General features: G+C 63.1%; 91 protein-coding genes and 2 pseudogenes (2 of these 93 running past the window's edge). 66 read left to right on the top strand and 27 right to left on the bottom strand.

Annotated elements, in window-relative coordinates; all coding sequences use genetic code 11:
• Both AC3WOG_RS14190 and AC3WOG_RS14185 read left to right on the top strand, forming a co-directional pair.
• Positions 1-2,069, top strand: partial view of a hybrid sensor histidine kinase/response regulator gene (locus tag AC3WOG_RS14190; protein WP_492578594.1) — the 3' portion only. The gene continues 1,174 nt to the left of window position 1, outside the view; only the last 2,069 of its 3,243 coding nucleotides appear in the window; the start codon falls outside the window, past its left edge; its stop codon occupies positions 2,067-2,069.
• 497 nt (positions 2,070-2,566) lie between these two features.
• Positions 2,567-3,436, top strand: a complete 870-nt coding sequence (locus AC3WOG_RS14185; RefSeq protein WP_492578593.1) for an EAL domain-containing protein — start codon at positions 2,567-2,569, stop codon at positions 3,434-3,436.
• Positions 3,437-3,680: 244 nt separating this feature from the next.
• On the opposite strand, the gene AC3WOG_RS14180 is transcribed toward AC3WOG_RS14185, so the two are convergent.
• Both AC3WOG_RS14180 and AC3WOG_RS14175 read right to left on the bottom strand, forming a co-directional pair.
• Complete coding sequence (locus tag AC3WOG_RS14180; RefSeq protein WP_492578592.1) at positions 3,681-5,657, bottom strand: O-linked N-acetylglucosamine transferase, SPINDLY family protein; 1,977 nt, start codon at positions 5,655-5,657, stop codon at positions 3,681-3,683.
• A gap of 234 nt (positions 5,658-5,891) precedes the next feature.
• A complete protein-coding gene (locus AC3WOG_RS14175; protein ID WP_492578591.1) occupies positions 5,892-6,224 on the bottom strand; it encodes a helix-turn-helix domain-containing protein in 333 nt (110 codons plus the stop codon).
• A 1,642-nt stretch (positions 6,225-7,866) separates the two neighbouring features.
• On the opposite strand from AC3WOG_RS14175, the gene AC3WOG_RS14170 reads away from it, so the two are divergent.
• Positions 7,867-8,880, top strand: coding sequence for a hypothetical protein (locus AC3WOG_RS14170; RefSeq protein WP_492578590.1), 1,014 nt, complete (start codon positions 7,867-7,869; stop codon positions 8,878-8,880).
• A 417-nt stretch (positions 8,881-9,297) separates the two neighbouring features.
• Positions 9,298-9,831 carry a M48 metallopeptidase family protein gene (locus AC3WOG_RS14165; protein ID WP_492579802.1) on the top strand — a complete coding sequence of 178 codons (534 nt, stop codon included), beginning with the start codon at positions 9,298-9,300 and terminating at the stop codon, positions 9,829-9,831.
• Here the strand turns inward: AC3WOG_RS14165 and AC3WOG_RS14160 are convergent.
• Positions 9,806-12,121 carry an FdhF/YdeP family oxidoreductase gene (locus AC3WOG_RS14160; protein WP_492578589.1) on the bottom strand — a complete coding sequence of 772 codons (2,316 nt, stop codon included), beginning with the start codon at positions 12,119-12,121 and terminating at the stop codon, positions 9,806-9,808. The genes AC3WOG_RS14165 and AC3WOG_RS14160 overlap by 26 nt on opposite strands.
• 169 nt (positions 12,122-12,290) lie before the next feature.
• On the opposite strand from AC3WOG_RS14160, the gene AC3WOG_RS14155 reads away from it, so the two are divergent.
• Both AC3WOG_RS14155 and AC3WOG_RS14150 read left to right on the top strand, forming a co-directional pair.
• A complete protein-coding gene (locus AC3WOG_RS14155) occupies positions 12,291-13,724 on the top strand; it encodes an aminotransferase-like domain-containing protein (RefSeq protein ID WP_492578588.1) in 1,434 nt (477 codons plus the stop codon).
• Between the two features lie 21 nt (positions 13,725-13,745).
• Entirely contained in the window at positions 13,746-14,054 is a 309-nt protein-coding gene (locus AC3WOG_RS14150) for a helix-turn-helix domain-containing protein (protein WP_492578587.1), read from the top strand.
• A 13-nt stretch (positions 14,055-14,067) separates the two neighbouring features.
• On the opposite strand, the gene AC3WOG_RS14145 is transcribed toward AC3WOG_RS14150, so the two are convergent.
• Positions 14,068-14,340 (bottom strand): alpha/beta fold hydrolase, encoded by a 273-nt coding sequence (locus AC3WOG_RS14145; RefSeq protein WP_492578586.1) that lies wholly within the window; start codon positions 14,338-14,340, stop codon positions 14,068-14,070.
• A gap of 286 nt (positions 14,341-14,626) precedes the next feature.
• On the bottom strand, positions 14,627-15,376 hold the full coding sequence (locus AC3WOG_RS14140) for an SDR family oxidoreductase (RefSeq protein WP_492578585.1): 750 nt from the start codon (positions 15,374-15,376) through the stop codon (positions 14,627-14,629).
• Between the two features lie 269 nt (positions 15,377-15,645).
• Between AC3WOG_RS14140 and AC3WOG_RS14135 the strand changes: the two genes are divergently transcribed.
• Together AC3WOG_RS14135 and AC3WOG_RS14130 are read left to right on the top strand one after the other, a co-directional pair.
• Positions 15,646-16,767: a BMP family ABC transporter substrate-binding protein gene (locus AC3WOG_RS14135; RefSeq protein ID WP_492578584.1), complete on the top strand. Its 1,122-nt coding sequence runs from the start codon at positions 15,646-15,648 to the stop codon at positions 16,765-16,767.
• Between the two features lie 42 nt (positions 16,768-16,809).
• On the top strand, positions 16,810-17,352 hold the full coding sequence (locus tag AC3WOG_RS14130; RefSeq protein ID WP_492578583.1) for a nucleoside deaminase: 543 nt from the start codon (positions 16,810-16,812) through the stop codon (positions 17,350-17,352).
• 1,117 nt (positions 17,353-18,469) lie between these two features.
• Here AC3WOG_RS14130 and AC3WOG_RS14125 read toward each other — a convergent pair.
• Positions 18,470-18,844 (bottom strand): hypothetical protein, encoded by a 375-nt coding sequence (locus AC3WOG_RS14125; RefSeq protein ID WP_492578582.1) that lies wholly within the window; start codon positions 18,842-18,844, stop codon positions 18,470-18,472.
• Between the two features lie 314 nt (positions 18,845-19,158).
• Between AC3WOG_RS14125 and AC3WOG_RS14120 the strand changes: the two genes are divergently transcribed.
• The 3 genes from AC3WOG_RS14120 (at position 19,159) to rfbC (ending at position 21,257) form a co-directional block, all read left to right on the top strand.
• Positions 19,159-19,377: a hypothetical protein gene (locus tag AC3WOG_RS14120; RefSeq protein ID WP_492578581.1), complete on the top strand. Its 219-nt coding sequence runs from the start codon at positions 19,159-19,161 to the stop codon at positions 19,375-19,377.
• Positions 19,378-19,606: 229 nt separating this feature from the next.
• Entirely contained in the window at positions 19,607-20,602 is a 996-nt protein-coding gene (locus AC3WOG_RS14115; protein ID WP_492578580.1) for a GlxA family transcriptional regulator, read from the top strand.
• A 103-nt stretch (positions 20,603-20,705) separates the two neighbouring features.
• Entirely contained in the window at positions 20,706-21,257 is a 552-nt protein-coding gene (rfbC, locus tag AC3WOG_RS14110) for a dTDP-4-dehydrorhamnose 3,5-epimerase (protein ID WP_492578579.1), read from the top strand.
• Between the two features lie 82 nt (positions 21,258-21,339).
• On the opposite strand, the gene AC3WOG_RS14105 is transcribed toward rfbC, so the two are convergent.
• Entirely contained in the window at positions 21,340-22,239 is a 900-nt protein-coding gene (locus AC3WOG_RS14105; RefSeq protein WP_492578578.1) for an EamA family transporter, read from the bottom strand.
• Between the two features lie 105 nt (positions 22,240-22,344).
• Between AC3WOG_RS14105 and AC3WOG_RS14100 the strand changes: the two genes are divergently transcribed.
• The 3 genes from AC3WOG_RS14100 to AC3WOG_RS14090 all read left to right on the top strand — a co-directional run bounded on the left by AC3WOG_RS14100 (position 22,345) and on the right by AC3WOG_RS14090 (position 26,135).
• Positions 22,345-23,259, top strand: coding sequence for a LysR substrate-binding domain-containing protein (locus AC3WOG_RS14100; RefSeq protein ID WP_492578577.1), 915 nt, complete (start codon positions 22,345-22,347; stop codon positions 23,257-23,259).
• A 105-nt stretch (positions 23,260-23,364) separates the two neighbouring features.
• Positions 23,365-23,997 (top strand): GNAT family N-acetyltransferase, encoded by a 633-nt coding sequence (locus AC3WOG_RS14095; protein ID WP_492578576.1) that lies wholly within the window; start codon positions 23,365-23,367, stop codon positions 23,995-23,997.
• Positions 23,998-25,004: 1,007 nt separating this feature from the next.
• The gene (locus AC3WOG_RS14090) at positions 25,005-26,135 is read left to right on the top strand and encodes an IS110 family RNA-guided transposase (protein ID WP_492578575.1); all 1,131 of its coding nucleotides are present in this window, start codon (positions 25,005-25,007) and stop codon (positions 26,133-26,135) included.
• 768 nt (positions 26,136-26,903) lie between these two features.
• Here AC3WOG_RS14090 and AC3WOG_RS14085 read toward each other — a convergent pair.
• On the bottom strand, positions 26,904-27,326 hold the full coding sequence (locus AC3WOG_RS14085; protein WP_492578574.1) for a diacylglycerol kinase: 423 nt from the start codon (positions 27,324-27,326) through the stop codon (positions 26,904-26,906).
• 362 nt (positions 27,327-27,688) lie between these two features.
• On the opposite strand from AC3WOG_RS14085, the gene bcsB reads away from it, so the two are divergent.
• The 9 genes and pseudogenes from bcsB to AC3WOG_RS14040 all read left to right on the top strand — a co-directional run.
• Entirely contained in the window at positions 27,689-30,055 is a 2,367-nt protein-coding gene (gene bcsB / locus AC3WOG_RS14080; protein WP_492578573.1) for a cellulose biosynthesis cyclic di-GMP-binding regulatory protein BcsB, read from the top strand.
• A 90-nt stretch (positions 30,056-30,145) separates the two neighbouring features.
• Positions 30,146-31,414 (top strand): cellulose synthase complex periplasmic endoglucanase BcsZ, encoded by a 1,269-nt coding sequence (gene bcsZ / locus AC3WOG_RS14075; protein ID WP_492579801.1) that lies wholly within the window; start codon positions 30,146-30,148, stop codon positions 31,412-31,414.
• Positions 31,393-35,325, top strand: a complete 3,933-nt coding sequence (locus tag AC3WOG_RS14070) for a cellulose synthase subunit BcsC-related outer membrane protein (protein ID WP_492578572.1) — start codon at positions 31,393-31,395, stop codon at positions 35,323-35,325. The genes bcsZ and AC3WOG_RS14070 overlap by 22 nt, the downstream gene beginning before the upstream one ends.
• A 32-nt stretch (positions 35,326-35,357) precedes the next feature.
• Positions 35,358-37,430, top strand: coding sequence for a cellulose biosynthesis protein BcsE (gene bcsE / locus AC3WOG_RS14065; protein WP_492578571.1), 2,073 nt, complete (start codon positions 35,358-35,360; stop codon positions 37,428-37,430).
• Entirely contained in the window at positions 37,430-37,636 is a 207-nt protein-coding gene (locus tag AC3WOG_RS14060) for a hypothetical protein (RefSeq protein WP_492578570.1), read from the top strand. The genes bcsE and AC3WOG_RS14060 overlap by 1 nt, the downstream gene beginning before the upstream one ends.
• Complete coding sequence (bcsQ, locus tag AC3WOG_RS14055; protein WP_492578569.1) at positions 37,633-38,445, top strand: cellulose biosynthesis protein BcsQ; 813 nt, start codon at positions 37,633-37,635, stop codon at positions 38,443-38,445. The genes AC3WOG_RS14060 and bcsQ overlap by 4 nt, the downstream gene beginning before the upstream one ends.
• Positions 38,442-40,988 carry a UDP-forming cellulose synthase catalytic subunit gene (gene bcsA / locus AC3WOG_RS14050; protein WP_492578568.1) on the top strand — a complete coding sequence of 849 codons (2,547 nt, stop codon included), beginning with the start codon at positions 38,442-38,444 and terminating at the stop codon, positions 40,986-40,988. Before bcsQ ends, bcsA begins: the two co-directional genes overlap by 4 nt.
• A 42-nt stretch (positions 40,989-41,030) precedes the next feature.
• Positions 41,031-42,581, top strand: coding sequence for a cellulose biosynthesis protein BcsG (bcsG, locus tag AC3WOG_RS14045; protein WP_492578567.1), 1,551 nt, complete (start codon positions 41,031-41,033; stop codon positions 42,579-42,581).
• A 23-nt stretch (positions 42,582-42,604) separates the two neighbouring features.
• A pseudogene (locus AC3WOG_RS14040) lies at positions 42,605-42,787 on the top strand (hypothetical protein); the annotation flags it as partial.
• A gap of 131 nt (positions 42,788-42,918) precedes the next feature.
• On the opposite strand, the gene AC3WOG_RS14035 reads toward AC3WOG_RS14040, so the two are convergent.
• Positions 42,919-43,542, bottom strand: coding sequence for a LysE/ArgO family amino acid transporter (locus tag AC3WOG_RS14035; protein ID WP_492578566.1), 624 nt, complete (start codon positions 43,540-43,542; stop codon positions 42,919-42,921).
• A gap of 97 nt (positions 43,543-43,639) precedes the next feature.
• On the opposite strand from AC3WOG_RS14035, the gene AC3WOG_RS14030 reads away from it, so the two are divergent.
• The gene (locus AC3WOG_RS14030; RefSeq protein ID WP_492578565.1) at positions 43,640-44,533 is read left to right on the top strand and encodes a LysR family transcriptional regulator ArgP; all 894 of its coding nucleotides are present in this window, start codon (positions 43,640-43,642) and stop codon (positions 44,531-44,533) included.
• 49 nt (positions 44,534-44,582) lie between these two features.
• Here the strand turns inward: AC3WOG_RS14030 and AC3WOG_RS14025 are convergent, their stop codons facing one another.
• Complete coding sequence (locus AC3WOG_RS14025) at positions 44,583-45,953, bottom strand: NAD(P)/FAD-dependent oxidoreductase (protein ID WP_492578564.1); 1,371 nt, start codon at positions 45,951-45,953, stop codon at positions 44,583-44,585.
• Between the two features lie 188 nt (positions 45,954-46,141).
• Here AC3WOG_RS14025 and AC3WOG_RS14020 point away from each other — a divergent pair, with 188 nt between their 5' ends.
• Both AC3WOG_RS14020 and AC3WOG_RS14015 read left to right on the top strand, forming a co-directional pair.
• Positions 46,142-47,095 (top strand): LysR family transcriptional regulator, encoded by a 954-nt coding sequence (locus tag AC3WOG_RS14020; RefSeq protein ID WP_492578563.1) that lies wholly within the window; start codon positions 46,142-46,144, stop codon positions 47,093-47,095.
• 13 nt (positions 47,096-47,108) lie between these two features.
• A pseudogene (locus tag AC3WOG_RS14015) lies at positions 47,109-47,330 on the top strand (NAD(P)/FAD-dependent oxidoreductase); the annotation flags it as partial.
• A gap of 73 nt (positions 47,331-47,403) precedes the next feature.
• Here AC3WOG_RS14015 and AC3WOG_RS14010 read toward each other — a convergent pair.
• Positions 47,404-47,589, bottom strand: a complete 186-nt coding sequence (locus tag AC3WOG_RS14010; RefSeq protein WP_492578562.1) for a cupin domain-containing protein — start codon at positions 47,587-47,589, stop codon at positions 47,404-47,406.
• Here AC3WOG_RS14010 and AC3WOG_RS14005 point away from each other — a divergent pair.
• The gene (locus tag AC3WOG_RS14005; protein ID WP_492578561.1) at positions 47,588-49,024 is read left to right on the top strand and encodes an aldehyde dehydrogenase family protein; all 1,437 of its coding nucleotides are present in this window, start codon (positions 47,588-47,590) and stop codon (positions 49,022-49,024) included. The two genes, AC3WOG_RS14010 and AC3WOG_RS14005, sit on opposite strands and share 2 nt — an antisense overlap.
• A 22-nt stretch (positions 49,025-49,046) precedes the next feature.
• Here AC3WOG_RS14005 and AC3WOG_RS14000 read toward each other — a convergent pair whose 3' ends face one another.
• The gene (locus AC3WOG_RS14000) at positions 49,047-49,997 is read right to left on the bottom strand and encodes a LysR family transcriptional regulator (RefSeq protein ID WP_492578560.1); all 951 of its coding nucleotides are present in this window, start codon (positions 49,995-49,997) and stop codon (positions 49,047-49,049) included.
• Between the two features lie 127 nt (positions 49,998-50,124).
• On the opposite strand from AC3WOG_RS14000, the gene AC3WOG_RS13995 reads away from it, so the two are divergent.
• Both AC3WOG_RS13995 and AC3WOG_RS13990 read left to right on the top strand, forming a co-directional pair.
• Positions 50,125-51,288 (top strand): M20 aminoacylase family protein, encoded by a 1,164-nt coding sequence (locus AC3WOG_RS13995; protein ID WP_492579800.1) that lies wholly within the window; start codon positions 50,125-50,127, stop codon positions 51,286-51,288.
• A 75-nt stretch (positions 51,289-51,363) separates the two neighbouring features.
• Positions 51,364-52,719 carry an MFS transporter gene (locus tag AC3WOG_RS13990; RefSeq protein ID WP_492579798.1) on the top strand — a complete coding sequence of 452 codons (1,356 nt, stop codon included), beginning with the start codon at positions 51,364-51,366 and terminating at the stop codon, positions 52,717-52,719.
• Between the two features lie 1,117 nt (positions 52,720-53,836).
• On the opposite strand, the gene AC3WOG_RS13985 is transcribed toward AC3WOG_RS13990, so the two are convergent.
• Both AC3WOG_RS13985 and AC3WOG_RS13980 read right to left on the bottom strand, forming a co-directional pair.
• The gene (locus tag AC3WOG_RS13985; RefSeq protein WP_492578559.1) at positions 53,837-55,093 is read right to left on the bottom strand and encodes an MFS transporter; all 1,257 of its coding nucleotides are present in this window, start codon (positions 55,091-55,093) and stop codon (positions 53,837-53,839) included.
• Positions 55,090-56,064 (bottom strand): PRC-barrel domain-containing protein, encoded by a 975-nt coding sequence (locus tag AC3WOG_RS13980; protein WP_492578558.1) that lies wholly within the window; start codon positions 56,062-56,064, stop codon positions 55,090-55,092. The genes AC3WOG_RS13985 and AC3WOG_RS13980 overlap by 4 nt, the downstream gene beginning before the upstream one ends.
• Positions 56,065-56,640: 576 nt before the next feature.
• Here AC3WOG_RS13980 and AC3WOG_RS13975 point away from each other — a divergent pair.
• Positions 56,641-58,023, top strand: coding sequence for an NCS2 family permease (locus tag AC3WOG_RS13975; RefSeq protein ID WP_492578557.1), 1,383 nt, complete (start codon positions 56,641-56,643; stop codon positions 58,021-58,023).
• A gap of 213 nt (positions 58,024-58,236) precedes the next feature.
• On the opposite strand, the gene AC3WOG_RS13970 is transcribed toward AC3WOG_RS13975, so the two are convergent.
• Complete coding sequence (locus tag AC3WOG_RS13970; protein WP_492578556.1) at positions 58,237-59,076, bottom strand: helix-turn-helix transcriptional regulator; 840 nt, start codon at positions 59,074-59,076, stop codon at positions 58,237-58,239.
• Between the two features lie 142 nt (positions 59,077-59,218).
• Here AC3WOG_RS13970 and AC3WOG_RS13965 point away from each other — a divergent pair, with 142 nt between their 5' ends.
• Positions 59,219-60,043, top strand: a complete 825-nt coding sequence (locus AC3WOG_RS13965; RefSeq protein ID WP_492579797.1) for a carbon-nitrogen hydrolase family protein — start codon at positions 59,219-59,221, stop codon at positions 60,041-60,043.
• A gap of 131 nt (positions 60,044-60,174) precedes the next feature.
• Positions 60,175-61,530, top strand: a complete 1,356-nt coding sequence (locus tag AC3WOG_RS13960) for an APC family permease (protein ID WP_492578555.1) — start codon at positions 60,175-60,177, stop codon at positions 61,528-61,530.
• Between the two features lie 51 nt (positions 61,531-61,581).
• Here AC3WOG_RS13960 and AC3WOG_RS13955 read toward each other — a convergent pair whose 3' ends face one another.
• A complete protein-coding gene (locus tag AC3WOG_RS13955; RefSeq protein ID WP_492578554.1) occupies positions 61,582-61,764 on the bottom strand; it encodes a hypothetical protein in 183 nt (60 codons plus the stop codon).
• A 109-nt stretch (positions 61,765-61,873) separates the two neighbouring features.
• Complete coding sequence (locus AC3WOG_RS13950) at positions 61,874-62,851, bottom strand: NAD-dependent epimerase/dehydratase family protein (RefSeq protein WP_492578553.1); 978 nt, start codon at positions 62,849-62,851, stop codon at positions 61,874-61,876.
• Between the two features lie 107 nt (positions 62,852-62,958).
• Here AC3WOG_RS13950 and AC3WOG_RS13945 point away from each other — a divergent pair, with 107 nt between their 5' ends.
• From AC3WOG_RS13945 to AC3WOG_RS13905, 9 genes are all read left to right on the top strand, one after another.
• A complete protein-coding gene (locus AC3WOG_RS13945; protein WP_492578552.1) occupies positions 62,959-63,855 on the top strand; it encodes a LysR substrate-binding domain-containing protein in 897 nt (298 codons plus the stop codon).
• Positions 63,856-64,136: 281 nt separating this feature from the next.
• Complete coding sequence (gene hutH / locus AC3WOG_RS13940) at positions 64,137-65,660, top strand: histidine ammonia-lyase (protein ID WP_492578551.1); 1,524 nt, start codon at positions 64,137-64,139, stop codon at positions 65,658-65,660.
• A 31-nt stretch (positions 65,661-65,691) separates the two neighbouring features.
• The gene (gene hutC / locus AC3WOG_RS13935) at positions 65,692-66,387 is read left to right on the top strand and encodes a histidine utilization transcriptional repressor HutC (RefSeq protein ID WP_492578550.1); all 696 of its coding nucleotides are present in this window, start codon (positions 65,692-65,694) and stop codon (positions 66,385-66,387) included.
• Positions 66,388-66,443: 56 nt separating this feature from the next.
• On the top strand, positions 66,444-68,132 hold the full coding sequence (gene hutU, locus AC3WOG_RS13930; protein WP_492578549.1) for a urocanate hydratase: 1,689 nt from the start codon (positions 66,444-66,446) through the stop codon (positions 68,130-68,132).
• A gap of 77 nt (positions 68,133-68,209) precedes the next feature.
• Complete coding sequence (locus tag AC3WOG_RS13925) at positions 68,210-68,803, top strand: HutD/Ves family protein (RefSeq protein WP_492579796.1); 594 nt, start codon at positions 68,210-68,212, stop codon at positions 68,801-68,803.
• A 78-nt stretch (positions 68,804-68,881) separates the two neighbouring features.
• Complete coding sequence (gene hutI / locus AC3WOG_RS13920; RefSeq protein WP_492578548.1) at positions 68,882-70,105, top strand: imidazolonepropionase; 1,224 nt, start codon at positions 68,882-68,884, stop codon at positions 70,103-70,105.
• 9 nt (positions 70,106-70,114) lie between these two features.
• Positions 70,115-71,512 carry a formimidoylglutamate deiminase gene (locus tag AC3WOG_RS13915; protein ID WP_492578547.1) on the top strand — a complete coding sequence of 466 codons (1,398 nt, stop codon included), beginning with the start codon at positions 70,115-70,117 and terminating at the stop codon, positions 71,510-71,512.
• Between the two features lie 72 nt (positions 71,513-71,584).
• The gene (gene hutG / locus AC3WOG_RS13910; protein ID WP_492578546.1) at positions 71,585-72,406 is read left to right on the top strand and encodes an N-formylglutamate deformylase; all 822 of its coding nucleotides are present in this window, start codon (positions 71,585-71,587) and stop codon (positions 72,404-72,406) included.
• A gap of 566 nt (positions 72,407-72,972) precedes the next feature.
• Entirely contained in the window at positions 72,973-73,632 is a 660-nt protein-coding gene (locus AC3WOG_RS13905) for a hypothetical protein (protein ID WP_492578545.1), read from the top strand.
• A gap of 835 nt (positions 73,633-74,467) precedes the next feature.
• Here the strand turns inward: AC3WOG_RS13905 and AC3WOG_RS13900 are convergent.
• The gene (locus AC3WOG_RS13900; protein ID WP_492578544.1) at positions 74,468-75,010 is read right to left on the bottom strand and encodes a hypothetical protein; all 543 of its coding nucleotides are present in this window, start codon (positions 75,008-75,010) and stop codon (positions 74,468-74,470) included.
• A gap of 116 nt (positions 75,011-75,126) precedes the next feature.
• On the opposite strand from AC3WOG_RS13900, the gene AC3WOG_RS13895 reads away from it, so the two are divergent.
• Both AC3WOG_RS13895 and AC3WOG_RS13890 read left to right on the top strand, forming a co-directional pair.
• A complete protein-coding gene (locus tag AC3WOG_RS13895) occupies positions 75,127-76,026 on the top strand; it encodes a helix-turn-helix domain-containing protein (protein ID WP_492578543.1) in 900 nt (299 codons plus the stop codon).
• Between the two features lie 98 nt (positions 76,027-76,124).
• Positions 76,125-77,969 carry a DUF3857 domain-containing transglutaminase family protein gene (locus AC3WOG_RS13890; RefSeq protein WP_492579795.1) on the top strand — a complete coding sequence of 615 codons (1,845 nt, stop codon included), beginning with the start codon at positions 76,125-76,127 and terminating at the stop codon, positions 77,967-77,969.
• A 1,021-nt stretch (positions 77,970-78,990) separates the two neighbouring features.
• On the opposite strand, the gene AC3WOG_RS13885 is transcribed toward AC3WOG_RS13890, so the two are convergent.
• Both AC3WOG_RS13885 and AC3WOG_RS13880 read right to left on the bottom strand, forming a co-directional pair.
• Entirely contained in the window at positions 78,991-80,142 is a 1,152-nt protein-coding gene (locus tag AC3WOG_RS13885; RefSeq protein ID WP_492578542.1) for a branched-chain amino acid ABC transporter substrate-binding protein, read from the bottom strand.
• A gap of 576 nt (positions 80,143-80,718) precedes the next feature.
• Positions 80,719-81,180 (bottom strand): hypothetical protein, encoded by a 462-nt coding sequence (locus AC3WOG_RS13880; protein WP_341312540.1) that lies wholly within the window; start codon positions 81,178-81,180, stop codon positions 80,719-80,721.
• A 244-nt stretch (positions 81,181-81,424) separates the two neighbouring features.
• On the opposite strand from AC3WOG_RS13880, the gene AC3WOG_RS13875 reads away from it, so the two are divergent.
• Positions 81,425-81,700, top strand: a complete 276-nt coding sequence (locus tag AC3WOG_RS13875) for a DUF4148 domain-containing protein (protein ID WP_492578541.1) — start codon at positions 81,425-81,427, stop codon at positions 81,698-81,700.
• 572 nt (positions 81,701-82,272) lie between these two features.
• Here AC3WOG_RS13875 and pdxY read toward each other — a convergent pair.
• The 3 genes from pdxY to glgC form a co-directional block, all read right to left on the bottom strand.
• Positions 82,273-83,142, bottom strand: coding sequence for a pyridoxal kinase PdxY (gene pdxY / locus AC3WOG_RS13870; RefSeq protein WP_492578540.1), 870 nt, complete (start codon positions 83,140-83,142; stop codon positions 82,273-82,275).
• 278 nt (positions 83,143-83,420) lie between these two features.
• A complete protein-coding gene (gene glgA / locus AC3WOG_RS13865; RefSeq protein WP_492578539.1) occupies positions 83,421-84,881 on the bottom strand; it encodes a glycogen synthase GlgA in 1,461 nt (486 codons plus the stop codon).
• A 105-nt stretch (positions 84,882-84,986) separates the two neighbouring features.
• A complete protein-coding gene (glgC, locus tag AC3WOG_RS13860; protein ID WP_492578538.1) occupies positions 84,987-86,252 on the bottom strand; it encodes a glucose-1-phosphate adenylyltransferase in 1,266 nt (421 codons plus the stop codon).
• Between the two features lie 477 nt (positions 86,253-86,729).
• Between glgC and AC3WOG_RS13855 the strand changes: the two genes are divergently transcribed.
• Positions 86,730-87,839 (top strand): alpha/beta fold hydrolase, encoded by a 1,110-nt coding sequence (locus tag AC3WOG_RS13855; RefSeq protein WP_492578537.1) that lies wholly within the window; start codon positions 86,730-86,732, stop codon positions 87,837-87,839.
• A gap of 60 nt (positions 87,840-87,899) precedes the next feature.
• Here the strand turns inward: AC3WOG_RS13855 and AC3WOG_RS13850 are convergent, their stop codons facing one another.
• Together AC3WOG_RS13850 and AC3WOG_RS13845 are read right to left on the bottom strand one after the other, a co-directional pair.
• Positions 87,900-88,895, bottom strand: a complete 996-nt coding sequence (locus AC3WOG_RS13850; protein ID WP_492578536.1) for an LLM class flavin-dependent oxidoreductase — start codon at positions 88,893-88,895, stop codon at positions 87,900-87,902.
• Between the two features lie 808 nt (positions 88,896-89,703).
• Complete coding sequence (locus AC3WOG_RS13845; protein WP_492578535.1) at positions 89,704-89,892, bottom strand: hypothetical protein; 189 nt, start codon at positions 89,890-89,892, stop codon at positions 89,704-89,706.
• A gap of 122 nt (positions 89,893-90,014) precedes the next feature.
• Here AC3WOG_RS13845 and AC3WOG_RS13840 point away from each other — a divergent pair, with 122 nt between their 5' ends.
• The 19 genes from AC3WOG_RS13840 to astE all read left to right on the top strand — a co-directional run bounded on the left by AC3WOG_RS13840 (position 90,015) and on the right by astE (position 111,850).
• Positions 90,015-91,094 carry an LLM class flavin-dependent oxidoreductase gene (locus AC3WOG_RS13840; protein WP_492578534.1) on the top strand — a complete coding sequence of 360 codons (1,080 nt, stop codon included), beginning with the start codon at positions 90,015-90,017 and terminating at the stop codon, positions 91,092-91,094.
• Positions 91,095-91,105: 11 nt separating this feature from the next.
• Complete coding sequence (locus AC3WOG_RS13835; RefSeq protein WP_492578533.1) at positions 91,106-91,942, top strand: class II aldolase/adducin family protein; 837 nt, start codon at positions 91,106-91,108, stop codon at positions 91,940-91,942.
• A gap of 12 nt (positions 91,943-91,954) precedes the next feature.
• Positions 91,955-93,010, top strand: a complete 1,056-nt coding sequence (locus AC3WOG_RS13830; RefSeq protein WP_492578532.1) for an ABC transporter substrate-binding protein — start codon at positions 91,955-91,957, stop codon at positions 93,008-93,010.
• A gap of 40 nt (positions 93,011-93,050) precedes the next feature.
• Entirely contained in the window at positions 93,051-93,659 is a 609-nt protein-coding gene (locus AC3WOG_RS13825; protein ID WP_492578531.1) for a cysteine dioxygenase family protein, read from the top strand.
• Positions 93,656-95,257 carry a rhodanese-related sulfurtransferase gene (locus tag AC3WOG_RS13820; protein WP_492578530.1) on the top strand — a complete coding sequence of 534 codons (1,602 nt, stop codon included), beginning with the start codon at positions 93,656-93,658 and terminating at the stop codon, positions 95,255-95,257. The genes AC3WOG_RS13825 and AC3WOG_RS13820 overlap by 4 nt, the downstream gene beginning before the upstream one ends.
• Before the next feature lie 293 nt (positions 95,258-95,550).
• Entirely contained in the window at positions 95,551-96,498 is a 948-nt protein-coding gene (locus AC3WOG_RS13815; RefSeq protein WP_492578529.1) for an ABC transporter substrate-binding protein, read from the top strand.
• A 22-nt stretch (positions 96,499-96,520) separates the two neighbouring features.
• Complete coding sequence (locus AC3WOG_RS13810; RefSeq protein ID WP_492578528.1) at positions 96,521-97,711, top strand: acyl-CoA dehydrogenase family protein; 1,191 nt, start codon at positions 96,521-96,523, stop codon at positions 97,709-97,711.
• A 538-nt stretch (positions 97,712-98,249) separates the two neighbouring features.
• Complete coding sequence (locus AC3WOG_RS13805) at positions 98,250-98,801, top strand: hypothetical protein (RefSeq protein ID WP_492578527.1); 552 nt, start codon at positions 98,250-98,252, stop codon at positions 98,799-98,801.
• Positions 98,802-98,820: 19 nt separating this feature from the next.
• The gene (locus AC3WOG_RS13800) at positions 98,821-99,774 is read left to right on the top strand and encodes a patatin-like phospholipase family protein (protein WP_492578526.1); all 954 of its coding nucleotides are present in this window, start codon (positions 98,821-98,823) and stop codon (positions 99,772-99,774) included.
• A gap of 1,297 nt (positions 99,775-101,071) precedes the next feature.
• Positions 101,072-101,761, top strand: a complete 690-nt coding sequence (locus AC3WOG_RS13795; protein WP_492578525.1) for an ABC transporter permease — start codon at positions 101,072-101,074, stop codon at positions 101,759-101,761.
• A 6-nt stretch (positions 101,762-101,767) separates the two neighbouring features.
• Positions 101,768-102,481, top strand: coding sequence for an ABC transporter permease (locus tag AC3WOG_RS13790; protein ID WP_492578524.1), 714 nt, complete (start codon positions 101,768-101,770; stop codon positions 102,479-102,481).
• 89 nt (positions 102,482-102,570) lie between these two features.
• Entirely contained in the window at positions 102,571-103,362 is a 792-nt protein-coding gene (locus AC3WOG_RS13785; protein WP_492578523.1) for an ABC transporter ATP-binding protein, read from the top strand.
• A 36-nt stretch (positions 103,363-103,398) separates the two neighbouring features.
• Positions 103,399-104,448 (top strand): GlxA family transcriptional regulator, encoded by a 1,050-nt coding sequence (locus tag AC3WOG_RS13780; protein ID WP_492578522.1) that lies wholly within the window; start codon positions 103,399-103,401, stop codon positions 104,446-104,448.
• Between the two features lie 180 nt (positions 104,449-104,628).
• Complete coding sequence (locus AC3WOG_RS13775) at positions 104,629-105,864, top strand: aspartate aminotransferase family protein (RefSeq protein WP_492578521.1); 1,236 nt, start codon at positions 104,629-104,631, stop codon at positions 105,862-105,864.
• Between the two features lie 29 nt (positions 105,865-105,893).
• Entirely contained in the window at positions 105,894-106,952 is a 1,059-nt protein-coding gene (gene aruF, locus AC3WOG_RS13770) for an arginine/ornithine succinyltransferase subunit alpha (protein WP_492578520.1), read from the top strand.
• Positions 106,949-107,980 (top strand): arginine N-succinyltransferase, encoded by a 1,032-nt coding sequence (astA, locus tag AC3WOG_RS13765; RefSeq protein ID WP_492578519.1) that lies wholly within the window; start codon positions 106,949-106,951, stop codon positions 107,978-107,980. The genes aruF and astA overlap by 4 nt, the downstream gene beginning before the upstream one ends.
• A 2-nt stretch (positions 107,981-107,982) precedes the next feature.
• Entirely contained in the window at positions 107,983-109,446 is a 1,464-nt protein-coding gene (astD, locus tag AC3WOG_RS13760; RefSeq protein WP_492578518.1) for a succinylglutamate-semialdehyde dehydrogenase, read from the top strand.
• A 9-nt stretch (positions 109,447-109,455) separates the two neighbouring features.
• Positions 109,456-110,796 (top strand): N-succinylarginine dihydrolase, encoded by a 1,341-nt coding sequence (astB, locus tag AC3WOG_RS13755; protein WP_492578517.1) that lies wholly within the window; start codon positions 109,456-109,458, stop codon positions 110,794-110,796.
• A gap of 7 nt (positions 110,797-110,803) precedes the next feature.
• Entirely contained in the window at positions 110,804-111,850 is a 1,047-nt protein-coding gene (gene astE / locus AC3WOG_RS13750; protein ID WP_492578516.1) for a succinylglutamate desuccinylase, read from the top strand.
• A gap of 75 nt (positions 111,851-111,925) precedes the next feature.
• Here astE and gstA read toward each other — a convergent pair whose 3' ends face one another.
• Entirely contained in the window at positions 111,926-112,546 is a 621-nt protein-coding gene (gstA, locus tag AC3WOG_RS13745) for a glutathione transferase GstA (protein ID WP_492578515.1), read from the bottom strand.
• A gap of 126 nt (positions 112,547-112,672) precedes the next feature.
• Between gstA and AC3WOG_RS13740 the strand changes: the two genes are divergently transcribed.
• Positions 112,673-113,581 carry a LysR family transcriptional regulator gene (locus tag AC3WOG_RS13740; RefSeq protein ID WP_492578514.1) on the top strand — a complete coding sequence of 303 codons (909 nt, stop codon included), beginning with the start codon at positions 112,673-112,675 and terminating at the stop codon, positions 113,579-113,581.
• 257 nt (positions 113,582-113,838) lie between these two features.
• Complete coding sequence (locus AC3WOG_RS13735; protein WP_492578513.1) at positions 113,839-114,627, top strand: ABC transporter substrate-binding protein; 789 nt, start codon at positions 113,839-113,841, stop codon at positions 114,625-114,627.
• Positions 114,628-114,798: 171 nt separating this feature from the next.
• Here AC3WOG_RS13735 and AC3WOG_RS13730 read toward each other — a convergent pair whose 3' ends face one another.
• Positions 114,799-115,343 carry the 3' portion of an acetoacetate decarboxylase gene (locus AC3WOG_RS13730; RefSeq protein WP_492578512.1) on the bottom strand. 193 nt of this gene lie beyond the right edge of the window, so the window shows 545 of its 738 coding nt (coding positions 194-738); its start codon lies off the right edge, out of view; it ends in the stop codon at positions 114,799-114,801.

Raw genomic sequence — 115,343 nt, 5'->3', positions numbered from 1 at the left:
CGATCACAAGGGCGGTACTGGGCCTGCGTATTTCAGATAAGAGGATGCCGCAGGAATTGCACAGCGCTTTCGAAGCGTCGCTTGCGGGAGAGAGTGCGGACGAAAATGATCGACATATATTCCAGTTTCCTTTTTCCCTTGCACGGGCTAACCAGCCTTCTGCTCACCTCGAAATTACCTACGCACCCGCTAAGCTTAATCAACAGGATGTATTTTTCTGTGCAGTGATAGATATGACTGCGCATTATCAGGCGGAAATCCTGCTGCGCGAAGCCAAGCTGACGAGCGACGCTGCAGCGAAGGCGAAGGTAGCCTTCTTTGCGTCGATGAGTCATGAGATTCGGACACCGCTGTCATCCCTGGTGGGCAATATCGAACTTCTCGCCCGGGGACCACTCGCCGCTGAGCAACAGGCTCGGGTGAAGGCGATGCAAACGTCGGCCCGGGGACTTTTGCAGGTCGTCAATGATGTGCTGGATTTTTCGAAGATTGACGTCGGCGAACTTAGCCTCATGGAGGAATGGGCAAACGTAACGGAGTTGCTTGGCCGGCTCGCGTTGTCCCATGCCCCGCTGGCGGAGCGGCAGGGTTTGAGGTTTTACACCGTGTACGACCGAGACATACCGTCGAGACTTCTGTTTGATCCCATCCGCGTTGCGCAGATCGTTAATAACCTATTGGGTAACGCATTTAAGTTTACCCAGTCGGGCAAGATTGTCCTGCGTGCCGGCTGGTGCGACGGCAGTCTTGAAATCAGCGTCACGGATTCAGGGATTGGAATTCCGGATGAACTCAAGCACCGACTCTTCCAGCCTTTCACGCAAGGCGACAGCAACAGGCTGACGCAAGCCCGCGGAACGGGGTTGGGTTTGTCAATCTGCGCCCGTCTTTGCGAATTGATGCACGGGCGCGTCGAACTTGACAGCACGGTTGGAGTTGGAACACGTATCGCGGTTGTACTTCCGCTCCAGGTATCCAGCGCCGATTCGGGTGCCGCTGACCGCACGCTTGGATACCGGCGTCCGGCCGTTCTTTGCAGAGCGCATGAGAATCTTGAGTGGTTGAGTAATCTCTTCGATACAGGCGACTCTGTTGTCACCACGGTGACGAATCTGAACGATCCGATCGATGCGAATTCCTATGACTTTCTGATAGCAACGGATGAGTTTAGGTCACAGGACGTTTCGGCATGGTGGGGCAGGCCCGATTCGATTTTGTGGGCGGAGCAGGCGGGCCCACTTATCCCGGTCCGGCGGGATGACGGCAGCGTTGGAGTATCGATGCATGGTATTTCTGGCCTGAAATCGGCCGCTGCAATGATCGCAGAGGGGCGAAATAGCGTCGCGACGCGGGCAAGCCCGACATGGAGCACGTCGGCAACTGCAACCATTCTGATCGCGGAGGACAATCTCCTTAATCGCAGCCTGCTTTTGGACCAGCTGACGACGCTGGGCGCGCGGGTCATTGAAGCCGCAAATGGTGAAGAAGCGCTGGCAAGATTGATGAAAGAGCCAGTAGATGTGGTGATGACTGATATTGACATGCCGCTGATGGATGGGTTTGAGCTGCTCGGCGAAGTGAGAAAGATTGGTTTGAGCGTACCGGTGTATGCGATCAGTGCTAGCGCGCGGCCAGAGGACATTGCGGAAGGAAGGGCTCGAGGGTTCACAGATTACCTGGCGAAGCCGGTTCCACTTGAAACCCTCGAACGACTTATCGAGCGGATCAAGCCCCTTGCCGGCGACGTTGCCGGCAGTGGCGACGAAGAGGCGCTTTCCGAGGTGCCGGAGGTTCCCAAAGAGTATGCAGGGGCTTTCGTGATGCAGGCAAGGCACGACACTGCAGAGTTTGAAGAGGTCGTGCGGGAAAAGTCCGTACCGCAGCTGAGACGGTGGTTGCATGGTCTGGCTGGCGGATTATCTGTACTAGGACCTTCTGCGCTGTACGAGCAGTGCCAGGAGCTTCGTTCGTACGCGCGAACGGCGGCCCAATGGGACGAAGAAATTGAACTTCAGGCGCGGGCGATCGACGCGCTGCTACAGCGGATGATTGCGACCCTTGGCGAATGACATTGTCTCGTCTTGTACATCGGTGCGATGACGAAATGTCCAGGCGAATATTGACTACCCCTTCTACGGTGCGGATTTCGGGGAAAGTGAACGCTCGTTTCGATGAAGTCGAACAAGCTGGAGGGCGGTGCTGCGTAGTGTATGGATTGTAGCGTGAGTGTTCGGGATCAGGTGGCGTCAGGCAGCATGGTCGGTCACGATGTGGCTATGTTTTCTCCTTTTCCATGGATTTGGTCACCGGCGTTACTGCGTAACGTTGCCGTCGGCTGCGCAGTTATGCGCCACGCACGTTTGGCTAATTCAAACGTTATTTCGAAGATTTGCTATACCCGCAGCGAAGTAGCTGCTTTAAGGTTTGTTAAAAATTTCGTGGGCGTATCCCGAAGTTCAACGATCCAGGCGGAAGCAATGCGGAGCCAGGCGGACTTGGAAGGCGAGGTGCCGAATAGTTTGCCTCGCAACTTGCAGAGGCCAAATGCATCGATAGGAGGACGGGAATGGAGGCGGACGACACGCTTCAACAAGATGCGTTGAATGGCTCGGCAGGGGAAGAATCATGGCCGCTCCGGGAGATGGATCTGACAGCGGCAATTGAGCGGGGTGAATTCCTGGTCGAATATCAGCCCGTGGTTTCTATGCGTTCCGGTGTCATCACGTGCGCGGAGGCGTCACTGCGCTGGGCGCACCCGCATCGGGGAGTCCTGTCGCAGGACGACTTCAATCCCGGCGTGGAGCGCATTGGAGCATCGGCGTTACCGGGCCAATTCGTTGTAGCGGAGGCATGCAGGCAGCTTGGGATCTGGAGTCAATGGGGAGGCGGTGTGCCGTCGATCCTGCTCAACCTGTCGGTGACGCAGATCTGTACAGCGGAAATTCCAGGGGCTCTCGAAGACTCGGTGGCGCGAAACCGGTTGGCTCCGTCACAACTGACACTCGAAGTGTCGGAGGCATCCAGGCTGGAGAAGTCGCCACAGTTGCTTGAGCGACTTAAACTGCTTCGGCAAAAAGGCTATAGGATCGTGCTTGGAGACTTTGGTGCGCGTCACACATCGATGCCGCTGTTAATGCAATTGCCCGTATCTGGCGTTAAATTCGGGCGCACATTCACAGTTACTTTGCCCAACTCGGCCGTATCCAGAGCGATTCTGTCGAACGTGTCGCGACTGCTGCGGGATCTGGGTCTGACACTGATCGTGGCTGGCGTTGATAAAGACGGGCAACTCGCTGTCGTCCGGGAATATGCGGATATCGAATTGCAGGGAGCCCTGATTGGCGGTCCCGTATCCGCTGAAGCTCTGCCAGCTTCCGTAAATCTCGCCGCGCTGAGTCAGGTCGATCCGCACAAGGCAGGTGGCGGCGGACGTTAAAGAGGCCGCTTCGTAAAACGTCGAGCCGGCGCGCAACGTTTTTGGAGAGGCCTGCCCGACTCTCGGGACTCGCTGTCGCAACTCCGGCCAGGATGCCGTGGCATCACTGCTAGTCAAGCTCGCAATCGCTCGAAGCACCGGGCGCACCGATAGTTCGCACATTGCGTCACAAAAAGCGCTGAACCTTGTGATCACGGTCTTCTGGGAAGTCGATTAATAATTGAGGAATCCGCTAACAACGCTCTTACGCAAGTGCCGCCTCGAGATGTGTGGCGTCATCTGCATGTTCAATGATGAATTTTTCAAACGCACGCACACTATTTTTACTTGCCAGTTGCTGAAGGCTCACGGCAAGTCGGGTGCGGTAGTGAGTCCTGTAAGCCGTGTCGGCCGCGTACCGGACACAAAGCTCAATCAGGCCCGCCTTGTTGGGTGCCACAAGTTCTGCAAATCCAAGATAGCGCATCAGTGCTGCCGCGTGCCGCTGTCGCATATACAAGCCTTCGAGGCAGAGGACAAGTGTTCCTCCGTGCAGAGCGTCCAGCGCGGTGTTGTGTCCGGACCAGGATGGGTTATCAAGAAAGACGTCTCCGCAGGCGCAGAGTGCAACAAACTCCGGCTGTGTCAGCGGCTTGTGTTGGCACCGGACGTGCTTCTCGTAGGATAGGCCGTGACGCTCAAAGGCATTCTTCAGTCGATCGACAAATATATTGATACTTGCGTCATCGGATCGCGGGAAGAAAATGAATCTGCACCTTTCGCCGATGCGGGCGGCGATGAGCGGATATATATCGTCGTCTCCGGGCACATACTTGAAGGTGGACTGGGGCGACACGAATACGACATCTTGTTGGTCGAGATTGAAGAATGCGCGGTCGATGTCGGCCGGTCCTGGATAGTCGAACGAGTAGGTGCATCCGAGTCCTGGCAACGGGACAATTTTCTCCCGGTAGAAGTCTTGCGCATCGGGCGACTCCATCATCTCTGACGAAATGACATAGTCGACTGCGGCCGCACCAGAAGTGTCTGGATGACCAAGTAGTTGAACCTGCACGGGCGCGAGCCGCAGACAAGTCAGGCAGTATGAGCTGAAGTTCATGCCGACATCCGGGAACACGACGACGTCCGGAGCGTCGGTTGCTAGTCGTTCAACAATGTCACCGACGAACGTACTTGAATAGAAGCTGTCTGACAGACTTTTCGCATGCGCCGTGAAGCGGTCATGCGACGCGCCCATATGATATGTATATACCTCGAACTTATCCCGATCCAGGTTCTCGTAATATCCGATTGTCGGAATCTTCCAGATTGAATGCCCGCAGAAGAAGGCGGAAACGAATGCAATTCGAACCTTGCCGCGACCTGGATTACTGCGCCTCACTCTACGGTTTTGGACTGCACGTTCGCATGCTCGGGCGAATGTTGTTGCCATTATCCGAGCCAATTGATCGTTGAACCGGCTCAACAGATCAAGGTTGGACCGCCCGTTATATGTCAGGTAGAAGAGCGGATCGCACCATATATCCCGTAACTCCTCGGCGTTGACAGGAGACTGGGCGAGGGCTCGCGTTATTTCCCGCTCCATTACCTCCAACGCACTGCCTATCTCATTCCTGACGGCGTCGATCTGTTTGACTGTCTCGTAGACAATGGGTAGGTGGAAGGCAACCTTCTGAACGATGCTGGCAACGCTCTGTGGGTTCAGTTCAACCGCGCGGCTCGCATGCTCCAGAGCCTTCCTGGTCTCGCCGAGGTAGAAGTAGACATATCCCAGTTTCGAATGAATTGCCGAATCCTGAGGATAGTGTTCCAGCAGCTTCATCAAATGACTTGCTGCGAGGAGGCGAAATGGTCGGGTCTTAAGTCCAAACGCAACGTAGGCCGCATTGCGAACGACAAGGCGATCGTTCGGCGCGAGTTCTGCGGCCCGTGCATAAAACCGGTAGGCTTCTTCACGATCGCCGCGCCGCTCATGACAGATACCGGCGTTATTGAGAGGGGATGCCCACCATGGAGCCAGCTCTGAGGCCCGTACGAACAGCGCGAAAGCGTCGTCATAGGCCTGCGCCCTCAACTTTACGTTGCCGGCCAGATAATAAAGGTCTGCGTCCGCCGCGCCGTCGAGAAGCGCTGTGGTGAGAATTTTGTCTGCCTGCGCGGACAGGCCGCCATTGACCGCGCATCTCACCAGCTTGACTAGCGAAGTCTTGATAATGTCCATACTGATATCCGATGTAGATTTAAGCCGTCGTTAACATGCCGCTTAGTCGTCGGAATGCCCCCGATATTGATCACGATGCCGACATAGGTCATGCGAGCCTGGGAGCATGCCCAGCTTTTCAACGGAATGATCCGCCGGCGAAGCTGACCAAAGCACTTTAAGTGCTACGGTCTATAGTGCGGATCGTGGCCAGGCAGTGGCTGCCGACACAACGGCGAGATACACGAAACGTGGTCAATTTCTGCGGATAGGCGGACGGCTTGCCATGCAGAGGTCGCGAAAGAGTTGCTGCTCGCCGTCGTACCCTTGGAGCGTCCCGCGCAATTGAAGGCGGCTTTCCACCCGCTTTGTTTCCGTGTCTGTGTGCTGCACAAGTGCGTAAGTCTTCTTTCCCTCCGGCGACCGCTTGACATATCCACTGCTGACACAGGTCGTCAACATGCGCTGGATTGTTGAGGGACTGGCATCAAATTGTTTCGCCAGCTGCGTGATGGAATATGTCTTCTCGGGTTCCATTTTCGACAACAGGTCGCGGTGAGTGAAGAAAGGTCGGATTGCCTGGTTCATAAGTGTCTTTCGTGATCTGACCAGGGCCGCGCTGCGATGTTCTTGAAGTCGGCACCTGACCGAGATGTCAATCGTCGAACGGAAGAAAAACGGGCCTGCATTCCCTTCGTCTGCTATCGCGTCTGTTAGCGACGCGCCCGCTCCATGGGAGTTCGTGTCCCTGCGGCGCACGAATTTGCGTCGCTATGACTGGAGCCAGCAAGAGCGGGTATGACACCCGTTCCGCAAATGAGTCCCATTGTGGCAAGCATCGGATCACCGACGAGTGCCTTCACTACCTCCCACGTGATGTGGTCGCGGTCTGCTCTGCTGCGACCACATCGCGCATGCTGTCTCAGCAGGATTCCATGAGTGCGCCACGCGCGACGCTAGAAATCAGCCGTTTGCGACGACGAACATTCATGGCGATCTACGTCGCCTGCCGTTTATCAAGGCTTCTTGCTACCCGGCTAGAGCAGCCTTGACAGCGACGGTTTAAGTCTCCTTGTCTGCGCTATATAGCAGGTTGTCGACCTAACCCGCGGGCGGTATATGCCAATAGATTCGTATCTTTCGAGGGTTCCTGAAATAGCAGAAGTTAGAAAAGTGTCGATGGAGGTGATATCTTGAACCGCTTTACGTCGGAGCCCGGTATGGCGCGGTGTGATGCCAGCACTCCTGTTCACCATGCGGCGTTAACGTGCAATGTATCGAATGTCGGAATGCCTTGGCTGTCGCTGTTCGCCCTGTCAGTCGCACGGTCTGTCTGATTTGTGCCTGCGGTAATTTGTGCATCGTAAAAATCTAAGTTTTGAGATGTACGCTCGCGATGACGCTCCGTATATTTACGTCGGGAACTAGCGCTTGACATGCCAACTGCGCTGCCTTTGAAAGGGGGGCAGCTCACGGTAGGTGAGGTCCGGCCACGAAGCGAAGTTGGGTCGCATTCCTCCTGTCGTGAAGCAATTTCAAGCGAGGTCCATGGGAAACGCCCGCGGCTCAGGAGACGATCACCGTCCCAGGCAGGCGCGTCTCAGCAATAGGGTGCTCTCGACGTGTGCATCGTGCCGGAATCCATGCTATCGGGTAGTCACCGAATGCCCAGACTCGAAGTTGGCCCGCGTGACTGGATCTCGAAGAGGTGGACACCGTATCGTCGGGCAATATTTCGCTTCCTGCTGGCAGGTCTTCTGTTTGCCGATAAGGCGAGGCCTTATTGGTGGCGTCCCAACGCGCGTCAAACAGGGCCCGCGGCCGTGACAGGACAGCGCCAACTTTCCGGGTGGCATGATCGACGGTACGGCGCGCGACGGCGGTTTTATGCGGTTAGACAATGCATGATCGTTCGGTCATTGCCGTCGGCCAAGATGTGCCGAGTTTCCGCCATCCGACAGAAATCGAGGAACTGCGATTTATAGATGTCTCCGCAATTCGTACAGTCAAGGGAAGGATGGCTACCTGGCCTTGGTTCGCAAATTCTGAGGCAGATGGCCGTGCGCTTTGTTGAAACCGCGTGGCGTTAGGCAACTGCTTCTTACAGGTCCCGCACGCTAGTCCGCGGCAAGGGCGGTATGCCGGTTTTCGCTGAAAGATTTGATGTGATCCATATGCGTCCCGTCATGGAGCCATGACGGTCTGTCCACTAACGAATGTCGGGAGAGCGATGCGAATTTCCGAAGGTTTTGTCGGGGTAGAAGGGGCATTGAGTCTGCCGGCTGTTGCCGCGCTGTCGTTGCTCAACGGTCGGGGCTGGGTGCTGCGGCCGCTCGGAACCGCGGGCGGGATAGCACACGGAGATCGTCGGCGGGATGGCTTCGCAGCGATCACGCGCCAGGTGCGCGTTCCGATTTGGATGAGCCATTGGCAACCCAAATACACGCCCAGGATGCCGAAACTGTCCGCGTTGGAGCATCCGGCGGCTGCGGTATTTGAAAGGAGTGCGCCAGGTGCGCACGATGCGTGTCGGCCGCAACGGGGCCAATTGCGTGTCAGGGTCGTTAGCGGTGTCGTTGGACTCGGCGCGTTGGTGGTGCTCGCATGGACTGCGGGGCACTATGCGCGCCACAACGAGGAGGCCACCTCCCGTCGAGATGTGGCGATGCTGCCTCGTATTGGCGGCGACGTGCCGGGCGGAAACGAGGGGGCGTCGGCCGGTCCGCCGCACGAAGATTTGACACTGTTCGCAAACGCTCCAGTTGCCGGCTCAGCTTCACCCGCGGTTATCGACGGCACGCATGAGCGTGTCGCCAGTGTCGGCACGGAGTCGCATGGAACCGACGCACATGTGCGCACGACAAAAATTCCGGTTCAACCGTTGATGCAGCCGCTTGCTGAGCCGCGCAGCCCGGTGAAGAGGGAGCGTCAGTTGGTGCCTCAGCGTGGTCTGGCTAGCTCGCGTGACGCGGGCCGACCTTCTTCAGATCGCACTGTTGTCAGTGGGGCGCGCAATCAGCCGGTGAGGACAGGGCGTGTTCAGGAGTGGCGAACGCCGCGGTTCGACGCACGCAGCGATGCCGGGGAGAACAGCCAGCGAGGAGGGGCTACCTCAAGATCGGCTTTGGAGTCCAAGCTGGTTGACGCAACCAGTGCATCTCGAACCGATTCGGGCGCGGCGGGGTGGATGGAATACATGAAGCAACGCAGGTTGACGGAAGTGCCACAGGAATTTTTGAAGTAAGGACGGACGCGAGAGAGGACCAACGGCTGCGATTGCGATGTTACTTGTCGACGGCCCGCGTGACCGCCATCCGTTTTTACCTCGCCGGAACAGAAGTCAGTAATGCGTTGTCGCTTACCGTCCCTGTGTCATGCCTCCACAGTTGCGAGTATCTTGGCGTTACCGTGACTCAATCAACCGATTGACACCCGTCCGCCCTCCAGATTGCATGGGCAAAGTCGTGATCGACGGCTGCAGACGTGCTGCTCTGACGGGAGTCCTTCTTGTACTTTCGCACTCCACCCGTAGGCATGTCCTTCGTGCTGCCACTGGAAGTGGCGCTCCTAAATGGCGGCTTACGAAAGTAGTAACGTGCAACCCGGCCAATCTTTAAGGGGTAATCTATTAACCCCACGCGCCACGCGCAACCAAACCACCATGAAGCCATTGAAATACCTAACCGGCTACCCGGCATCGCTACAGGAACAAGTCCAGAAGCTGATCGCCGGCCAGAAACTCGGCGCGTACCTGGCCGAGCGATATCCGAACGGACACGAAGTGCAGACCGATCGCGCACTCTACGACTACTGCTCGGAGTTAAAGCGCGAACACCTGCGCGGTGCAGCAGCAATCGACAAAGTCATCTACGACAGCAAGCTCGATGTAGTACGCCACGCGTTAGGCCTCCACACGAGCATCTCCCGCGTGCAAGGCGGCAAACTCAAAGCAAAAAAAGAAATCCGCATCGCCTCGCTATTCAAGGACACGGCGCCGGAATTCCTGAAAATGATCGTCGTGCACGAACTCGCCCACCTGAAAGAAAGCGACCACAACAAAGCGTTCTACCGCCTCTGCGAGTTCATGCAACCGGGCTACCACCAGATCGAATTCGACCTGCGCCTATACCTGACGCATCGCGATCTGACAAAAAGCCAGATCTGGACCGTCAAGCTGCGACAGCCTCCACAGTAGAGGCACTCAACAAAACAGGAATCGACTTCGAAGTCGGCGTCCCCGCGCCATCGGCGACAGAAGACAGTGGCACCAGCGGATTCGTTTCCGGGTAATACGCGCCCAGACACCCGCGCGGAATGTCGTACTCCACCAGCAAAAACCCATCCGCGCGACGCTCGATGCCATCGGCCCAGACGCTCCTGATATCCACTCGCTGTCCAGCGGCAAAACCCAGCATCGCGAGATCGCCCTTGTTGGCAAACAGCACGCGGCGCTGGCCATACACGCCGCGATAACGGTCGTCGAGACCGTAAATCGTCGTGTTGTACTGGTCGTGCGAACGCGTCGTCATCAACGTCATCAGACGCTCGCCGTGCTCCGCGCGTGCGCGATGAATCGGCGTGTCGACCGCAATCGCATGCACCATGAACTGCGCCTTGCCGCTCGGTGTTTTCCAGATCCGCTCGCGTGAGGCCACGCCCAGATGAAAGCCGCCCGGGTGCGTGAGGCGCTCGTTATAGTTCTGGAAGCCGTCGATCACCTGTGCGATGCCGTCGCGGATCAGCGAATAGTCGGCGGCCTGAGCGAGCCAGTCCACCTTCGCGCTGCCAAGCGTCGCATGCGCCATTCGTGCGACGATCGCAATCTCCGACAGCAGATTCTCCGATGCCGGCTTGTTCATGCCGTAAGAGATGTGCACCATGCTCATCGAATCTTCGACACTGACGCCCTGAGCCACACCGTTCTGCAGATCGATCTCGGTGCGGCCGAGCGTCGGCAGAATCAGCGCGTCGCGGCCATGTACGAGATGGCTGCGGTTCAGCTTGGTGGTGATGTGCACAGTCAGATCGCACGAGCGCATCGCTTCCCACGTGCGCGGCGTGTCCGGCGTCGCGATCGAGAAGTTGCCGCCGAGGCCGATAAACACCTTCACCTGAGCGTCGAGCATCGCCTGAATGGTGTTGACGACGTCGAGGCCGTGTTCGCGCGGCGGCTCGAAATCGTAGACTTCGCCGAGGCGATCCAGAAACGCCTGGGTCGGCTTTTCTTCGATGCCGACCGTGCGATCGCCCTGCACATTCGAGTGCCCGCGCACCGGACACAAGCCCGCGCCGCGGCGGCCGATATTGCCGCGCATCATCATCAGGTTCGACAGCAGTTGCACCGTCGGCACCGAATTCTTGTGTTGCGTGAGGCCCATGCCCCATGTCGAAATCACCGCACGGCCTTTCACGTAGATGTCGGCGAGCGTCAGCACCTCGTCGAACGGCACGCCCGATTCGGCGACGATGGTGTCCCAGTTCTCGGCGCGCAGATCGTCGGCGAACGCCTCGAAGCCAACCGTGTGTTCGGCGATGAACGCGACGTCGAGCACACGTTCCAGACCGGACGTCTGCGCTTCGTCATCGAGTTCGATCACGCGTTTGGCCACGCCCTTGATCAGCGCAAAATCGCCGCCGACTTTCGGCCGGATGAACACCGAACTGATCTTCGTGCTGCCCATCGTCAGCATTTCGACCGGATGCTGCGGGCTCGCAAAACGCTCCAGCCCGCGTTCCTTCAACGGATTGATCGACACGATGGTCGCGCCACGTTTGGCGCATTCGCGCAGCTCGCCGAGCATGCGCGGATGGTTGGTCGCCGGATTCTGGCCGAACAGCAGCAGGGTGTCGGCGTGTTCGAAGTCGTCGAGCGTGACCGTGCCCTTGCCGACGCCGACCGTATGCGGCAAGCCGCGGCTGGTCGCTTCGTGGCACATGTTCGAGCAATCGGGGAAATTGTTGGTGCCGTACATGCGCACGAACAACTGGTACAGGAACGCGGCTTCGTTGCTGGCGCGGCCCGAGGTGTAGAAGGCGGCGCGGTCGGGATTGTCGAGGCGCTTCAGGTGGTCGGCGATCAGATCGAATGCTTCGTCCCAGCCGATCGGCACGTAGCGGTCCCGTACGGCGTCGTAGACGAGCGGGTCGGTCAGGCGACCGTGCTGTTCGAGCTCGAAATCCGACTGGGTCATCAGTTCGGCGACGCTGTGCGCCTCGAAGAACGCCGGCGTCACGCGCTTGCTGGTCGCCTCGGCGGCCACCGCCTTGACGCCGTTTTCACAGAATTCGAAGGTGGACGCGTGTTCGCGATCCGGCCACGCGCAACCCGGGCAGTCGAAGCCGTCCGGCTGATTCTGTTTGAGCAGCGTGCGGTAGTTGCCGCCCGTCACCTTTTCCTTGACGAGGTTGATGGCGACGTACTTGAGCGCGCCCCAGCCGGCTGCGGGGTGCGTGTATGGTTCGATGCGAGCTTCGGGTTTCTTCATGATCTTGCCGCCGGAGTGGCTTTGACGAGGCTTTTATGCCGATGCATGCAAGCCTACTGTGTTCCAAAAGCAGCGCAGCATACAGAAAATCGGAAAGCCGAGGGATACAGTTGCTTGATATTTGTCATAGACTGGCGCTCTCGCCCATGCACTTGTTTGAGCCAGGTCCTTGAAACTGTACGAAAAACTCGCCGATGAAATGATCGAAGCCGTGCGCCGCGGCGTTTTCGCGGCCGGTGAGCGGATTCCGTCGGTGCGCCAGGCGAGCCAGCAGCACGGCGTCAGTATCAAGACCGTGCTGCACGCGTACGCGTTGCTGGAAAGCCGCGGGATTATCGAATCCCGGCCGCAGTCGGGCTATTTCGTGCGCGACGCCGTCGCCACGGCCGCGGCGTTCGAGGAGCCGCGGCACAGCCGCAAGGCCGCCGCGCAAACGCCGCCGGTTGCCGCCGAGGTCGACGTGAGCCGGCTGGTGTTGTCGACGCTGCGCAGCATCCGCGCGCACGACGCCATGCCGCTCGGCTCGCCATACCCCGATCCGTCGCTGTTCCCTTGGCGGCGCATCAACCAGTACGCAAATGCGATTGCGCGGCGTCACGCGAGCTGGAACCTGATCGACGACTTGCCGCCTGGCAACCCCGAACTGATCCGGCAGATTGCGCGCCGTTATGCGGAGAACGGCGTGCCGGTCGATCCGGACGACATCATCATCACGCTCGGCGCGACCGAGGCGATCAACCTCAGCTTGCAGGCGGTGGCCAAACCGGGCGACACGGTGGCCGTCGAATCGCCGACCTATTACGCAATGCTGCACGCCATCGAGCGTCTCGGCATGCGCGCGATCGAAGTGGCGACGCATCCGGCCGACGGCATCGATATCGAGGCGCTCGCCGAGGTTATCGCCAGGCAGAAGATCGCGGCCTGCATGGTGATGCCGAACTTCCAGAATCCGCTGGGTTTCCGGATGCCGGATGCGCGCAAGCAGCAACTGGTCGCACTGCTCGCCGCGCACGAGATTCCGGTGATCGAGAACGATGTCTATCAGGAACTGTACTTCGGCGAGACCCGGCCTTCGACCTTGAAGAACTACGACACGAAAGGGCTGGTGCTGCATTGCGCGTCGTTTTCGAAGAGCCTGACCGCGTCGTACCGGATCGGCTGGGCGATGCCGGGGCGCTATCGTGCGCAAGTCGAGAAGCTGAAGTTTCTCAACACGCTGACCACGCCGTCGGTGCCGCAAGTCGCCGTCGCGGACTACCTCAGGCAGGACGGCTACGACCGGCATCTGCGGCACGTGCGCAAGGTCTACCGGCAGCAGGCGAGCATCATGATGGCGATGGTGCAGCGGTTTTTTCCGGCCGGCACGCGGACCTCGGCGCCGCAAGGCGGGTACGTGCTGTGGGTGGAATTGCCCGAACGCGTCGATTCGATGCGGCTCTATCAGGCGGCGCTCGCGCGCGGCATCACGATCGGGCCGGGCATGATGTTTTCGACGCGCAACGAATTTCGCCACTTCATGCGGCTCAATTACAGCTATCCATGGACGGCGCAGACCGAAGCGGCACTGAAGATACTGGGCGAACTCGTGGCGCACACGGCTTGAGAGAACGAGGAGACACTCACGATGGAAGACGACGAAATCGATCCGGTGCTGCTCGCCGTGCTGGCGCAGTTATGGCGCGCGCATCAGGAAACGGCTAGCGGCGCGTGGTCGCTCGCCAAGCTGTCCAAGCAGGCGGGTGTGCCGATGAGCGGCTTGCGGCGGCAGTTGACGGCGCTGGTCGACGGTGGCCTCGTGGACACCACCTTCAACGAGGAAGGAGCGGGCACGGCGCGCCTGAGCGAGATTGGCCTCGACTTATGCGCGGAGCTGTTTGGTGACGCCGGGCCGCCTGACGAGTCGCAGGTCGATCCGGCGCCTCGGGTCCATTGAGGCGAAGTCCGGCTTACCGCGCTGGCGCCAGGAATTTCAACAACGCATCGGTGACGGCGTCCGGTTGCTCTTCCGCGACCCAGTGTCCGGCGCCTTGAATCGCGACGGCCTGCACGTTGGTCGCCACATGGCGTAACGCCTCGCCGGCGATCGGCCCGAGGCTGCCCGCGCCGCCGATAGCGAGCACGGGCATCGTCAGCTTGTGCTTCTCGAATTCCTGATTCTGTTTAGCGTCGGCAGGGAAGGCGCGGTAGTACTCGAAGCCCGCACGCAGCGCGCCCGGCATCGCGTATCCGCGAGCGTAGGTCTCCTCGACTTCGTTGGGGAGCCGTGCCGCAGTGCCGCTGATTCGTGACCTTAGTGACCTTAGTGACCTTAGTGACCTTAGTGACCTTAGTGACCTTAGTGACCTTAGTGACCTCAGCGACCTCAGCGACCTCAGCGAGCTCAGCGACCTCAGTGACCTCAGTGACCTCAGTGACCTCAGTGACCTCGGCGACCTCGGCGACCTCGGCGACCTCGATGACTGCGGACGGCCTCAGGGGCCACGCGCGACTCGCCTGAACGCCGCTTTAGAGCTGGCTCATGCCGCCGTCGACAATGATTTCGGTGCCGACGATAAAAGCCGATTCCGGCGCGCTGAGATGCAGCACGGTCGAGGCGATTTCCTCCGCCGTGCCGAAGCGGCCAGCCGGGATCTGACTGAGGATCTGCGCAGCGGTCGCGTCGAGCGTCGCGGCGTCCAGGCCGAGCTTGCCGTAGAGCGGCGTTTGCACCGGACCGGGGCTCACGACGTTGACGCGCACGCCTTGCGGCAGCAATTCCGACGACAAGGTTTTGGCCAGCGAAATCACTGCCGCCTTGCTCGCCGCGTACACCGACGACGCCGGCATACCGATATGCGCGTTGATCGAACCATTGATGACGATCGATGCGCCACGATTGAGCAGCGGCAACAGCGCCTGGATCTGGAAGTAGGCGCCCTTGACGTTGGTGTTGAAGATCGCGTCCCAGAAGGCTTCGTCGACATCCGGGAACGATGCGAACTTCGCGGTGCCGGCGTTCACGAAGACCGCGTCGAGCCGGATGCGGGCGTCGCCGATTGCGGCCGCCAGTTCGCGGGCTGCGGCGATCGAGCCGGCGTCGTTACGCACCGCCACGGCATTGGGGCCGAGCGCTGCCTTGGCGGCCTCGAGCGCGGCGGCGTCGCGGCCGGTGATGACGACACGGGCGCCTTCGCTCGCAAAAGCCTTGGCGGCGGCGAAGCCGATGCCGCTGCTACCGCCGGTGACGAGAACAGCTTTATCCTGGAAGCGAGTCATTTTGTTTCTCCGAAAGAGTGTTACGGGTTGATGACCAGGATATTGCGCTGGCGTGAGGCGTTTGCCGTACCACTTTGCCGATGTACTCGTTCGAAGAAATCGAACATGTTACGTGGACACCAAAATACGGATTCCGTTATGGGGTAGATAACGAATAATAATTTTTCCGCTGAAATTGGCCTTCGAATATGGCCCCTTATGCTGGAGCCTTGCCCGGGTTTGTCCCGAGCGCTGTGGCAGGCATCTTCCCAACCATCGTCGGAGAACACATGAAAGCAAAGCTGGCGCGAGCGCTGCATCACTCATTGCGCATTAGAACCATGCGGACCGTCCTCGCTGCCGCACTCGGCGCGACTGTGGCGTTCAGCGCCGCGGCGGCCACGACGCAGCCGCTGGGCATCGCCTTCGTCTACCTTGGCAATCCGGGGGACGCTGGCTGGACGTATGCGCACGAACAAGGTGTGAAAGCCGTCGAGGCGCAGTTCGGCGACAAGATCAAAGTGACGCGCGTCGAGAACGTGCCCGAGTCGGCGGATTCAGAGCGTGTGTTCCGCGATCTGGCGTCCAAGGGCAACAAGATCGTCGTGGGCTCGAGCTTTGGCTTCCAGGATTTCGAATTGAAGGTCGCGAAGGATTTCCCGGACGCCGTGTTCGAACATGCGACCGGCTACAAGAAGGCGCCCAACTTCGCCACCTATGACGTGCGGACGTATCAGAGCGCGTATCTGGCCGGTCTGGTCGCGGGTTACACGACCAGGTCCAACACGCTGGGTTTTGTCGGCTCGGTGCCCGTGCCCGAGGTCGTGCGCAATATCAATGCGTTCACGATGGGTGCGCGCTCGGTCAATCCGAATGCGCGGGTGAAGGTGGTCTGGATCAATAGCTGGTTCGATCCGGGTCGCGAGAAGCAGGCCGCCGAGACGCTGATTGGGCAGGGCGCCGACGTGTTGATCCAGAATACCGATTCGACCGCGACGATGCAGACCGCCGAGCAGAAGAAGGTCCACGCATTCGGTTGGGATTCCGACATGAAGAAGTTCGGCCCGAACGCGCAACTGGGCGCTTGCGTGAGCAACTGGGGCGTGTATTACACGCATCTGGTGCAACAGGTGATGGCGGGCACGTGGAACAACGCGCCGGTGTGGTGGGGTTTGAAAGAGAAGGCGATCGATCTCGCCGACATCAACACGGACGCGGTTTCGCCGACGGCGCAAAAGGCGTTGAATCAGAAACGTGATGACATCATTTCCGGCAAGTTCAATCCGTTTGCCGGCCCGATTGCGGATCAGTCCGGTGTGGTGAAGGTTGCTGCGGGCAAGTCGCTGAGCGATGCGGAGTTGTTGCGTTTGAACTGGTTCGTGCAGGGCGTGGATGGATCGCTGCCGAAGTAACGAATTGATTGGTTTGTCTAACTATTATTAAAGGAGACGCCCGTGGCTCTGACCGTTTCGACCGACGCCGCCGGGTTGGCGACGACTTATCCGCCGCAGGGTTTAACGCCGACGCCTGAGCAGATCGTGCGGCATTTGCGGCATTCGAGCCGGGTGGCCGAGCGGGCGACGCTGCTGGGGCATCATCCGTTTGGCGCGGTGCTGGTCGGGCCGGATCAGGAGACCGTGTTGATGGAGCAGGGCAATGTCGACACGGTCAATCACGCCGAATCGGTGTTGGCCCGCGTGGCGGCTTTGAATTTTACGCCTGAGTATTTGTGGAGTTGTACGTTGTACACGTCGGTCGAGCCGTGTTGTATGTGTGCCGGGACGGTGTATTGGGCCAATATTGGCCGCGTTGTGTTTGGGATGACTGAGAAGAGATTGCTGGCGGCGACGGGGGATCATTCGGAGAATCCGACGATGAGTGTGGATTGTCGGTATGTTTTTGATCACTGTCAGAAGCGGATCGAGGTTTGGGGGCCGGTGGCCGAGGTTGAAGCTGAAGTTATGGATGTTCAGCTGAGGTTTTGGAGTAATAGGTAATTTTTTTCGCGTAGCGACTGATTGTTTTTTTGCCTGCGCGGCGCTTTATGTCTGTTTGCCTGCGGCGGTGGCCTTTCCTTGTTTTGTTATTGGTTTATTAGCGTTCCCCCTGTGCGGGGGGCACCTACTTTTCTTTGCCTGCCGCAAAGAAAAGTAGGCAAAAGAAAGCGGCTTTACACCGCTAGCTTTGAAGCGGGTCCCCTGGCCTGGAGGAGGTAGTGGAGCATCTGGAATCGGTGCCCTCGCGCATTCCGCGCGGGTGACAAGGCCGTCATACTTCCGGCGGCGCTGCGCGCGCCGTGGCGGTACTTCATAAAACCATCGGTTCTCTTCGCGCTTGCGCGTTGGCTAAGCGCGGGCATTCAGTTGCATGCGCTCGCGTAACTCGCGGCTGCGTTTCGTTCGGTGAAGGCCGGTTCCGCACCGCGTCAAGGCGCGCGCCGCGCACGACCCCTCAAGAGCGTAGCAGTATGCAGCGTCTAGCCGAATTAATCGCCGGGCATTACTTTTCCGCAAACCGCAAACCGCAAACCGCAAACCGCAAACCGCAAACCGCAAACCGCAAACCGCTTCGCCGAGGCGAAGCCGATGGCCTCCACCGCGCGCAAACGAAGCCTCGGTTTCCCTTGCAGACAGTCCCGGCGAGCACGTAGTGCGAGGCGGGAAGGATGACGCCGCAAGCGTGTACATCCCATTGGTTTTGAGAAGTACCGTTGCGGCGCGCGCAGCGCCGCCGGAAGTATGACGGCCTTGTCACCAGGGCTGAATGTGCGAGGGCACGGATTGCAGATGCTCCACTGCCTCCTCCAAGCCAGGAGACCCGCTTAAGAACTGGCGGTTTGAGCCGCTTTCTTTTGCCCTTTTTTAAGTTTGTGCAATGTTCATGAACTGGACAGGCCGATGAACGTCATGTCTCATACGGAATCCATAAGCAAACCTAAGCGGCGCGCAAAAAAGAGCGCGGACAAAGCCGCGCTTCGGAAAGAGATCTTGAATGAAAGTAACCGCTGTGCAGCGTGTAGTGGCAGCTGAAGTATAGGTGCGTTGCGCCGCGAGGTGCGCAACGCCATCTGAAACGTAGTGCTGCGCGAAGCGCAACACGCTGCGCGTGGGCGAATCAGTTGAGCATGCCGGGTACTTCACACGATGCTTCCAGATGCTTCGCCAACGCCTGATGCAGTTTGGCGAGACTCGGCATCGGTATGGCAAATCCAGCCCAGCCCAGACCGGAATGCCGCAGGAACATCACGGCGCCGTCGTGCAGCGGATGCTTTTCGGTGTGCCAGCATGGGTCTATTTCAATGACGTACTGGTGCGTACGCAACGGCTCTTTAGGTACTTCCGGGCGCATCGTCGCGCGCAGCACGCTGAGGTGTTCGATCATGGCGTCGAGATCGTCCACGTCGAGCAGCACCTCGCTGCGCTCGATCGCGATGCGAACCGCGTTCCGTCCATATTCGTTGACTCTCTCGATGCTCATCGGGCGCGTCATGTTTCGGCCCCTTCCCGCTATCACGATGCGCAAATTATGGCGCTGCGGGCCGTTCCGAAGTCTTAAAGAGCACGATCCGCGGATGAAACCTTGTTTAAGGAGGAGAGTGCGGAGAGCGCCTTCGGGCAACCCAATCATCTGATGTTTTCCGATATTGCAGCGCATCATGACTGAATTATGTAAGACATTAAGGTTCTGATGTTTCAATAACGAAACGATTTTGAATGTTCCAAATCCGGCACCATATTTCTTAATCCGGTGTGAAGCAATAAATGGGCGGGTTACTGCGCCGGATGAGTCGATAAATTCCCAATTTGCGAATTAAAACCGGATTGAATGTTCATTATTTGCGAGATTTGAAGTTCAGGTTTGAAACACTTTTGAACAGCTCAATTGCCAGTCGAATCGGTAAATCCGCGGCTGGGGCGCACACGCAGACCGTCGCCGGATCAGGCGCGAAAGCCAATATGGAAAAGGATCTTCGTGTCGGCGGCGACGCGCGCTTCGCTGTCATGTGCCGCTTCGCCGGCTGATTCACGTGTTGTAATATGAAACGCACGAAAATGGTTTTCTTCATACGTTCAGATTCGCGCTAAACGATTGTTTTTCAAATTTACTATAGCGGTGCATTCCGCTAACATCACGCATAATCCGCTAAGCGTTGTAGCCGGCGGTTTTCATCGGCCATAATAAACGCATTCATATCGGCCAGCCTGACGGGTCAGCGGGGTCTGCAACGCACCACAGCTTTGGGGAAAGATCATGCCGCACATGAGCATTGACACTGCGAGGGTCACCTGGTTACATACGCCGAACCTGAACGTTCGTTCTGCCGCGCGGCGCATCGGCGTGTTGTTGTTCGACGGTTTCTGGTTGCTCGGACCCGGCACGGTGGTCGAGATGTTCCAGACCGCTAATGAACTCGCCGGCTCACGGGCCGGAGAATATCCGCCCTATGAAGTGCAGTTTTTGTCGATGGACGGCGGTAGTGTCGCCAGTTCTTCGTCGGTGCGTATCTGGACCGACCGTATCGATGCGCGCTTCGGCGCCGGTTTCGACGTGCTGTTCATCGCGGGCGGCTACGGCGCTCATGTGGCCGCGCGCGACGAGCGGCTGTTGAACTGGCTGCGCCTGGTGCAAACGCGCACCCGCACGATCGAAGCGATCGGCGAGGGCCGTCTCGTGCTGGAGGCCGCCGGCCCGTTCGAGCATGACGGTTTGCAAGCCAGCCGTCATTTGGGCAGCCTCGCGGCCGAGGCCGCGCTCAACGCCACCAATGATCGTCACGACTGCGCACGCAGCGCGCTGATGTTCATCAAACGCGATCTCGGCGCGGAACTCGCGCGCAGCGTCGCCGATCGCGTGATGCCGGGTATGGCCGCCACATGGGTGCCGTTGCCGGCCGAAGGCGGCACGCTCAGCGTGGCCGAAAAAATCCGCGCTGCCGCGCGATGGATGGAAGCGAACTGCGATCGTCCGGTGTCGGTTGCCGATGCCGCGCAGGTGGCGGCGATGAGCGAGCGCAATTTCCTGCGCCGCTTCAAGCACGAAATGCAGGTGACGCCGTCCGACTATTTGCTGCAGGTGCGGCTGCGCATTGCCTGCAACTTCCTGACCGAAACCGAATTGCCGGTCGACAAGATCGCGCGGCGCAGCGGCACCGGCAACGGCGATCGTCTCGCGAAGATCTTTCGCAAGCGCATGGCGCTTTCGCCCACCGAATATCGTGCGCGCAGCCGGGTAGCGAGCGAGGTGTAGGTGTGCGCTGGCTCGGGGCTGAAGGCGCACGACAAAAACCATTCGACACGGCCGGATTGCCGGCCGTGCTTTCGCCGGGCAAGCTTCTACGAGCATAGTGGCAATGAGCAACAAGGTAACGGCGACGGCATTGCCGGATGTGAAAATCATCGAGCCCGAGGTGTTCTGCGACGAATTTGGCTTCTGCTTCGAGAGCTTTAGCGCGGACGAGTTTACCGACGACGTGGCGCCCGGATTCAGCTTCGTGCAGGACCGGCATTTGCGCGCGGTGCGCGGCGTGTTGCGCGGTTTGCATTATCAGGTGCAGCGCCCGCAGGGTCGGCTCGTGCAGGTGGTGGTGGGCGAGGTGTTCGACGTCGTCGTGGATGTGCGGCTTCGTTCGCCGAGCTTCGGCAAATGGTGCGGCGTGTATCTGAGCGCGGCGAACCATCGGCAGGTGTGGGTGCCGCCGGGCTTCGCGCACGGCTTCGTGGTGCTGTCCGACACCGCCGAGTGTTTTTGGAAGACCACCGAATACTGGTTTCCCGAACTCGAGCGCTGTATTTTGTGGCGCGATCCGGACATCGGCATCGAGTGGCCGATCGATTTCGCGCCGACCCTCGGCGCGAAGGACGCCGCGGGCCGGCGGCTATATGAAGCGGAAAACATCGCCTGACGGCGGCTCACGGTAACCAGGGCTAAAGGCCGTTGAAAACAACCAAAGGCAACGGAGCCAGCTAGACGACGCTCAGCGACGCTCAGCGCGTGGCCGCCACCGTGCCGACGCTGGCGGCGACCACCAGCAGCGTGCCCACCAGTTGCAAAACACCCATCGGTTGATGCAGCACCACGAAGCCGGCCAGCGCACCGATGGCTGGTTCGACACTCATCAGGATCCCGAACGACGCGGCCGGCATGTGCCGCAACGCCACCATTTCCAGCGCATACGGCAACAACGGGACCAGCAGCGCGAGACCCGCGGTCGCGGCAATCTGTCCGGCGGCGATGTGCACGCCGTTGTCGGCCAGGCCGAAGGGCGTCGCCACCAGCGCCGCCGCGATCAGCGACACCGACAATCCTTCGAGTCCGGCGAACGCCGTGCCGATCTTTTTCATCAGCACGATGTAGCTGCCCCAGCCGAGCGCCGCACCGAACGCGAGCAGCACGCCAAGCGGTTCGCCGATCCAGCCGGCGCGATCGCGCGCCAGCAGCACGACGCCTGTAATGGCGAGCGCAGGCCACAACAGCGCTCGCGCCTGGCGCACCGCGAAGGTCGCGACCGCTAGCGGGCCGAGAAAATCGATTGCGACTGCAAGCCCCAATGGGATGTGTTGGAGCGCCGCGAAAAAGCACAGCGTCATGCCGGCCATCGCCGCACCTAGCGCGCCGGCTGCGAGCCAGTGTGAACGCGAGTAGGTGAGAAGCCGCGGGCGCACCAGCAGCGCGAGCACCAATGCGGCCCAACACAGACGCAGCCAGGTAGTGCTGAGCGAGCCATACGCGGTCATCGTCGGCGCGGATAGCGCCGCGCCGAACTGCACGCTCGACATCGACAGCACGCACAGCAACGCGGTGCCGGCCGCCGCGCTTCGGGGCTTCATCGGAGTCGTTGCGCCCGGTGCGGGATTCAGCGCCGGTTTGATGGTGGTGTCCTGCATGGCGGTCTGGTCGCGGTTCCATTTTGCGTTCGTTGGACGCTATCTTATCGGCGGAACCGGTATTAAGATAAGTTGATATTTCTTATGCGGACATCAAGAACTTTGATGATGCGAGACCTCGACAGCAGTTTGTTACGCGCCTTCGTCACCGTGGTGGAGACTGGCGCGGTTGGCGCTGCGGCAGCGCGCCTTGCGCGCACGCAGGCAGCGGTGAGCATGCAGTTGCGCCGGCTCGAGGAAGAACTCGGGCAGCGTTTGCTCGACCGTTCTCCGCGCGGTGTGCAACTCACTGAAGCGGGGCATCTGCTGCTGCCTTATGCGCATACGATTCTCGGCGCCGGGGCCGACGCGCGGCGAGCGCTGAGCGCGGGGCAGGTGTCCGGCACCGTGCGGCTGGGCATGCTGGAAGACATCGCGGTTGGTCGGCTGCCGCGCGCGTTGCGGCGCTTTTCGATTGCGTATCCACAGGTGGCGCTGGAAATCGTTGTCGATACGAGCGAGGCGTTATCGAAGCGGCTCGCGGACGGCAGCCTCGATGTGGTGGTCGGCGATCCCTCGCTGGTCGATGCGGTGCCGCTGCTCACGTGGACGCAGCCGCTCTTCTGGGTCGGCGCGCGCGGTTTTAGCCGCGACGGTGAAGCGCCATTGCCGGTGGTGGCATTCGGCGGCGCGTGTCTGTGGCAACAACGGGTGCTGAGCGCATTGCGGCGTGCGGGAATTGCGTGGCGCATCGTGTGCACCAGCACCAGTTTGCCGGCGGTGCAATCGGCGGTCGAAGCGGGCCTTGGCGTGTCGGTGCTGCTCGACGGCAATATCCGCTCCGGGTCGATGCGCGTGCTGGGCCAGGCCGATGGCTTGCCCGATGCGCCCACCGCCGATTTCGGGCTCTTCATGCGTGCGGTCTCCGGTGCGCAGGCGGCTGCCGTGCAGACTTTGCAAACCTTCCTCTGCGAGGAATTGCACCTTGGCTTGCGCGAAAGCGAGCCGCTTGTGTTGTCAGCTGTATTGCCGGCGGCCTAGCGTTTCGGCAGCGGCTTCCACGTGAGTTTTTACGACATTTTTTCTTGAGACGCTCGCTCACGAAACCTACACTTTGGCCAACCTGATCAGTGCGAGGTGTTCAACGTGAAGCGATGTGCAACGAAGCAGCAATCCGTCCGTATCGACTACGTTTGCCACGGTGCTGGACGTGTCGAACTGCGCCGCTTCGATCCGTCGCGCGATTCGTTCGTCGCGTTGACGGCGCTGCTGCATCGGGCTTTCACGCGGCTTGGCGCGATGGGGCTGAACTGCACTTGCGTGGATCAAACGGTAGAGACCACACGTTCGCGCGCGACGCGTGGCGATTGCTATGTGGCGGTATGCGAGGGGCGCCTCGTCGGCACGATGACACTGTATGCGCCGGATCGTGGGTCGCCGTGCGAGCTGTACCGGCGCGACGATATCGCGAGCGTGCGCCAGTTCGGCGTCGAGCCTGCGTGGCAGGCGCGTGGCATCGGCACGCTGTTGCTCGCGTTCGCCGACCACTGGGCCGCGACGCGTGGTTATGCGGAACTCGCGCTCGATACGCCGCAACCGGCTGCGCATCTGATCGGGTTTTATCGCGGACAGGGGTTTCGCATTGTTGATTTCGTGCGCTTTGACGGCAAGCATTACGACAGTGCGATTTTGAGCAAGCCGCCGGTCGCGATGCGGATGTTGGCGAACTGGTCACGGCGGTTGAGTGTGCCGCCAAGGCGGATTGCTCGCGCGGCGTGAGCGTCGTTGCTGTGCGATTGGGTGGAATGTTTGCCTACGGCGTTGGGTTTTGCTTTCGTTTTTTGCCTTCGCGGCGCTATGGGTTGTTCGCCTGCGGCGTTGGCCTTTCCTTGTTTTGATATTGGTTTATTAGCGTTCCCCCTGTGCTGTTTGCCTGCTCGGCGCTTTTTGGCCGTGTGCCTGCGGCGTTGGCCTTTCCTTGATTTCCTGGTGGTCTATTAGCTTCGCCCCTGTGCGGGGCAGGCACTTACTTTCTTTGCCGCCGCAAAGAAAGTAAGCAAAGAAAGCGGCTTCACACCGCTAACTTTGAAGCGGGTCCCTTGGCTTGGAGGAGGCAGTGGAGCATCTGGAATCGGTGCTCTCGCACACTCCGCGCCGGTGACAAGGCCGTCATTCTTCCGGCGGCGCTGCGCGCGCCGCAGCGGTACTTCCCAACACCGATCGCAGATAGGCGCTTCCGGCATCATTCTTCCCGCCTCGCACTACGTGCTCGCCGGAACGGTCTGCAAGGGAAACCAGGGGCTTCGTTTTGGTTTGGTGGGGGGCATCGGCTTCGCCTCGGCGAAGCACCCGAATGTGCGAGTGCGAGCCATCACGCGGAGCGAAGAGCCGGTACGACAGTGAGGATTGGAGGTGTAACGGCGGGCCAACTCGCCAGGCGAAACGCGAGCGCCTCGGCAAGGCATGGGGGATGCAAGTGTGAGCCACCGCGCCGCGCAGAACGTTGACACGAAATTAGCAGGTGGTTTGATGAAGTACCGCTGCGGCGCGCGAAGCGTCGCCGGAAGAATGACGGCCTTGTCACAAGCGCGGAGTGTGCGAGAACACCGATTCCAGATGTTCCACTGCCTCCTCCAAGCCAGGGGACCCGCTTAAGCGTTAGACAGTATGACTCCCGTGAGGCAAGGGCTGGCCTGCCGTGAGGAATCAAACGCGGGTTAGCATTGCTACCAGAGCCGCACGGTGCGGACGGGCCGCACCCGGCGAATTCCGGCACGGAGGCCAGCATGGAACACGATAGCACGCTGTACGTCGGTTGCGACGTTCACAAGGATTCGATCACGGTTGCCTATGCACTCGATGCGGGCGAGGTTGAACTGCTCGGCAAGACCGGTACGAGGCAGGCCGATATCGATCGCCTGTGCAAGCGCCTGCAGTCAAAGGCGCGCCGCATCCGCGTCGTCTACGAGGCGGGCCCGTGCGGCTATGGGCTTTACCGGCAACTCATCCAGAAAGGGTTCGACTGCATGGTGTGCGCGCCATCGCTGATTCCCAGAAAGCCCGGTGAACGTGTGAAGACCGATCGACGTGATGCCGTGAAGCTCGTGCGCTCACTGCGCGCAGGCGACCTGTCAGCCGTGTACGTGCCCGGCGTGGACGACGAAGCGTTCCGCGATCTGGCGCGTACGTGGGTGAGCGCCCGGGATGACCTGAAGCGGGCGCGGCAACAGCTGAAGGCTTTCCTGCTCTCGCATGGGGTGCGCTATACAGGCCGTGCCGACTGGGGACCGGCGCACCAGCGCTGGCTGGGCGCGCATGCATTCGACAGTGCATGGCAGCAACTGGCGTTCGAGGAACATCGCCGCACCATCGAGGACCGCCTCGCGCAATGCGCGCGACTGGAGGCCGCGTTGCGCGAAGCGGTCCCCAACTGGCGCTTCTATCCGGCCGTGCTGGGCCTGCAGACCATGCGCGGCGTGCAGTTCACCACGGCCGTGGGCATGCTCGCGGAGCTGGGTGACCTGTCGCGTTTTGCACACCCGCGCCAGCTGATGGCCTGGCTGGGCGTGACGCCCTCGGAACACTCGTCAGGCGAGAAGCGCCGTCAGGGCAGTATCACGAAGAACGGCAACAGCTACGCGAGAAAGCTGCTCGTCGAAGCTGCCTGGAGCTACCGGCATCCGGCCCGTGTCAGTCCCGACATCCAGCGCCGCCACGAAGGCATCCCCAAGCCGATCGTGGATCGCGCCTGGGACGCACAGGTGCGGCTGTGCCGACGCTATCGCAAGCTCATCGCGCGCGGCAAGCAGAAGAACATCGCGGTGGTCGCCGTCGCCCGCGAACTGGCAGGTTTTATCTGGGACGTCAGTCGGCTGGCGATGTCGCTGGCCGTGCCGCGCGAGGTGCGCCTGGCATGATGCAACATCCAGCCCCGTTGCCCCAACCTGACACTGGAGGAGTTTCCTGAAGGCGGCGTAGCCCGGCACACGAGTAACCCGCGACACCGCTACGCAACGGATTGCATCCGACTTGCGGCTTTAGATTGCGGCAGGCTCATTGGGCGGACCTCTGTAATGCGGTACCCAACCCGCGGATATCAGCGTGATCCACCGTCGAGATGTACTGCTACGTCGCCCTCAGGAAATTCAGACAATATGAATTTGAGAAACCGAAAAACCGATCCCGATTGACACCGGGAGTCATATCAGCGGTGTAAAGCCGCTTTCTTTGCTTACTTTCTTTGCGGCGGCAAAGAAAGTAAGTGCCTGCCCCGCACAGGGGCGAAGCTAATAGACCACCAGGAAATCAAGGAAAGGCCAACGCCGCAGGCACACGGCCAAAAAGCGCCGAGCAGGCAAACAGCACAGGGGGAACGCTAATAAACCAATAACAAAGCAAGGAAAGGCCAACACCGCAGGCGAACAACCCATAGCGCCGCGTAGGCAAAAAAACCAAGAAAATGCCACCACCTTAGACACACAGAAAAATGCCGCCGCACAAGGCAAAAACAGCAATTCAACGACTCGCCAACGTTTGCGCCCGCCAGCTCATAGCACAATCGACCAAACAATACGGACAACATAAAAGAACAAATCTACGGCATTCGCGAAGCGGAGCGGTCACACACCACGCGGAGCAACTACGCACGACACCGGCCGGCCACGCAGCCGGCCTCAACATTGCATTCAAAGTTGCGCACGCAACCAATGCGCGACAACCGGCCCACACAACACGCCCCACGTGATCGCGCAGATCAGCAGCGCCATCGTCACGGCAGCACTGCCGCAATCTTTGGCGCGCTTCGACAACTCGTGCCGTTCCAACGAAATCCGGTCGATTGCGGCCTCGATGCTCGAATTCAGCAACTCCACCATCAGCACCAGCAGCACCGACCCGATCAGCAACACCCGCTCGATCGCGCCCACAGGCACCAGCAACGCGCACGGCAGCAAAATCACGGCCAGCGCCATCTCCTGACGAAATGCGCTCTCTTCGCGCAAGGTCGTGACAATGCCGCTGCACGAGTGCCGCAGCGCAAACAGTGCACGCAAAGGCCCACTGCGTTTTGTAGGCAAAGGGACAGAAGAAGAGCGGGGCGGATTGCTCATGATCAGAGTCTCGTCAAGATGGCCGCAGCATGCCTCAAATGTCACAAATTGTCACAAATTATGATATCTTTGCGGACCTGCGGCGTTGGCGTGACCGAGCGATAAAACGGCGGAAATATGCGAAAAGCATGTATCCGAAACAACGTGCCGCACATGCGTCATGTGAAAGAGCGACTTTCCGTTGCGTCGCCCACTATTCAAGGTTTCGCCGAATCTTCCGTATATGAGGGTAGACGACCGCTTTGCGGTCGCGCCGTCATCCGTTTTCCACTTCTCCGCATTCTCGTGCGGCGGGCCGAACTCGCAAGATGTCCCTGGCAGTTACGGGGCCGACGGCCGATGTCGAATAAGCTGATCTGCCCATGAAACCTGTCTTATCGTTTTGCCTGTCGATAACGACCGTTGCCGGCACCGTGTATGCCGCCGCCTTAACCGCCGCGCCTTCCGCACCCGCCGCGCCGTCCGTCGCCGCTGCCCGGCTCGCGCTGCCGGCGCCCGTTGCAATCGCAGCGGCTGCCGATGATGCAAACGGTGCCAATGCCGCCAATGCCGCAGCCGCCGCCAACGCGACGAGCACCACGACTACCCCTGCCGGCTCGACGACGCTGCACCTGCCGTTTTCCGCGCTGGGCGCCTATCAGCCATTGAATCTGCGCGGTCTAGAAGATGCGCGCGTCGTCAACGTCGGCGTGCGGCTCGACCGCGTGGTGACCGCGGCGCGGCTGCGCTTGCGCTACGCGTATTCGCCGGCGCTGGTGTTTCCCATTTCGCATATGAAGGTGTCGGTCAACAACGAAGTGATCGCGACCGTGCCGTTCGATCGTGAACACGCCGGGCAGATCGTCACGACGGACATCCCGCTCGATCCGCGTTTCCTGACCGATTACAACCAGCTCGGACTTCGTCTGATCGCGCACTACACGCTCGACCATTGCGAGGATCCGGATAACACGGCGCTGTGGGCCGACGTGAGTCCGACCAGCGAGATCATTCTCGACACATCGCCGATTCGCTTGCCTAACGATCTCGCGTTGCTGCCCGCGCCGTTTTTCGATCGGCGCGACGTGGGCCGCCTGCGTCTGCCGTTCGTGCTGCCGGCCGCCGCCGACAATGCGACGCTGCAGAGCGCCGGTGTGCTGGCTTCCTGGTTCGGCGCGCTGGCCGATTACCGTCAGGCGCGTTTTCCCGCGTCGTCTGCGTTGCCGGCCGACGATCACGCCGTCGTGGTGGCCCGCAGCGCGCAATTGCCCGAGGCGCTGAAGCTGCCGCCGGTCAATGGTCCGATGCTGATCGTGACCGATAATCCCGCCTCGGCCGGCAAGAAGCTGCTGGTCGTGACGGGCCGCACCGCGGCCGAAGTCGACCAGGCGGCCGCCGCACTGGTGCTCGGCGGGACGGCGATGTCGGGCTCCGCCGTGCAGGTGGCGCAGATCGACATCGGCGCGCCGCGCAAGCCCTACGACGCGCCGCGTTGGCTGCCGGTGGACCGGCCGGTCGCCTTCAAGGAGCTGATCGACGATCCGGGTCAGTTGCAGGTGCACGGCAGTTCACCGGACGCAATCCGTCTGAACCTGCGCGTGCCCGCCGACCTGTTCTCGTGGAGTGGCGCAGGCGTGCCGCTGAACCTCAAATACCGCTACACCGCGCCGACGGTGCAAAACAACTCGGCGCTCGCCGTGCAGATCAACGACCAGTTCGTCAAGTCGTACCGGCTCGCGCAGGCCAGCGCCGACGACGCGCAAGGCCGTCTGCAGTTGCCGGTGCTGTCCGCGAACGCCAACCGCTCGAGCAACGCACTCGATATTCCGGCGTTTCGCGTCGGCAGTTCGAACCAGTTGCAGTTGCGCTTCAATCTGGATTCGCAGAAGACCGGGCTGTGTCAGGGCGTGGCGGCGAATCCCGTGCAGGCGGCAGTCGATCCTGATTCGACGATCGACTTCTCGGGCTTCGTCCATTACGCGCAGATGCCGAATCTGGCGTACTTCTCGAACAGCGGCTTTCCGTTTACGCGCTATGCCGATCTCGCACAGACGGCGGTGGTGATTCCCGCTCACCCGGCGCCGGAAGAACTCGAAGCCTTGCTGACGATGCTCGGCCACATGGGTCAATGGACCGGTTATCCGGCGCTGCGCGTGCAGGTCGCGCGGCCTGCCGAAATCGCGCAACTGACGGGCAAGGATCTGCTGGTGATCGGCGGCAACGGTTCCGCGCCGTTGCTGGATCGTTGGCATCAGGCGTTGCCGCTGACCATCGGCGCGGGCTCGATTGCAAGCGTCGGCGGCAACCCGATTACACGCGCGTCGTTTTCGGTGAAGGAGCAATGGCGCAACGGCGCGCAACTGCCGGACGGCAACGCGCACCTCGACGGCAACGGTCCGCTCGCCGCGCTGATGGGCTTCGAGCTGCCGGGCAGCAAAGGGCGCAGCGTCGTCGCGCTGACGGCGACCGATCAGCATCATCTGATCCAGTTGCTCGACGTGCTCGAAAAACCGGATCGCGTCTCGCAGCTGCAAGGCGACGTCGCGCTGGTGCGTGGCGGCGAAGTCGACAGCATGCGCGTTGGCGAACCGTATCTGGTCGGTTACGTGCCCTGGTATGCGCGGCTCTGGAGCAAGGCGATTCAGCATCCGATCCTGCTGGGCGTGCTCGGCGCGTTTGCCGGGCTGCTGCTGGCGATCGGTGCGTTCACTGCGTTGCAGGAACTGGCCGCGCGCCGCCGGGGAGTCTGAACGATGGCGCCGGTGAAGTGGACAGCGCCGCTGCGGCGGTTGCCCGGCGGGGCGCGGCCGGGCGGAGTCTCATGCGTGGCCGTGGACGCGATGCCGTTGATTGCCTCGTCTGTCGTCTCGTTGGTTGCCTCATGGGTGGGCTCGCGTGTGGGTGCGCGTGTGGGTGCATTCGTGGCCGGTACGGCGGCCGCGACGCTGACGGCCGGCGCGTTGGCCGCGGGCCTCCCGCATCCGGGTTCGGCCAGTCAAGCGGAGCTCGCCGCGCCTGCCGCAAGTAGTTGCGCCGCGCCCGCATGGCCGCGTTGGCAGCAGTTCAAGCGCGATTTCATTTCGCCCGACGGTCGCGTGATCGACGTCGGCTCGGCCGATTCGCGCACGGTGTCCGAAGGGCAGTCGTACGGTCTGTTTTTCGCGCTGGTCGCGAACGACCGTGCCGCCTTCGATACGATCCTGCGCTGGACCGAGGACAATCTCGCGCAAGGCGACCTGACCGCGCATCTGCCGGCCTGGCTGTGGGGGCGCTCTGACAGCGGACAGTGGGGCGTGCTGGACGCGAACGCATCGTCGGATGCCGATCTGTGGATCGCCTACGCGCTGCTCGAAGCCGGCCGCGCGTGGCACGAGCGCAGCTATACGGCGCGCGGCGCGGTGCTCGCGAGGCGCGTGCTCGACGAGGAAACGGCGAGCGTTCCCGGTCTCGGCCTGACGCTGTTGCCGGGTCCGGTTGGCTTTCATCCGGCTCCCGATGTCTGGCGCGTCAACCCCAGTTACTCGCCGCCGCAGCTGATCCGCGGCATCGGCGCGCGGCTGCCGGACGACGCTCGCTGGACGCGCCTTCTCGCCAGCACTGGCCAGGTCCTGATCGACACCGCGCCGCACGGCTTTTCGCCCGACTGGGCGCTGTATCGCGCCAAACAGGGTTTCGCGCCGGACCCGCAGACCCAGGCGGAGAGCGCCTATAACGCGATCCGCGTCTACCTGTGGGCCGGCATGCTCGATCCACGCGACCCGCTGGCGAACGCGCTCCTCACGCGTTTCGCGCCGTTCGCCGGCTTTATCGCCGCGCATGGCGCGCCGCCCGAAAAAGTCGATACGACGAGCGGCAGTGCGGGCGCGAACATGGGCAACGCCGGCTTTTCGGCGGCGGCCGTGCCGTTTCTCGACGCGCGCGGTGAGACTTCGCTCGCCGACGCGCAGATCGCGCGCGTCGAACAACTCGATCGCGATACGCCGCCAGGCTATTACACCAGCGCGCTGAGCCTGTTCGGCCTCGGCTGGCGCGATGGACACTACCGCTTTGCCGCTGACGGCACCCTCAATCTGCGCTGGAGTTCGCCGTGTTCCGTCGCCGCCCGGTAAGACGCGCGGCGTTGCTGCTCGGCCTTGCGTGGCAGGTTGCGGCGATTGCGGCCTCAGCGCGCGTGGGCGCTCCCGCAACGGCACCCGCAACGGCTTCTGCAACGACACCCGCGGCGGCGCCATCGCCCGCCGCCGTGCCGCCGCAAAACCCCGCTGCGCAACGCATGTACGCAACCGCCCGCATGTGGTCGACCAAGCATCGCGACGATCTCGCGCTGCAGGCGATCCAGAAGGCGCTGCTGATCGCGCCGGGCGATCCGTCGTTGCTGGCCGAGCAGGCGCGCATCCAGTTGCGTCTCGGCCAGGCACAGGCCGCGCAGGCAACGCTGGCGCGTCTGCGGGCGAGCGCCCCCGGCGCGCCGGCCACGCAGCAGATCGAAGACGAATTCCGCGTCGCGACCAACGGCCGCGAGGAACTGGCGACGATCCGCCTGCTCGCGCGCAGCGGTCAGTCCGCCGAAGCGACGCGCCGGCTGCTCGCGCTGTTTCCGCACGGCGCGCCGTCGGGCTCGCTCGGCGCCGAGTACTACCAGATCATCGCGGGCACGCCCGAGGGCCGCGTGCAGGCAGTCGGCGCGTTGCGCCGGCGGATGGCCGCCGATCCATCGGATGTCGATTCGGCTTTGGTGCTCGCCAATCTGCTGAACGCACGCAGCGACACGCGCGCCGAGGCCAACCGCATCGCGTGGAATCTCGCGACGCGGCCGGATTCGGATCGCGCGGCATCGCTGGATGTCTGGCGCCGCGTGTTGCAACAGACCGGCACGGACCCGGCTTATCTCGCCGCGCTGCGCGCCTATCTGCAACTCGTTCCGGACGACGGCGAATTCAAGGACCGCGTTGGCGCTGTCGAAGCGCGACTGGACGCGCAACGGCAACTCGAACGCAATCCCGACTACGTCGCGCAGCAGCGCGGCTTGAAGGCGCTCGCGCGCAACGACCTGGCGAGCGCGGAACCGCTGCTCGCGCGTGCCGCGCAAGCGCGCGCGGACGATGCCGAGGCGGTCGGCGGCCTGGGTCTCGTGCGCATGCGCGAAGGGCGGCGCGACGAGGCCCGTACGCTGTTTTTGCGCGCCGCCGCGCTCGCACCGGACAATCGCGTGAAGTGGGAAGGCCTTGCACGCACCGCGCAGTTCTGGGGCACGCTGGCTCAGGGCCGCGAAGCCGCGGCAGCCGGCCGGCCGCAGGACGCGGAGCGGGCCGCGCGCGCCGCGCTCGCGATGGAACCGGGCAACGCCGACGCGAAGCTGATGCTTGCCGACGCGCTGCTCGCGCAGCACAACTGGAGCGCCGCCGAGCCGCTGCTGCGCGAATTGCTGGCGGCGCGGGAGCCGAGCCTGTCGGCGGTGCGCAGCACGCAGACCCTGTTCGAGAACACTGGGCGCGAGGCTCAGGTCGCGCCGTTGCTCGACGCCTTGCAAAGCCGTTTCAGCGCCGCCGGCGATCGCCAGCGTCTCGCGCAACTGCGTGCCGGCATCCTCAGCGCACAAGCCGACAAATTGCTTGCGGCGGGCCAGCGCGGCCCGGCCGCGCAGCGCTACGAAGCGGCGTTGCGGCTCGCGCCCGATGCGCCGTGGACGCGTTTTGCGCTCGCGCGTCTGTATCGCGATCTGGGTCTGCCGCAACTCGGCCGGGTGGTCATGGACGACGGCCTCGCCGTCTCGGCGTCGCCCGAGATGCGCTATGCGAGCGCGCTGTACCGCAACTCGCTCGACGACGTCAGCGGCGCTCAAGCCGTGTTCGCGCCGATCGCCGACAAGGACCGCACGGACGGCATGCGTGCGCTCGACCGTGACCTGCAGGCGCAGCAGTGGCTCGCCAAGGCCCGCGCCGCGTTCGCGCAGGACGACCGTGCAACTGCTGCCGACGCGCTCGAACAGGCGCGCCTCCTCGCCGCCGACGATCCGAATCTGCTGGCCGCGGTCGGCTCGTTGTGGATCGATCGAGGCGAGCCGGAGCGTGGCCTCGCGTTGCTGCAAGACTGGATGGCTGCACACCCGCAGCAGACCGACGCCGATGTGCGTCTGCGTTATGGCGATCTGCTCGGCAGCGCCAAACGCAACGCCGCGCTCGACGCGTGGCTGACGGAGCTGCGCGGCGAGCCGCAACTCGGCGCGGCGCAAAGCGCGCGCCTCGAAGATCAGGCGTTGCGTTCGGTGCTGCGTCAGACCGACGAGGCGCTCGATCGCGAGGACTACGCCGGCGCGCGGCAATTGCTCGAGCGCGTCAGCCCGGCGGGCCGGCGCGATAAACGCTACGCGTTCGAAGTCGCCGATCTCGAACGGCTGCAAGGACACTATGCGGCGGCGCGCGCCGCGCTGGCCCCCGTGCTCGCGGCTTCACCGAACGATCCGGACGCGCAGCTGGCGCTCGCGCGCGTGCTGGAGCAGAGCGGCGATCGTCGCACCGCGCTCGATCTCGTGCGCACGGTGCGCGACGGCGCGGCGCCCGACGACGTCGATGCGCGGCTCTCGGCGGCTCGCCGTCTTGCCGCGTTGCGCCGTCCGCAGGAAGCGGAGCAGATCACCTCGGCATTGCGTGTCGCGTATCCGGCGCGGCCGGACGTGACGGTGCAAAGCGGCCGCATCGCCGAGGATCTCGGCCAGTACGAGGACGCCGCGTCGCTGTACCGTCTGTCGCTGAGCCAGGAGCGCGCGGCGGGCGTGACGGCCGGCCCCGACGGCACACCGGCGCAAGCCGCGCTGGACGATCTGCAGCAGCGCCGCAATCCGGAGATCGAGACGGCGTGGATGCCCGCCTATAAGTCGGGCGACCCCGGCATCTCGCAGTTTCATGCATGGCAGGCGCCGGTGTATGTGCAGATTCCGTATCGCTATGACGGGCACTTTTTTGCCCACGTCGATACGGTCCATCTCGATGCCGGGACGCTCGACGTCAGCGAGGGCAACGCGTTTACGCGCGACACGTTCGGCACGCTGGGCGCCGCCGACCAGCTGGCGCAGTCTCTCAACATTCCGGCTGGGACGTTCGCGGCCCAAGCCGCGAAGCTGCCGTATCTGCATCAACCGGCGACCGGTGTCGCGCTCGGCGCCGGCTACACCTCGGATGCATGGCGCTTCGACTTCGGCACCACGCCGCTCGGCTTCCCCGTGCATTACCTGGTCGGCGGCGTGCGCTATCAGTTCGACGCGGGCCCGGCGAGCTTTTCGATCAACGGATCGCGCCGCCCGCAGACCAGCAGTGTGCTCTCGTATGCGGGCATGCACGATCCGGTGACGGGCGCCGTGTGGGGCGGGGTGCGCCGCGACGGCATCGACCTTCATTCGGCGGTCGATATCGGCAGGACCAGCGTGTTCGCCGATGTCGGCGCGGGGATACTGACCGGCCGCAACGTGGAGAGCAACCAGGGCATCACCTTGCGCACCGGCTTCACGGTGCCGGTCTATCAACGCGTCAATATGCTCGTGAGCACCGGGCTGGTCGGCAACTACTGGCACTACACCAATAATCAGCGCTTCTACTCGTTTGGCCAGGGCGGCTATTACAGCCCGCAGCGCTACCTGTCGCTCGGCGTGCCGATCGAATGGGCCGGCCGGCGCGATGCGCTGAACTGGGATCTGACGGCGACGGTTGGCGTGTCGAATTCGTACGAGAAGGATTCGCCGTACTACCCTAACGGTTTGCCCAATGGCCTTAGCTCGGTGCCGGGCGTCGACAGCCTCGTCAATACGGCCAGCTCGACGCGCGGCGTCGCGTTTTCGTACGGGCTGAGCGGCATCGTGCAGTATCGCTTCAACAAGTACCTGGTGGCGGGCGCGCAACTGAGCATCGACCGTTCACATGACTACGCACCGAGTTCCGCGCTGCTGTACCTGCGCTACACCTTCGACGGACGCAAGCAGGACAACAGTCTGTCGCCGAGGCCCGCGCGCCTTTACTCCAGCTATTGAGCGGCGAATCAACGAGATCAGGGAAACCAGGCGTGAGCACCGTTCCAAATCCACCCAGGCCGACGTCGGCCGGCGCCTTTGTGCGACGCTGGCTGCAAGCTGTCCGTCGAACGGGGTCGCATCGCCGCGCGCCGCTGGTAGGCCGGCTTGCCGTCGACGCGCTGCCCGACCAATGGTGCGCGCTCGAAGGCGGCAAGCTCTACGCGATCTACGCGGCGGCGCGCACGCCGGGGGCGGATGCGCTGATCTGGGAAAGCGCGCGCGAAGCACGCGCGCGCAATGTCACGGTGGTGCTGGCACGCGAACGCACACAGGTCGCCAGGCGCCTGCGCGAACTCGGCTTCAGCGCCAATGCCCCGGCGAGCGGCTGGCCGCGCGACCTGAGGGTACTCGCGATGCCGCCGACCGGCAGTGACTCTGCCGGCGCGGCCGACTCCGCCGGCTCCGCCGATGCGGCGGCGCACGGGCCGGCGCCGGTCGCGCTCGCCAAAGTGTTCGGCGGCCTGCGCGCGCTCAAGCGCTTCGGTTTCCGTTCGCGCTCGCTGTATTTCGTCGAAGGCGCTGAGCGCTGGTTCAGCTGGGACGACCCGGTCGCGCTCGCGCGGGAAGGCCGCATGCTCGCGAACTGGTGCGCGGCGCGCAACATCTCGCTGGTGTTGCTGCTCGGCTCGCCATTCGACGCTGCCGACGCTGACCAGGTTGGCGCTGAGTGGCTTATCGCCGACCCCGCGGCCGAGCGCGCCGCCGCCCAGCACGGCCGCAACGAATTTCATGCCGCGTGCTCGGGTGTCGCGCGGATGGAGCACACGCACGGCGAGCTGTTGTGGCATGTCGACTTCTGGCGCTCGGATCGCACGCTCGTGACCGGCGAAGTCCGCTCGCTGCGCTTTACCGAAAGCGGCCGTCTGAGCGTCGCGCCGGATGCGCTCGGCAGCGGCGTCGCGCGCGGCGACGGACTGCTCGCGCGCGACGAGCAGCGGGTGGTGGTCAGCCGCGCCGTGGTGCGCGGACACGAAGCCTGGGTGCCGCCCCACTGGGAAGTGCTGGCCGATCAGAACGCCGTGCTGGCCGCGTGCGCGAGCGCGCAGGCAGCGACCGTCGTGCTCGATTACGCCGGCGGCGCGCAGCTCGATGCGCTTTGCGCGGCGGTGCATGCGCTGCGCCGCCAGGCTGGGCGGGCGCTGAAGATCGTGATCGTCGAACGCGGCGAAGTGCTGCGCCATCAATACGAACTGCTGGTCCTGACGCTCGGCGCCAATCTGGTACTCGGCCGCGATCTGCCGTTCTCACGGGTCCAGTCGCTGCTGCAATCGCTGCAAGGGCAACTGCACACGCGGCCGATCGCCGCCGATTATCGAAGCGCGCTCAGCGCGGCCTTGAGCGACGCCGTGCTCGGCTATTTGCCGGTCGGCACATTCTGCGAACGGGTGCGCGCCGTGCTCGAACGCAGCGCTGTGCTGCAATTGCCGCACGTGCTCGTCAGGTTGACGCTGCTGCCGCAGAGCGCGCACGTCGAAGCGCTGCGAAGCTGCGTGCCGCGTCGCGCGGGCGACATCTTCACGGCCGACGCCGCGCACCTGTACGTCTTCCTGTTCGCGTGCCGGCTTGCCGACGCGGACGCCGCGCTGGAGCGTATCTTCGAGGTGCCGGTCGAGCGCATCGCGGGTGACATCGTCCATCTGGCGGAGCAGAGCATCGACTATGAGCTGAAAATGCTGGAAGCCGCGAACCGGCGCATGCCGGCCGCCGATTACAGTGATCTGTTTGCTGCTCCGCTGGATAGTCAGTCCGCAACGCCGCCTGAAGCCGCGAGCGCGGCAAGGGTCCGGCGGCGCATGAAGGACGCGTCGACAGCCAGCCAGCTCGCCGCGGTGGAACGGGCGCTGGCGGCGGCGTCCACCGAGGCAGCTGACGCAGTTGAAGGCGCCAGAGGGGGTGAAGGCGCCGAAGGGGCTGAAGGAGCTGAAGGAGCTGAAGGAGCTGAAGGGACAAGGACGCCACACGCGCCAGTCCCGCCGCCGGCTCCCGCCGTGCTGCGGGCGACACCGCCGCCGCGCCGCGCCGAACCGTATGCGATGCCGGTGCGCAAGAAGGGGAGCGAGTGATGGAATTCCTGTTGACCTGTTTTGCCGCCGGTCTGATCTTCGCGGTCCCGGTGTGGGTCGTGTGGCAGCGGGTCGGTTCACGCCGCGGCCTGGCGGCGATGCGGCGCTTCGATCCACGCGACGCGGTGCCCTGTGAAATGGAACCGGTCGCGCTGCGCGCGCGTTTATTGCCCGACGCCGAGCGCGCCGGCGAGGTCAAGCCATGAAGACGATCGCCATCGTCTCCACGGCCGGCGGCACGGGCCGCACGACGCTCAGCGCAGCGCTCGCGGTACTGCTCGCGCGGCGCGACCGCCAGGTGGTCGCGCTCGACTTCGATCCGCAAAATCTGCTCGGCGCGCATCTCGGCCTCGACAGCCTCGCGCCGGCCGGCGTGGCGCAAGCCCTGCTCGATGAAACCGGCGCGTGGCATGCACATACGTGGCGCAACGCCGAGGGCGTGCTATTCGTTCCATACGGCGCGGTCTCGCTCGCGCAAAGCGCGCGGTGCGACGCGCGCCTCGCCGCCGAACCGCAGTGGCTGGCGAATGCCCTCGCGGAACTCGATCTGCCGCGCGACGGCGCGGTGGTGATCGACACGGCCCGCTATCCGTCGCAGCAAGCCGATCAGGCGGTGCGCAACGCCGATCTGGTGTTGTGCGTGACCCCGCCTGAACCGGCCGCCTGTGCGACGCTGATCGCGCATCTCGACGCGTTGCGGCGCGGCTGTGCCAATCTCAGGATCATCGTGAACCGGCTGAACCCGGCGCGCGACATGCAACGCGACGCGCTGGCGATGCTCGGCGCGGCGCTCGGCGACGGCCTGCCGCTCGCGCAGCGCATTCATCTCGACGCGGCGCTGCCCGAGTCGTTCGCGCGCGGTACGTGGCTGTTCGACGACGCACCGCATTCGCAGGCGTCGCACGATCTGCAGGGCCTGGCGAACTGGCTCGACGCTTGGCTTGCCGAGGGGTTCGCAGAGCGGTTCGCCAATCGCCGTTCGGCGAACTCGCGCTCCACGGGTACGCCGCGATGAGCGGGCCAGACTCCGCCGGCCGCCGCGAGCGCACGCTACGCCAGCGTGCGTCCGACCGGATCGCGCGCGGCCTCGGCCTGCCCGCCGAGCGCACCGTGCTCGACTGGTTCGTGCGGGTGTTCTTCCAGCCGCCGGCTGCGGGCAAGGCGGACTTCGTGCGCCTGTGGATTCGTGCGGCCATGCTTCATCTGGCCGCGCAGTGGGGCGTGCTCGAACCGCAGCGCGTGCGTGCCTGGCTCTGGCGCGGCTTCGTCCGCGCGCCGAAGCCGCGCACGCAGACCGCCGCCGCGAAAGCGCGCGCGGTGCTCGAGTGGATCGACCGCTGGCTGGTGCCGCTGCTGCTGCGCTGGCGGCGCGTGCGCCGCCGTATCGAGGCGATGCTGCCGGTCTTGCCGTGGCAGCGCTGGAGTGAGCAGCTCGAAGCCGGCACCGAGCGTATCGGCCATATTCGCTGGCTGCTGCCGCTCATCGTGGCGGCGGGCGCGGTGTTGTTGACCCTGATCGGCACCTCGCCGTTGTCGTCGAACGGGCAGTTCGAATTCTTCGCGGTGCTGGTGGTGGTGGCGCTGGTGGTGCGCCGCTTGCCCGGCCGCATGCCCGTGCTGCTCCTGACAACGCTGGCGCTGCTCGCGATGGTGCGCTACGTGTGGTGGCGCGTCACGCAGACGCTTGCTTTCCAGACGCCGGGCGAGGCGATTCTCGGCTATCTGCTGTTCGGCGCCGAAGCGTACACCTGGATCATTCTGCTGCTGGGCTTCGTGCAGACCGCGTGGCCGCTGAACCGCACGGTATCCGAACTGCCCGCCGACACCTCGAACTGGCCGAGCGTCGATATTTACATTCCGACCTATAACGAACCTTTGACGGTGGTGCGGCCGACCGTGTTCGCGGCGCAGGGCATCGACTGGCCCGCCGACAAGCTGCGGGTCTACCTGCTCGACGACGGCCATCGCGAAGCGTTCAAGGTGTTCGCGCGCGATGCCGGCATCGGCTATATCGCGCGCGACGACAACCAGCACGCGAAAGCGGGCAACATCAACCGGGCGTTGGAGACAACGCACGGCGAGTACGTCGCGATCTTCGATTGCGATCACGTGCCGACGCGTTCGTTCCTGCAAACCACGATGGGCACGTTTCTGCGCGACGCCCGCTGCGCGATGGTGCAGACGCCGCATCACTTCTTCTCGCCCGATCCGTTCGAGCGCAATCTCGGCACGTTCCGCCGCGTGCCGAATGAAGGCAACCTGTTCTATGGTCTCGTGCAGTCCGGCAACGATCTGTGGAACGCGTCGTTCTTCTGCGGTTCGTGCGCGATCATCAAGCGCAGCGCGCTTGCAGAAGTGGGCGGCGTCGCGGTCGAAACCGTCACCGAAGACGCGCATACCGCGCTCAAGCTGCATCGGCGTGGCTATACGACTGCCTATTTGCCGACCGTGCAGGCAGCCGGTCTCGCCACCGAGAGTCTCGCCAGTCACATCAAGCAGCGCACGCGCTGGGCGCGCGGCATGGCGCAGATTTTCCGCATCGACAATCCGTTCTTCGGCCGCGGCCTGGGTCTCTTCCAGCGGCTTTGCTACGGCAACGCGATGCTGCATTTCTTCTATGGCGTGCCGCGGCTGATCTTCCTGACCATGCCGATGGGGTACCTGTTTTTCCAGATGTATCTCATCAATGCGTCGGCGGCCACCATTGCAGGTTTCGTGCTGCCTTACATGGTGCTCGCCAACATCGCGAATTCGCGGATGCAGGGCAAATACCGCCACTCGTTCTGGGCCGAAGTGTATGAATCGGTGCTCGCGTGGTACATCGCGTTGCCGACCACTGTCGCCTTTTTCAGCCCGAAGCATGGCAAGTTCAATGTGACCGACAAGGGCGGCCGCATCGACGAAGGCTACTTCGACTGGGCGGTGTCGAAACCGTATCTGGTGCTGCTCGCGCTGAACGGCTGCGCGCTGCTGGCCGGCTTCTACCGGTTGATGTTCGGGCAGGGCAGCGAGACCGCGACGATTCTGATGAACGTGGTCTGGACGGTCTACAACCTCGTGATGCTCGGCGCCGCGGCGAGCGTGGCGCGCGAAGCCAAACAGGTGCGCGTCACGCACCGCATCGCGATGCGCGCCGCGGCGACGCTGCTGCTCGCGGACGGCACGACGGTGGCCTGCACCACCAGCGACTATTCGACCGGCGGCCTCGGTCTCGAGGTCGATCCGGGGCTCAAGCTCGCGCTCGGCGACAGCCTCGGCGTCTGCCTGAGCCGAGGCGACCGGCAATTCCATTTTCCGGTGCACGTGAGCCGCTTTGTAGGACCGCACCTCGGCGTGCGCTTCGACGATCTGACGCTCGAACAGGAGCGGCAAATGGTGCAATGCACGTTCGGCCGCGCCGACGCCTGGCTCGACTGGGACGAGCAGACCGTCGAGGACGCACCGCTGCGCGGCCTGAAGGAAGTGCTGACGATGGGCATCGAAGGTTATTCGCGGCTTCTGAGCGGCGCGTTGCGCGCCTTTCAGTCGCTGCTCGCGCTGGACCGTACACGCTACTAACGCCGGTGGCGCGTGCGCCCGGCCAATAAGAGAACTCTGTTCATGACTCTGTGGAACCTGTACTTCATCATCAAGCTGTATCTGTTCGCGGGTGGGCATCTGCAACCGCTGTGGATCGCCAACATCGTGCTCGCGCTGGCATTGGCGGTGAGCGCGACGCTGCGCCATCGCGGGCTGCGCGTCTTGCGCAACCTGCTCGGGCTTGCGATCGGCGTGCCGTTGATGTACTCCGAAGCGAAGGCACCGCCGTTTTCGCGTCTGACCGAAGAGTTCGGCAACCTCGCGACCTTCAGTTTCGGCTACTGGCTCGAACTCGCGCAGCGTTTCTTGCCGCCGATGCTGTTGCTGGCCGCCTTCGGCGGATTGATCGGCTATCTGATCGTGAACCGCTGGCTGCGCGTGGCGACCTTCGTGTTGATCGCGCTGGTCGCGATTCCGCTGTGGCAGGAAGGCAGCGTGGTGCTCGCGCGGTTGCACAGCGACCCGGCCACGGCCTCTTCGAACAACGTGCTCGCCGCCCAGCCGCTCGACCATAACGCGACGCTGGCGGCGTTCCGCACGCAGGAATCGCAGCGGCAGGTCACGTTCGGTCATCTCGGCGCCGATGCGAACACGCAATTCGACGTGATCGTGCTGCATATCTGTTCGCTGTCGTGGGACGACCTCGATGCGGCCAAGGCGCGCAATCATCCGATGCTCAGCCACTTCGACTATCTGTTCACGAACTTCAGCACGGCGGCCAGCTACAGCGGACCGGCCGCGATTCGCGTGTTGCGCGCGAGCTGCGGACAGGAAGCGCACGCGGACCTGTACAAGGACGCGCCGCAGCAGTGTCATCTGCTGGCCGATCTGGCGCAAGCCGGCTACACGCCGCAAACCATGCTGAATCACGACGGCCATTTCGACAACTTCCTGCAACTGGTGCACGACAACACCGGTGTGCCGAATGTGCCGATGATCTCGAATGCGAGCGCGCCCGTCGCCATGCATGCGTTCGACGGGTCGGCCATTCGCGACGATTACGCGACGCTTGCCAACTGGTACGCGCAGCGCGCCAGTACGGCCGGGCCTGTCGTGCTGTACTACAACACGATCAGTCTGCACGACGGCAACCGTCTGCCGAACAGCAGTCTGTCGAGTATCGATTCGTACCCGCAGCGCGTGAACAAGATGATGAGCGATTTCGACCGCTTTGCGGATCTGATCGCGGCTTCGGGACGGCGCGCGGTGATCGTGTTCGTGCCGGAACATGGCGCGGCGCTGCGTGGCGATGCCAACCAGGTCGCCGGCTTGCGCGAAATTCCGACGCCGCGCATCATCCATGGACCGGCAGGCGTGCGGCTGGTCGGTTTCCAGGGCAATCACAGTCCGACCACGGTGATCGACAGTCCGACGAGCTTTCTCGCCGTCGCCCAATTGCTGTCGAATCTCGTCTCGAACAGTCCGTTCAAGCCGGGCGTGACCTTGTCGCAGTACGCGGCCAACCTGCCGCAAACGGAGATGGTCGGTGAGAACGAAGGGACCGTGACGATGAAGACGGCGTCCGGTTATGTGGTGAAGACGCCTGACGGCGTATGGGTGGGTGGCAAATGACAGCGACTGATACGAAAGCGCCGATGAAAACGCCTATGAAGGCCCGTGCGGCGGCGGGCGGCTGGCCGGTGGACGATATCACCGGCTTGGGGCGCCGTGTGCCGGAGGTCGATCCGGCCAGATATTTCGACGAACAGGCACGGGAGTCGTATCGGCACTCGCTGGTGAAGTGGCCGGTGCTCGCGCGGTTGATGAAACTCGTGCCTGCAGATGGTGTGACTTCGCCCGCGGCGCAGAGTCCGGCGCGGGCGCCAGTGCTCGAATAACGGTTGTTTGAGGCACGCGCCGGCTAAGGCGCGTGGTGAGAGCGAGAGCCGCCGCGGTGGAGGCGCCACGTTCAACGCAACTGCGTCACCGCCAGCAGCAACACCATGCTGCCGATCGCGCCATCCAGCACGCGCCACGCGCTCGCACGGCGAAACAGCGGCGCCAACGCTCGTGCGCCGTAACCCAAACCGATAAACCAGATTCCGCTTACCGCCATCGCACCGAGCGCGAACGCCACGCGTGCGCCTTCCGGTTCACGCGCGCCGGCGGTGCCGATCAGCAGGAACGTGTCGAGATACACGTGCGGATTGAGCCACGTGAAGGCCAGCGTCATCAGGATGATCGGCATGGCGCGTTGCACGGCAGGCGTGGCGGGGCCATTCGCGTCGGCGTCCAGAACGGCGTGCCCCGGCCGCACCGCGCGCCGCAGCGCATTGATGCCGAACCACGCCAGATAGGCGAGCCCCACATACAGCATCGCGTGGACGAACACCGGATAGCGCTCGACCAGTACCGACGCGCCGCCGACGCCCGCGCCGATCAGGATGAAGTCCGAGATGGCGCACAACGCGACGATCTTGCCGACATGCGAACGCATGATCCCTTGCCGCAGCACGAATGCGTTCTGCGCGCCGATTGTCACGATCAGCGACGCGCACAGCGCCGCACCGTGGGAAAAAGACAGCCAATTCATAATCGATCCAGTAGACGGAAGAGACGAACGAGGCTAGTCTGCGGTTTTGTTTCGCCTAAGAGAAGCTAATTCACTTAATGCTGATTAAGGAACGCTAATGCTCGACTATGCACTGCTCGACGCACTGGCCGCCGTGGTCCGTCACGGTTCGTTCGACCGTGCGGCCAGCGAACTGAATGTGACGCCGTCGGCGGTATCGCAGCGGGTCAAGCTGCTGGAGGAACGGGTAGGCAGCGTGCTCGTCAAGCGCGGCCAGCCGTGCGTCGCGACCACCTCGGGCGCGCTGCTGTGCCGCCATACCGAACGCGTGCAGTTGCTGGAAGCGGAGCTGACCGGCCGTCTGCCGGCGCTGCCCGGCGCGCTGGTCGAACCGTGGCCGGCGCTGCGCGTCGCCGTCAACGACGACAGCGTGGGCACCTGGTTTATCGACGCGGTGGCGGGTTTCTGTGTCGAGCGGGAAATGCTGCTCGATCTGGTGATCGACGATCAGGACCACACGGCGCAGCGGATTCGCGACGGCAGCGTGCAGGGCGCGGTCACGACGCAAGCCGAGCCGGTGCAGGGCTGCCGCTCGACACGCCTCGGCCGGATGCGCTATCTGGCGGTCTGCTCGCCGGATTTTCTGGCGCGCCATTTCGCTGACGGCATCACGCGCGAGACTTTGCGGCGCGCGCCGTGTGTCGATTTCAATCCGAAGGATCAGTTGCAAAAGCGCTTCATGCGCCGCACCACGCGGGCGGAACTCGATCCGCCATTGCACTGGATTCCGCACGTCGCCGGTTTTTTGCGCGCGTGTGTGAACGGGCTCGGCTGGGGCATGTGCCCGGAACGGATGATCGCGCCGCATCTGGCCAACGGTGAACTGGTCGATATGGCGCCCGGCAAGCATCTCGACATCGATCTGTACTGGCAGAGCTGGCGCCTGTCGATCGGCTGGCTCGACGATTTCGGCGCGGTGCTGAGGAAACGGGCGGCGGAGTTTCTCGACTGAGGCTGCGCGGGCGGTGCTTGTCGGGGGCGGCCGTCCGCGCTTCCTGACTTCAGTGCAGCCGGATCACCGGATGCACGCGTCTGCGCAACCAATGGCTCGCCGTATCGAGCGCCATGCGCGCAAAACCGGTCAGCGTCATCACGTGACGCCGGTAGATGAGCCTATAGACGGCAGTCGCCAGCCAGCCGTCCACGAACACCGGCCGTGTCAGCAAGCTGCTGCTCAGGCTGCCGATCGTGCCTTCACGGCCGAAACCGACCAGCGTGCCCGCGTCGCGATACACGAACTCGGGCAGCGCCTCGCCTGCCACCCGGCACTTCAACGCCCGCGCGAGGAACAGCGCCTGCTGATGCGCGACTTGTGCGCGCGGCGCCAGAAACGCGCCCGCGTTTTCAGCGGGGCAGGCCGCGCAATCGCCTAGCCCGAATATGTTCGCGTCGTTCGTGCACTGTAGCGTGCGGCTCACCTGCACCTGTGCATTGCGATTCACCGCGATGCCATCCAGCGTGCGCAACACCGGCGGCCCCGCGATACCGGCGGTCCAGATCGCGATGTCGCTGGCGAGCGGCGCGCCGTCGTTCGTCGACACAGCGTCGGCGCGTACTTCGGTGACGCGCGTCGCGTTCAATACTTCGACGCCGAGATTGCCGAGCATCCGTTGAGCACGCGCCGAAATCGTTTCGGACAACGCGGGCAGCACGCGCTCGCTGCTTTCGATCAAACGGATGCGAAAGTCGCGCTCCGGATCGAGTGAGAACGGGCTATAGCGGTTCAGCAAACGCACGGTATCGCGCAGCGCCGCCGCGAGTTCGACGCCGGTTGCGCCGGCGCCGATGATGTTGATCGACACGGGCGTATCCGCTTGCGAGGTCCCCGCGCGACGCGCATGGTTCGCACGCAGACAGGCATCGAGCAGCTTGCGGCGGAACGCTTCCGCATGCGCGACCGATTCGAGCGGCAACGCATGTTCGGCCGCGCCTGGCACGCCGAAATATTGCGTGACACTGCCCATCGCCAGCACGAGCGTATCGAACGCAAGTTGGCGCGCGGGCAGAATTTCGCGGCCGTCGGCGTCGTGCAGCGCGTTCACCGTGATGTGCCGTTGCGTACGATCGAGCGCCGCGAGTTCACCCTGTTCGAATTCGAAGCCATGCCGCTGCGCCTGCACCGCGTATTGCAATTGATGCGTGGCCGGATCGAGCTGGCCGGAAGCGGCTTCGTGCAGCAACGGCTTCCAGAAATGCGTCGGCCAGCGGTCGACCAGCACGATCTTCGCGAGCCCGTCGCGGCCGAGCGTTTCGGACAGACGTGTAGCGAGCCCAAGGCCGCCGACGCCACCGCCGACGATCACGATCCGATGTGCCGTGCTTCGCGTGGCGCAGTGTGCTGTAGCGGTTGCTTGCCGATCGATTGCGACCATGATCCGTGTCCTCCCGAGTTTACCGAACTGATTACCCGAACTGGTTATCCGCACTGAGCCGGCGAAGGCGCTGATCCGCTAACGCGCTATACGAACCATTCGCCCGGCTCATCTGTCAGGGCCAGTATAGAATCGGCATAATCAGCAGCACAATTTAATGTTTATACAGAACATATAGGTTTTCGCTTATGTTAAAAGCAGCCACGTTCCGTCAGTTAAAGGCCTTGCATACCGTTGCGAAGCTCGGCAGCGTGTCGCGCGCCGCGGAAGAATTGCGGCTCACGCAACCGGCGGTGTCGCTCCAGGTGCGTCTGCTCGAAGACGCTGCGGGCGCGCCGCTCTTGCAGCGGGTCGGTCGTGGTGTGCAACTGACGGCGGCGGGCGAAATCCTCGCACGCTACGCGCTGGAGATTCTCGATCTATGGAACGGCGCGGCGGATGATCTGGCCGCGCTGCACGGAGAGCAGGGCGGCACCTTGCGGATCGGCGCGATCACCACCGCGGAGTATCTGATTCCGCCGTTTCTGGTGCGCTTCACTGAATTGCGCCCGCAAGTGAAGGTGCAGTTCAAGGTCGGCAATCGCGCCGACATCATCCGCATGCTCGCCACGCACGAGATCGATCTCGCGGTGATGGGCAGCGCGCCGCGTGAATTGCGTACGGTGGCCACCGCGTTCGCAAAGCATCCCATGGCGTTCGTCGCATCGCCCGCGCATGCGCTGATGAAGAAGAAACGCCTGTCGCTCGACGACTTGCAAACAGCGAATCTATTCGTGCGGGAACGGGGCTCGGGCACGCGCTCGACCGTCGAGAATCTGTTTCGGCAAGCGGGTCACAAACTGCATATCGGTTCGGAATTGTCGAGCAACGAGGCCATCAAGCAACTGGTCGAAGCGGGCTTGGGCATCGCGTTTCTGTCGCTGCACGCCTGTTCGCTGGAGTTTCAGGCCGGCTTGCTCGCGTTGCTGCCGTTGCCCGCCAATCCGATCGAGCGCGACTGGTATGTGATGCATGTGTCCGATAAACGCCTGCCGCATGTCGCCGGCCTGTTCCGCGATTTTCTGATCGAGCAGGGCATGTCCGGCACGGTGCCGATCCGGCTGCCGACCCTCGCCGCGGCGAAGCGGCGTCGACAGGCCTAGGTCCGGGTCCGGGCCGAACCCGGCTGCGGATCGCGACGAAAGCACCTGTTACAAGCTCGCCGAAGCGTTCTATCGCACCTTCCTGCAACTGGACGACGTGAAGTTCACGCATGCGTGGGGCGGCCCGATCGACTACTGCTCGCGCGGCGCCGTATTCGCGCGCCGCTATCACGGCGGCAAGAGCGTGTTCGTCGCGGGTTATACCGGCTTCGGCGTCGCGGGCAGCCGCTTCGGCGGCAAGTTTCTATTGCCGCCAATATAAAAAAACCGCACCTTATGGGGTGCGGTTCCCGATCGGGCAGCAGGTATCAACAGCAGTACATGATGCTGTATTTCCTGGTCGCAACCGGCATATGCCACGTGCCCGGGAAGCCCTTGTGCAGGATGAAGGCGTCGCCGGCGGCATAGCGCTCGCTGCGGCCATCGTCGCTGGTGATGGCGACTTCGCCTTCGATCAGTACACAGACTTCATTTATGTAGAGGATCAAGCTCATGCAACACGCCAAGCAGTTTTACATCGACGGCCAATGGGTCGACCCGGTCGAATCGGTCGACCCCGTCACGCTCGACGTGATCGATCCGTCCACCGCCGCCGCGTTCGCGCAGATCTCGCTGGGCAGCGCCGCCGATGTCGATCGCGCCGTGGCGGCGGCGAAACGCGCGTTCCCGGCGTATAGCGAAACCACGATCGCGCAGCGCATCGACCTGCTGCAAGCGATTCTCGACGTGTACCGCAAGCGCTACGACGACATGGTGCACGCGATCAGCCGCGAGATGGGCGCACCGCTGCAATACGCGAACGACGCGCAGGCGTGGACCGGCGTCGCGCATCTGGAGACGATGATCCGCACGCTCGATACCTTCGAGTTCGAGTATACGAAGAGCAGCATTCTGATCCGCAAGGAAGCGGTCGGCGTATGCGGGCTGATTACGCCGTGGAACTGGCCGGCCTTGCAGATCACCACCAAGGTCGCGCCGGCGCTGGCGGCCGGTTGCACGATGGTGCTCAAGCCCTCGGAACTGGCGCCGATGAGCGCGCTGCTGTTCGCCGAAATCCTCGACGAAGCGGGCGTGCCGGCCGGCGTCTTCAACCTCGTGAACGGCGAAGGCCGCACGGTGGGCGAGGCGATGTCGCGTCATCCGGACATCGACATGATGTCGTTCACCGGTTCGACGCGCGCGGGCGTGCAGGTCGCGAAGGCGTCGGCGGATACGGTCAAGCGTGTGCACCAGGAGCTGGGCGGCAAGTCGGCCAATCTGATTCTGGAGGACGCCGATCTGAAGGAAGCGGTGATGCGCGGCGCGCGCGCGTGCTTCGACAACAGCGGCCAATCGTGCGATGCGCCCACGCGCATGTTCGTGCCGCGTGCGCGCGAAGCCGAAGCGTTGGCGTATGCGAAGGAAGCGGCTGAAGCGCTGGTCGTCGGTCCTGCGGATGCAGCGGGTATCGACCTCGGGCCGGTTATCAGCGAGCAGCAGTTCGACAAGATCCAGCGGCTGATCGGAGTCGGCGCGGAAGAGGGAGCGACGCTGGTGGCCGGCGGCTTGGGCCGTCCTGACGGTTTGAAGGATGGCTACTTCGTGCGGCCGACGGTGTTCGGCAAGGTGACACCGAATATGACGATCGCGCGTGAGGAGATCTTCGGCCCGGTGCTGTCGATCCTCGCCTACGACTCCGAAGACGAAGCGATCGCGATGGCCAACGACAGCCTCTACGGTCTTGCGGGTTATGTGCAATCCGGCTCGATCGAGCACGCGCGCACGGTAGCCAAACGCCTGCGCACCGGCACGATCTATCTGAACTACGCGGACTACAGCCCGGATGCGCCGTTCGGCGGATTCAAGCAATCGGGCAATGGCCGGGAGTACGGCGAGTTCGGTCTCGAGGATTTTCTGGAGATCAAGGGCGTGGTGGGCTACGCGACATAAGTTCGCGTGACCAACTGTGTAACTACAGCAGCAGTTCGATCGAATGAAACAGGCGGCGCTGCTCGGGGTTTTGCGAGCGCGCCCCTTCGTCGATTACTTCACGCAAACAATCGAGAAAACACGTGGCCGCGGGACTCGTCGGCGCGCCGCGGCGTGACGTGATGCTGACGATGGTTTCATCGACCGTCTCACGCAGCGGCAGCGCCCACAGATTCTCCTTCGCGATGCTCACCTCGACGAGCGGCCACGGGAAGATGCTGAGCATGTCCGTGCGCGCGAGCAAACCCAGCACGATCGCCAGCGAATGCGCGAGATGGATCGTGTGCGGCACGGTCATGCCGCGCTTGCGGAACAGGTTGTCCGAGATCGACTCGCGGCTCGCCGGGTCCCAGTTCAGCACCCATTCGGCATCTTCCAGTTCGAGCAGCGTGCGGCAACCGGCCTTGGGATGATCGCGGCGCGCGACCACGGCCGAATGTGTCGAAAACAGCGGCACGTTGTGAAATTCCGATTGCGGCGACGCAGGCGGCGGGCGGCCGATCGAAAAGTCGAGGCTGCCGTCGCGCAAGCGCGGTTGCACGACCGCCAGCAAGCCTTCGAAAAATTCCAGTTGCACGTCCGGCATGCGCTGCCGGAACCGTTGCACGGTCGGCGGCAGAAAAGTCAGCGCGACCCACGGCGTGACGCCGATCGACAGTTTGCCGGCCGCCGCGCCGCGCATCGCTTCGATCTCCGCTTCCGCGCGTTGCAATTGACCCAGTACGAGCCGCGCATGCACGACCAGCGCGCGGCCGAACTCGGTGAACGCGACGCCGCTCGCGCTACGCACCACCAGCGGCGCGTGCAGATCGGCCTCCAGTTCGCGCATCGCCTTGGTGACGGCGGCCGGCGACAGACCGAGCGAACGTGCCGCCGCCCGGATACTGCCGGTATCCGCGATCGCCGCTAAAGTGCTGAGCTGATGGAGTTTCATCTGACAAGCGTATAGGAAGGTGGCAACCACTGGTTGCTGCTGCAACGATTCTACGCCTGCCGCTGGAAAATCGGCGTCGCTATGCTCGGTTCACGCATTCATAGACGGAGACGACATCGTGAACACCATGGCCATTCCGGCGGGCATTGCCGAACTGGAAGACGAAATGATCGCGCTGCGCCATCGCATCCACGCGCAGCCTGAGCTTGCCTACGAAGAGTTCGCCACCGGCGACCTGGTCGCCGAACGTTTGCGGGAGTGGGGCTATACCGTGCATCGCGGGCTGGGTCAAACCGGTGTTGTCGGGCAATTGAAAGTCGGCAATGGCGTGCGCAGGCTCGGCCTGCGCGCCGACATGGACGCGCTGCCGATCCACGAAACCACTGGCCTGCCGTACGCGAGCACGGTGCCCGGCAAGATGCACGCATGCGGCCACGACGGCCACACGGCGATCCTGCTGGCCGCGGCCAAACATCTCGCGCAGGAAAAGTGCTTTGACGGCACGCTCAATCTGATTTTCCAACCTGCCGAAGAAGGCCAGGCCGGCGCGAAGAAAATGCTGGAAGACGGCCTGTTCGACACGTTTCCGTGCGACGCCGTCTTTGCGATGCACAACATGCCAGGATATCCGACCGGCAAGTTCGGTTTCCTGCCGGGCTCGTTCATGGCGTCATCCGACACGGTGATCATCAAGGTGACCGGCCGCGGCGGTCACGGCGCGATGCCGCACAAGGCCGTCGATCCCGTCGTGGTGTGCGCGCAGATCGTGCTGGCGTTGCAGGCCATCGTGTCGCGCAACATCGCGCCGCTCGACATGGCGATCGTCACGGTCGGCGCGATTCACGCCGGCGAAGCGCCGAACGTGATTCCTGAAACCGCGGAGATGCGCTTGTCGGTGCGCGCGTTGAGGCCCGAGGTTCGCGATTATTTGCAGGAGCGTATTACGGCGGTCGCCTGCGGGCAGGCCGCGGTATTCGGCGCGCGGGCGGACGTCGACTATCAGCGCCGCTACCCGGTGCTCGTCAATGACGCGGAAATGACCGGCCTCGCGCGGCAAGTCGCACTCGACTGGCTCGGTGAAGACGGCCTGATTGCCGGGATGCAGCCGCTGACCGGCAGCGAAGACTTCGCGTTCCTGCTGGAGGGTTGCCCCGGCAGCTACCTGATCATCGGCAATGGCGACGGCGAGGGCGGCTGCATGGTGCACAACCCCGGTTACGACTTCAACGACGCGTGCCTCGCCACCGGCGCGGCCTATTGGGTGCGGCTCGCGCAGACGTTCCTCGTCTGAGTTCAGCTTTCATCTTCGATTGACGGAGCGGCCGTAGAGCCGCGCATCAGCAGGAAGGACACCATGGAGACAAAGATGGACTATTCCGCCACACCGCAACCCACGGGCGCCGACACGTTGAACATGCAGAGCGCGTTGTCCACGCAGCCCGTTCAGCGCGCGAGCCATGCGAAAGCGATCGCCGCGATCACGCTCGGCAACGGCCTCGAGTTTTTCGATTTCACGATCTACAGTTTCTTCGCGACCATTATCGGCAAGTTGTATTTTCCGGTCGAAGGGCAGCTTGCGCAATTGATGCTGGCGGCCGGCACGTTCGGCGTGGGTTTCATCATGCGGCCGGTGGGCGGCATCGTCCTTGGCGCGTATGCGGACCGCGCCGGGCGCAAGGCCGCGATGAGTTTGACGCTGTGGTTGATGACGCTCGGTTCTGCGATCATCGCATTCGCGCCGACTTACGCGGCGATTGGCGTGGCCGCGCCGCTGCTGGTGATCCTTGCGCGCTTGATTCAGGGTTTTGCGTTGGGCGGCGAGGTTGGCGCATCGACTTCGCTGCTGCTGGAATACGGCAGCGACAAGACGCGCGGCTTCTACGGCAGCTGGCAGTTTGTGAGCCAGGGGTTGAACACGGTGTGCGGCTCGTTGCTCGGCGTTGCGCTGGCGGCGGCGTTGTCGACGGCCGCGCTCGAAAGCTGGGGCTGGCGGGTGCCGTTTGTGATCGGCATGGCGATGGGGCCGATTGGTATCTATATCCGGCGGCATCTGAATGAGACGCTGCCGGGCGTCGAAGACGGCACGGTTCAGGCGCGTCAGGCGCCTGCCGAGCAGCCGGTGCGCAAGTTGTTTCGCGATCATTCGCGCGTGATTACGACTGGCGTGCTGACGACCATCGGCGGGACGGCGGCCAACTATATCGTGCTGTTCTACCTTTCTACTTACGCGATCCGGATTTTGCATTTGCCGATGTCGTCGGCGCTGTGGGCTGCCTGGACCGCGGCAGTTGTGACGGTGATATGTTCGCCGTTCGCGGGGGCGTTGTCCGATCGCGTTGGACGTAAGCGGGTTTTGTGGGTTTCTCGCGTGCTGTTGATTGTGGCGGTGTATCCCGCGTTTATGATTATTAATGCGTCGCCGACGGTGCCAGTGTTGTTGTCGGTTGTTGCCGTGCTGGCAGTATTTGTTGCTTTTACTGCCGTGCCCAATATCGTCATGCTTCCGGAGATGTTTCCGCGCGAGATTCGCGCTACGGGGATGTCGATTGTTTATTGTTTGGGCGTGTCTATTTTTGGTGGGTTTGCGCAGTTTTTTGCTACCTGGCTTATTCAGGTTTCTGGCAGTAATTTGGCGCCCGCCTGGTATTTGATTGCATGTGGTTTGGTGTCGCTGTTGCCGCTTCCATTTATGCGGGAGACTGCTGGGAAGGTTATTGATTAGGGTTATTTTGCGCGTAGCGCCTGGTTGGGTTGTTTGCCTGCGGCGGTGGTCTTTTCCTGGTGTCTTTGCCTGCGCGGCGCTGGTTGTCTGTGTGCCTATGGCGGTGCCTTTCCTTGCTTTGTTATTGGTTTATTAGCGTTCCCCCTGTGCGGGGGAGCACCTACTTTTCTTTGCCTGCCGCAAAGAAAAGTAGGCAAAAGAAAGCGGCTCAAACCGCTAGCTTTTAAGCGGGTCCCCTGGCTTGGAGGAGGCAGTGGAGCATCTGGAATCGGTGTTCCCGCACACTCCGCGCTGGTGACAAGGCCGTCATACTTCCGGCGGCGCTGCGCGCGCCGCAACGGTACTTCATCAAGCCGCCTGGCGGTTTGGGTACCCTCGCTTGGCTGGCGGCGCTACGCGCGCCGTAGCGGTACTTCACAAAACCATCGGTCGTTTCCGTGCCTGATGTTATCCGGGCGTAGCGGCTTGTTTTCGCTGCGCTAGCGGTGCTCCGTGCCCGCGGTTGTTCCGGCGTAAGGGCTTGCCTTTCCTGCGCTCGCGTAACTCGCGGCCGCGTTTTGTTCGGCGAAGTAGCACGCAATTCCACAACTGCGTTTCGTTCAGCGAAGTGATCCGAATTTCCACAATTCAGCGCTTTGCCGAGGCGAAGCTGATGGTCACCACCAAACCAAAACGAAGCCCATGGTTTCCCTCGCAGACCGCTCCGGCGAGCATGCGGTGCGAGGCGGAAAGGATGACGCCGGAGGTGCCAATCTGCTATCGGTGTTGAGAAGTACCGCTACGGCGCGCGCAGCGCCGCCGGAAGAATGACGGCCTTGTCACCAGCGCGGAGTGTGCGGGAACACCGATTCCAGATGCTCCACTGCCTCCTCCAAGCCAGGGGACCCGCTTAAGAGCTGGCGGTGTAAAGCCGCTTTCTTTTGCCTACTTTTCTTTGCGGCAGGCAAAGAAAAGTAGGTGCTCCCCCGCACAGGGGGAACGCTAATAAACCAATAACAAAGCAAGGAAAGGCACCGCCATAGGCACACAGACAACCAGCGCCGCGCAGGCAAAAAAACCAGGCAAAGACCAACACCGTAGGCACACAGAACAATGCCGCCGCCCAAGGCAAAAAACCTTAACCCTTTACAGGCTTCCCCCCATCAGGCACAGCAGCCTGATCCTCATCAGCCGCCGCATCGCGCGTCTCCGGCATCGCTGCCCACACCAGCAGCACGGCCATCGCCCCAGCCGCCGCCAAGGCAAAAAAGCTCACTGCATTGCCAAAATGATCAGCAATAAACCCAGCAGCCGTAGTGCTCAACGTGGCCCCAATCCCGGCAGCCAACCCGAACAACCCAATACAAAGGTTATAGCGCCCCTTCCCGCCGGCCACATCGGCGGCGATCAACGGCAGCATCACACCGAACACGGCGGCGCTCAACCCATCGAGCATCTGCACCGGCACGAGCAAATACGGGCTGCTGATCCCGGCGAACAACAACGCCCGTATCGGCAACGCGGAAAACCCCAGCAACAAAATCGGCCTGCGTCCCCATCGTTCGGCAGAACGCCCAACCCATGGCGACATCATCGCCACAATCGCCTGCGGCACAATAATGCAAGCCGCAATCACGAGCTGAACGTTATCCCCCATGCCGGCCGTCACTTCGCCAGCGGCAAGATTCAACATCGCCGCATTCGACAAGTGGAACAACACAATGCACGCCGCGAACAGCAGCATCCGCTTGTCGCGCAGCAACTCGCGCAAGCTCTCGCGCCGTTCGATCTGTGCTGGCGTCGGCGCGGCCTTCGGCAACTCGACAGTGTCGGTGCGCTGGATCATCGTCAATGCGAAGAGAGCAGGCACGGCAAGCGCGGCGGTCAGCCAGAACACCGCGCGCGGCGAATAATACTCACCGAATACGCCCATCATCCCGGCCGCGACCGCGCTGCCGATCGACGCCCAGCGCGCATTGCGCCCGAGCCGGTCGCCAAGATTCGCGCGGCCGACCAGCGCGAACGAGATCGCCGCGAGAGCCGGCGTCAGCATGCAACTGGCAAAGCCGTGGAACACCTCGGCGGCGATCACCGGCAGCACCGTCGGGCTCGCGGCCAGCAGCACCGCGCTGAAGATGATCGCGAAAATCGCCCAGGCAGCAGCGCCTTTCTTGTTGCGCAGCGCGTCGACCGCGGCGCCGCCCGGCACCTGGCTGACCATCGCGCTGATGGTGCCGACCGATAGCGCCATGCCGATCTCGCCCTGCGTCCACTTGTGCGACGCAAGGTACGACGCGATGAACGGCCCAAAGCCCGTCTGCACATTGGCGACGAAAAAATTGAGCCAATCGAGCGCGCGCAGGCTGCGCGCGGTGACCAGAGTGCGGCCGGTCATCGGGCCACCCGTGCGCTGGAAACCGCGGTGGCAGTGGCCGGCGCCGCGGTGGCCGCGGCAGCAGGCACTGGGGCAGGCGCAGGCGCAGGCGCGGGCGGTGGCGCAGGCGACACCGCGCGGATCGGTTTGTCGCTGGCGTAAGGCGGCGTCGCGTTGATCTGCGCATCGCTCAGATCGATCAGCGGATGCAACTCCTTGTCTTTGGTGACGAAGCGCAGCGCCGACCAGTTCGCGGCAATCGTGCGCCGTTCCGTGCTGACCATCCCGTTGACGTCGAGTACGACCGCTTGCGGCTGCGCGTTGGCGTCGATCAGCACGTCGATCACGCGGCCGACCTTCGCGCCGTTCGAACGCTCGACGGTGGCATCGAGCAACGGCAATTGCACGACGTTGGACCTGGCCGCGTGCGCCGGCACGGCAGCCGCGGTGAGCGTGATCGGCGCGGCCGTCGCGGTCGGCGTGAAGCGAACAGCGCTCCACGGGAAATTCACCTTGCGATCGCCGACGCCGAGGAAACCCTGCAGGTTGACCACCATCTCGCGTGGCTTGCCGGCCGCGTCCGCAAGCATATCGACCGCGCGGCCGACCACTTTGCCGTCGGGTTTCTGCACCGGGCTATCGAGCAGCCCGTGCGCTTCGTTGCGCTCGATCGTGCGCAACACGATCAGCGGCGGAGGCGGCGGAGGCGGCGGCGCGGGCGCGGCGACCGGCGGTGGAGGTTCGACCTTGTGGGGCTTGACGACCGGCTTCTTCGGCTTTCTCGGCTGCTCGGCCCCGGCCGCCTCGGTCTCGGCCGGTTCCGGCTCGGAGGCGGCCACCGGCGCGCTCGCGGGTTCGACGGGCATGACCGTGGCTTCGACGATCGGCGCCTGTTGCGGACCCCACAGCAGGCTGCAACCGGACAACGCGAGCACTGCGAACGCAGCAAGAATCAGAAGACGCCAGGCAGGACGCGAAAAACCGCCACTCATCAAGAAGGACTCCATGGGCCAGTGTGGACGGGCGCTGTGGACCGCCGCAGTTAAGACACGCAGTTAAGACAGATACGGGTCAGAGTGTAACCCGCGGCGCCGGGCCGGCCGGTTTTGCAGGCCATCTGACAGGTTCGCCGCGCGCGCGGTTCGCGCTGCGCTTCGAGCCTTTGCGCCCCTTTTAGCCCTTCAAATCCGCGCAAAAACGCTTCACAACTCGATGACAAACCGTAGGTGTAAACGCGCGGGCCATGCGCATGATTTGCCGTCCCTTAAACGATATAAGCGTCGCGACATGTCGAGCATGCCATTCATGCGATGGGAGACATATTTGTGTTGCCCTACATTTCGTGACAGCAAAAGAAGAACGGAGCATGCAGGTTGTACGTCATCCCGGGAAATCGACGGTCAGTGCTGTAAGGAAGCTGGCCGCCGGAGGACGAGAACTTAAATGCATCGCAAGCCGACGTTCAAACCTTGCCACACCCCTCATTAGATAGACAAACGCAACGAGACGAACCTGATGGCGGCCAGATCGATGGCCGTTTCAGCACGCTGATAAAGGAGGCACTCATCATGATGGAACCCCACGCCCAACCGATTTCCGAAGTCGGCGCCGAATCATTCGACGGAAAGGGCTTTCTCGACCGCTACTTCGAAATCTCCTCGCGCGGCAGTTCGCAGCGTCAGGAAATCGTCGCCGGTATTACGACCTTCCTCGCGATGGTCTATTCCGTGTTCGTCGTGCCGGGCATGTTCGGCAAAGCGGGCTTCGATACCAGCGCGGTGTTCGTCGCCGTGTGCCTGACCACCGCGTTCGGCTCGCTGCTGATGGGCGTGTGGGCGCGTCTGCCGATCGCGATCGGCTGCGCGATCTCATTGACCGCGTTCACCGCGTTCGGTCTCGTGCTCGGTAAAGGCTTGCATCCGAACGTCGCGCTCGGCGCGGTGTTCCTGATGGGCGTCGTCTTCACCGGGATCTCGGTGACGGGCGTGCGTTCGTGGATCCTGCGCAATCTGCCGACCGGCATCGCGCACGGCACGGGCATCGGTATCGGCCTGTTCCTGCTGCTGATCGCGGCGAACGATGTCGGCCTCGTCGTCAAGAATCCGGGCGCAGGCTTGCCGGTGTCGCTCGGCAATATCACGGCGTTGCCGGCGATCATGTCGGTGGCGGGTCTGGCCGCGATCTTCGGTCTGGTGCGCCGTCGCGTGCCGGGTTCGATCCTGATCGTGATCGTCGCGATCTCGGCGATCGCGTTGCTGATCGATCCGGCGGTGGCGTTCCATGGTGTGTTCGCCGTGCCGTCGCTGAGCGCGCCGGGCCACGCTTCGCTGATCGGCGCGATGGACATCAAGGGCGCATTGTCGATGGCAGTCTTGCCTAGCGTGCTGGCACTGGTGATGACCGCCGTGTTCGACGCCACCGGCACGATCCGCGCCGTCGCCGGACAAGCAGGCCAGCTCGACGAACACGGCCGCATTATCAACGGTGGCCGTGCGTTGACGGCCGATTCGCTGAGCTCGATTTTCTCGGGCCTGCTCGGCGGCGCACCGGCGGCTGCGTACATCGAATCGACGGTCGGCGTCGCAGCCGGCGCGAAGACCGGGATGGCCGCGGCGGTGGTCGGCCTGCTGTTCCTCGTCGTAATGTTCTTCTCGCCGCTGGCGGGTCTGGTGCCTTCGTATGCGACGGCGCCGGCGCTGATGTACGTCGGTCTGCTGATGCTTTCCAACGTCAGCAAGCTGCATATGGACGACATGGTCGATGCGATGTCGGGCCTGATGTGCGCGGTGTTCATCGTGCTGACCGCCAACATCGTGACGGGCATCATGCTCGGTTTCGCGACGCTGGTGATCGGCCGCGTGGTGAGCGGCGAGTACCGCAAGCTGAACGTCGGCACCGTTGTGATCGCTGTCGTGCTGGTCGGCTTCTATCTCGGCGGCTGGGCGATCTGAGTGTGTTGCATTTTGCTGTAGCGCGAGCGCGGGGTGGTCTCTTCGTGGCGCCTTGCTCGAACGTGTAGTCGGTTGTTCTCCACCTTGACGCGGCGTGTTGCAGGGTTTATCTGCGATGCGCCGCGTATCTTTTTTTGCCCGCTCCCCTTCGAATCCTCTCGCCGAATCTGTTCGGCGGCCGCAGTCCACATCGAGCGGGAAATAAGCGGGACGTCATGCGCCTTTGCGTCCCGCTTCGTAAAACAGCGCGAACAGCTCCGACTGCGAATTGACGTTGAGCTTCGTATAGATGTGTTTCTTGTGAGCGCGCACTGTTTCGAACGAGATCGTCAGTTTTTCCGCGATCGCGCGCGTCGAAAATCCGCTCAAGGTCAGCATCGCCACTTCCACCTCGCGGGCGGTGAGCGCCGCGCGGCCGCTCGCCGACGACACCTGCTCGAAGCGCGCGGCATAGGTGGGTGCATCGACGCGCGCGAGCGTTTCTGTTTCCGTCGCCGTCACGCCCGGAGCCATCGCCGAAGCGTCGAACACCTCATACGGCAAGCGTTGCCGCATCAGCGCGATCACCCACGGCGCACATAGCGCGAGCACCGCGAGATCGCGCTCGCCATAGCGTTGCGTCGCGCCCAACGAGAACGCCAGCGTGTGCCGTGCGTCGATCATGAAGTTGAAGTGCACTTCGTCGCCGACGATGTTCTTCTTGAAGTAGCGCTGGTAATAGTCGGTCATCGAGAAGTTGTCGGGGGCGACATCGGCGAGCGTGACGAAGCCCGACGCGGGCTTTTCGGTGGCGGCGATATAGAACGGGTCGAGTTGATAAAGCGCGGCCAGATAGTCCTGGAACATCGCGTCCACCGCGCCGTCCGGCGTCGGTGATTCGGCGCACACGAGCGGCGCAGCGCCTCGCGTGAAGCGCAGCGCCACCCAGTTGTCGAAGGCGACATAGCGTTCGAGCGCGCGCGTGAGGCGGGTCCAGAATGGCGCGCTATCGAGTGCTTCGATGACCGCACCGATCTCCCGATGAAAAGCCAGATCGCGCCATTCGAGTTCCATGCGTGCTCCGTTGAGGGTAACCCACCCGGGTAATTACGAACAAAAATATGTCTGGTAATAATAGGCTCAACCTGATCGCAGGCGGCTGACAGCAGTCGCCATTTAACGCGAAGCGGACCGGCAAGGACAGGAGACAAAATTGATTCAACTCGAACTCGCGCAGATTCCGATCGAAGACAGCGGCGTCGCCACGAACCTGCAACGCGTGCTCAACACCATCGCGCAGCGCGCGGCCGGCACGGCGCTGATCGTATTTCCCGAGGCTACATTGTCGGGTTTCCCGACGCGGCACAACATTGGTGAAATCGCCGAATCGATCGACGGGCCGTCGCTGACCACGGTGCGCAATGCCGCGCGTGACGCGGGCGTCGCGGTCGCGGTGGGTCTCGCCGAGCGCGACGGCAGCCGCTTTTTCAACACCACGGTGCTGGTCGACGAGCGTGGCGAGATTGCGCTGCGGTATCGCAAGACGCATCTGTGGGCGTCGGACGTCGGCGTGTTCGAAGCGGGCGACCGTTACGAAGTGTGCAGCTTCAAGGGCATGACTGTCGGTATGCTGATCTGCTACGACATCGAGTTTCCCGAAACGGCGCGCGCGCTTGCATCGCTCGGCGCGGATCTGCTGATCGTGACGAACGGCAATATGGCGCCGTTCGGACCGGTGCATCGGCGTGCGATTGTCGCGCGGGCGATGGAGAACCAGATGTTCGCCGCGCTCGTTAATCGCACCGGTTCAGGCGATGACGACCTCACGTTCCCCGGCGAATCGGCGTTGATCGATCCGTTCGGCGAGGTGGTGTGCGAGGCGGGCGCCGGCGAGAGAGTGCTGCGCGCAACGCTCGATCCGGCGCGTCTCGAAGGCGCGCGTGAACACTACCGTTATCTGCACGACGCGCGCATTGCGCTCGACCTCGCAACCGTTGAAGGCGAGCGTGGCGAACGTGTGCGTGTGATCCGCGCACGCTAAGGCCCGCATCGGGCAAACACCCTCCGCGCGCCACGCGCGCATCCAGCAAGTCTGATTGATACGGCTCGACCGGGCGGCGTATGCGACGCCGCCCGCGGCGACGCTCGCCCATTCGCCTCAGGAGACACCGCATGACCCCTTCATCCACCGCCGAACGCACGAGCACCCAGGCCGCGCATCTGAAGCGCACACTCCGCTTGCCTTCGGTATTGCTGTTCGGACTTGCCTATATGGCGCCGCTGATCGTCTACGGCACCTATGGCGTGCTCGCGAGCGCCAGCAACGACACCGCCGCGCTCGCGTATCTGATCGCGTTGATCGCGATCGTGTTCACCGCGCTCAGTTACGGCAAGCTCGCGCGGCTCTTCCCCGTAGCCGGCTCGGCGTATACGTACACGCGAAGAACCTTCAATGCGCATCTGGGCTTCATGATCGGCTGGGCCACCTTGCTCGATTACTTCTTCCTGCCGATGGTGATCTGGCTGATCGGCGCCGCGTACCTGAGCGCCGCGTTTCCGCACATTCCGAGCTGGATCTGGATCGTCGCGTTTATCGTGTTGACGAGCGCGTTGAACATTCTCGGCATCGAGCTCGCGAACCGCTTCAACATCGTGCTGATGGTGGTGCAACTGGCGATCGTCGCCTTGTTCGTCGTGCTGTGCTGCCACTATGTGACGGCAGCCGTCGGCCCCGGCGGTTTGATTTCGGCCGAGCCGTTCTTCAAGCCGCGCGTGCCGTTCTCGGCGACGATGGCCGGCGCCGCGATTGCCGCCTATTCGTATCTCGGCTTCGACGCGGTCTCGACGCTGACCGAAGAAACCATCGCGCCTGAGAAGACGATGCCGCGCGCGATCGTGCTGATCGCGCTGATCGGCGGCGCGATCTTCGTGATCGCCGCGTACACGGTGCAACTCGCGCATCCGGGCGCAGTGTTCAAGGATCCCGATTCGGCCGCTTTCGAAGTCGCGCGCAAAGTGGGCGGTGACATCTTCGTGACGGTGTTTCTGGCGGGTTTGATCCTCGCGCAATTTGCTTCCGGCATCTCGGCGCAAGCGAGCGTGGGGCGTCTGCTGTATGCGATGGGGCGCGACGAAGTGCTGCCCAGGCGCATCTTCGGTTTCGTGCATCCGAAGTTCAAGACGCCGGCATTGAACATCGCGATTGCGGGCGCAATCGGTCTGGTCGCATTGAAGCTCGATGTGGCGACCTCGACCTCGTTCATTAACTTCGGTGCGTTCCTCGCGTTCACTGCGGTCAATCTGTGCGTGATCCGCCAGTTCTTCAATGCGAAGGGCGGCGCGGATGCAATGGGCGTGATCGGCGGCCTGCTGTTTCCGTTGGCTGGGGCAATTGCCGATGTGTGGCTGCTGGTGAGCCTGGAGAAGACCGCGCTGGTGCTCGGTGCGGTGTGGTTCGTGGCGGGGCTGTGCTATCTCGGCTGGATCACGCGCGGTTTCCGCCGCGCGCCGCCGGAAGTCGCGGTTTGACGGGCGCGCTGCTCGCCGGGACGCATGACGCTGCACGGCGCAGCGTCACACTCACAGCGCCATGTCGAAAGCGGGCTTGAGGAAGACTTCGATTGCCATCACGGCAAGCCCCATCGCGGCCGCCGACAGTGTCAGCGTGCCGTATTCGTCGTAGCGTGCATCGTACAGGCACGCCACGACGAAAAGAATCGCCAGCAGGTTGGTCAGCCAGTCGAAGTTCAGCGCCAAGTTCATCGATCAAATCCGGGCTCGCGCGCGACCCGGATTGTCGAATCGCACCATTTTGTGGGCGCGATTCTATCGAGTTGAGCTTACGGATTCGCAACGTCGACGCTTACACGTCTTACGCCCCGAAGGAAGTCCCCTTGGGGGGCGCCCCGAAGGAAGTCCCCTTGGGGGGCGCCCCGAAGGAAGTCCCCTGGGGGGACATCATGTCGTGCTCGATCCAGTCGATCGCGGACGTGCGCGTGGGCTGCCACCCGAGCAGTTTGCGCGCGCGCTCACCGCGCACCCGGCTGTTCGAACCGAGTCCGTACGACGCCATTTCATAGCCCCATTCCTTCTGCGCTTCTTCCAGCGGCCAGTCTTGCGGCGCACCCAGCTTCAGCACGCGGGCGATCGCGGCGCTCATGTCGCGGAACGACGCTTCGCCGCTTTCGACGAAGTAGAACGTGCCCGCCGGCGTCTTCGCCAACGCGAGTCGATAGAGTTCGGCGACGTCGTCGATATGCACGTTCGACCAGATGTTGCCGCCGCTGCCCACGTGCCGTACGACGCCGCTCTTCTGCGCCTGGCGCACGAGCCGCGGCAACTGCACGCTGGCGCTGCCGGCCACCGCGCCGTGTCCGTAGATCAGCGTGTTGCACAGCACGGCCGAGCGGATGTTCTGTTGCGCCGCATTGAGTACGAGCTGATCGATCGCGACGCGTGCCGCTTTATCCGCGGTCGGCTCGGGCAGGGCGTCTTCGTGATAGATGCGCGCTGCGCCCGCTTCGCCGCCCGACGCATCGCCGACGATGCTCGAGCCGCTCGTATGCAGAAACGGCTTGCCCGAGCCGGCAAGGCCTTCGATCAGCGCTTTGACGGCGCCTTCGTGGTCGCTGCTCGCGGCATTGATGACGGCGTCCGCCGCGTGCGCTTCGCTAATCAGCAGCGCGCGGTCGTCGAGCGTGCCGATCACCGGTTCGATGCCCAGGCGTTGCAGTTCGGCGGCGTGTTCGGGCTTGCGGATCAAACCGCGCACGTGATGGCCGGCGCGCACCAGATGAGCCGCGATGGAACCGCCGATAAAGCCGCTTGCACCTGTGATGAAAATCTTCAAGACGTTCTCCTGCGAGTGGAAACACGATGACAGGAGTGCAGTATCCACCGTCTTGATTCTCGCAAAAAGCGTGCTAGTTTCAAATCAATCTTGATTTGAAATCAACAATGAAAACCTCAACAGACGAGTTATTAGTGTTTGTCACGGTGATCGACAGCGGCTCGATTACCGCGGCTGCGGAGAAATTGCAGCAGACGGTATCCGGCGTGAGCCGCGCCCTGACGCGCCTCGAAAAGAAACTCGACACCACGCTGGTGCGGCGTACGACGCGCCGTTTGCAGTTGACCGAAGAGGGCGAAGCCTTCCTGCAGCGCGCCCGGGCCATTCTCGAGGCGATGGAAGAGGCCGAGGAGTCCGTCAGACGCGGACGCGAGCGTCCCTCGGGACGTTTGCGCGTGGACGCGGCTTCGCCGTTCATGCTCCATTGCATTGCGCCGTATATGAAGGTGTTTTCGGCGCTGTATCCGGAGATCCGTCTGGAGCTGACCAGCAACGAGCGGATTGTCGATCTGCTCGAACAGAAGGTGGATATCGCGATCCGGATCGGCGCGTTGCAGGATTCGACCTTGCATGCGCGGGCCTTGGGCAGCAGCAAGCTGAGAGTGGTCGCGAGTCCGGCGTATCTGGCCGAATATGGCGAACCGCGCTCGGTCGAGGCGTTGCGCTCGCATCGGCTGATCGGCTTCACCGCGCCGGAACATCTGAACCGCTGGCCGTTGCGGGAGGGCGGAAAGGGCAGCGCCGAGTCGCTGAAGATCGAGCCGTCGATCACCGCGTCGAGCGGCGAAACGCTGCGGCAGTTGGCCTTGTCGGGGTGGGGCATTGCATGCCTGGCCGACTTCATGACCGCCGCCGATGTTCGCGAAGAACGGCTGGTGCCGATTCTCGACAGCGTGCTGGTGGACGAGCGTCAGCCGGTGAGCGCGGTGTATTACCAGAGCGCGTCGCTGGCGGGACGGGTGCAGTGTTTTCTGGACTTTATGGCGTCGCGGGTGAGGCTTTAGCGGGCCGCGCCAGGCGCGCGAAATCTTTTTGTCCGCTTTTTTGTTCGCTTGCCGAGGGATATTTTGAACGTGTAACGTGTATAGACAAGTTGATGGATGCGGGGCATCGAATGCCATGCCGGCTGCCCGGACGCCGAAGGCCCCTAGGTTAAGCGATATACATACTACGCAAGCATCCCATCCTAATGGAAACCCCTGGGCCGAAACCTGCAAAAACAAGTTGTATATACAAGAAGGCGACGCTAGACTTCTCTCAAATTGTATAGACAGGACACAAAACCATGATCATTCTGAAGCCCGGCTACCTGACCCTCCCGCAACTGCGCCAGATCGCACGCGAACACGTCGCGCTGCAACTCGATCCCGCCAGCCATGCCGCTATCGACGCCTGCGCCAAGGCCGTGGCCGACATCGCCGCCAAGGGCGAGCCGGCGTATGGCATCAACACGGGTTTCGGGCGCCTCGCCAGCACGCACATTCCGCACGACCAGCTCGAACTGCTGCAACGCAATCTGGTGCTGTCGCACGCGGTCGGCGTGGGTGAGCCGATGTCGCGTCCGGTCGTGCGTCTGTTGATCGCGTTGAAGCTGTCGAGCCTCGGCCGCGGTCACTCGGGCATCCGCCGCGAAGTGATGGAAGCGCTGATTACGCTGTACAACGCCGACGTGCTGCCGGTGATTCCGGTCAAGGGTTCGGTCGGCGCATCGGGCGACCTCGCGCCGCTCGCGCATATGTCGGCAGCGTTGCTCGGCGTCGGCGAAGTGTTCGCGAAGGGCGAGCGCATGCCGGCTACCGAGGGTCTCGCCCTCGTCGGCCTGAAGCCGCTTACCTTGCAAGCGAAGGAAGGTCTCGCGCTGCTGAACGGCACGCAGGCTTCGACCGCGCTCGCGCTGTACAACATGTTCGCAATCGAAGACCTGTACCGCACCGCGCTGGTCGCGGGCGCCTTGTCGGTGGACGCAGCAGCGGGTTCGGTCAAGCCATTCGACGCGCGCATCCACGAATTGCGCGGCCATCAAGGCCAGATCGAAGCGGCAACCGCCTACCGTTCGCTGCTGGAAGGTTCCGGGATCAATGTCTCGCACGCCGATTGCGACAAGGTGCAGGACCCGTACAGCCTGCGCTGCCAACCGCAAGTCATGGGCGCATGTCTGGACCAGATGCGCCACGCCGCCGACGTGCTGCTGATCGAAGCGAACGCCGTCTCCGACAATCCGCTGATTTTCCCGGACACCGGCGAAGTGCTGTCGGGCGGCAACTTCCACGCTGAACCGGTTGCGTTCGCCGCCGACAATCTCGCGCTCGCCGCCGCTGAAATCGGCGCGCTGGCCGAACGCCGCATCGCACTGCTGATCGACGCGACGCTGTCGGGCCTGCCGCCGTTCCTCGTGCGCGACGGCGGGGTGAATTCGGGCTTCATGATCGCTCACGTGACGGCTGCGGCGCTCGCGTCGGAGAACAAGACGCTCGCGCATCCGGCGTCGGTCGATTCGCTGCCCACTTCGGCGAACCAGGAAGATCACGTGTCGATGGCCACCTTCGCCGCGCGCAAGCTCGGCGACATCGCCGAGAACACCGCGAACATTCTGTCGATCGAGTTGCTTGCCGCCGCGCAGGGCGTCGATCTGCGCGCGCCGCACAAGACCAGCCCGAGCCTGCAGAAGGTGATGGACACGGTGCGCAAGGATGTCGCGCATTACGAACTCGATCACTACTTCGCGCCGGATATCGCGGCCGTGACGCGTCTTGTGCAATCCGGCACGATCGCCAGGCACAGCCCGTTCTCGTTCGCCTCCGAACAGTAAGCAGAAGCAGACAGTCAGGCAGAGCAAGCCAATGAACGCACCGGCCTACCAGGGCATCAAGGACTTCATCCTCGGCCGCATCCATGCGGGCGAATGGGCCGAAGGCGACCAGGTGCCCTCCGAAAACGAGCTCGCGCGCGAATTCAACGTCGCGCGCATGACGGTCAACCGCGCGTTGCGCGAGTTGACCTCGGAGCAGGTACTCACGCGTGTGCAGGGTTCGGGCACGTTCGTGGCCCGTCCCAAGTACGAATCGACGCTGGTGGCGATCCGCAGCATTTCCGACGAAATCGTCGCGCGCGGTCATCGTTATCAGGCGAACGTGCTGCACATCGGCGCGAGCATCGCCGACGAAGCGCTCGCCGAGGAAATGCAGGTGAGCGCGGGCAGCCCGGTGTTTCATTCGCGCGTGCTGCATTTCGAAAACGACGAGCCGGTGCAGCTCGAAGAGCGCTGGGTCAATCCGGCGGTCGCGCCCGAGTATGCGTTGCAGGACTTTACCACCACGACGCCGAACCAGTATCTGGTGCGTGTCGCGCCGCTGCAGCGTGTCGAATACCGCATCGAGGCGTTGGCTGCCGACGCTGATACGCGCCAGTTGCTGACCATGGATGAGCTCGAACCTTGCCTTGTGCTGCATCGGCGCACGTGGTCGCAAAGCCAGGTCGCTTCGGTCGCCAATCTCTGGCATCCCGGCAGCCGCTATCGCTTCACCGGGCATTTCTGATTTCGCCGCTTTTTCCGAATATTTTCCGAACATCGTCAAACATTCCGAGGGCCACTATGAATAACCCGAAACATATCGATCCGCGTCTGGACCCAACCCGCACGATCCGCGCACCGCGCGGTGCGGAAAAGACCTGCAAGACCTGGATCGCGGAAGCCGCGTACCGGATGATCCAGAACAATCTGGACCCGGAAGTCGCCGAGCATCCGCATGCGCTGGTCGTGTACGGCGGCATTGGCCGTGCCGCGCGCAACTGGGATTGCTTCGATCAGATCCTGACTTCGCTGAAGGACCTGAACGAAGACGAGACGCTGCTGATTCAATCGGGTAAGCCGGTCGGCGTGTTCCGCACTCACGCGGACGCACCGCGCGTGCTGCTGGCGAATTCGAATCTGGTGCCGCACTGGGCGACGTGGGAACACTTCCACGAACTCGATCGCAAGGGCCTGATGATGTACGGCCAGATGACCGCCGGCAGCTGGATCTACATCGGCAGCCAGGGCATCGTGCAGGGCACCTACGAGACGTTCTTCTCGGTGGCGAACCAGCATTTCAACGGCGACCCGTCGGGCCGCTGGATTCTGACCGGCGGTCTCGGCGGCATGGGCGGCGCGCAGCCGCTCGCGGCGACGATGGCGGGCTTCTCGATGATCGCCGTCGAATGCGACGGGACCCGCATCGACTTCCGTCTGAAAACGCGTTACGTCGACAGGAAAGCGGCGACGCTCGACGAAGCGCTGGCGATGCTCGACGAAGCGAAGAAGGCGGGCAAGCCGGTTTCGATCGGTCTGCTCGGCAATGCCGCTGACGTGTTCGCAGAATGCGTGACGCGCGGCATCACGCCGGATTGCGTGACCGACCAGACGAGCGCGCACGATCCGATCCACGGTTATCTGCCGCAAGGCTGGAATGTCGAAGACTGGCGCGAGCGTCAGAAGACGGTGCCGGACAGCATCGTGCTGCCCGCCAAGCAGTCGATGGCCAGGCAGGTTCAGGCGATGCTGACGCTGCAGGAACGCGGCGCGGCCACGCTCGACTACGGCAACAATATCCGTCAGATGGCGCTGGAAATGGGCGTCGAAAACGCGTTCGATTTCCCTGGCTTCGTGCCGGCGTATATCCGCCCGTTGTTCTGCGAAGGCAAGGGCCCGTTCCGCTGGGTCGCGCTGTCGGGCGATCCGGAAGACATCTACAAGACCGATGCGAAGGTCAAGGAACTGATCCCCGACGATCCGCATCTGCACAACTGGCTCGACATGGCGCGCGAACGTATTGCGTTCCAGGGCCTGCCGGCGCGGATCTGCTGGGTCGGCGTGAAGGATCGTTACCGTCTGGGCCAGGCGTTCAACGAAATGGTCAGGAACGGCGAGCTGAAGGCGCCGATCGTGATCGGCCGCGATCACCTCGACACCGGTTCGGTGGCGAGCCCGAATCGCGAAACCGAATCGATGAAGGACGGCTCGGATGCGGTCAGCGACTGGCCGTTGCTCAACGCACTGCTGAACACGGCAGGCGGTGCATCGTGGGTCTCGCTGCATCATGGCGGTGGCGTCGGCATGGGCTTCAGCCAGCACTCGGGTGTGGTGATCGTCGCGGACGGCACCGATGCGGCGGCCAGGCGCCTCGGCCGCGTGCTGTTCAACGATCCGGCCACCGGCGTGATGCGTCACGCGGATGCGGGCTATGAACTCGCGCAGGAAACGGCGCGCGAGGCAGGCCTGAATCTGCCGATGCTGGGCCGTTGATCGTGACGCTTCAAAACCCGCATCAAAGCCCGCTTCAAAGCCCGCTTCACGGCGCGCGGATCAGCAGCACGGCGACCGTGACGCTGATCCGCGGCGCCGACCTCGTGGCGGCGCCGTGGAAGAACGGCGGCGGCGTCACGCGCGAAGTGGCGGCGTTCCCCGCGGGCGCCGGACTCGATGCATTCGTGTGGCGCGTGAGCGTCGCCGATGTGGCGCAGGCCGGGCCGTTCTCGCGTTTCGTCGGCATCGATCGCACGCTTGCGCTGTTGTCCGGCGCGGGCATGTTGCTCGATGAAGCGGACAATGTGAATGGCCTGAAAACGCATGCATTGACCCAGCCGCTTGATATCGCACGTTTCGCAGGCGAAGCGCAAATCGACGCGCGTCTGGTCGACGGCGCGACGCGCGACTTCAACCTGATGGTGCGGCGTGGCGCGGCGGCGGGCGAGGTCGAAGGATGGCGCGGCGAAACGCAACGCGATCTGTCCGCCGACGTGGTGCTGTTGTTCTGCGCAAGCGGTTCGGTTGAGGTTCAGTTGGGCAACGACGCTCATCCGTTTTCACTGAACGCAGACGACACGCTACGCATCGACACGCCGCAATCACTGTCATGCACGGTCAAAGGCGCGGGCGCATTGCTCGCGATCACCATCCGCTACGCGCAACGATGACGACGGTTCACGGCCACGCTTTGAAAAAAGCGCGCCGCGAACCACCACAGACACGCAACGAGCTGCAAAGAGCACGCGATGAAGCAAACCGTCTGGCATCACCTGAAACTCTGCCCGCAGGGCGACCCCCAGCACACGCTGCCCGACGCTGCGATGGCCGTGGAAGACGGCAAGATCGCGTGGCTCGGCGCGGCGTCCGATTTACCCGCTGAATACGCTACATGGTCGCGCGAAGATCTGCACGGCGCATGGGTGAGCCCGGGTCTCGTCGATTGTCATACGCATCTCGTGTACGGTGGCCAGCGCGCCGACGAATTCGCGCAGCGCCTTGCCGGCGTCAGCTACGAAGAGATCGCGCGGCAGGGCGGCGGCATCGTCTCCACGGTACGCGCGACGCGTGCCGCCGATGAAGACAGCTTGTTCCGCCAATCCGCCGCACGGCTCGAGCCGCTGCTCGCCGAAGGCGTCACGGCGGTCGAAATCAAATCCGGTTACGGCCTCGACCTCGCCAGCGAGCGCAAGATGCTGCGCGTTGCGCGCCGTCTGGGCGAACGCTATCCGGTCTCGGTCTATACGACATTTCTCGGCGCGCATGCATTGCCGCCTGAATTTGCAGGCCGCGCCGATGCGTACATCGACGAAGTCTGCAACACCATGCTGCCCGCGCTCGCGGACGAAGGTCTGGTGGATGCGGTCGATGTGTTCTGTGAGCGCATTGGCTTTTCGCTGGAACAAAGCGAGCGCGTGTTCAAAGCAGCCGGGCGCTACAAGCTACCGGTGAAGATGCATGCCGAGCAGTTGTCGAATGGCGGCGGCACGGCGTTGGCGGCGCGCCATCATGCGCTGTCCGCGGATCACCTCGAATTTCTCGACGAAGCGGGCGTCGCCGCGATGAAAGAAGCGGGCACGGTTGCCGTGCTATTGCCGGGCGCGTACTACTTCATCCGCGAAACGCAATTGCCGCCGCTGGATCTTCTGCGGCGTTATCAGGTGCCGATCGCGATTTCCACCGACAGCAACCCCGGCACGTCGCCCACTACGTCGCTGCTGCTGATGATGAACATGGCGACCACGCTGTTCCGCATGACCGTGCCCGAGGTACTGCAAGGCGTGACGTCGCACGCCGCGCGCGCGCTCGGCAAAGCGGATACGCACGGCTCGCTGGAAGTGGGACGTGCAGCGGATTTCGCCGTGTGGTCGGTCGAGTCGCTGGCGGAGTTGGCTTACTGGATTGGGCGTCCGTTGTGCGCGCGGGTCGTGCGCGCGGGCGAGACGGTTTATGCGCGGCGTGAATTGAGCTAAGGCCTGAAGATGACGCAATCGAAGCAATCGCTATTCGCCGACCATGCGTACCTGCCGGATGGCTGGCGCCGCAATGTGCTGCTGGCGTGGGACGCAACGGGCACGCTGAGCTCGGTCAAGGCCGACATGGCCGCCGCGCCTGCCGGCGTGCAGAAAGCCGCGGGTCCCGTACTGCCTGGCATGCCGAATCTGCACTCGCACGCATTTCAGCGTGCGATGGCAGGTCTCACTGAATATCGCGCCGCTTCTGGCACCGGGGCTACCGACAATTTCTGGAGCTGGCGCGATCTGATGTATCGCTTTGCCGCGCGGATCACGCCTGAAGGGCTCGCGTCGGTCGCGCAGTGGCTCTACATCGAAATGCTGAAGGCGGGCTATACGTCGGTCTGCGAATTCCACTATGTGCATCACACGCCTGACGGCAGCCGCTACGCGAATCAAGCGGAACTGGCGCAGCGTGTGGTGGATGCCGCATCGGCGAGCGGCATCGGTATGACGATGCTGCCGGTGCTGTATCAGTACAGCGGTTTCGGCTCACGCGCGCCGCGTGAAGATCAGCGGCGCTTCATCAATACGCCGGACAGCCTGCTCGATCTGCTCGGCACCTTGCGCGCGGCGCGTCCCGAAAGCGCCGCGTTGCGTTACGGCGTGGCGCCACATTCGTTGCGCGCGGTATCCGCGGAGTCGTTGCGCGCGCTGCTTAACGGCATCGATGCAAGCGCGCCGGTTCATATTCATATCGCCGAGCAAACGGCCGAAGTCGACGCGTGTCTGGAAACCGAAGGCGCGCGGCCGGTGCAATGGCTGCTCGATCGTTTCGATGTCGATAGCCGCTGGTGCCTCGTGCATGCCACGCATGTCGATGCGAACGAAACGCTTGCGCTCGCGAAGAGCGGCGCGGTCGCCGGTTTGTGCCTGACCACCGAAGCCAATCTCGGCGACGGCATTTTCCCGGCGTATGAATATCTCGAAGCGCAAGGGCGCATTGGCGTCGGCTCGGACAGCCATATCGGCGTCGATTGGCGCGCCGAGTTGCGTTTGCTCGAATACGGCCAGCGCCTCACGCGCCGTCAACGCAATGTGCTGGCATCGGCGCAAGCCACGCATGTGGCCGACCGGCTGTTCGACGCCGCGCTCGAAGGCGGCGCGCACGCGACAGGCCGCACGATCGGCGCGTTGCAGGCCGGCCGGCGCGCCGACTGGCTGGTGCTGGACGCGGATCATTCGAGCATCGCTGAGCACGCGCCGCACGCGTGGCTCTCGGGCGTTGTATTCTGCGAGCATGGCGAGTCGCCGATTCGCGACGTCTACGCGGGCGGCGACAAGGTCGTCGACAACCGCCGGCATCGCGACGAAGAGGGCGCTTACGCGCGCTACCGCGTGGCGCTCGCGGACTTGCTGAAGTGAGATGCTTACGTGGGTTGCTTACGTGGGTTGCTTACGTGATTGAGCCTTCGATCCCATTGATTCCGGACTGACATGACTGCTTCGCCTACTTCAACTACTCCGCCGGTTTTCACGTTGCATCGAGGAAACCTGCCGTTGCTGATTTCGATCCCGCATCTGGGCACGCAAATCCCCGCCGACATCGCCGCGACGATGACGCCCGTCGCGCAGCGCACCGACGACTGCGACTGGCACCTCGACCGTCTGTATGCGTTCGCGAAGCGCATGGGCGCGTCGATCCTGTCGCCTTCGTACGCGCGTTATGTGATCGACCTGAACCGTCCGCCTGATGGCGCGAATCTCTATCCGGGGCAGGACACCACCGGTTTGCTGCCGGTCGATACGTTCGACAAGGAACCGCTGTACCGCGAAGGCCATCTGCCGACCGACGCCGAAGTCGCGCGCCGGCGCGATGCGTACTGGAAGCCGTATCACGATGCACTGGCAGGCGAACTCGCCGCGTTGAAGGCGAAGCACGGCAAGGTGCTGCTGTGGGAAGCCCATTCGATCCGCTCGCAGGTGCCGCGCTTTTTCGAAGGACGTCTGCCGGATTTCAACTTCGGCACGTCCAACGGGGCGAGTGCGGTGGCGGGACTGGGCGAGGAATTGGCCGCTGTGGTCGAGCGGCATGGCGGCTATTCGGCGGTCGCGAACGGGCGCTTCAAGGGCGGCTATATCACGCGCCAGTATGGGCAGCCGGCGCAGGGCGTGCACGCGGTGCAGCTCGAGTTGTCGCAGATTACGTATATGGAAGAACAGATGCCGTATGCATACGACGAAACGCTGGCCGCGAAGGTCGAACCCTTGCTTGAAAAATTGGTGACGACGGCGTTGGACCGGATCGCCTCGGCCTGACTTTCCGCGCCGCTGCGGCGCAACACGCCTGTCTCCTCTCAAGCGGCGCCAAGCTCCCGGCGCCGCGTCAGTGTTCACCTCATCTTCCCCGCAGTATTTGTCAGGCTAATCCGCGTTTTGCGGGGCTCTGCCTTTGCCGCCGTTGCACGACAAAGGTGTAACAGCATGTGTCCGTGATTGCATGCTGCCGGTTTCGCGCAGAACGTATAGGGCGCTGCAGCATTTGCCAGCGGCCGTCAATATGACTCGACCGGTCGGAAGGGAAGCCGGCCTGTCTGTAAATCGACGTGGTGGTGCTGGCGAAACAGCGCAATGCGTGCCGAAAAATTCCGCGGGAGGCTACACATCGCGTGCGCTGAGTTGGAACCTGTGTCAATGCAAAACGCACACCTTCACGGTCCGTGAAGCCGGCTGCACGCGGTAGCGTGTAACTTCGGCAAATCGAAAACTGCCGGGTGAGTGCGCCGCCATTGCACGCCATGCAGTGAAACGGCTACCCTTTCGGAAAGATGACGCGTGCGAGCGCATCATCCATACATCGGGCAAAAGAGATGGAAGACCCAGCGATGGAAGATTCCGACGAATTGCTGCTCCCGGTCTGGCGAGCGAACCTGGTGCTGCTGACCCGCGAGGTTGGTGCCGCGACCCGTCTCGCGCGCATGATGACCTTCTCCGCCAGCTACCTGAAATTAATGCTGTCCGGCCAGCGCGAATTCAGCGAGGAGTTCGTGCGTGGCATCGAGGCGGTCACTGGTTTGCCGAACGGCTGGATGAACACGCCGCACACGGAGCAGGACATACCGGCCAATGCGCGTGAGGCGATCGACAATGAAATGCCGCTCGCGCGTTTTCGGGGCACTGCGCATCCGGTGCGTAAGAAAACGGTGCTGCGGCCGCCCGAGCCGATTTTCGGCCAGGCGGCGCCGGCCAAGCGCGTGGAGGAGGAGACGCTCGATGCCGAAGCGCATCGGCGCCACGCGCATTTCCGCAAGGTCCGGGATCTGGCGGTGCAGGACGTCAGGCGGTTTGAGCGGCATTTGAGCCATGCACCGGTGGAGTTGGCCGCGATGCGGTCGAAAGTGGAGGATGTGATTGCTGCCGCCGATCTGGATGATCCTATTCAGGCTGATCTTGCCGGGCGGCTGGAGCAGATTGAGAAGCATCGGCATTTGTTGTTGCGGCATGTTGAGAAGTTGCAGGCCTTGCTGGGGCAAATTGGAGAATAAGGGTTTAATTTCGCGGAGCGAGTGATTGGGGGTTTTGCCTGCTCGGCGCTTTGGGTTGTACGCCTGCGGTGGTGGCCTTTCCTTGATTTCTTATTGGTTTATTAGCGTCGCCCCTGTGCGGGGCAGGCACTTACTTTCTTTGCCGCCGCAAAGAAAGTAAGCAAAGAAAGCGGCTTCACACCGCCAATTCTTAAGCGGGTCCCCTGGCTTGGAGGAGGCAGTGGAGCATCTGGAATCTGTGTCATCGCGCACTCCGCGCTGGTGACAAGGCAGTCATTCTTCCGGCGGCGCTGCGCGCGCCGACGCGGTGCTTCTCAAAACCGATTGGGTGTACGCGTTTGCGGCATCATTCTTCCCGCCTCGCCTGTGGGCTCGCCGGAACGGCCTACCAGGGAAACCCCATCCGCGAAGAACGCAGTGCGGACCGGAGCAGGAAGAATAGCGCCGGAAACGCATACCCGCGGTCGGTTTTGTGAAGTACCGCGTCGGCGCGCGCAGCGCCGCCGGAAGAATGACTGCCTTGTCACCAGCGCGGAATGCGCGAGAACACCGATTCCAGATGCACCACTACCTCCTCCAAGCCAGGGGACCCGCTTAAGAACTAGCGGTGTGAAGCCGCTTTCTTTGCTTACTTTCTTTGCGGCGGCAAAGAAAGTAAGTGCCTGCCCCGCACAGGGGCGACGCTAATAGACCAATAAGAAATCAAGGAAAGGCCACCACCGCAGGCGTACAACCCAAAGCGCCGAGCAGGCAAACAAAGCAAGAAAAGGCCAACACCGTAGGCACACAGAACAATACCGCCGCCAAAGGCAAAAAAACCAGGAAAAGACCATCTTCAGGCAGGTCTGCGCCGAGCATGAAACTCAGCTTCAAGCCTCCAGGTCACGCCGTCCTGCGCGAGCGCAACACCAGTCCAGCGAAAAGCATCCCTGGTGATATCAGTAAAATTCCAACGAATCGGCGTGCCATCGGCATGCGTGCCAATCTGCACGAGCGCATCGCCGACGCGTCGGCCGATCAGTTCATCGCGCTGTCCAGTCCGTGGATTGATATAGGTGACCCGCCACGCACGCAGCGCTGCGTCCCAGACGCGCAGTGTGGTGCCGTACATGTCGTCCGTGACGGCGAGCCCCGCGGGCCGCTCGCCACGTGGCGGCATGATCCACACGTCCTGCACAGCGCGGCCCTCCAGCACCCAGCCGAAATGAATCTCGCCGCGCCGGCGCTCGGCGCCGAGGTCGACGCGGTAGTGCACCACGTCCATGTCCCAACTGCCGATCAGCCAGCCGTAGACGTCGTCGGCGGCGTCAATGTCAGTGGCGCGAGCAGGCGCGCTTAACGCGTCCTGGAAGCCGCGCTCCAGATCGTTGTCCAGCATGTTCATCGTGTGTCCTCCTTCAGGTGTTTAGCGAGGCGGCAGCGCGCCGCAAGCGGCAAAACCGCGCCGGCCGCCGATGTGCTAAAACCAGAATACGGACTCAGCCGAGGTGCATCTTGGGGAAAATTGCCGTCACTTTGCAGCAGGCGCTCGCGCAACGCGCACGGGAAGGCGCGCGCGGCAGCATGGCCGCGCGCCCGTTGGCGCAGGGCGCGGGCTGGGACGTCGCGGACATTCTTTGCACCTTTGGACCACGCGATCAGCCGTTCGAGGAGCGGCACGGCGGCGTGTGCATCGCGATGGTGGTCGCCGGCTCGTTCGGCTACCGGGCTGCGGCGGGGCGCGAACTGCTGACCCCGGGGGCGCTGCTGCTAGGCAACAACGGCGACTGCTTCGAGTGCGGCCATCGGCACGGGGCCGGTGATCGCTGTATCGCGTTTCGCTATGCGCCGGCTTACTTCGAGCAGCTCGCCGCCGACGCAGGCATCGCAAACGGCAATCTGAACTTCAGGCGCGCGGGGATGCCGGCGCTGCGTTCGCTGTCGCCATTGATCGCGCGAGCCTGTGCCGGGGCCTCCGAGGTGGGCAAACCGGTATGGGACGAGCTTGCCGTCGAACTGGCCGTCGCGACCCTGGATGCGGCCGGCGCATTGACGCGCGCAGGGCAGCCGGCCAGCGCCGCGGCATGGTCGCGCGTCGCGCAGACCGTGCGTCTGATCGACGATGCGCCCGCCGCGCCGCATACGCTCGCGAGCCTTGCCGCGGCGGCGGGTTTGAGTGAGTTCTACTTCCTGCGGACCTTCCAGCGGGTGACCGGTGTGACGCCGCATCAATACATTCTGCGGGCGCGTTTGCGAGCGGCGGCGCTGCGTCTTCACGACGACGGCGCGAAGATCGTCGACGTCGCACTGGATTGCGGCTTCAACGATCTATCGAATTTCAATCACGCGTTTCGCGCGGAGTTTGCTTCGAGTCCGCGAGCATGGCGCGCGCGGGGCAGGGCGCGCCGCACATGACGCGGTGTTTCGCGTTCTTGAAGCTAGCCGCCGCGTTGGGGCAGGGCGCGCCGCACATGACGTGGTGCTTCGCGTTCGTGAAGCTAGCCGCCGCGTTGATGCTGGGCGCGTGCGTCGCTACCGCGTATGCAGGCGAGCCCGCCGCCAGCGACGATCTCGCACCGTCGACGATGGAGCGCGACGTCCACCTCTTCGTGATCCAGAAAGACGGTTCCGTGGAAGAACACGACGACACGATTTTGCGTGCCGACACGACGAGCGGCGTCGACGATATCGCGCAACGCTACGTGTGGTTCAACAAGGACATCGAGCAGGTGCAATTGCTGGTTGCGGAAACGATCGACCCGAACGGCGTGGCGCACCCGGTCGGCCCGGAGGCGATCCGCGACGTGCAGGAACCGCGCTCGGCCGGCGCGCCGAATTTCCAGGACGGCGTATTGCGCACGGTGATTTTTCCGGGCGTCGAGCCCGGCTCACGCGTGCATCTGGCGTTTCGCAAGACGCGCACGAAGCCTTTGCAGGCCGGCACCTTTGCGTACCTGGTCGAACCGACGCGCGAGCCGGTCGAGATGCAGCGTCTGATCTTCGACTTACCCGCCGACGTGCCGCTTTATACCGACGCGCGCGGCTACGTCGCGCTGCCGCCGGTCAACGAGAACGGCCGTACCCGCTACGAATTCGATTATCGGCACGGCCCGTATGCGCCGCTCGAAGCGGGCGCGGTCGGCTATGCGAACTGGGGAGACAGCCTGATGATATCGACGGTGCCCGACTTCGCGAGTTTCGCCGCGCGTTATCGCGGACCGGCCGTCGACGCGACGATCAACGACCCGGCGATCGTGCGCCTCGCACAGGGTCTGACTGCGCAGGCTACCGATCCGCGCGCGAAGGCGCAGGTGCTGTACGACTGGATGCGGTTGAACATTCGCTACGTAGCGTTGTTTCTCGGCGAGACGGCGGCGATCCCGCACAAGGCGATCGACATTCTGCGCAACCGTTACGGCGACTGCAAGGATCACGTCGCGTTGTACGGTGCGTTGCTCGCTGCGGTGGGCATTCGCAGCGAGGCCGTGCTGCTCAATCTCGGGCCGTACTACAGTTTGCCGGACGTGCCGGGATATGGCGGGAGCGCGATCAATCATGCGATCGTCTGGATTCCTGAGTTGTCTTTGTATGCCGACACGACGGCGGGCGGCGTTAGTTTTGGTTATTTGCCGGCGAGCGTGATGGACCGGCCCGCGCTGCTGGTCGACGAGGGCGTGCTGTCGCGCACGCCGGCCACGCAGTTGCGCGAGCGGACTGCGCGCTTGCAGGTCGATGTCGATGAGAACGGGGCGGCTAATTACGCATATCGCGTGGAGGATGCAGGGTCGACGGCGGAGCTCGAGCGCAATATGTTTCGTAGGGCGACGCGGCAGCGGACCCAGCTGATTGCCGCGGGCAGGTTATTGCAGACGGGGCTGCATGGGACTGCGCAATTGCGCACGGGCGATGTGGCCGCGATGGATGGGCCTTTTTCTACTTCGATGCAAGGGCGGGTGGAGCATTTTGTCTGGAAGGATGGGACGACTGCTGTGCCGGCTTTGACCAGCTTGTCTGGCGGCATGGTGAGTCAGGTGCAAGCGTGGCTTGCGGAGCCTTTAAGGACGCAGCCATGGGCTTGTATTGGAGGGGAGTTTGATGAGACTTTGGAGTTGGCATTGCCAAGGTTTGTTCAAGTGATCGATGTGCCGCCTGATGCGGCGGTGAAAGATCGGTTTTTTGATTTTTCTTCTCACTATGTGTTTGATCCTGCGGAGTGGGTATTGCAGGTTAAGCGGCACCTTCGGGCCGGGTTTGGGCATCAGATGTGTTCTTCTACTGAGTTTCTCGACGTGAAGTCGGATCTGGTTCGGATTCAAAGGGATTTGGATTCTGAGGTTGTTGTTAAGGTTTTGAAATAGTGGTTTTTTTGCGCGTAGCGCCTGGGTGGGGTGTTTGCCTACGGCGGTGGTTCTTTCTTGATCTGTTTGCCTGCGTGGCGCTTTATGTCTGTGTGCCTGCGGTGGTGGCTTTTTCTTTTCTTTTTGGTTTATTAGCGTTCCCCCTGTGCGGGGGGGCACCTACTTTTCTTTGCCTGCCGCAAAGAAAAGTAGGCAAAAGAAAGCGGCTTTACACCGTTAGTTCTTAAGCGGGTCTCCTGGCTTGGAGGAGGCAGTGGCGCATCTGGAATCCGTGCCCTCGCACACTCCGCGCTTGTGAGAAGGCAGTCATTCTTCCGGCGGCGCTGCGCGCGCCGTAGCGGTACTTCTCAAAACCGATGGGGCGTACGCGTTTCCCGCATCATCCCTTCCCGCCTCGCACTGCGTGCTCGCCGGGACGGTCTGCAAGGGAAACCAGTGGCTTCGTTTGTGCGTGGTTGGGGCCATCGGCTGTGTCTCGGCGGGGCGTTGAATTGTGGGAGTGCGGGCCACTTCGCCGAACGAAACGCAGCCACGAGTTATGCCAGCGCGGCAAAGGAACGCAGCCGCGAGTTATGCTGGCGCAGTAAAGGAGCGCAGCCGCGAGTTACGCGAGCGCAGCAAAGACAATCCATAACGCTTGAACAACCGCAGGCATGGAAGCGCCGCTAGCGCAGCGAAGACAAGCCGTTATGCCTGGACAACCACAGGCACGGAAACGCCCGACGGTTTTGTGAAGTACCGCCACGGCGCGCGCAGCGCCGCCGGAAGTATGACGGCCTTGTCACTCACGCGGAGTGCGCGAGAACACCGATTCCAGATGCGCCACTACGCCCTCCAAGCCAGGGGACCCGCTTAGGAGCTGGCGGTGTAAAGCCGCTTTCTTTTGCCTACTTTTCTTTGCGGCAGGCAAAGAAAAGTAGGTGCTCCCCCGCACAGGGGGAACGCTAATAAACCAAAAAGAAAAGAAAAAAGCCACCACCGTAGGCACACAGACATAAAGCGCCGCGCAGGCAAAAAAACCTTAACTCCCACCTTTAGTAACAACCGGCACCCAAACCGCCCCCTTAACCTGATATAGCGTAGAAGCCCCGCTCTTCAACGCCCCGGTATTATCAAAAGAAATCTTCCCGGTGACACCGTCAAAATCAATCCCCTTCAGCACAGGCCGATAAACAGCCGGCGAACTGGACTTAGCCTGCTGCATGGCACGAATAGCCGCCCATGCCCCGTCGTATCCAAATGGCGCGTACGACAAAATATCCACCCCGAATCTCTTCTTGAACCTGGCAGAAAAATCCTTGCCGCCAGGCAACTGAGCCAACGGCCTGCCATACTCCCATGCCATCACCCCTTCAGACGAATCGCCGGCCAGTTTGATGAACTCGGGATCCACCACGCCGCCGCCGCCCACCAGTTGAGCGGTCATCCCCAATTGCTTCATCTTCTTGGCAAACCCGGCAGCCTGCGTATCCAGCCCGCCGAAGAAAATCAGATCTGCATTAGTCGACTTGATCTTGGTGAGCTGCGTGCTGAAATCAACAGCATGATTATCGGTGTACTCCCGCGTCACGATGTTGCCGCCGTGCGCTTTCACCGCTTTCTCGAACTCGTCGGCCTCGCCCTGGCCGAACGCGGTCCGGTCGTCGATGATCGCAATCCGTTTGGCCTTGGTCACCTCGACGGCATAAACCCCCGCATTGCCGGCGTTCTGCGCATCGGTGGAAATCACCATGAAGGTGTTCGCAAAACCTCGCCCGGTAATGATCGGGTTGGTCGCGGCCGGGTCGATCACCGGAATGCCAGCCTGTTCGTATATCTGCGAGGCAGGAATCGTCGTGCCCGAATTGAAGTGGCCCACTATCGCCGATACGCTCTGGTCAACCAGCTTCTGCGCGGCCTGCACGCCAATGCGCGGATCGGCCTGGTCGTCCTCGGAGACGAGCTGGAATTGTGCGACCTTGTCGCCGATCTTGATCTTCTGGGCGTTGGCTTCTTCGATCGCAAGCCGTACGCCGTTTTCCAGATCCTTGCCGTAGCCGGCGTTGGCCCCCGTCATCGGCGCAGCAAAGCCGATCTTGACCGGCAGGTCGTCGGCGAAACTGGCCAGCGGCCCCATCGCGAAGACGGCGCCAACGATCAGTGCAAGCGGTTTCAGCGGGTTGCGAAGACTCATGGTCTCTCCTTCCATCGTCAGTTTCAGGTTGTGAAAGCAGCAAGGCAGTAACGCTGGATCGACGCGCGCGAACCGTCTCCCGTTCGCATCGCGCGCATCGTCAGACTACGGATGATCCGTCTCCATAAACAATGCTGGATTAGCGGAGTGGCAAGCACGCGCCCGTCACATCTGGCGCGAATATAAAAAGCCAATTTGCAGCCGTCTTGGCAATTCGCGGCGCTTTGAATGAGCATTTCGGCATAGACGGCGCAGCGCTTGGGCTGACGGCCTGTCAGACCGGGCGCGTAGATGCGGATTGCGGCACATGCTTAAGAAAATCGGCTGCAGAACGCGGTGCGAGGAAGAGGTGCGAGAGTGCGGTGTAGGGAAAGCGGTGCAGGGAAAGCGGTGCAGGGAAAGCGAAGCAGGGAAAGCGGTGCAGCGAAAGCGAAGCAGGGAAAGCGAAGCAGAGAAAGCGAAGTAGATAACCCGGCTCAGGAAACCGGCGCGAGTGCGCCGGCTTTACTACAGCGGCGCATCCGCAGCCGCCAGGCCGCGAATGCGCCGGAAAATCAGCGGGTTAAAGCTAGGCCCTTAGTGCTCGCCTTGCTGGCGCAGCAATTCTTCACGCAGGCGCAAGAGCGGCGCCTTGGTGTCTTCATCGGCCCAGGTGTCGAGGTCGTCGATGGCGCGCTGGCAGCCGTCTAGCACCAGGTCGAGATCGACCGGCACGCCGTTGTTGAGAGCGAACTCGATGGTCTCGGCAAACTGCTGGCATTCGTCCTCGCCGTACGAGATGTCGAGGTTGTCGGCGATCACTTCGGCGATGTTGCTGCGTGCCTTGTCGTCGGGCGTCACCATGTCGATGATGCCGCGCGCCACCGCTGGCGAATAGTAGAGCGCGATGTCGAGCCACTGGGCCGGATCGAAGTCGGCTTCGTCGAACTGGCTCTCGAAGTACTCGATCGCTTCCTGCTCGTGAGCTTCGTCAGCGTCGACGCTGATGCACAACTGCTCAAAATATTCTTCCCGCTCGCTGCGGATATAACCGTCCATCGATGCCTCGTTTGCTGAATGCCGGATGCTGAAAAAATGCCGCGCGGGCGGGCGGATGCTTCGCCCACGCGGCAGGCATTATAGGACGGCCGGATGACAATCGCCGACCGCACGCCCAGCCGCGCTCGCCGCGGATTGCTCACACAGTACGGAACAGTGCCTTCCGCGCGCGGGGGATTTTCTTACGCGCGGCTGTCGATAGACTTTGTTTGACCGTTCTGGTCGAGTCAATCGGAGAATCGTGATGAAGGTTGTTTGGGTGTCGCTGTGTGTCGGTTTGCTGGGTGTCACGGCTGTTGGCGCATCGTCGGCGCAGGCGGCGGGACTGACGCGGGCGGAAGTGCTAGCCGAGCTGGCCGACTATAAGGCGGTCGGCTATGAGTTCAGCGACGCGGGCTACCCGGAGGAGGCCGTTCAAGCAACGCGCAAGGTTGTCGCGCTGCGCACGCAACGGGCGGCCGCCGCAGCCAGCGCCGCCAAAGTGGCCAATCAGCCGGGCGTGGGTTCGACCAGCAACTGACGTCGACTGCATCGACGAGTAGCGCCCCGCTTCTGAGGCGCCAGGTGCCAAGGTGCCAAGGTGCCAAGGTGCCAAGGTGCCAAGGTGCGAAAAACCGGCGTACGGTTTGATGAAGTACCGCTCCGGCGCGCGCAGCGTCGCCGGAACGGATGACTGCCTGGTCACTGTCGCTGGCTGCGCGAGGGATCGTCCGTTTATCGCGCCACTACCGTGACTGCGCGGGGGACCCGCTTAGCATTAGCGGTTTAAAGCCCGCTTTCTTTTGCCTACTTTTCTTTGCGGCGGCAAAGAAAAGTAGGTGCCCCCCCGCACAGGGGGAAAGCTAATAAACCAATATCAAATCAAGGAAAGGCCAACGCCGTAGGCACACAGCTAAAAAGCGCCGAGCAGGCAAACAGCACAGGGGCAACACTAATAAACCAATAAGAAAACAAGGAAAGGCCAACGCCGCAGGCAAAGAGCCAGGTGCCAAAGCAGCATACCGCGCCACCGACGCGCACCACAACGACACGTCCTGCAGCGCGCGACAACGAGATTGCCAGACACGATCCCTCGCTCGATCCAGGCCGCTCCTAGGCCGTCTCAGCGGCCACCCACGCATCGAACCACTCACGCGGCTGCGCGATTTCGTTCTGCGCGGCAACCAGTTCGAGCTCGTAGCGTCCAGCCTGCCAGGTCGCCTTGACCACCGCATTCACAGCGGCCAGCGTGTGCTCGAACGCCGCGCGAATCGAATCGCCGAGCAGCGTGCGCGCGACGAACACCGCGCTCGTCAGATCGCCGACGCCGACCGGCTGCCGCGCGAACGGATAGAGCGGACGCTGACCCATCCATGCTTCGCGCTCGGTGACGACGAGCATGTTGAACCGGTCGGCCGGGCTGTTGCGATCGAGCAGGTGCTTGACCAGCACGAGCTTGGGCCCGCGGGCGATGACCTCGCGGCAGGCGTCCACGGCTTCTTCGAGCGTCTCGATCTCGCGGCCCACCAGCCGTTGCAACTCGAAGTGGTTCGGCGCCATCGCGTCGGCCATCTCCGGCATCGTGCGCACGAGGAATTCCTGAATGCCCGGCTCGACCTTGTAGCCGCTCGCCGCACCCATCACCGGATCGCAGAAGTACCACGCACGCGGATTGGCGGCCTTCACGGCCTTGACGATCTCCAGCACCGATTGCGCTTGCTCCGGCGTGCCCAGATAGCCGGACAGCACAGCGTCGCAGCGCGGCAGCATGCCGATCGCGCCGATCCCTTCGACGAGCTCCTCCATCTGCGATGCGTCGATCGCGCTGCCGCTCCAATGGCCGTATTGCGTGTGATTCGAGAACTGCACGGTATTGAGCGGCCAGACGTTGACGCCGAGCCGGCGCATCGGGAACACCGCCGCGCTGTTGCCGGCGTGCCCAAACACGACATGTGACTGGATGCTCAGAACGTTTTTCGTCATGGTTCGGCTCGCGCAAGCCGTGATGCGCGATGGTTGAGAACGGGGAGGCTGCGCCGCAGTAGCGAACCGGCTTTGGCCGGGCGCTTGTTGCGCAATGATTGCTTCAGACTATGCAAGAAAAATGCGCGGCCTGCATAGTCAGGAAACAATACATGAGTTTGCCATGAGTTTGCCGCGCCCGAGTTGATCCGTCCCCGCGTTGTTGCGTCGAACCATCAAACGCATCGGCAGCGGGGCGGTCGGGCAAAGCGCGGGCGGAGGCCGAGCGCAAAACGGCTTTAAACGAGTTCCCGATACAGCGCGAGATACTGCTCGGCCGATGCGCCCCAGCCGAAGTCCTGGCGCATCGCGCGCCGCTGCGTCGCTTTCCATTCGGTGCGCCGGTCGTAGAGCGCGAACGCGCGGCGGATCGCCGCTGACAGTCCTTGCGGTTCGAAGCGTTCGAACCCGAAGCCGGTAGCGAGATCGTCGGCGAGATTTTCGAGCGACGCGTCGACCACCGTATCGGCCAGGCCGCCGACGCAATGCACGAGCGGCAGCGAGCCATAAGCCAGCGCATAGAGCTGCGTCAGCCCACACGGCTCGAAGCGCGACGGCACCGCGATCACGTCGCTGCCCGCGACGATCGTATGCGCCAGTGTTTCATCGAAGCCCAGTTCGACCGCGACGGCTTCCGGATGGGCGTGCGCGGCGCGTTTCAAGCCGTTTTCGAGCGCTGGGTCGCCGGTGCCGAACACCACCAGCTGGCCGCCGCGCTTGACGATCTCGGGTAGCGCGGCGAGCAGCAGGTCGAGGCCTTTCTGCTCGGTCAGCCGGCTCACCACGCCGAATAGCAGCGCATCGCTTTTCGGTGCGAGGCCGAAGCGCTTTTGCAGCGCTTCCTTGCACGCCTGTTTGCCGGCCAACCGCGTAGCCGTGTAGTGATCCACCAGCAGTTGGTCGGTGGCGGAGTTCCAGACGGTGTAGTCGACGCCGTTCAGGATGCCGCTCAAGTCGTGCGAACGATGGCGCAGCAACGCGTCGAGTCCGCCGCCCTGGGCGAGCGTCTGGATTTCGCGCGCGTAGGTCGGGCTGACGGTGGTGATGCGATCGCTATAGTAGAGGCCCGCTTTCAGGAACGACAACTGCCCGTAGAACTCGATGCCGTGCATGTTGAAGAAGTCGTCCGGCAGGCCCAGTTGGCCAAACTGATGGGCCGGAAAAATGCCCTGATACGCGAGGTTGTGCACCGTGAAGATACTGCGCGCGAAGGAGCGGCCATGCTGGCGTTCGGCTGCCTTCAGATAGGCGGGCGCGAGCCCCGCGTGCCAGTCGTGCGCGTGGACGATCTGCGGCGACCACGCCGGATCGAGTTGCTGCGCCAGTTGCGCGGCGACCCAGCCGAGCAGGGCGAAGCGCTGCGCGTTGTCGCCGTAGGGCACGTGTTCGTCGTTCAGATAGGGATTGCCGGGCCTGTCGTATAACGTGTCGGCGCGGATCATGTAGACCGCCAGGCCGTTCGACGGCAGCGTGCCCTGTTCGAGTGTGACCGCGGGCGCATCGAAGCGGCGGCCCAGTTGCGCCACTGTGCGCAAGTCGGTCAGACCGGCGGCGACCGCGGGGAAGCCGGGCAGCAGCGCCCGTACATCGGCGCCGTGCTCGATCAGCGCGGGCGGCAGCGCGCCCGCGACGTCGGCGAGACCGCCCGTTTTCAGTAGGGGATACAGCTCGCTTGCGACGTGCAGGGCGCGAATCGTCATAGGCTCTGTCTCATTCCTGTTAGTGCGGGATTTCGTTCAGCCGCGACGCGGGCGGCGCTTCAATCGTCCACGCATTCGTCCGCGCATTCGCCAACGACCCGAGGCTCAACTCGCCTTCTGCCTGAGCGCCTCGGGCGTGACTAGCACGACGCCGTCGTCGGTACGGTAGAAGCGTTCGGCATCGCTCACCGGATCCTCGCCGATCACCGTGCCGTCCGGAATCGTGCAACCGCGGTCGATCACGACCTTCTGCAGCCGGCAACTCGCACCGACCGTGACTTGCGGCAACAAGACTGCCTCATTGATGTTACAGAACGAATTCACTTTCACATTCGACGACAGCACCGAGCGCGAAATCTGCGAACCGGAGATCACGCAGCCGCCGCACACGATCAGATTGTTGCCGGTCCCCTGCAGGCCTTTCATGTCGCGTACGAACTTGGCCGGCGGCAATTGCTCCTGATACGTCCAGATCGGCCAGTTGCGGTCGTACAGGTCGAGCGTCGGGATCGTCGAGGCGAGGTCGAGGTTGGCGGCCCAATAGGCGTCGATCGTGCCGACGTCGCGCCAGTACGGCTCCACACTCGGGTCCGACGAAACGCACGACATGCTGAACGGATGCGCGATCGCCATCCCTTGCGTGACCACGCGCGGCAGGATGTCCTTGCCGAAGTCGTGATCGGTATCGACGCTTGAGATGTTTTCTTCGAGCAGCGTGTACAGGTAGTCGGCGTTGAACACGTAGATGCCCATGCTGGCGAGCGCTTTATCCGGGTGGCCTGGCATCGCGGGCGGATCGGCCGGTTTTTCGACGAAGCCGGTTACGCGGCGTTTTTCATCCACCGCCATCACGCCGAAGGCCACCGCGTCCATGCGCGGCACTTCGATACAGCCGACCGTGCAATCCGCGCCGCTTTGCTCGTGATCGGCGATCATCCGCGTGTAATCCATTTTGTAGATGTGATCGCCCGCCAGTACCACGACGTATTTCGGCCCGATCGAGCGGATGATGTCGAGGTTCTGGAACACCGCGTCCGCGGTGCCGCGATACCAGTGCGCGCCTTCCACGCGTTGCTGCGCCGGCCACAGGTCGATGAATTCACTGAATTCGCCGCGCAGGAACCCCCAGCCGCGCTGCAGGTGGCGCAGCAGAGAATGCGCCTTGTATTGCGTGACTACCGCGATGCGGCGGATGCCGGAGTTCAGACAATTGGACAGCGCGAAGTCGATGATCCGGTATTTGCCGCCGAAGTGCACCGCCGGTTTGACGCGCTTGTTGGTGAGCGGCCCGAGCCGCGTGCCCCGTCCGCCCGCGAGGACGATGGCGAGGGTGGTGCGTTGCAGATCGTTCAGGCGTGCCGGACTTTCCATGTCTGTCTCCTTGGTTTGTATCCCCCGGATGGCCATGCTGGACTTGTTCTTGCCGGTGGTTCTTGCCGGTGGTTCTGGCCGCTGGTTTTAGCCGTTGTGCTGGTTTTAGTTCGCTTTCCTGCCCGTTTCTGGATCGTGCTGCCTGACGGCTCCGTTTTTTTGGCTCCGTCTGCTAGTTCTAGCACCGATTTGCCGCGGGCGCGTAGTCTGAATTGTGCGGATGCCGCTCGCGCTCCCACCTTGCGCACGATCGACCCTTGCACGCGACGCATCCGTGCGCCACGACACATAGAATGTGCGGCGGCCCAAAGCAATATGCGTGCCAAACCAGCCGATGCCGCCACGAGCATGCGCGCGCGGCAGCGGAGTCCGGCGGCGCGTCGTAGAATCGTCGGCTCGTGAACGGGGCTTGAGCGCGGCTGCCGGCGCGCGGCCCGCACGTTTTCCTTTGCTTTCTCTTTGCAAGAAATCCTCTCGATGAGTTTGCGCCGCTATTCTTTGTTCGCCGTGTTGAGCGCCTGCGCGCTTGCCGCCGCGCCGGCCGTTTTTGCGGCTGCACCGGCCGGTTCGACCGCCATGCCGGCCAGCGCCGCCAGTCCGGCCGTTGCCAGTGCCGCCACTGGCGCCGCCGGCAACGGCGGTCCCGCTTTCGGCCCCGAGTTGCAGGGCTTCAACTATCCGGCGCCGGTCGAGCAATACGACTTCACCTCGCAAGGCGTGGCGCTGCATATGGCGTACATGGACATCAAGCCGGAGCACGCCAACGGCCGCACGGCGGTGTTGCTGCACGGCAAGAACTTCTGCGCGGCGACCTGGGAGACGACGATCCGGCGCCTGAGCGACGCCGGCTACCGCGTGATCGCGCCCGACCAGATCGGTTTCTGCAAATCGAGCAAGCCTGAGCACTATCAGTACAGTTTTCAGCAGTTGGCGCGCAATACTCACGCGCTGCTCGAATCGCTCGGCGTGACCGACGCGACCGTGATCGGCCATTCGACCGGCGGCATGCTCGCGATCCGCTATGCGCTGATGTATCCGCACGAGACGCAGCAACTCGTGCTCGTCAACCCGATCGGGCTCGAGGATTGGAAAGCGAAGGGCGTGCCGTCGCTATCGGTCGACCAATGGTATGAGCGCGAACTGAAGACCACCGCTGACGGCATCCGCCGCTACGAGCAGTCGACCTACTACGCGGGCCAGTGGCGCGCGGACTATGAACCGTGGGTACAGATGCTGGCGGGGATGTACCGTGGCCCCGGCAAACAGATCGTCGCGTGGAATTCCGCGCTGCTGTACGACATGATTGACACGCAGCCGGTGGTGTACGAACTGGGCCAGTTGACGATGCCGACGCTGCTGCTGATCGGTCAGAAGGACACCACGGCGATCGGCAAGGATGTGGCGTCGCCCGAGGTACGCGCAAAGATCGGCCATTACCCGGAACTGGGCAAGGCCACGGCGAAGGCGATTCCGCACGCTACGCTCGTCGAATTCGCGGCGCTGGGACACGCGCCGCAGATGCAGGACCCGCAGGCGTTTCATCGGGCGCTGCTCGACGGCCTGGCGGCGGTGCCGGCGAACCGCTGAGCCCCGGTCAGGACTCGGGCGATCAACGAGAAGAAGGGCGGCCGCGAGCCGCCCTTTTTGTTACCTGCTGCCGATCAATTCCTCGCGCACTTGCGCGGCGATTTCGAACGATCGCAGGCGGGCTGCGTGATCGTAGATTTGCGCGGTCAGCATCAACTCGTCCGCACCGGTTTGTTCGATCACCGACAGCAGGCCTTCGCGGACCGCATCGCGATCGCCGAGCACGGTGCAAGCGAGCGAATGCGCGACGCTGGTTAACTCCATTTCCGCTGCTTCGAGCCGGTCGACTGGCGGCTGCAACTGGCCGGGCGTGCCGCGGCGCAGGTTGATGAACTGCTGTTGCAGCGACGTGAAGAGACGCTGCGCTTCGGCGGCAGTATCGGCGGCGAACAGATTGACGCCGACCATGGCGTAGGGTTTATCGAGCGTCGCCGACGGCCGGAATTGCGCGCGATAGAGCCGCAGCGCGGTGAGCATGTGATCGGGCGCGAAGTGCGACGCGAACGCGAATGGCAGACCGAGCGCCGCGGCGAGTTGCGCGCTGTAGAGCGACGAGCCGAGCAGCCACAGCGGCACATGCAGACCGGCGCCTGGCACGGCGCGAATGCGTTGGCCCGGCACGGGGTCGGCGAAATAGCGTTGCAACTCGACGACGTCGTCGGGGAACGACTCCGCGCTATTTTGCAGATCGCGGCGCAGCGCGCGGGCGGTGGTCTGATCGGTACCGGGTGCGCGGCCGAGGCCCAGGTCGATGCGATCCGGGTAGAGCGAGGCGAGGGTGCCGAATTGTTCTGCGATGACTAGCGGAGCGTGGTTGGGCAGCATGATGCCGCCGGAGCCGACGCGGATTTTTTGGGTGCCGCCGGCGACGTAGCCGATCACCACCGAGGTGGCGGCACTGGCGATGCCGGTCATGTTGTGGTGTTCCGCTAGCCAGTAGCGGTGGTAGTTCCAATTTTCCGCATGCTGCGCCAGGTCTAGCGTGTTTTTGAATGCTTCAGCTGGGGTGGCACCTGCGGTGACTGGCGATAGGTCCAGGACCGAGAAGGGGATCATGTTCTGTTCAATTGCTGTTTTTTGCGCTTTCGCGCGATGGGGCATTGTGGCAAAGGTTTTGGTTTTTTGCTGATCGGATGATGATGTCCACGTTCGTGGAACGGGTTTATTTTCGCGGAGCGAGTGGTTAGGGTTTTTTGCCTGCTCGGCGGTTTTTTGTCTGTGTGCCTGCGGGGTTGGCCTTTCCTTGATTTGTTAGTGGTCTATTAGCGTCGCCCCTGTGCGGGGCAGGCACTTACTTTCTTTGCCGCCGCAAAGAAAGTAAGCAAAGAAAGCGGCTTCACACCGCCAATTCTTAAGCGGGTCCCCTGGCTTGGAGGAGGTAGTGGCGCATCTGGAATCGGTGTTCTCGCACACTCCGCGCGGGTGACAAGGCCGTCATTCTTCCAGCGGCGCTGCGCGCGCCGCAGCGGTACTTCATCAAGCCGGCTGACGGTTTGGGCGCTTCGCCGAGGCGAAGCCGATGGCTCCCGCGGCGCAGAGAAGTACTCACTAGTTTCCCTTGCAGGCCGGTCCGGCGAGCACGTAGTGCGAGGCGGGAAGGATGATGCTGGAGGCGCGTACGCCCCATCGGTTTTGAGAAGTACCGCCACGGCGCGCGCAGCGCCGCCGGAAGAATGACTGTCTTGTCACCCGCGCTGAATGTGCGAGAACACTGATTCCAGATGTTCCACTACCTCCTCCAAGCCAAGGGACCCGCTTAAGAATTGGCGGTGTGAAGCCGCTTTCTTTGCTTACTTTCTTTGCGGTGGCAAAGAAAGTAAGTGCCTGCCCCGCACAGGGGCGACGCTAATAGACCACTAACAAATCAAGGAAAGGCCACCACCGCAGGCACACAGCCAAAAAGCGCCGAGCAGGCAAACAGCACAGGGGGAACGCTAATAAACCAAAAACAAAAGAAAAAACCACCGCCGTAGGCACACACCCACAGCGCCGCGCAGGCAAGAAAAACCAAAAACCCGATACATGCAAAACCGATATAGATATGGCCGATCAATATTTAACAACTGCATGTAGCGCTGCTACCTTAATCGCTCGAACAGAGCAGCATCCGCAGCAGCAAAAGCAAAAGAAAGCCACCGCCCCGTCGGGCAAAAAAACCACCTGGGAGACACAAAAGTGTCAATCGAATTCATCGGCATGATCCAGACCCGCAAGGTGTCTGAAACCCACGCGCCACAAGGCCCGAGCATCGACATCAACTACATTGAACAATTCGCCCGCGCGCACGAAACAGCGGGCTTCAACCGCATCCTCGTGCCGCATCATTCGACGAGCCCCGACGCGCTCCTGACAGTAGCCCGCGCCGCCAGCGTCACAGAAAAAATCCATTTCATGCTAGCCCATCGCCCCGGCTTCGTGGCGCCGACCCTCGCCGCGCGCCAGCTGGCAACACTCGATCACTATTCAGGCGGCCGCCTGGCAGTCCACATCATCTCCGGCGGCGACGACGCCGAACAACGCCGCGATGGCGACTACCTCTCGCATGACGAACGCTACGCCCGCACCGACGAATACCTGCACATCCTGCGCCGCATCTGGACCGAAGATAAACCCTTCGATCACGCGGGCGAGTACTACCGCTTCGAACAAGGCTTCTCCGAAGTGAAGCCGGTCCAGCAACCGCATATCCCCGTGTACTTCGGCGGCGCGTCGGCGCCCGCGCTCGAAATCGCCGGCCGTCACGCGGATGTCTACGCGCTTTGGGGCGAATCGAAGGCGCAAGTGCGCGAACAAGTCACCCGCGTGCGCGCCGAAGCCGCCAGGCACGGCCGTACAGTGCGCTTCTCGGTGTCGTTCAGGCCCATTCTCGCCGCCACCGAAGCCGCCGCCTGGGAACGCGCGGATCACATCCTCGAAGAAACCCGCCGGCTGCGCGCGGCTCAAGGGCTCGGCGTCGGCGGGCCGGCACAAAGCGAAGGCGCGCGGCGTCTGCTGGCGGCGTCCGGTGAATCGGATCGCGTCGATGAACGCCTGTGGACCGGCATCGCCAGGGAAATCGGCGGGCGCTCGAATTCGACCGCCCTGGTCGGCACGCCCGAACAGGTCGCCGATACGCTCGCCGAGTATTACGCGCTCGGCGTGTCGACCTTCCTCGTGCGCGGCTTCGATCCGCTCGAAGACGCCATCGACTACGGCCGCGAACTGATTCCGGCCACCCGCGAACGGATCGCGCGCGTCGAGCGCGTGGCCGCCTGAACGGAGCCCCAATGACCGATCTGTCTGTCGCCGTCCTCAAAAACACGTCTGCGGGCAAGGCGCCGACACTCCAGCGCCACAAACCCATACGCAAATTCTGGTTCGACGACCTGCCGCCGCGCGAAAGCATCGCGGATGAACGCCGCCATCGGCAAGAACGCCTCGCCGTGGCGTTTCGTCTGTTCGCGCGCTACGGCTTCGATCAAGGGCTCGCCGGTCATATCACCGCACGCGATCCGGAATGGCCCGATCACTTCTGGGTCAATCCGTTCGGCAAGCACTTCAGCCGCATCCGCGTGTCCGATCTGCTGCTGGTGAATGCGCAGGGCGAGATCGTCGTCGGCGAGGGGCCTGTGAATCAGGCGGCCTTCGCGATTCATGCGGCGATTCATGAGGCGCGCCCCGATGTGGTCGCGGCGGCGCACACGCATTCGCTCTACGGCAAAGCGTGGTCGACGCTCGGCCGCACGCTCGATCCGCTGACGCAGGACTCCTGCGCGTTCTATCAGGACCACGCGCTGTTCGACGATTTTCGCGGCGTCGTGCTCGATACCGATGAGGGCGCGCGCATCGCGGCGGCGCTGGGCGAGCGTAAGGCGGTGATCCTGAAGAATCACGGTGTCCTGACGGCGGGTCCGAGCGTCGAGGCCGCAGCATGGTGGTACATCGCGCTCGATAACGCCTGCCACGCGCAATTGCTCGCCGAAGCCGCCGGCACGCCGCAAGCGATTCCACACAATGTCGCGACGCTCACGCACGAGCAGGTGGGCCGCCCAGGCGGCGCGCTGTTTGCATTCGAGAGCCTGCTGGAAGGGCTTGTCGAAGCCGAGCCCGATGTACTGACCTGAGCGCTTCCCAACATGACCCAACGTTTCGACCCGCCGGTTTCGCTCCGGCGCCGCCGGCTTATGTCCGCATTGCCGGCCGCGGGCGCCGTGGCATTCCTCGGCGCAAGCACGAGCCTGGTTCCAGCCGCAGCGCAAGCCGCGTCTGCCGCAACCGGGAACAACGACTCGCACCTCGACCTCAGCAAAGTCCGTCTGCGTGTCGCGACCTACAAAGGCGGCGACGCCACGCTGCTGAAAACGGCTGGCCTCGCGGATACGCCTTACACGATCGACTGGTCCGAATTCCAGTCCGGCAACGCGATGGTCGAAGCGATGAACGGCGGCTCGCTCGATATCGCCTCGGGCAGCGAGATTCCGCCGATCTTCGCGCGACTGCAGAACGCCCAGATGCGCGTAATCGCGGTCTACAAAGATGACGTCAACAACCAGGTCGTGCTGGTGCCGAAGGGCTCCACGATCCGCTCGATCGCCGATCTGAAGGGTAAGCGCGTCGGCTATCTGCGCGCGACCACCACGCATTACTACCTGCTGCGCATGCTCGAAGAAGCAGGGCTGTCGTTTAGCGATATCCAGGCGACGTCGCTCGCGCCGCGCGACGGTTTTGCCGCCTTCAATGCCGGTTCGCTCGATGCATGGGCGATCTACGGCTACAACGTGCCGCTCGCGATCTCGCAAGCCGGCGCGCGCGTGCTGAAAAACGCCAATGGTTATCTGTCCGGCAACTATTTGTACTACGGTCATCCGGCGGTGCTGGCCGACCCGCAACGGCGCGCCGCGTCCGCCGATCTGCTGGTGCGGCTGCAACGCGCCTGCACGTGGTTCGGCCAGCACCAGGACACGTACGCGAAGGTGTTGTCCGCTGAACTGCGCGTGCCGGAAGAAGCAATTCTGTCCTTGTATCGCAACCAGAGCCAGGCGCGCCGCATCACCGGCATCACGGCGGCGGACATCGCGAGCGAGCAGCAGGTTGCCGATACCTTCGCGCACGCGGCGGTGATCGACCGGCGCGTCGATGTCGCGCCGCTGTGGACCGACACCTTCAACGCCGCGCTCGCCCACGGCGCCTGAGCCGGCTTCCCCGATTTCTGTCACTCCTTCTGAACTTTCGATGACCCAAGCCTTAAGAACGGACCGGCTGCGCGCGTTCGTCGGCCGGATCGCGTCCCTTGTCGACGAGGCCGTGCCCGAAGCGCAACTCCTCGAAGCCGGCGGCGCGCATCTGCGCGAGCTGATCGCCCACGACGACTGGTTGCCCGACGCCTTCGCGCAGCCCGATCCCGAGCGCTATCAGCAATTCCTGCTGTACGTGGATGCGCGGCAGCGTTTCTCGGTCGTCAGCTTTGTCTGGGGACCGGGGCAAGCGACGCCGGTGCACGATCACACCGTATGGGGTTTGATCGGCGTGCTGCGTGGCGCGGAAATTGCACAGGACTATCGCGTCACGCCAACCGGCGAACTGGTCGAGCAGGGCGCGCCGCGGCGTCTGGACGCCGGCGCCGTGGATGCCGTGTCGCCGCGCATCGGCGATATTCATCGCGTAAGTAATGCTTTTGGCGACCTTACGTCGATCAGCATTCACGTGTACGGTGCAAATATCGGCACGGTGACGCGCTCGGTTTATCCGGCAGGCGGCGGCCGTAAGAATTTCATCTCGGGCTACTCGAATGACGTGTTGCCCACTATCTGGCATGTTTCGAAGGAGTTCCCGATCCCATGAGTTTCGCTACAGAGTTCCGTACCCTTTCATTCAAGGACGTGCGCCGCGCGCTGCTGGAGCGCCAGGAAATCGCGCTCGTCGACGTACGCGAGGAAGATCCGCACGCGCGCAGTCATCCGCTCTTTGCGGCGAACCTGTCGCTGTCGCGGCTCGAACTGGAAGCGCCGCTGCGTCTGCCGCGTCTCGCGGTGCCGATTGTCGTGTTCGATGACGGCGAGGGTCTCGCCGAACGCGCCGCGCGCCGTTTGAGCGAACTCGGCTATACCGATGTCGCCTTGCTCGAAGGCGGTCTGCAAGGCTGGCGTAAGGCCGGCGGTGAGCTGTTCCAGGACGTCAACGTACCGAGCAAGGCGTTCGGCGAACTGGTCGAGAGCGAGCGGCATACGCCGTCGCTCGAAGCACCGCCAGTGCAGGCGCTGCTCGACCGCGAAGCCGACGTGGTAGTACTCGACGCGCGCCGCTTCGACGAGTACCAGACCATGAACATCCCCGGCAGCATCAGCGTGCCGGGCGCGGAACTGGTGCTGCGCGCACGGCAGCTCGCGCCGGATCCCGCCACGCGCATCATCGTCAATTGCGCGGGGCGCACCCGCAGCATCATCGGCGCGCAGTCGCTGATCAATGCGGGTGTGCCCAATCCGGTCGCGGCGCTGCGCAACGGCACGATCGGCTGGACGCTCGCCGGTCAGCCGCTCGCGCACGGCAGTTCGCGCCGCTTCGATCCGAATATCAACGACGAAGTCCGCCTGGCCGCCGCCGACGCCGCGCGCAAGGTGGCGGATCGCGCGAAAGTGGGCCGCACGTCGCGTGACGAAGCGCGCCGCTGGGCCGACGAAGCGGTACGCACCGTCTATCGCTTCGACGTGCGCACGCCGGAAGAATACGAAGCGGGCCACGTGCCCGGTTTTCGCAGCGCGCCCGGCGGTCAGCTCGTGCAGGAAACCGACATGTTCGCGCCGGTGCGCGGCGCGCGCGTGATCCTCGCGGACAACGACGGCGTGCGCGCGAACATGAGCGCATCGTGGCTCGCGCAGATGAACGTCGAGGTGTACGTGGTGGATGGCCTGGGCGCCGCCGACTTCAGCGAACGGGGCGCGGCGCCCGCTGCACGGTATGCGTCCACACCGCCGGACGCCGATGAGATTTCGCCCGCCGAGCTGGCGACGCTGCTGCAAGCGCCCGGCACCGTCGTGCTCGATTTCACGACGAGCGCGAACTACGTGAAGCGCCATATTCCGGGCGCGTGGTATGCGATTCGCGCGCAACTCGATGACGCCGTGCGCAAGCTGCCCGACGCGCAACGCTATGTGGCGACCTGCGGCAGCAGTCTGCTGGCGCGTTTTGCCGCGCCGGAGTTGGCCGCGTTGACGGGCAAGCCGGTGCAGGTGCTGAGCGGCGGCACGAGCGCGTGGATCGAAGCAGGCTTGCCGGTCGAAAGCGGCGAGACGCGGCTTGCTTCGCCGCGCATCGACCGTTACCGGCGTCCGTATGAAGGCACCGATAACGCGCGCGAAGCGATGAACGCGTATCTGGAGTGGGAATACGGTCTCGTCGCGCAACTCGGCCGCGACGGCACGCACGGTTTTCACGTGATCTGACCGATATCGAGTGCGTCTGCGTGACGGCTTGCGTGCAGCAGCGGCAAGGGCACGAGACCCAGGCCGTTGCCGTCCGCGACGAACACCAATGGACATGCTCGATGATACCTGTGCCGGTTTGCATTCATCGCGCCACGCGCAAAAAATTCGCATATTTGCTTAGAAGAATAATGCGTTTGCCTTACGCGGATGCGTGCCTTATCGTCGCTTCAAACTTTCACCGCATGCATCACGTAAGCGCCGATATGACGACCACTCGCTTTTCATCTGGAGCCTCATCCGTAGTACGACGCATGCTGCGTGCGTTGTTCAAACCGCCCGGCGTTGCGACGCTGGCAACGTTCGCAGTGTCCTGCGCAGCTCACTCATACGCCGCCGATTTGCCGGTGCTGAAAGTCGGCGACCAGTCGTTGCAAACGCGCGGCATTCTCGAAGCGTCCGGCCAGCTGAAAGACCTGCCGTACAAGATCGAATGGTTCAACTTTCCTGCCGCGCAGCCGCTCGGCGAAGCGTTGAATGCGGGCGCCGTGGACGTCGGCGGTCTCGGCGACGCGCCGCTGGTGTTCGCGCTCGCTGCCGGTGCGCGGGTGCGAGCGGTTGCAGCAACGCGGTCGATACCACGCGATCTGGCGATCGTCGTCGGCGCGCATTCGCCGTTGAACGATGTGGCGGGCCTGAAGGGCAAGCGCATTGCGACGACCCGTGGCTCGATCGGCCACTATCTGGCGCTCGCCGCGTTGAAGAAAGCCGACGTGCCGCTCTCCGACGTCACGTTCGTGTTCCTCGCACCCGCCGATGCGAAGGCGGCGCTCGCCTCGGGCAGCGTCGATGCGTGGTCGGCGTGGGACCCGTACACGGCGCTGGGCGAAGCGCGCGATCACGATCGCATCATCGCCAACGGCGTCGGTTTGTCGGAAGGACTCAGCTACCAGGTCGCAACCGAACGCGCGATTGCGGACAAGCACGTGCAACTCGCCGACTTCCTGCGACGCGTCGCGATCGGCCAGCGTTGGGCGCTCTCGCATCCGGACGAAGTCGCGGCGACGCAATCGCGCGTCACCGGCCTGCCGACCGATGTGCTGAAAACCGTCTATCAGCGCGGCCAGGTGCATCCGGTGGCGATCGACGACAGTGTGATCGCCGCGCAGCAGCGTACGGCCGACACCTACGAAGCCGCCAACGTGATCCGCGCGCATCTCGACGTGCGCACGAGCTTCGATCGCAGTTTCCCTCTGCCGTAACACGGCGTGCCGGAGTTCTCGCATGAATGCCCCGATTGCCGAAAGCGCGGTGACGCGCCGTCACGCACCGCTCGATAGCGATGCGTTCGACGCGCTGCTCGCGCAACTCACCACCGGGTTCGCCGCGAGCGCGGCGCACTACGACCGCACCGCCGAATTTCCGCACGCCAATCTGGCGCGCTTGCACGAGTTCGATCTGCTCTCGTTGACGGTGCCCGCGTCGCTCGGCGGCGCGGGCGCCAGCTTGCCGCAGGCGTTGAAGGTCATACGTGCGGTGGCGCGCGGCGAGCCGTCCACGGCGCTGGTGCTGGTGATGCAGTACCTGTTTCATCATCGCTTGCAGGGCAATCCGCATTGGCCCGTCGAACTGCGCGAACGCGTCGCGCGTGAAGCGGTGCGCGACGGCGCGCTGATCAATGCGTTGCGCGTCGAACCCGAACTCGGCACGCCGGCGCGCGGCGGCTTGCCGTCGACCATAGCGAAGCGCAGCGGCGACGGCTGGCGTATCGACGGCAGCAAGCTGTATTCGACCGGCAGTCCCGGTCTCACATGGCTCGCGGTGTGGGCGCGCAGCGCCGACACGCCGCCGCGTGTCGGCGTATGGCTGGTGCATCGCGATACGCCCGGCGTGCGGGTCGGCAGCGAGTGGAATCACCTCGGTATGCGCGCCACCGGCAGTCATGAGCTGGTGTTCGACAACGTGTTCGTGCCGGCCGCGCATGCGGTCGATGTGCATCCGCCGGGGGAGCCCGGCGCCGGGCTCGATCCGCTCGGTTTCGCGTGGATGAGCGTGCTGTTGCCGGCGGTCTACGACGGCGTTGCGCGGGCCGCGCGCGACTGGTTCGCGCAGTGGGCCGCGAACCGTACACCCGGCAATCTCGGCGCGCCGCTCGCGAGCCTGCCGGCGTTCGCGCAGACGCTCGGCCGGATCGACGCGCTACTGTTCAACAATCGCGTGCTGCTCGACGCGGGCGCGCACGGCCAACACGTGACGCTCGACGAAGCGCCGCTCGTCAAATACACGGTGACGAATCAATCGATCGAAGCAGTGCAGTTGGCCGTCGAAGCGAGCGGCAATCCCGGCTTGAGCCGCGACAATCCGCTCGAGCGCCACTATCGCGATGTGCTGTGCGCGCGGATTCATACGCCGCAGAACGATTCCGTACTGCTGGGCGCGGGGCGGGCGGGTTTCGCCGCGTTCTTGCCCGTGTGAGGATGCACGACTCGGCGCGGCGTCGGGCTTGTGCCGCTCAGCCAGAAATCATCTGCCGATTCGGTGTAAACGCGCTCTCGTCTAATTCCGCCAATGCGTTTAGATTGGCTGCACTTGGAAGGCTTATCGAGGGACCAGGGCGGCCAAACAAGCAGCGGTCTGCCATTCCGGCGATGGCGTAAGGTCGGAGATCAAAGGTCTCTCACCGCTTCGCCGGGAACCAGGCCGCTGCGCGTCGTCCGCGGTGCTTCGCTTCGGGCGGCTTTTCTGCCGCCTCCACCGTTCGGTGACCGTACCGACCGGCCTGGCGACGCTTTGCACAGCGTCGCCTTTTTGCTTCTGGGCCGTATTTCCCGCGGTTTTTCCCCTCGCGTTTTCCCCTGCTGAGTCCACTCGCAGCAAACCGCGCCGCAAGGAGGCTTACAGCATCCTTGCGGGCGGCGCTCGCGGTTTTGCGTGCACGCGGTTATCCTGTAGTACACACTACACAACGGGATGCGTGCGCGTTACGCGTCCGCATTCGTACAGGAAACTTGCTGTGAGCCTCAAACTGCTTACCGTCGCCATGCTAAGTGCGTGCGTTGCACTGGCCGGCTGCGACGACCAACAGAGCGACCGCGCCGTGCAAAAACTCAAGGAATTTTTCAACGCTGTCAAGCCGGACGCATTACTGCTCAAGAACATGACGCCCGGCGTCACGAGCGAAGCGCAAGTCCGCGACCAGATGGGCAAGCCCGAAACCGAACGGACGTTTACCGACGGCTCGAAGCGCCTCGAATATCCGCGCGGTCCGCAAGGGCTGAACACCTACATGATCGACATCGACCGCGACGGCAAACTGCAAGCCATCACCCAGGTGCTCACCGCCGCCAACTTCGCGAAGATTCGCATCGGCATGACCGAGGACGAAGTGCGCCGCCTGCTCGGCAAACCGGGCGAAGTCGCCGTGTTTCCGTTGAAGCCGGAAACCGTGTGGAGCTGGAAGTGGCGCGAGGGCGGCGTGACGGAAGAGGGCATTTTCAACGTGCACTTCGACGAGTTTCACAAGGTGTACACAACATCGCGCTCGGACGTGGTGCGCGGGCGATAGGCAAGAAAAGGCAGAAAAAATGATACATCGACGTCGATACAGCCGTATCGGGCTGGTGTTGGGTGGGGGCGCCGCGCGCGGCTGGGCGCATATCGGCGCGATTCGCGCGTTGCACGATGCGGGCATCAAACCGGATGTGGTGTGCGGCACATCGATTGGGGCGCTGGTCGGCGCGGTTTATGCGAACGGCGATCTCGACTGGCTTGAAGAATGGGTCTCGCGGCTGACCTGGCAAACGGTGGTGCGTCTGCTCGATTTGCGTTTGTCGGGCGGCTTGCTCGGCGGGCGTAAAGTGATCCAGTTGTTCGCGGACAAATTCAACGGCCGCTCGATTGCGCAGTTGAACATGCCGTTCGCGGCGGTCGCTACTGAACTCGATACGGGCCGCGAAAGCTGGCTGCAGGACGGCAGCGTGGTGGATGCCGTGCGCGCGTCGATTGCGATTCCCGGGATTTTCACGCCGGTTTGGCACAACGGCGTGTGGCTGGTGGACGGCGGCTTGAGCAATCCGGTGCCGGTCTCGGTGGCGCGCGGCATGCGGGCGGACTGCGTGATCGCCGTCGATCTGAACAACGATATTCTGAACGGCCGCGATTTTGGCGGCGCGGTGGTGGATACGCCCGCGATTGATCCGACAGCGCCGCCGCCTGTCGCATTGCGGCGTAATGGCAAGCCTTGGCCACGGTGGCTTGCACCGGCTGAGGCACGCGGTGCCGACGATGTTCGGGTGCCGCCTGCGCCGAGCACGCGCGTGCCTTCGATGCTTAGCTCGATCGCGCAGAGCATCGATATCATGCAAGTGCGGATTACGCGGAGTCGTCTTGCCGGCGAACCGGCGGATATTTTGATTCAACCCCGGTTGGGGGGGATGGGGATTTTTGATTTTCATCGGGCCGCGCCGGCGATTGAAGAGGGCCGCGCGGCGGTGGAGTATATGTTGCCGGCTATTCGGGCTCGATTGGGGATTGATTAGGGTTTGTTTGCGTGTAGCGACTGGTTGTTTTTTTGCCTACGCGGCGCTTTGGTTGTTTGCCTGCGGCGGTGGTTTTTTCTCAGTGTTTTGCCTTTCGCGGCGGCATTGTTCTGTGTGCCTACGGTGGTGGCCTTTCCTTGAATTGATATTGGTTTATTAGCGTTCCCCCTGTGCGGGGGAGCACCTACTTTTCTTTGCCTGCCGCAAAGAAAAATAGGCAAAAGAAAGCGGCTTTACACCGCCAGCTCCTAAGCGGGTCCCCTGGCTTGGAGGGCGTAGTGGCGCATCTGGAATCGGTGTTCTCGCGCACTCCGCGTGAGTGACAAGGCCGTCATACTTCCGGCGGCGCTGCGCGCGCCGTGGCGGTACTTCACAAAACCGTCGGGCGTTTCCGTGCCTGTGGTTGTCCAGGCATAACGGCTTGTCTTCGCTGCGCTAGCGGCGCTTCCATGCCTGCGGTTGTTCAAGCGTTATGGATTGCCTTTGCTGCGCTCGCGTAACTCGCGGCTGCGCTCCTTTACTGCGCCAGCATAACTCGTGGCTGCGTTTCGTTCGGCGAAGTGGCCCGCACTCCCACAATTCAACGCCCCGCCGAGGCGAAGCCGATGGCCCCCACGAAACCAAAACGAAGCCACTGGTTTCCCTTGCAGACCGTTCCGGCGAGCACGCAGTGCGAGGCGGGAAGGATGATGCGGGAAACGCGTACGCCCCATCGGTTTTGAGAAGTACCGCTACGGCGCGCGCAGCGCCGCCGGAAGTATGACGGCCTTGTCACCGGCGCGGAGTGCGCGAGAGCACAGATTCCAGATGCGCCACTACGCCCTCCAAGCCAGGGGACCCGCTTAGGAGCTGGCGGTGTAAAGCCGCTTTCTTTTGCCTACTTTTCTTTGCGGCAGGCAAAGAAAAGTAGGTGCCCCCCCGCACAGGGGGAACGCTAATAAACCAACAACAAAACAAGGAAAGGCCAACGCCGCAGGCGCACAGACATAAGCGCCGCATAGGCAAACCACAGTCGACCCCCAATCCGTCTATCGAAAAAGCGACCCGAAACTTGCTAAATCGCGGCAGCCCGCGCCCCACGCGAGCCGGCTTACAAACCCATATCCCCCGCAAAACCAAGCCCTAAGAGCCTCCCGCGGCACCAAACCGCGTCATGTTGCGACGCAACAAACCTCCGCCCCTCTATTTGAGCAATTAATTTTCGCTTGCGAGACTCCGCGCCATGTCGGACGAGTCGGGCAAAAAGATCTGCCGGCGCCGTCCGTGACATCCTCAATAAACCTGGATGGAGACGCGCGTGTTCCTTTACGGCTTTGGTCCGGTGTTGCTGGCCGGCACGATCCAGACGATCGAGCTGTCCGTCCTGTCGCTGGCAGCCTCCGTGCTGCTCGGCCTCGCGGGCGCGGCGGCGAAACTTTCGTTCAACCGCCCGCTGCGGGCGCTCGCGACCGGTTATACGACGCTGATCCGCTCGGTGCCCGATCTGGTCCTGATGCTGCTGCTGTTCTACAGCATCCAGATCGCGGTCAACAATCTGACCGATTCGCTCAATCTGCCGCAGTTCGATATCGATCCGTTCGTGGCCGGCGTGCTGACGCTCGGCTTCATCTACGGCGCGTATTTCACCGAGACCTTCCGCGGTGCGTTTCTCGCGGTGCCGCGCGGTCAGCTCGAAGCGGGCAGCGCGTATGGCATGAGCGGCGTGCGCGTGTTCACGCGCATCCTGTTTCCACAGATGATGCGCTTCGCGCTGCCGGGCATCGGCAACAACTGGCAGGTGCTGGTGAAGGCCACCGCGCTGGTATCGATCATCGGTCTCGCCGATGTCGTCAAGGCCGCACAGGACGCCGGCAAGAGCACCTTCAACATGTTCTTCTTCATTCTGGTCGCCGCGCTGATCTATCTGGCGATCACCACTGCATCGAATCTCGTGCTGATCTGGCTCGAACGGCGTTATTCGATTGGCGTGCGGCACGCGGAGCTCTGACAGACCATGATCGACATCCTCAACCAATTCTGGCGCGCGTTCCTGTACTGGGACGGTCAGCGTATTTCCGGTCTCGCGGTCACGTTGTGGCTGCTGGTGACGTCGATCGGGATCGGCTTCGTGATGGCGATTCCGCTGGCGGTCGCGCGAGTCTCGAAGAAGCGCTGGCTGTCGACGCCAGTACGTCTTTACACCTACGTGTTTCGCGGCACGCCGCTGTACGTGCAACTGCTGCTGATCTACACCGGCATGTACAGCCTCGAATTCGTGCGCTCGCATCAGTTGCTGGACGCGTTTTTCCGCAGCGGTTTTCACTGCGCGATTCTCGCCTTTGCACTGAACACCTGCGCGTACACCACCGAGATTTTCGCCGGCGCGATCCGTTCGACCTCGCACGGCGAAGTGGAAGCGGCGCGGGCCTACGGCATGAGCTGGTTCACGATGTACCGGCGCATTGTGATACCGTCCGCGCTGCGCCGGGCGCTGCCGTTGTACAGTAACGAAGTGATCCTGATGCTGCACGCCACCACGGTCGCGTTTACGGCTACGGTGCCGGACATCCTGAAGGTGGCGCGTGACGCGAATTCAGCTACGTATCAGTCGTTCAATGCGTTCGGCCTCGCAGCGCTGATTTACCTGGTGGTGTCGTTCGCGCTGGTGGCTTTGTTCCGGCGCGCCGAGCGTCACTGGCTCGGCTATTTGGCGGTACGTACGCATTGATACGCATTGGGCTGGCGCGTTGGCATTGAGCGGCGTGTCTGACTCGCGCCGTCACGAAGATTGATCTGTATTTTCACTGGGAGAGCATCTTGCTCCACACGACTCAAACCGAAGCTTGCAAGCTCGCCGTTCAAGACATCCACAAGCGCTATGGCGACAACGAAGTGCTCAAGGGCGTCTCGCTGAACGCGAACAAAGGCGACGTGATCAGTATCATCGGCGCGAGCGGGTCGGGCAAGAGTACCTTCCTGCGCTGCATCAATTTTCTGGAGCGGCCGAACGCCGGGCAAATCGTCGTCGACGGCGAAACGGTGAAGACGAAAACCGACCGCGCCGGCAATCTCGAAGTCGCCGATCACAAGCAGTTGCAACGCATCCGCACGAAACTCGCGATGGTGTTCCAGCACTTCAACTTGTGGGCGCACATGAATGTGATAGAGAACATCGTCGAAGCGCCGATTCATGTGCTCGGCATGTCGCGCCGCGAAGCTGAAGAGCGCGCGCGCGAGTATCTCGAGAAAGTCGGTCTCGCGCCGCGTCTGGAAAAACAGTATCCGTCGCATCTGTCGGGCGGTCAGCAGCAGCGCGTGGCGATTGCCCGCGCGCTGGCGATGAACCCGGACGTGATGCTGTTCGACGAGCCGACTTCCGCGCTCGATCCCGAACTGGTCGGCGAGGTGCTGAAGGTGATGCAGAAGCTTGCCGAAGAAGGCCGCACAATGATTGTCGTCACGCACGAAATGGGTTTCGCGCGCAACGTGTCGAACCATGTGATGTTCCTGCATCAGGGCCGCACCGAAGAAGAGGGCTTGCCCGCCGAAGTGCTGGCCACACCGCGCAGCGAGCGGCTCAAGCAGTTCCTGTCCGGCAGTCTGAAGTAACGCGTGGCTCGCGTTTCCGCGTTTCGCTAATAGGCGATGGCTCGCACGTCCAGCCCCGCACGCACCACGCAGGTTGCAATCGTCGCATTGCCGCCTGTGTCGATGTCGGGCGTCGGGCCGATTGTCGACGCGCTCAATCTCGCCAACGAAATCGACGGCCGTGCGCTGTACCGCGTGCAGGTGTGTTCGTGGGACGGCCGCGCGGTGCCGCTCGCGGGCGGCGCGCAATGGCCGGCCGATGCCGCGTTCGGCGACGCGATCTCGTGCGACTGGCTGATCATCGTCAGCGAGCGGTTTCAGCAATTCGCCGATTACCGCCTGTTTCTGGCGAGTTTGTCGCGCGTCGGGCAGCGCACGCCGCTCGTCACCGGCATTCATCACGGCGTCTGGTGGCTGGCGATGGCGGGGCAGCTGTCCGGCTATCGCGTGAGCGTCAACTGGGAAACCTATCAGCAGTTCTCCGAGCAGTTCGAGCGCTCGATCGTCACCCAGCAGATCTTCGAAATCGACCGTGATCGCGCGACATGCGCGGGCGGTCAGGCAACGGTCGACTTCATGCTGGCGATGATCGGCCGCGATCATGGCCCTGAACTGGCGGACCGGATCGCCGATACGCTCGGCGTAGGCGTGTTGCGCGCGGGCGAGGAGCGTCAGCGGATTCCGTTCGTGACCGCGCCGGGCGAGCGCCATCCGCGGTTGAACGATGCGCTGCTGCTGATGGAAGCGAATATCGAAGATCCGCTCACCACCGATGAGATCGCCGGTCTGGTCGGCGTCTCGCGGCGGCAGTTGGAACGCCTGTTTCGCCAGTACCTCGGCTCGATGCCGTCCAAATACTACCTGGGGCTGCGGCTTTCGAAAGCGCGCACGCAATTGCAGCGCACCAGCAAATCGGTGGTGCAGATCAGTCTCGCGTGCGGATTTTCATCGGCGGCGCACTTTTCGAATGCGTATCGCGAACGCTTTGGTGTCACACCGCGCGAGGATCGCCGTAACTGGATCGACAAGCAGACCGGCGCGACGGGCGCCGCGGCGAGCGAGCCGCGGCCCGGCGCGTTGATCGAGCGGCCCGATCAAGCCGGGTAATCCGGACAGGCAGGCGGAATAGGCAAGCGGAACAAGCAAACGGAATAAGCGGCGCGAATCGGCGCCGCACACCGCATGCCCGCCCGGAAGCTCATAGAAAGCGTCGCGTATGCGCAAGACGTATCGCGTGCGGTTTCCTACACTACGTGTATTACCTCTCACCTGTAACGAGGATTTGCCATGAACGACCTGACTGTGACACGCCAGACCTTCGACGAAGTCATGGTGCCGGTGTTTTCGCCCGCCGCCTTCGTACCGGATCGCGGTCTCGGTTCGCGCGTCTGGGATACGCAAGGCCGCGACTATATCGACTTCGCCGGCGGTATCGCCGTCACCGCGCTCGGTCATGCGCATCCTGAGCTGCTGAAAGTGCTGCACGAACAGGGCAGCAAGATGTGGCACATCGGTAACGGCTACACCAACGAACCGGTGCTGCGCCTCGCCAGGCGCCTCGAAGACCTGACCTTCGCCGACCGCGCGTTCTTCGCCAACTCGGGCGCGGAAGCCAACGAAGCAGCGCTGAAGCTGGCGCGCCGCGTCGCATTCGAGCGTCATGGCGCGGACAAATTCGAAATCGTCTCGTTCACGCAATCGTTCCATGGCCGTACGTTCTTTACCGTGAGCGTGGGCGGCCAGCCGAAGTATTCGGAAGGTTTCGGACCGGTGCCCGCCGGCATCACCCATCTGCCGTACAACGATATCGAAGCCGCGAAGAAAGCGATCGGCGCGCAAACCTGCGCGGTGATCGTCGAGCCGATCCAGGGCGAAGGCGGCGTGATCCCGGCCGATCCGGCCTTCCTGCTCGCCTTGCGCGAAGCCTGCGATCAGCACGGCGCACTGCTGATTTTTGACGAGGTACAAACGGGGGTGGGCCGCAGCGGCCATTTCTACGCGTACCAGGACACGGGCGTCACGCCGGACATCCTGACCACCGCGAAGGCGCTCGGCAACGGTTTCCCGATCGGCGCGATGCTGACCACCAAAGAACTGGCTGCCCACTTCAAGGTCGGCGTGCATGGCACGACGTATGGCGGTAATCCGCTCGCGTCGGCGATCGCGGAGAAAGTGGTCGAACTGGTCAGCGATCCGCGACTGCTGGAAGGCGTGCACTCGCGCAGCGACGCGCTGAAGGGGCAACTTGCAAAGCTCAACGAGCGCTTCGGCATCTTCAAGGAAGTGCGCGGCAAGGGTCTTTTGATCGGCGCGGAACTGACCGACGCGTTCAAGGGCCGTGCGAAGGATTTCGTCACGGCGGCCGGCAATCACGGCGTGATCATGCTGATGGCAGGTCCGGACGTGTTGCGCTTTGTGCCGTCGCTGATCATTCCGCTCGACGACATGTATGAAGGCTTTGCGCGTCTGGCGAAGGCGATCGACGAAGTGGTCGGCGCAACCGCTGAAGCCCCGGCTCGTTAATCAGGCGTCACATTCAATCAGGAACGACGATGCTCTTCGTACGCCCCGGCCGCCTCGCCGATCTCGATGCGCTCGAACACATGGCGCGCACCGCGCAACCGGTGCTGCATTCGTTGCCGCACGACCGGCGTGCGCTCGAAGCGCGCGTCGCGCTGTCGGAGGACTCGTTTCGCGCGGACGTCGATTTTCCGGGCGAGGAGTTCTATCTGTTCGTGCTCGAGGATGCGGAAAGCGGCAAGCTGATGGGCACGGCGAGCATCGTCGCCGCGGCCGGTTATTCAGACCCGTTCTACGCGTTTCGCAATGACGCGCTGATTCATGCGTCGCGCGAGTTGCACGTGAACCGCAAGATTCACGCGCTGACCATGTCGCATGAATTGACCGGCAAGAGCCGCCTTGCCGGCTATTACATCGATCCTTCGCTGCGTGGCGATGCGGCCGCGCATCTGATGTCGCGGGCGCGGATGATGTACATCGCCGCCAATCGCAAGCGCTTCACGCCCGAAGTGTTCTCGCTGCTGCTCGGCGTGACCGACGATGCGGGCGTGTCGCCGTTCTGGGAAGCGGTGGGGCGCAAGTTCTTCGGCCGCGACTTCGCCGACATCGAAATCGAATCGGGCGGCCGCAGCCGCACCTTTATCGCCGAAGTGATGCCGACGTATCCGGTCTACGTGCCGTTGCTGCCGGAAGCGGCGCAACGCGTGCTCGGCGAACCGGATTCGAAGGCGCTGCTCGCGTATGAGATCCACCTGGAAGAAGGCTTCGAGACCGACCGCTTTATCGATATTTTCGATGCGGGTCCGGTGCTGACCGCACAAGTGGATCGCAGCGCGTGTGTGACGCGCAATGAAACGCGTGTGGTGCACGAGGCCGGCGCGGCGACGGACGGCTCGACGTATCTGATCGCGCATAACGGCGCCGACGGCGAATTCCGCTGCGTGCTGGGCGAGCTGTCCGCCGGCAAGGAAGCCGGCGCGCCGTTGCCGCACGCGGCGCGCACCGCGCTCGGCGTGCAGGAGGGCGACGCGGTGCGCTGCGTGCCGCTGCATCAGCCGTATCAGGAAGAATCTTCGGGAGACGCACAATGATCGTTGTTCGCGTTGTGCAACGAGGCGATGTGGACGCGCTGATGGCGCTCGCCCAGGAGACCGGCCCCGGTCTCACCACCTTCAAGCCGGATCGCGACGCACTCGCGGCACGCGTCGAACGCGCGCGCCGCACGATGGAAGACAAAGCCGCACCGCACGAGGCGGGTTACTTCTTCGTGATGGAAGACACCGAGACCGGCGACGTGGCCGGCGTATGCGGCATTGAAACCGCGGTGGGTCTGCAGCAGCCGTTCTACAACTATCGCGTCAGCACGGTGGTGCACGCGAGCCAGGATCTCGGCATCTGGACGCGCATGCGCGCGCTGAACATCTCGCACGATCTGACCGGCTACGCCGAAGTGTGCTCGCTGTTTCTGAGTCCGCGTTACCGGACGAGCGGCGTGGGCGGTTTGCTGTCGCGTTCGCGCTTCATGTTTCTCGCGCAGTTTCGCGAGCGCTTTCCGCAGCGTATCTGCGCGGAATTGCGCGGCCATTTCGACGCGGACGGCACTTCGCCGTTCTGGCGTGCGGTCGGCTCGCATTTCTATCAGATCGATTTCAACGCGGCGGATTATCTGAGCTCGCACGGCCGCAAGGCGTTTCTCGCCGAGCTGATGCCGCGCTACCCGGTGTATGTCGAGTTGTTGCCGGAAGAAGCGCAGCAATGCGTCGGCCTCACGCATAGCGACACGATTCCGGCGCGCCGCATGCTCGAAGCGGAAGGGCTGCGCTACGAGAACCACGTCGATATTTTCGATGCGGGTCCGGTTCTCGAATGCCATATCGCCGACTTGCGCACCGTGCGCGAAAGCGTGGTAGTGCCGGTCGAGATCGGCGTGTCGAATGCGCCGGCCGATGGGCCGAAATCGATGGTGTCGAATACGTCGCTGAGTGATTTTCGCGTGGGCGTGACAGCGGGCGTGCCGGAAAACGGCGTGTTCCTGCTGAGCGCCGCGGAAGCAATCGCACTCGACGTGAAGGCAGGCGACCCGGTCCGGGTGCTGCCGCTGAAACACAAACAAGGATGATCATGAGCGAGCTTTTCATCGACGGCGAATGGGCCGCCGGCACAGGACCCGCATTCGCGTCGCGCAACCCGGGCACGGGCGCGACGGTTTGGGAAGGCAACAGCGCGTCGGCGGACGACGTCGATCGTGCGGTGCGCAGCGCCCGCCGCGCGTTCGCGACGTGGTCGGCATCGAGCCTCGACGAGCGTTGCGCCGTGGTGCGCCGCTTCGCTGCGCTCGTGACCGAACGCAAGGAAGCGCTGGCCGAAGCGATCGGCCGCGAGACCGGCAAGCCGCTGTGGGAAGCGCGCACGGAAGCCGCGTCGATGGCGGCGAAAGTCGAGATTTCGATTCAGGCGTACAACGAACGCACCGGCGAAAAGCGTTCGGCGATGGCCGACGGCACTGCCGTGCTGCGGCATCGTCCGCATGGCGTGGTCGCGGTGTTCGGGCCGTATAACTTCCCCGGGCATTTGCCGAACGGGCATATCGTGCCGGCGTTGATCGCCGGTAACGCCGTGGTGTTCAAGCCGTCGGAGCTGGCACCGGGCGTGGCCGCTGTCACCGTGCAGATCTGGCGCGATGCGGGCTTGCCCGCGGGCGTGCTGAACCTCGTGCAGGGCGAGAAAGAGACCGGCATTGCGCTCGCGAATCACCGGCAGATTGACGGCTTGTTCTTCACCGGCAGTTCGGACACCGGCACGTTGCTGCACAAGCAGTTCGGCGGCCGTCCGGAGATCGTGCTGGCGCTGGAGATGGGCGGCAACAATCCCCTTGTGATCGGGCCGGTAGCCGATCTCGACGCGGCCGTGCATCACACGATCCAGTCGGCGTTTCTGTCCGCGGGGCAGCGCTGCACCTGCGCACGGCGCATTTTCGTGCCGAACGATGCGTTCGGCGACCGCTTTATCGAACGCCTCACCGAGGTCACGTCGCGCATCAGCGTCGGCGAATACAATGCCGATCCGCAACCGTTCATGGGCGCGGTGATCTCGGCGCGCGCGGCTTCGCGTCTGGTCGCGGCGCAAGCGCGTTTGCTTGCCGACGGCGCGAAATCGTTGTTGACGATGGAGCAGCGCGATCCGACCCTCGGTTTCGTCACGCCGGCCATTCTCGACGTGACCGCCGTGCGCGAACTGCCGGACGAAGAGCACTTCGGACCCTTGGCGCAAATCATCCGCTACGGCACCTTCGACGAAGCGATCGAACGCGCCAACGACACCGGGTTCGGGCTGTCCGCCGGCCTGCTGGCCGACGACGAAGCACTGTGGACGCATTTCCAGCGCACCATCCGCGCGGGCATCGTCAACTGGAACCGGCCGACCAACGGTGCGTCGTCGGGCGCGCCGTTCGGCGGTCCGGGGCGTTCGGGCAATCATCGGCCGAGCGCGTACTACGCCGCCGACTACTGCGCGTATCCGATGGCTTCCGTCGAAAGCGCGCAACTGCACATGCCCGCGAGCGTCTCGCCGGGCCTTCAATTCTGAGGATCGACGATGCAAGCCACTGAAGCCAATTTCGACGGACTGGTCGGCCCGACCCACAACTACGCTGGGCTCTCGTTCGGCAACGTCGCGTCGCAGAACAACGAGAAGTCGATTGCGAATCCGAAAGCGGCGGCCAAACAAGGCCTGCGCAAGATGAAGCAGTTGGCCGACCTCGGTTTTCATCAAGGCGTATTGCCGCCGCAGGAACGTCCGTCGATGCGCCTGCTGCGCGAACTCGGTTTTTCCGGCGACGACGCGACGGTGATCGCGCGTGTCGCTAAAGACGCGCCCGAGTTGCTGGCCGCCGCGAGTTCCGCCTCGGCGATGTGGACGGCGAATGCCGCGACCGTCAGCCCCTCGTCCGATACCCACGACGGCCGCGTGCACTTCACGCCGGCCAATCTGTGCAGCAAGCTGCATCGCGCGATCGAACATGAATCCACGCGCCGCACGTTGCGCGCGATCTTCAGCGACGCCGACCGTTTCGCAGTGCACGAGGCCTTGCCCGGCACGCCCGCGCTCGGCGACGAAGGCGCGGCGAACCACACGCGTTTTTGCGCGGAATACGGCACACGGGGTGTCGAATTCTTCGTCTACGGCCGCAGCGAATATCGCCGCGGACCGGAACCGAAGCGCTTCCCGGCACGGCAAACCTTTGAAGCGAGCCGCGCGGTCGCGCACCGTCACGGTCTCGAAGAAGCGGCCACCGTGTATGCACAGCAAAACCCCGATGTGATCGACGCGGGCGTGTTCCATAACGACGTGATCGCGGTCGGCAATCGCAACACGCTGTTCTGCCATCAGCAGGCGTTCGTCGAGCAGAGCGCGGTGTACGACGAACTGCGCACCAAACTCTCGGGGTTGAAGACCGAGTTCAACGTGATCGAGGTGCCGGACGCGCAAGTGAGCGTGTCCGATGCCGTCACGTCGTATCTGTTCAACAGCCAGTTGCTGACGCGCCCGGACGGCAAGCAGGTGCTGGTGGTGCCGCAGGAATGCCGCGAGAACGCACGCGTGGCCGCGTATCTGGACAATCTGACATCGCACACCGGCCCGATCGACGACGTGCTCGTGTTCGATCTGCGCGAAAGCATGAAGAACGGCGGCGGCCCGGCGTGTTTGCGTTTGCGCGTGGTGCTGAACGATGCGGAGCGCGCGGCGGTGACGCCGGGCGTGTGGATCAACGACAAGCTGTTCGGCCGCCTCGATACGTGGATCGAAAAGCATTATCGCGACCGTCTCGCGCCGGCCGATCTGACCGATCCGCAATTGCTCGCCGAGTCGCGCACCGCGCTCGACGAACTGACGCAGATTCTCGGTCTGGGTTCGCTGTATGACTTCCAGCGCTGAGCGGAGCATGCCGGCTTCGATGCTCGACGATTTCCTCGCGTACACGTTGGCGGGCAAGCGGCCCGCCGCGCATGACGCGCAAGGCGCGTGCGCGAACGGCGTGCGCCGGCGCTGGCTCGATGACGGGGTTCTGCAAATGGAACCCGCGGAACCCACACCTCAGGAGCCGGGCATACGCAGCGTGCTCGCGTCTGCCGGCGTGCACGGCGACGAGACCGCGCCGATCGAACTGCTGTCGTATCTCGTGCGCGATATCGCGCAAGGCGACGCTGCGCTGACTTGCCGCTTGCTGGTGATTCTCGGCAACGTCGATGCGATGCGCGACGCGTGCCGTTATCGCGACGACGACTTGAACCGCCTCTTCAGCGGACGTCATGCGCAGGTGCCGCAAAGCCACGAAGCACCGCGCGCCGCAGCGTTGGAACGCGCGGCGACGCAGTTCTTCGCCGCGGCATCGGCTGATCGCGGCGCGCGTTGGCATATCGACATGCACACGGCGATCCGCGCCTCCGCGTTCGAGCGGTTTGCGCTGCTGCCGCATACGGGCACGCCGTTTTCGCGCGCGATGTTCGAGTGGCTCGGCGAGGCGCGCATCAGCGCGGTGCTGCTCCACACGACCAAGGGCAATACGTTTTCGCATTTCACCGCGCAAGCGTGCGGCGCCGAGGCGTGTACGCTGGAACTCGGCAAAGTGCGTCCGTTCGGCCAGAACGATCTGACGCGCTTTGCCGGCGCGGACGCAGCGCTGCGCAGTCTGCTGGCCGGTACCAGCGGTACAAAGGGTGACGCAAACGCAGCGCTGCCGCGCGCCTTTACTGTGATCGATCAGATCACCAAGCAAAGCGATGCATTCGAACTGCGGGTTGCCGCGGACGTGCCGAACTTCACGCCGTTCGTGAAGGATACGGTGCTCGCCTGTGACGGCGACTATCGCTATGTCGTGCGTCGCGACGAGGAACGCATCGTGTTTCCGAACGCGACGGTCAAGCCGGGCTTGCGCGCCGGTTTGATGGTGGTCGAGACGACGCAGGACACTCTTTCCAGACTCGTGTAGTCGCGCCGCATGGTGTAAGACGTTGCGCGCCTTGACGCGCAACGTCTTACACCCCGCACGCACGCTTCGTGCGGCTTAAGCCGCGTTCGCCTTCACCAATCCCTCCGCCGCCATCGCTTCACGCACCTTCGGCCGCGCCGCGACGCGCTCCAGATACGCGCTCAGATGCGGATACGCGCTCAAATCCACCGACAGCATCCGCGCCCAGCTCAACACCGTGAACGCATACGCATCGGCGACTGAGTACTGTCCGGTCAGATAATCGCGTTCGGTGAGCGCCCGATCGATTTCGCTGAACCGCGTGGCGAGTTTCGCGCGGCATTCGGCTTTCGTCGATTCGGCTGTCTCCTGATGCCAAAGCCACGGGCTAAACGTCTTGTGCAATTCCGAGCTGATGTAGGTGAGCCATTCGATCGCTGCGAGCCGTTGCGGCGATCCGGCGGGCGGCAACAAGACATACTCCGGCGCGAGATCGGCGATGTATTGCAGCAGCGCGGCGCCTTCGGTGTGGCGTGAGCCGTCGGCGAATTCGACGAGCGGCACATAGCCGCGCGGCGAGATCGCGTAGTAATCGTCGCCGTTGGCGAGCTTGTGCGTTTGCAGGTTGACCTTGATGGTTTCGAAGTCGAGCTCCGCTTCGCGCAAGGCAATGTGAACGGCCAGCGAGCAGGCGCCCGGCGAGTAATAGAGTTTCATGGTGTCACCGCTATAAACGAGAGTGAAATCCCGGCAGGCGCCGGTGGCAAGGCTCGTCGGCCGACAAGTCGATGTGGTAAAAGTAGCCCGGATCGCGTTCGGAATAAACAGGCGGCTTGCCAAACCATGCATGCAAAAACGCAATACGAACTGACTTCGGCGGATACCCAGACCATCCTCGCGCTGGTGCGCGCCGGCACGCTGGCGGAAGCGGCGCAGCGTCTGGGCATCGACGCGTCGACGATTTTTCGCGCCGTGCAGCGGATCGAACGCGGGCTCGGGCAGCGTCTGTTCGAACGCTCGCGCAGCGGTTATCGCGCGACGCCGCTCGGCGCGCAACTGGCGCGCCACGCCGAGCGCATCGAAAGCGAACTGGCGGCGGCGCGCTCGACGGTGCAGGCGAGCAGCGACCGCGTGTCCGGCAGTGTTCACGTCACGACCACCGATACCGTGCTGTACGGCCTCGTGCTGCCCGCGCTGCACGATTTCGCGGCGTTGCATCCGGCGTTGTCGTTCGAGCTGACCGCCACCAACAGCCTTGCGAGCCTGACCAAACGCGACGCCGATATCGCCGTGCGCGCCACGCGCCGCGCGCCGGATCATCTGGTCGGCAAACATGTGGGTCCGTTGCGTATCGCGGTGTTTGCCGCGAAGAGGAGCGGCATCCACGCGAGCGATGCCGATGCGCTGTCACGCTGCGACTGGGCGGCGCCGGACAGCTCGCTCGGCGATCATCCGTCGGTCCTGTGGCGCAAGCGCCATTGCCCGACTGTCGAGCCGCGCTACAGGACCAATAGCGTGATGGCGGTGTTCGAACTGGTGGTGCGCGGTTTCGGCGTTGGTATCTTTCCGACCTTCCTTGCGCGCGGCCGCGACGATCTCGTGCAATTGACCCCGCCGCTCGACGAAGCCGAATCGCAGGTCTGGGTACTCGCGCATCCGGAATCGCGTCATTTGCCGCATGTCGCAGCGGTTTATACGCATCTGTCGCAGCGGCTCGGCGGCGATTTCGCGGCCGGTGACGGCGCGGTCTGACGCGCATCTGGACGCGCGTTTGTTTGTCTGCACGCGACACGAAATTGCACCTTTATCTGCGCCGTGCCGGCTTCGCCAAACGAGGCACACGCGCGTCCGCCCGCCAGGCATGCATTGCGAAGACTGTACAATCGCGCCCTCGCGGCTGTTGCGCTGCACCACACCGGCCGCACGAGTTTGAATCGCAATTTTGGCGCGGCAATCATGCCTGCCAGATTCGGCTCCGTCTTATTCAATACCGTAGAGGAACACCTGTAATGAAGATGAATTGGCGAAACACGGCTGCGCTCGCGCTGTTCGCGGCGGCGACGGTAGCGGCAGGCGCCGCGTCGGCAGCGGATATCAAGGAAGTGCGCTTCGGTGTCGAGGCGTCGTACGCGCCGTTCGAATCGAAGTCGGCGTCGGGCCAGCTGCAAGGTTTCGATATCGATGTCGGTAACGCCGTGTGCGCGAAGCTGAAGGCGAAATGCGTGTGGGTCGAGAATTCGTTCGACGGCCTGATTCCGGCGCTGCAGGCACGCAAGTTCAACGCGATCAACTCGGACATGACGATCACCGAGCAACGCCGTCAGGCGGTCGACTTCACCGATCCGATCTACACGATCCCGAATCAGATGATCGCGAAGAAGGGCAGCGGCCTGCTGCCGACGCCGGCATCGCTCAAGGGCAAGCACATCGGCGTGTTGCAAGGCACGATTCAGGAAGCTTACGCGAAGGCGCGCTGGGCCCCGGCCGGCGTCGACGTCGTGCCGTATCAGACGCAGGACCAGATCTACGCCGACCTCGCATCGGGCCGCCTCGATGCCGCGTTCCAGGACGCGGAAGCTGCGTCGAAGGGCTTTCTGAAGAAGCCGCAAGGCGCCGGCTTTGAATTCGCCGGTCCGGCTGTCGCCGACGAGAAGCTGCTCGGCGCAGGCTACGGCGTCCGCAAGGGCGACAAGGCACTGAAGGATGCGCTGAATCAGGCGCTCAAAGAACTGAAGGCGGACGGCACGATCGACCGCTTCGCCGCGAAGTACTTCGACGTGAAGGTCGTGTTGAAGTAAATCGTTGGTTGCGTTGTCCGCTGTATGCAAACCGGCCGCCTGCGCGGCCGGTTTGCATTCCGGCTGTCATCTGATCTGTATGGCTAAGTAAATAAAAAACGGCCGCAATCGGCCGTTGTCCGGGTGGCTCGGCTCGGCACGCTGCCGTGCCGAATCCGTCGCCGGTTAAAACTACCTCAGATAATCGAACACGACTTCGCCGAGGCCGAGCGTCAGGTCGGCAATCAGATGCCGCGCCTCGACGACTTCGAGCACCGGCAATTCGGCGACCGGCGCCAGTGCGTGCGGCGCCAGTTCGAGCGCGGCCGGACCGGTCCATGCGCCTTTCAGGTCGATATCTTGCAGGTAGTAGCGCACCAGTTCGCAAATGCGCGGCGTGCCGTCCACGTGCGGAATCACTTTCAACAGGAAGTTCGGCGCTTCCAGGCGTTTTTTCTGCTGCGCCAGATCGAGCTGCCGATGCTTGTAGCCCATCGTGCCGGTGGCGATGCGCACCGGGCCGTAGTCGAGCGTGCCGACCAGCGTGTCGGTGTGCACTTCGAGCACCGGCTTGGCGAGCTTCTTCGGAAACCCCCACAACTCGCGGCCACCGGCAATAGGCGGGTGGTCGTCCAGATACATCGCCAGCGTGTAGCCGCCCGCAACGCCGTTGTACGACACCGGAATCACCTGGCCGCTTTCCGTGTAGTCGCCGAAACCGGTCGAATCCGGCATGC

It is taken from the genome of Paraburkholderia sp. FW306-02-B (assembly GCF_058782725.1).
This window is presented reverse-complemented; position numbering and strand designations above follow the sequence as displayed.

Bases quoted from the DNA above. Each gene is read 5' to 3' on its own strand.
- AC3WOG_RS14145 (WP_492578586.1), bottom strand. From the start codon at position 14,340: ATGCCGGGCGCGCTGCGTGCGGGCTTCGAGTACTACCGCGCCTTCCCT.
- AC3WOG_RS14165 (WP_492579802.1), top strand. From the start codon at position 9,298: ATGAAGCCATTGAAATACCTAACCGGCTACCCGGCATCGCTACAGGAA.
- AC3WOG_RS13790 (WP_492578524.1), top strand. From the start codon at position 101,768: ATGATCGACATCCTCAACCAATTCTGGCGCGCGTTCCTGTACTGGGAC.
- AC3WOG_RS13955 (WP_492578554.1), bottom strand. From the start codon at position 61,764: ATGAACTTGGCGCTGAACTTCGACTGGCTGACCAACCTGCTGGCGATT.
- glgA (WP_492578539.1), bottom strand. From the start codon at position 84,881: ATGACGATTCGCGCCCTGCACGTCGCAAGCGAGCTGTATCCCCTACTG.
- astE (WP_492578516.1), top strand. From the start codon at position 110,804: ATGCCGGCTTCGATGCTCGACGATTTCCTCGCGTACACGTTGGCGGGC.
- bcsA (WP_492578568.1), top strand. From the start codon at position 38,442: ATGAGCGGGCCAGACTCCGCCGGCCGCCGCGAGCGCACGCTACGCCAG.
- AC3WOG_RS14035 (WP_492578566.1), bottom strand. From the start codon at position 43,542: ATGAATTGGCTGTCTTTTTCCCACGGTGCGGCGCTGTGCGCGTCGCTG.
- AC3WOG_RS13875 (WP_492578541.1), top strand. From the start codon at position 81,425: ATGAAGGTTGTTTGGGTGTCGCTGTGTGTCGGTTTGCTGGGTGTCACG.
- AC3WOG_RS14005 (WP_492578561.1), top strand. From the start codon at position 47,588: ATGCAACACGCCAAGCAGTTTTACATCGACGGCCAATGGGTCGACCCG.
- AC3WOG_RS13995 (WP_492579800.1), top strand. From the start codon at position 50,125: ATGGCCATTCCGGCGGGCATTGCCGAACTGGAAGACGAAATGATCGCG.
- AC3WOG_RS13990 (WP_492579798.1), top strand. From the start codon at position 51,364: ATGGACTATTCCGCCACACCGCAACCCACGGGCGCCGACACGTTGAAC.
- hutI (WP_492578548.1), top strand. From the start codon at position 68,882: ATGAAGCAAACCGTCTGGCATCACCTGAAACTCTGCCCGCAGGGCGAC.
- astA (WP_492578519.1), top strand. From the start codon at position 106,949: ATGATCGTTGTTCGCGTTGTGCAACGAGGCGATGTGGACGCGCTGATG.
- AC3WOG_RS13775 (WP_492578521.1), top strand. From the start codon at position 104,629: ATGAACGACCTGACTGTGACACGCCAGACCTTCGACGAAGTCATGGTG.
- AC3WOG_RS13850 (WP_492578536.1), bottom strand. From the start codon at position 88,895: ATGATCCCCTTCTCGGTCCTGGACCTATCGCCAGTCACCGCAGGTGCC.
- AC3WOG_RS14125 (WP_492578582.1), bottom strand. From the start codon at position 18,844: ATGACGCGCCCGATGAGCATCGAGAGAGTCAACGAATATGGACGGAAC.
- AC3WOG_RS13810 (WP_492578528.1), top strand. From the start codon at position 96,521: ATGAATGCCCCGATTGCCGAAAGCGCGGTGACGCGCCGTCACGCACCG.
- aruF (WP_492578520.1), top strand. From the start codon at position 105,894: ATGCTCTTCGTACGCCCCGGCCGCCTCGCCGATCTCGATGCGCTCGAA.
- AC3WOG_RS14185 (WP_492578593.1), top strand. From the start codon at position 2,567: ATGGAGGCGGACGACACGCTTCAACAAGATGCGTTGAATGGCTCGGCA.
- AC3WOG_RS13820 (WP_492578530.1), top strand. From the start codon at position 93,656: ATGAGTTTCGCTACAGAGTTCCGTACCCTTTCATTCAAGGACGTGCGC.
- pdxY (WP_492578540.1), bottom strand. From the start codon at position 83,142: ATGACGAAAAACGTTCTGAGCATCCAGTCACATGTCGTGTTTGGGCAC.
- AC3WOG_RS14160 (WP_492578589.1), bottom strand. From the start codon at position 12,121: ATGAAGAAACCCGAAGCTCGCATCGAACCATACACGCACCCCGCAGCC.
- AC3WOG_RS13960 (WP_492578555.1), top strand. From the start codon at position 60,175: ATGACCCCTTCATCCACCGCCGAACGCACGAGCACCCAGGCCGCGCAT.
- AC3WOG_RS13780 (WP_492578522.1), top strand. From the start codon at position 103,399: ATGGCTCGCACGTCCAGCCCCGCACGCACCACGCAGGTTGCAATCGTC.
- hutC (WP_492578550.1), top strand. From the start codon at position 65,692: ATGAACGCACCGGCCTACCAGGGCATCAAGGACTTCATCCTCGGCCGC.
- AC3WOG_RS13880 (WP_341312540.1), bottom strand. From the start codon at position 81,180: ATGGACGGTTATATCCGCAGCGAGCGGGAAGAATATTTTGAGCAGTTG.
- AC3WOG_RS14170 (WP_492578590.1), top strand. From the start codon at position 7,867: ATGCGAATTTCCGAAGGTTTTGTCGGGGTAGAAGGGGCATTGAGTCTG.
- AC3WOG_RS14060 (WP_492578570.1), top strand. From the start codon at position 37,430: ATGGAATTCCTGTTGACCTGTTTTGCCGCCGGTCTGATCTTCGCGGTC.
- AC3WOG_RS13945 (WP_492578552.1), top strand. From the start codon at position 62,959: ATGAAAACCTCAACAGACGAGTTATTAGTGTTTGTCACGGTGATCGAC.
- AC3WOG_RS14085 (WP_492578574.1), bottom strand. From the start codon at position 27,326: ATGAGCAATCCGCCCCGCTCTTCTTCTGTCCCTTTGCCTACAAAACGC.
- bcsB (WP_492578573.1), top strand. From the start codon at position 27,689: ATGAAACCTGTCTTATCGTTTTGCCTGTCGATAACGACCGTTGCCGGC.
- AC3WOG_RS14010 (WP_492578562.1), bottom strand. From the start codon at position 47,589: ATGAGCTTGATCCTCTACATAAATGAAGTCTGTGTACTGATCGAAGGC.
- AC3WOG_RS13740 (WP_492578514.1), top strand. From the start codon at position 112,673: ATGCATGCAAAAACGCAATACGAACTGACTTCGGCGGATACCCAGACC.
- AC3WOG_RS13855 (WP_492578537.1), top strand. From the start codon at position 86,730: ATGAGTTTGCGCCGCTATTCTTTGTTCGCCGTGTTGAGCGCCTGCGCG.
- AC3WOG_RS13980 (WP_492578558.1), bottom strand. From the start codon at position 56,064: ATGAGTGGCGGTTTTTCGCGTCCTGCCTGGCGTCTTCTGATTCTTGCT.
- astD (WP_492578518.1), top strand. From the start codon at position 107,983: ATGAGCGAGCTTTTCATCGACGGCGAATGGGCCGCCGGCACAGGACCC.
- AC3WOG_RS13800 (WP_492578526.1), top strand. From the start codon at position 98,821: ATGATACATCGACGTCGATACAGCCGTATCGGGCTGGTGTTGGGTGGG.
- AC3WOG_RS14100 (WP_492578577.1), top strand. From the start codon at position 22,345: ATGATGCGAGACCTCGACAGCAGTTTGTTACGCGCCTTCGTCACCGTG.
- astB (WP_492578517.1), top strand. From the start codon at position 109,456: ATGCAAGCCACTGAAGCCAATTTCGACGGACTGGTCGGCCCGACCCAC.
- AC3WOG_RS14105 (WP_492578578.1), bottom strand. From the start codon at position 22,239: ATGCAGGACACCACCATCAAACCGGCGCTGAATCCCGCACCGGGCGCA.
- AC3WOG_RS14030 (WP_492578565.1), top strand. From the start codon at position 43,640: ATGCTCGACTATGCACTGCTCGACGCACTGGCCGCCGTGGTCCGTCAC.
- AC3WOG_RS14020 (WP_492578563.1), top strand. From the start codon at position 46,142: ATGTTAAAAGCAGCCACGTTCCGTCAGTTAAAGGCCTTGCATACCGTT.
- AC3WOG_RS13915 (WP_492578547.1), top strand. From the start codon at position 70,115: ATGACGCAATCGAAGCAATCGCTATTCGCCGACCATGCGTACCTGCCG.
- AC3WOG_RS13900 (WP_492578544.1), bottom strand. From the start codon at position 75,010: ATGCTGGACAACGATCTGGAGCGCGGCTTCCAGGACGCGTTAAGCGCG.
- AC3WOG_RS14000 (WP_492578560.1), bottom strand. From the start codon at position 49,997: ATGAAACTCCATCAGCTCAGCACTTTAGCGGCGATCGCGGATACCGGC.
- AC3WOG_RS13975 (WP_492578557.1), top strand. From the start codon at position 56,641: ATGATGGAACCCCACGCCCAACCGATTTCCGAAGTCGGCGCCGAATCA.
- bcsZ (WP_492579801.1), top strand. From the start codon at position 30,146: ATGCCGTTGATTGCCTCGTCTGTCGTCTCGTTGGTTGCCTCATGGGTG.
- AC3WOG_RS14135 (WP_492578584.1), top strand. From the start codon at position 15,646: ATGAAAGCAAAGCTGGCGCGAGCGCTGCATCACTCATTGCGCATTAGA.
- hutG (WP_492578546.1), top strand. From the start codon at position 71,585: ATGACTGCTTCGCCTACTTCAACTACTCCGCCGGTTTTCACGTTGCAT.
- AC3WOG_RS13835 (WP_492578533.1), top strand. From the start codon at position 91,106: ATGACCGATCTGTCTGTCGCCGTCCTCAAAAACACGTCTGCGGGCAAG.
- AC3WOG_RS14175 (WP_492578591.1), bottom strand. From the start codon at position 6,224: ATGAACCAGGCAATCCGACCTTTCTTCACTCACCGCGACCTGTTGTCG.
- gstA (WP_492578515.1), bottom strand. From the start codon at position 112,546: ATGAAACTCTATTACTCGCCGGGCGCCTGCTCGCTGGCCGTTCACATT.
- AC3WOG_RS13985 (WP_492578559.1), bottom strand. From the start codon at position 55,093: ATGACCGGCCGCACTCTGGTCACCGCGCGCAGCCTGCGCGCGCTCGAT.
- glgC (WP_492578538.1), bottom strand. From the start codon at position 86,252: ATGGAAAGTCCGGCACGCCTGAACGATCTGCAACGCACCACCCTCGCC.
- AC3WOG_RS13885 (WP_492578542.1), bottom strand. From the start codon at position 80,142: ATGAGTCTTCGCAACCCGCTGAAACCGCTTGCACTGATCGTTGGCGCC.
- hutU (WP_492578549.1), top strand. From the start codon at position 66,444: ATGAATAACCCGAAACATATCGATCCGCGTCTGGACCCAACCCGCACG.
- AC3WOG_RS13905 (WP_492578545.1), top strand. From the start codon at position 72,973: ATGGAAGATTCCGACGAATTGCTGCTCCCGGTCTGGCGAGCGAACCTG.
- AC3WOG_RS14180 (WP_492578592.1), bottom strand. From the start codon at position 5,657: ATGGACATTATCAAGACTTCGCTAGTCAAGCTGGTGAGATGCGCGGTC.
- AC3WOG_RS13735 (WP_492578513.1), top strand. From the start codon at position 113,839: ATGAAGATGAATTGGCGAAACACGGCTGCGCTCGCGCTGTTCGCGGCG.
- AC3WOG_RS13970 (WP_492578556.1), bottom strand. From the start codon at position 59,076: ATGGAACTCGAATGGCGCGATCTGGCTTTTCATCGGGAGATCGGTGCG.
- AC3WOG_RS14140 (WP_492578585.1), bottom strand. From the start codon at position 15,376: ATGACTCGCTTCCAGGATAAAGCTGTTCTCGTCACCGGCGGTAGCAGC.
- hutH (WP_492578551.1), top strand. From the start codon at position 64,137: ATGATCATTCTGAAGCCCGGCTACCTGACCCTCCCGCAACTGCGCCAG.
- AC3WOG_RS13890 (WP_492579795.1), top strand. From the start codon at position 76,125: ATGCTGGGCGCGTGCGTCGCTACCGCGTATGCAGGCGAGCCCGCCGCC.
- AC3WOG_RS13830 (WP_492578532.1), top strand. From the start codon at position 91,955: ATGACCCAACGTTTCGACCCGCCGGTTTCGCTCCGGCGCCGCCGGCTT.
- AC3WOG_RS13815 (WP_492578529.1), top strand. From the start codon at position 95,551: ATGCTGCGTGCGTTGTTCAAACCGCCCGGCGTTGCGACGCTGGCAACG.
- bcsG (WP_492578567.1), top strand. From the start codon at position 41,031: ATGACTCTGTGGAACCTGTACTTCATCATCAAGCTGTATCTGTTCGCG.
- rfbC (WP_492578579.1), top strand. From the start codon at position 20,706: ATGAGCAACAAGGTAACGGCGACGGCATTGCCGGATGTGAAAATCATC.
- AC3WOG_RS14115 (WP_492578580.1), top strand. From the start codon at position 19,607: ATGCCGCACATGAGCATTGACACTGCGAGGGTCACCTGGTTACATACG.
- bcsQ (WP_492578569.1), top strand. From the start codon at position 37,633: ATGAAGACGATCGCCATCGTCTCCACGGCCGGCGGCACGGGCCGCACG.
- AC3WOG_RS14090 (WP_492578575.1), top strand. From the start codon at position 25,005: ATGGAACACGATAGCACGCTGTACGTCGGTTGCGACGTTCACAAGGAT.
- AC3WOG_RS13825 (WP_492578531.1), top strand. From the start codon at position 93,051: ATGACCCAAGCCTTAAGAACGGACCGGCTGCGCGCGTTCGTCGGCCGG.
- AC3WOG_RS14150 (WP_492578587.1), top strand. From the start codon at position 13,746: ATGGAAGACGACGAAATCGATCCGGTGCTGCTCGCCGTGCTGGCGCAG.
- AC3WOG_RS14025 (WP_492578564.1), bottom strand. From the start codon at position 45,953: ATGGTCGCAATCGATCGGCAAGCAACCGCTACAGCACACTGCGCCACG.